Origin of the sequence: Halorubrum trueperi, from assembly GCF_042662525.1 — an archaeon.
Lineage (GTDB): Archaea > Halobacteriota > Halobacteria > Halobacteriales > Haloferacaceae > Halorubrum > Halorubrum trueperi.
This window is the reverse complement of sequence record NZ_JBHSXI010000008.1, coordinates 1-115,343: the sequence shown is the minus strand read 5'-3', so window position 1 is coordinate 115,343 and position 115,343 is coordinate 1. Positions and strand designations below refer to the sequence as shown.

General features: G+C 57.3%; 90 protein-coding genes and 24 pseudogenes (1 of these 114 running past the window's edge). 55 read left to right on the top strand and 59 right to left on the bottom strand.

Annotated elements, in window-relative coordinates:
* The 4 genes in view from ACFQEY_RS07130 to ACFQEY_RS07115 are tightly spaced (at most 60 nt apart) and all read right to left on the bottom strand, a layout consistent with a single transcriptional unit that may run on beyond the window.
* On the bottom strand, positions 1 to 380 hold the 5' portion of the coding sequence (locus tag ACFQEY_RS07130; protein ID WP_379766367.1) for a potassium channel family protein. Its footprint begins 307 nt before the window's first position; the window shows 380 of its 687 coding nt (coding positions 1-380); its start codon is at positions 378 to 380; its stop codon lies beyond the left edge, outside the window.
* A 5-nt stretch (positions 381 to 385) separates the two neighbouring features.
* The gene (locus tag ACFQEY_RS07125) at positions 386 to 2,725 is read right to left on the bottom strand and encodes an amino acid permease (RefSeq protein ID WP_144906802.1); all 2,340 of its coding nucleotides are present in this window, start codon (positions 2,723 to 2,725) and stop codon (positions 386 to 388) included.
* Positions 2,726 to 2,785: 60 nt separating this feature from the next.
* A complete protein-coding gene (locus ACFQEY_RS07120; protein ID WP_379766363.1) occupies positions 2,786 to 3,205 on the bottom strand; it encodes a universal stress protein in 420 nt (139 codons plus the stop codon).
* A gap of 3 nt (positions 3,206 to 3,208) precedes the next feature.
* Entirely contained in the window at positions 3,209 to 3,664 is a 456-nt protein-coding gene (locus tag ACFQEY_RS07115; RefSeq protein ID WP_144906799.1) for a zinc-ribbon domain-containing protein, read from the bottom strand.
* Between the two features lie 420 nt (positions 3,665 to 4,084).
* Between ACFQEY_RS07115 and ACFQEY_RS07110 the strand changes: the two genes are divergently transcribed.
* Entirely contained in the window at positions 4,085 to 4,828 is a 744-nt protein-coding gene (locus ACFQEY_RS07110; protein ID WP_095637910.1) for an Lrp/AsnC family transcriptional regulator, read from the top strand.
* A gap of 88 nt (positions 4,829 to 4,916) precedes the next feature.
* Positions 4,917 to 5,489, top strand: coding sequence for a hypothetical protein (locus ACFQEY_RS07105; RefSeq protein WP_379766359.1), 573 nt, complete (start codon positions 4,917 to 4,919; stop codon positions 5,487 to 5,489).
* A gap of 13 nt (positions 5,490 to 5,502) precedes the next feature.
* Here the strand turns inward: ACFQEY_RS07105 and ACFQEY_RS07100 are convergent, their stop codons facing one another.
* Entirely contained in the window at positions 5,503 to 6,867 is a 1,365-nt protein-coding gene (locus tag ACFQEY_RS07100) for a restriction endonuclease (RefSeq protein WP_379766356.1), read from the bottom strand.
* Positions 6,868 to 6,983: 116 nt separating this feature from the next.
* On the opposite strand from ACFQEY_RS07100, the pseudogene ACFQEY_RS07095 reads away from it, so the two are divergent.
* The 6 genes and pseudogenes from ACFQEY_RS07095 to ACFQEY_RS07070 all read left to right on the top strand — a co-directional run.
* Positions 6,984 to 7,166, top strand: a pseudogene (locus ACFQEY_RS07095) (DUF6166 domain-containing protein); the annotation flags it as partial.
* 46 nt (positions 7,167 to 7,212) lie between these two features.
* Positions 7,213 to 7,491 carry a ribbon-helix-helix domain-containing protein gene (locus ACFQEY_RS07090; protein ID WP_121570670.1) on the top strand — a complete coding sequence of 93 codons (279 nt, stop codon included), beginning with the start codon at positions 7,213 to 7,215 and terminating at the stop codon, positions 7,489 to 7,491.
* Positions 7,484 to 7,747 (top strand): type II toxin-antitoxin system RelE family toxin, encoded by a 264-nt coding sequence (locus ACFQEY_RS07085; RefSeq protein WP_379766352.1) that lies wholly within the window; start codon positions 7,484 to 7,486, stop codon positions 7,745 to 7,747. The genes ACFQEY_RS07090 and ACFQEY_RS07085 overlap by 8 nt, the downstream gene beginning before the upstream one ends.
* 127 nt (positions 7,748 to 7,874) lie before the next feature.
* A pseudogene (locus ACFQEY_RS07080) lies at positions 7,875 to 8,207 on the top strand (HNH endonuclease signature motif containing protein); the annotation flags it as partial.
* 147 nt (positions 8,208 to 8,354) lie between these two features.
* Positions 8,355 to 8,972 carry a DUF6166 domain-containing protein gene (locus ACFQEY_RS07075; protein WP_379766644.1) on the top strand — a complete coding sequence of 206 codons (618 nt, stop codon included), beginning with the start codon at positions 8,355 to 8,357 and terminating at the stop codon, positions 8,970 to 8,972.
* Positions 8,972 to 9,100, top strand: a complete 129-nt coding sequence (locus tag ACFQEY_RS07070; protein WP_379766349.1) for a hypothetical protein — start codon at positions 8,972 to 8,974, stop codon at positions 9,098 to 9,100. The genes ACFQEY_RS07075 and ACFQEY_RS07070 overlap by 1 nt, the downstream gene beginning before the upstream one ends.
* Positions 9,101 to 9,183: 83 nt before the next feature.
* Here the strand turns inward: ACFQEY_RS07070 and ACFQEY_RS07065 are convergent, their stop codons facing one another.
* Complete coding sequence (locus ACFQEY_RS07065; RefSeq protein WP_379766346.1) at positions 9,184 to 9,876, bottom strand: hypothetical protein; 693 nt, start codon at positions 9,874 to 9,876, stop codon at positions 9,184 to 9,186.
* Between the two features lie 514 nt (positions 9,877 to 10,390).
* Here ACFQEY_RS07065 and ACFQEY_RS07060 point away from each other — a divergent pair.
* The 8 genes from ACFQEY_RS07060 (at position 10,391) to ACFQEY_RS07025 (ending at position 18,033) form a co-directional block, all read left to right on the top strand.
* Positions 10,391 to 11,548, top strand: coding sequence for a hypothetical protein (locus tag ACFQEY_RS07060; protein WP_379766342.1), 1,158 nt, complete (start codon positions 10,391 to 10,393; stop codon positions 11,546 to 11,548).
* Between the two features lie 97 nt (positions 11,549 to 11,645).
* Positions 11,646 to 11,957: a hypothetical protein gene (locus tag ACFQEY_RS07055; protein ID WP_379766339.1), complete on the top strand. Its 312-nt coding sequence runs from the start codon at positions 11,646 to 11,648 to the stop codon at positions 11,955 to 11,957.
* Between the two features lie 139 nt (positions 11,958 to 12,096).
* A complete protein-coding gene (locus ACFQEY_RS07050) occupies positions 12,097 to 12,318 on the top strand; it encodes a DUF8129 domain-containing protein (RefSeq protein WP_049983752.1) in 222 nt (73 codons plus the stop codon).
* Between the two features lie 209 nt (positions 12,319 to 12,527).
* The gene (locus tag ACFQEY_RS07045; protein WP_379766336.1) at positions 12,528 to 14,201 is read left to right on the top strand and encodes a sensor histidine kinase; all 1,674 of its coding nucleotides are present in this window, start codon (positions 12,528 to 12,530) and stop codon (positions 14,199 to 14,201) included.
* 182 nt (positions 14,202 to 14,383) lie between these two features.
* Complete coding sequence (locus ACFQEY_RS07040) at positions 14,384 to 15,601, top strand: homing endonuclease associated repeat-containing protein (RefSeq protein ID WP_379766333.1); 1,218 nt, start codon at positions 14,384 to 14,386, stop codon at positions 15,599 to 15,601.
* A 140-nt stretch (positions 15,602 to 15,741) separates the two neighbouring features.
* Positions 15,742 to 16,089 (top strand): DUF8013 domain-containing protein, encoded by a 348-nt coding sequence (locus ACFQEY_RS07035; protein WP_379766331.1) that lies wholly within the window; start codon positions 15,742 to 15,744, stop codon positions 16,087 to 16,089.
* A gap of 87 nt (positions 16,090 to 16,176) precedes the next feature.
* Positions 16,177 to 17,115 carry an ArdC-like ssDNA-binding domain-containing protein gene (locus ACFQEY_RS07030; RefSeq protein ID WP_379766328.1) on the top strand — a complete coding sequence of 313 codons (939 nt, stop codon included), beginning with the start codon at positions 16,177 to 16,179 and terminating at the stop codon, positions 17,113 to 17,115.
* Positions 17,116 to 17,214: 99 nt separating this feature from the next.
* Positions 17,215 to 18,033 carry a hypothetical protein gene (locus ACFQEY_RS07025; protein ID WP_379766325.1) on the top strand — a complete coding sequence of 273 codons (819 nt, stop codon included), beginning with the start codon at positions 17,215 to 17,217 and terminating at the stop codon, positions 18,031 to 18,033.
* A 9-nt stretch (positions 18,034 to 18,042) separates the two neighbouring features.
* On the opposite strand, the gene ACFQEY_RS07020 is transcribed toward ACFQEY_RS07025, so the two are convergent.
* From ACFQEY_RS07020 to ACFQEY_RS07010, 3 genes and pseudogenes are all read right to left on the bottom strand, one after another.
* Positions 18,043 to 19,707, bottom strand: a complete 1,665-nt coding sequence (locus ACFQEY_RS07020) for a hypothetical protein (RefSeq protein WP_379766322.1) — start codon at positions 19,705 to 19,707, stop codon at positions 18,043 to 18,045.
* A gap of 138 nt (positions 19,708 to 19,845) precedes the next feature.
* Positions 19,846 to 20,648 (bottom strand): annotated as a pseudogene (locus ACFQEY_RS07015) (DUF6036 family nucleotidyltransferase).
* On the bottom strand, positions 20,645 to 21,571 hold the full coding sequence (locus ACFQEY_RS07010) for a MarR family transcriptional regulator (RefSeq protein ID WP_379766319.1): 927 nt from the start codon (positions 21,569 to 21,571) through the stop codon (positions 20,645 to 20,647). The pseudogene ACFQEY_RS07015 and the gene ACFQEY_RS07010 overlap by 4 nt, the downstream one beginning before the upstream one ends.
* 138 nt (positions 21,572 to 21,709) lie before the next feature.
* Here ACFQEY_RS07010 and ACFQEY_RS07005 point away from each other — a divergent pair, with 138 nt between their 5' ends.
* Entirely contained in the window at positions 21,710 to 22,033 is a 324-nt protein-coding gene (locus ACFQEY_RS07005) for a DUF6788 family protein (RefSeq protein WP_379766316.1), read from the top strand.
* Between the two features lie 363 nt (positions 22,034 to 22,396).
* Here the strand turns inward: ACFQEY_RS07005 and ACFQEY_RS07000 are convergent, their stop codons facing one another.
* The 5 genes and pseudogenes from ACFQEY_RS07000 to ACFQEY_RS06980 form a co-directional block, all read right to left on the bottom strand.
* The gene (locus ACFQEY_RS07000; protein WP_379766313.1) at positions 22,397 to 23,674 is read right to left on the bottom strand and encodes a Cdc6/Cdc18 family protein; all 1,278 of its coding nucleotides are present in this window, start codon (positions 23,672 to 23,674) and stop codon (positions 22,397 to 22,399) included.
* A 989-nt stretch (positions 23,675 to 24,663) separates the two neighbouring features.
* A pseudogene (locus ACFQEY_RS06995) lies at positions 24,664 to 26,222 on the bottom strand (type B DNA-directed DNA polymerase); the annotation flags it as partial.
* A pseudogene (locus tag ACFQEY_RS06990) lies at positions 26,207 to 26,744 on the bottom strand (hypothetical protein); the annotation flags it as partial. The pseudogenes ACFQEY_RS06990 and ACFQEY_RS06995, both read right to left, overlap by 16 nt.
* 17 nt (positions 26,745 to 26,761) lie before the next feature.
* Positions 26,762 to 27,388 (bottom strand): annotated as a pseudogene (locus ACFQEY_RS06985) (IS6 family transposase).
* A gap of 169 nt (positions 27,389 to 27,557) precedes the next feature.
* The gene (locus tag ACFQEY_RS06980) at positions 27,558 to 28,508 is read right to left on the bottom strand and encodes a calcium/sodium antiporter (protein WP_379766310.1); all 951 of its coding nucleotides are present in this window, start codon (positions 28,506 to 28,508) and stop codon (positions 27,558 to 27,560) included.
* 342 nt (positions 28,509 to 28,850) lie between these two features.
* On the opposite strand from ACFQEY_RS06980, the pseudogene ACFQEY_RS06975 reads away from it, so the two are divergent.
* The 4 genes and pseudogenes from ACFQEY_RS06975 to ACFQEY_RS06960 form a co-directional block, all read left to right on the top strand.
* Positions 28,851 to 29,674 (top strand): annotated as a pseudogene (locus tag ACFQEY_RS06975) (transposase).
* 309 nt (positions 29,675 to 29,983) lie between these two features.
* Positions 29,984 to 31,288, top strand: a complete 1,305-nt coding sequence (locus ACFQEY_RS06970) for an MFS transporter (RefSeq protein ID WP_379766307.1) — start codon at positions 29,984 to 29,986, stop codon at positions 31,286 to 31,288.
* A gap of 421 nt (positions 31,289 to 31,709) precedes the next feature.
* Positions 31,710 to 32,096 carry a winged helix-turn-helix domain-containing protein gene (locus tag ACFQEY_RS06965; RefSeq protein ID WP_379766641.1) on the top strand — a complete coding sequence of 129 codons (387 nt, stop codon included), beginning with the start codon at positions 31,710 to 31,712 and terminating at the stop codon, positions 32,094 to 32,096.
* Positions 32,062 to 32,349 (top strand): annotated as a pseudogene (locus ACFQEY_RS06960) (transposase); the annotation flags it as partial. The gene ACFQEY_RS06965 and the pseudogene ACFQEY_RS06960, both read left to right, overlap by 35 nt.
* A 63-nt stretch (positions 32,350 to 32,412) precedes the next feature.
* Here the strand turns inward: ACFQEY_RS06960 and ACFQEY_RS06955 are convergent.
* A pseudogene (locus ACFQEY_RS06955) lies at positions 32,413 to 33,192 on the bottom strand (MFS transporter); the annotation flags it as partial.
* A 414-nt stretch (positions 33,193 to 33,606) separates the two neighbouring features.
* Between ACFQEY_RS06955 and ACFQEY_RS06950 the strand changes: the two are divergent.
* Complete coding sequence (locus ACFQEY_RS06950) at positions 33,607 to 34,461, top strand: polysaccharide deacetylase family protein (protein ID WP_379766304.1); 855 nt, start codon at positions 33,607 to 33,609, stop codon at positions 34,459 to 34,461.
* A 311-nt stretch (positions 34,462 to 34,772) separates the two neighbouring features.
* Positions 34,773 to 35,273 (top strand): annotated as a pseudogene (locus ACFQEY_RS06945) (IS6 family transposase); the annotation flags it as partial.
* A 17-nt stretch (positions 35,274 to 35,290) separates the two neighbouring features.
* Here ACFQEY_RS06945 and ACFQEY_RS06940 read toward each other — a convergent pair.
* From ACFQEY_RS06940 to ACFQEY_RS06905, 8 genes and pseudogenes are all read right to left on the bottom strand, one after another.
* On the bottom strand, positions 35,291 to 36,235 hold the full coding sequence (locus ACFQEY_RS06940) for an acetamidase/formamidase family protein (protein ID WP_379766298.1): 945 nt from the start codon (positions 36,233 to 36,235) through the stop codon (positions 35,291 to 35,293).
* Between the two features lie 6 nt (positions 36,236 to 36,241).
* Positions 36,242 to 37,495 carry an NAD(P)/FAD-dependent oxidoreductase gene (locus tag ACFQEY_RS06935; protein ID WP_379766295.1) on the bottom strand — a complete coding sequence of 418 codons (1,254 nt, stop codon included), beginning with the start codon at positions 37,493 to 37,495 and terminating at the stop codon, positions 36,242 to 36,244.
* A 573-nt stretch (positions 37,496 to 38,068) separates the two neighbouring features.
* Positions 38,069 to 38,881 (bottom strand): IclR family transcriptional regulator, encoded by an 813-nt coding sequence (locus ACFQEY_RS06930; RefSeq protein ID WP_379766293.1) that lies wholly within the window; start codon positions 38,879 to 38,881, stop codon positions 38,069 to 38,071.
* Positions 38,882 to 39,085: 204 nt separating this feature from the next.
* A pseudogene (locus ACFQEY_RS06925) lies at positions 39,086 to 39,869 on the bottom strand (transposase).
* Positions 39,870 to 40,050: 181 nt separating this feature from the next.
* Positions 40,051 to 40,956, bottom strand: coding sequence for a dihydrodipicolinate synthase family protein (locus tag ACFQEY_RS06920; protein WP_379766290.1), 906 nt, complete (start codon positions 40,954 to 40,956; stop codon positions 40,051 to 40,053).
* Between the two features lie 60 nt (positions 40,957 to 41,016).
* Positions 41,017 to 42,399: a dihydroorotase gene (locus ACFQEY_RS06915; RefSeq protein WP_379766638.1), complete on the bottom strand. Its 1,383-nt coding sequence runs from the start codon at positions 42,397 to 42,399 to the stop codon at positions 41,017 to 41,019.
* A 31-nt stretch (positions 42,400 to 42,430) separates the two neighbouring features.
* Positions 42,431 to 42,856, bottom strand: a complete 426-nt coding sequence (locus ACFQEY_RS06910; protein ID WP_379766287.1) for a DUF3830 family protein — start codon at positions 42,854 to 42,856, stop codon at positions 42,431 to 42,433.
* A 293-nt stretch (positions 42,857 to 43,149) separates the two neighbouring features.
* Entirely contained in the window at positions 43,150 to 45,132 is a 1,983-nt protein-coding gene (locus ACFQEY_RS06905) for a CocE/NonD family hydrolase (protein WP_379766284.1), read from the bottom strand.
* Between the two features lie 179 nt (positions 45,133 to 45,311).
* Between ACFQEY_RS06905 and ACFQEY_RS06900 the strand changes: the two are divergent.
* From ACFQEY_RS06900 to ACFQEY_RS06865, 8 genes and pseudogenes are all read left to right on the top strand, one after another.
* Positions 45,312 to 46,133 (top strand): annotated as a pseudogene (locus ACFQEY_RS06900) (IS5 family transposase).
* A gap of 102 nt (positions 46,134 to 46,235) precedes the next feature.
* On the top strand, positions 46,236 to 47,957 hold the full coding sequence (locus ACFQEY_RS06895; RefSeq protein WP_379766281.1) for an ABC transporter substrate-binding protein: 1,722 nt from the start codon (positions 46,236 to 46,238) through the stop codon (positions 47,955 to 47,957).
* Between the two features lie 40 nt (positions 47,958 to 47,997).
* Positions 47,998 to 48,213 (top strand): annotated as a pseudogene (locus tag ACFQEY_RS06890) (glutathione ABC transporter permease GsiC); the annotation flags it as partial.
* A gap of 72 nt (positions 48,214 to 48,285) precedes the next feature.
* Positions 48,286 to 48,960 (top strand): ABC transporter permease, encoded by a 675-nt coding sequence (locus ACFQEY_RS06885; protein WP_379766635.1) that lies wholly within the window; start codon positions 48,286 to 48,288, stop codon positions 48,958 to 48,960.
* Complete coding sequence (locus ACFQEY_RS06880) at positions 48,957 to 49,934, top strand: ABC transporter permease (protein ID WP_379766278.1); 978 nt, start codon at positions 48,957 to 48,959, stop codon at positions 49,932 to 49,934. Before ACFQEY_RS06885 ends, ACFQEY_RS06880 begins: the two co-directional genes overlap by 4 nt.
* Positions 49,931 to 50,962: an ABC transporter ATP-binding protein gene (locus tag ACFQEY_RS06875; RefSeq protein WP_379766275.1), complete on the top strand. Its 1,032-nt coding sequence runs from the start codon at positions 49,931 to 49,933 to the stop codon at positions 50,960 to 50,962. Before ACFQEY_RS06880 ends, ACFQEY_RS06875 begins: the two co-directional genes overlap by 4 nt.
* A complete protein-coding gene (locus ACFQEY_RS06870; RefSeq protein ID WP_379766272.1) occupies positions 50,959 to 52,317 on the top strand; it encodes an ABC transporter ATP-binding protein in 1,359 nt (452 codons plus the stop codon). Before ACFQEY_RS06875 ends, ACFQEY_RS06870 begins: the two co-directional genes overlap by 4 nt.
* Before the next feature lie 122 nt (positions 52,318 to 52,439).
* Positions 52,440 to 53,594, top strand: a complete 1,155-nt coding sequence (locus ACFQEY_RS06865) for a M24 family metallopeptidase (protein WP_379766269.1) — start codon at positions 52,440 to 52,442, stop codon at positions 53,592 to 53,594.
* Positions 53,595 to 53,799: 205 nt separating this feature from the next.
* On the opposite strand, the gene ACFQEY_RS06860 is transcribed toward ACFQEY_RS06865, so the two are convergent.
* On the bottom strand, positions 53,800 to 54,948 hold the full coding sequence (locus ACFQEY_RS06860; RefSeq protein WP_379766266.1) for an MFS transporter: 1,149 nt from the start codon (positions 54,946 to 54,948) through the stop codon (positions 53,800 to 53,802).
* Between the two features lie 305 nt (positions 54,949 to 55,253).
* Between ACFQEY_RS06860 and ACFQEY_RS06855 the strand changes: the two genes are divergently transcribed.
* From ACFQEY_RS06855 to ACFQEY_RS06845, 3 genes are all read left to right on the top strand, one after another.
* Entirely contained in the window at positions 55,254 to 55,958 is a 705-nt protein-coding gene (locus ACFQEY_RS06855; RefSeq protein WP_379766263.1) for a DUF1028 domain-containing protein, read from the top strand.
* A gap of 127 nt (positions 55,959 to 56,085) precedes the next feature.
* Positions 56,086 to 57,477: a M20/M25/M40 family metallo-hydrolase gene (locus ACFQEY_RS06850; protein ID WP_379766260.1), complete on the top strand. Its 1,392-nt coding sequence runs from the start codon at positions 56,086 to 56,088 to the stop codon at positions 57,475 to 57,477.
* 264 nt (positions 57,478 to 57,741) lie between these two features.
* Positions 57,742 to 58,014, top strand: a complete 273-nt coding sequence (locus ACFQEY_RS06845; protein ID WP_379766257.1) for a hypothetical protein — start codon at positions 57,742 to 57,744, stop codon at positions 58,012 to 58,014.
* A gap of 87 nt (positions 58,015 to 58,101) precedes the next feature.
* Here the strand turns inward: ACFQEY_RS06845 and ACFQEY_RS06840 are convergent.
* Both ACFQEY_RS06840 and ACFQEY_RS06835 read right to left on the bottom strand, forming a co-directional pair.
* Positions 58,102 to 58,796: pseudogene (locus ACFQEY_RS06840) on the bottom strand (hypothetical protein).
* Complete coding sequence (locus ACFQEY_RS06835; protein ID WP_379766254.1) at positions 58,793 to 59,467, bottom strand: RNA polymerase subunit sigma-70; 675 nt, start codon at positions 59,465 to 59,467, stop codon at positions 58,793 to 58,795. The pseudogene ACFQEY_RS06840 and the gene ACFQEY_RS06835 overlap by 4 nt, the downstream one beginning before the upstream one ends.
* Positions 59,468 to 59,769: 302 nt before the next feature.
* Here ACFQEY_RS06835 and ACFQEY_RS06830 point away from each other — a divergent pair.
* Positions 59,770 to 60,139 (top strand): annotated as a pseudogene (locus ACFQEY_RS06830) (ParA family protein); the annotation flags it as partial.
* Positions 60,140 to 60,201: 62 nt separating this feature from the next.
* Here the strand turns inward: ACFQEY_RS06830 and ACFQEY_RS06825 are convergent.
* Complete coding sequence (locus tag ACFQEY_RS06825; protein ID WP_379766251.1) at positions 60,202 to 60,471, bottom strand: HalOD1 output domain-containing protein; 270 nt, start codon at positions 60,469 to 60,471, stop codon at positions 60,202 to 60,204.
* A gap of 107 nt (positions 60,472 to 60,578) precedes the next feature.
* Here ACFQEY_RS06825 and ACFQEY_RS06820 point away from each other — a divergent pair.
* The 6 genes from ACFQEY_RS06820 (at position 60,579) to ACFQEY_RS06795 (ending at position 67,820) form a co-directional block, all read left to right on the top strand.
* Positions 60,579 to 61,596 (top strand): IS630 family transposase gene (locus ACFQEY_RS06820; RefSeq protein WP_379766248.1). Its coding sequence is split into 2 segments (ribosomal slippage): positions 60,579 to 61,096 and positions 61,095 to 61,596, totalling 1,020 coding nucleotides; the frame shifts between segments, so codons are not numbered across the junction.
* Between the two features lie 722 nt (positions 61,597 to 62,318).
* Positions 62,319 to 63,362: a glycerophosphodiester phosphodiesterase gene (locus ACFQEY_RS06815; protein ID WP_379766245.1), complete on the top strand. Its 1,044-nt coding sequence runs from the start codon at positions 62,319 to 62,321 to the stop codon at positions 63,360 to 63,362.
* Between the two features lie 311 nt (positions 63,363 to 63,673).
* Positions 63,674 to 64,861 (top strand): ABC transporter substrate-binding protein, encoded by a 1,188-nt coding sequence (locus ACFQEY_RS06810; protein WP_379766632.1) that lies wholly within the window; start codon positions 63,674 to 63,676, stop codon positions 64,859 to 64,861.
* A gap of 16 nt (positions 64,862 to 64,877) precedes the next feature.
* A complete protein-coding gene (locus ACFQEY_RS06805) occupies positions 64,878 to 65,762 on the top strand; it encodes a carbohydrate ABC transporter permease (protein ID WP_379766242.1) in 885 nt (294 codons plus the stop codon).
* A 1-nt stretch (position 65,763) separates the two neighbouring features.
* A complete protein-coding gene (locus tag ACFQEY_RS06800) occupies positions 65,764 to 66,648 on the top strand; it encodes a carbohydrate ABC transporter permease (RefSeq protein WP_379766240.1) in 885 nt (294 codons plus the stop codon).
* A gap of 2 nt (positions 66,649 to 66,650) precedes the next feature.
* Complete coding sequence (locus ACFQEY_RS06795) at positions 66,651 to 67,820, top strand: ABC transporter ATP-binding protein (protein ID WP_379766629.1); 1,170 nt, start codon at positions 66,651 to 66,653, stop codon at positions 67,818 to 67,820.
* Between the two features lie 604 nt (positions 67,821 to 68,424).
* Here ACFQEY_RS06795 and ACFQEY_RS06790 read toward each other — a convergent pair.
* Both ACFQEY_RS06790 and ACFQEY_RS06785 read right to left on the bottom strand, forming a co-directional pair.
* Positions 68,425 to 68,723: pseudogene (locus ACFQEY_RS06790) on the bottom strand (RNA polymerase subunit sigma-70); the annotation flags it as partial.
* Between the two features lie 117 nt (positions 68,724 to 68,840).
* Positions 68,841 to 69,862, bottom strand: a protein-coding gene (locus tag ACFQEY_RS06785; RefSeq protein WP_379766237.1) for an IS630 family transposase whose coding sequence is annotated in 2 segments (ribosomal slippage) — positions 68,841 to 69,358 and positions 69,358 to 69,862 — 1,023 coding nt in all. Because the reading frame shifts where the segments join, the coding sequence is not laid out codon by codon here.
* Between the two features lie 124 nt (positions 69,863 to 69,986).
* On the opposite strand from ACFQEY_RS06785, the gene ACFQEY_RS06780 reads away from it, so the two are divergent.
* The 3 genes and pseudogenes from ACFQEY_RS06780 to ACFQEY_RS06770 all read left to right on the top strand — a co-directional run bounded on the left by ACFQEY_RS06780 (position 69,987) and on the right by ACFQEY_RS06770 (position 70,885).
* On the top strand, positions 69,987 to 70,250 hold the full coding sequence (locus tag ACFQEY_RS06780) for a PAS domain-containing protein (RefSeq protein ID WP_379766234.1): 264 nt from the start codon (positions 69,987 to 69,989) through the stop codon (positions 70,248 to 70,250).
* Positions 70,175 to 70,507 (top strand): annotated as a pseudogene (locus ACFQEY_RS06775) (histidine kinase dimerization/phospho-acceptor domain-containing protein); the annotation flags it as partial. The gene ACFQEY_RS06780 and the pseudogene ACFQEY_RS06775, both read left to right, overlap by 76 nt.
* Complete coding sequence (locus ACFQEY_RS06770) at positions 70,484 to 70,885, top strand: sensor histidine kinase (protein WP_379766627.1); 402 nt, start codon at positions 70,484 to 70,486, stop codon at positions 70,883 to 70,885. The pseudogene ACFQEY_RS06775 and the gene ACFQEY_RS06770, both read left to right, overlap by 24 nt.
* A gap of 62 nt (positions 70,886 to 70,947) precedes the next feature.
* On the opposite strand, the gene ACFQEY_RS06765 is transcribed toward ACFQEY_RS06770, so the two are convergent.
* Both ACFQEY_RS06765 and ACFQEY_RS06760 read right to left on the bottom strand, forming a co-directional pair.
* On the bottom strand, positions 70,948 to 71,115 hold the full coding sequence (locus ACFQEY_RS06765) for a helix-turn-helix domain-containing protein (protein WP_379766231.1): 168 nt from the start codon (positions 71,113 to 71,115) through the stop codon (positions 70,948 to 70,950).
* Positions 71,116 to 71,126: 11 nt separating this feature from the next.
* A complete protein-coding gene (locus tag ACFQEY_RS06760; RefSeq protein WP_379766624.1) occupies positions 71,127 to 71,459 on the bottom strand; it encodes a bacterio-opsin activator domain-containing protein in 333 nt (110 codons plus the stop codon).
* Between the two features lie 533 nt (positions 71,460 to 71,992).
* Between ACFQEY_RS06760 and ACFQEY_RS06755 the strand changes: the two genes are divergently transcribed.
* Positions 71,993 to 72,367, top strand: a complete 375-nt coding sequence (locus ACFQEY_RS06755; RefSeq protein ID WP_379766228.1) for a Rid family detoxifying hydrolase — start codon at positions 71,993 to 71,995, stop codon at positions 72,365 to 72,367.
* 30 nt (positions 72,368 to 72,397) lie between these two features.
* On the opposite strand, the gene ACFQEY_RS06750 is transcribed toward ACFQEY_RS06755, so the two are convergent.
* Positions 72,398 to 73,168 carry a creatininase family protein gene (locus ACFQEY_RS06750; RefSeq protein ID WP_379766225.1) on the bottom strand — a complete coding sequence of 257 codons (771 nt, stop codon included), beginning with the start codon at positions 73,166 to 73,168 and terminating at the stop codon, positions 72,398 to 72,400.
* A gap of 216 nt (positions 73,169 to 73,384) precedes the next feature.
* Here ACFQEY_RS06750 and ACFQEY_RS06745 point away from each other — a divergent pair.
* A pseudogene (locus ACFQEY_RS06745) lies at positions 73,385 to 74,985 on the top strand (gamma-glutamyltransferase family protein).
* Positions 74,986 to 75,063: 78 nt separating this feature from the next.
* Here ACFQEY_RS06745 and ACFQEY_RS06740 read toward each other — a convergent pair.
* The 4 genes from ACFQEY_RS06740 to ACFQEY_RS06725 are packed head-to-tail and all read right to left on the bottom strand — an operon-like array spanning position 75,064 to position 79,030.
* Positions 75,064 to 76,053 carry an ABC transporter permease gene (locus ACFQEY_RS06740; protein WP_379766222.1) on the bottom strand — a complete coding sequence of 330 codons (990 nt, stop codon included), beginning with the start codon at positions 76,051 to 76,053 and terminating at the stop codon, positions 75,064 to 75,066.
* Positions 76,046 to 77,080, bottom strand: coding sequence for an ABC transporter ATP-binding protein (locus ACFQEY_RS06735; RefSeq protein WP_379766219.1), 1,035 nt, complete (start codon positions 77,078 to 77,080; stop codon positions 76,046 to 76,048). Before ACFQEY_RS06735 ends, ACFQEY_RS06740 begins: the two co-directional genes overlap by 8 nt.
* Positions 77,073 to 78,107 carry an ABC transporter ATP-binding protein gene (locus ACFQEY_RS06730; RefSeq protein WP_379766216.1) on the bottom strand — a complete coding sequence of 345 codons (1,035 nt, stop codon included), beginning with the start codon at positions 78,105 to 78,107 and terminating at the stop codon, positions 77,073 to 77,075. Before ACFQEY_RS06730 ends, ACFQEY_RS06735 begins: the two co-directional genes overlap by 8 nt.
* Positions 78,107 to 79,030 carry an ABC transporter permease gene (locus ACFQEY_RS06725; RefSeq protein WP_379766213.1) on the bottom strand — a complete coding sequence of 308 codons (924 nt, stop codon included), beginning with the start codon at positions 79,028 to 79,030 and terminating at the stop codon, positions 78,107 to 78,109. The genes ACFQEY_RS06730 and ACFQEY_RS06725 overlap by 1 nt, the downstream gene beginning before the upstream one ends.
* 210 nt (positions 79,031 to 79,240) lie before the next feature.
* Between ACFQEY_RS06725 and ACFQEY_RS06720 the strand changes: the two genes are divergently transcribed.
* Positions 79,241 to 80,125: a hypothetical protein gene (locus tag ACFQEY_RS06720; protein WP_379766210.1), complete on the top strand. Its 885-nt coding sequence runs from the start codon at positions 79,241 to 79,243 to the stop codon at positions 80,123 to 80,125.
* Here ACFQEY_RS06720 and ACFQEY_RS06715 read toward each other — a convergent pair.
* The 5 genes from ACFQEY_RS06715 to ACFQEY_RS06695 form a co-directional block, all read right to left on the bottom strand.
* Positions 80,122 to 81,237 carry a mandelate racemase/muconate lactonizing enzyme family protein gene (locus ACFQEY_RS06715; protein ID WP_379766207.1) on the bottom strand — a complete coding sequence of 372 codons (1,116 nt, stop codon included), beginning with the start codon at positions 81,235 to 81,237 and terminating at the stop codon, positions 80,122 to 80,124. The genes ACFQEY_RS06720 and ACFQEY_RS06715 overlap by 4 nt on opposite strands.
* Positions 81,238 to 81,312: 75 nt before the next feature.
* The gene (locus ACFQEY_RS06710) at positions 81,313 to 81,543 is read right to left on the bottom strand and encodes a hypothetical protein (RefSeq protein WP_379766204.1); all 231 of its coding nucleotides are present in this window, start codon (positions 81,541 to 81,543) and stop codon (positions 81,313 to 81,315) included.
* 92 nt (positions 81,544 to 81,635) lie between these two features.
* Positions 81,636 to 83,501 (bottom strand): ABC transporter substrate-binding protein, encoded by a 1,866-nt coding sequence (locus ACFQEY_RS06705; protein WP_379766201.1) that lies wholly within the window; start codon positions 83,499 to 83,501, stop codon positions 81,636 to 81,638.
* A gap of 236 nt (positions 83,502 to 83,737) precedes the next feature.
* Complete coding sequence (locus ACFQEY_RS06700) at positions 83,738 to 84,931, bottom strand: enolase C-terminal domain-like protein (RefSeq protein WP_379766198.1); 1,194 nt, start codon at positions 84,929 to 84,931, stop codon at positions 83,738 to 83,740.
* A gap of 133 nt (positions 84,932 to 85,064) precedes the next feature.
* Positions 85,065 to 85,358 (bottom strand): hypothetical protein, encoded by a 294-nt coding sequence (locus ACFQEY_RS06695; protein ID WP_379766195.1) that lies wholly within the window; start codon positions 85,356 to 85,358, stop codon positions 85,065 to 85,067.
* A gap of 923 nt (positions 85,359 to 86,281) precedes the next feature.
* Here ACFQEY_RS06695 and ACFQEY_RS06690 point away from each other — a divergent pair.
* Positions 86,282 to 87,052 carry an IclR family transcriptional regulator gene (locus ACFQEY_RS06690; protein WP_379766192.1) on the top strand — a complete coding sequence of 257 codons (771 nt, stop codon included), beginning with the start codon at positions 86,282 to 86,284 and terminating at the stop codon, positions 87,050 to 87,052.
* Positions 87,053 to 87,316: 264 nt separating this feature from the next.
* On the opposite strand, the pseudogene ACFQEY_RS06685 reads toward ACFQEY_RS06690, so the two are convergent.
* The 5 genes and pseudogenes from ACFQEY_RS06685 to ACFQEY_RS06665 all read right to left on the bottom strand — a co-directional run bounded on the left by ACFQEY_RS06685 (position 87,317) and on the right by ACFQEY_RS06665 (position 92,050).
* A pseudogene (locus tag ACFQEY_RS06685) lies at positions 87,317 to 88,304 on the bottom strand (transposase).
* Positions 88,262 to 88,585 (bottom strand): hypothetical protein, encoded by a 324-nt coding sequence (locus tag ACFQEY_RS06680; RefSeq protein WP_379766189.1) that lies wholly within the window; start codon positions 88,583 to 88,585, stop codon positions 88,262 to 88,264. The pseudogene ACFQEY_RS06685 and the gene ACFQEY_RS06680 overlap by 43 nt, the downstream one beginning before the upstream one ends.
* Positions 88,586 to 89,218: 633 nt before the next feature.
* Positions 89,219 to 90,219, bottom strand: a protein-coding gene (locus ACFQEY_RS06675; RefSeq protein WP_379766186.1) for an IS630 family transposase whose coding sequence is annotated in 2 segments (ribosomal slippage) — positions 89,219 to 89,727 and positions 89,727 to 90,219 — 1,002 coding nt in all. Because the reading frame shifts where the segments join, the coding sequence is not laid out codon by codon here.
* Between the two features lie 281 nt (positions 90,220 to 90,500).
* Positions 90,501 to 91,135: pseudogene (locus ACFQEY_RS06670) on the bottom strand (IS6 family transposase).
* A gap of 277 nt (positions 91,136 to 91,412) precedes the next feature.
* A pseudogene (locus tag ACFQEY_RS06665) lies at positions 91,413 to 92,050 on the bottom strand (IS6 family transposase).
* 110 nt (positions 92,051 to 92,160) lie between these two features.
* On the opposite strand from ACFQEY_RS06665, the pseudogene ACFQEY_RS06660 reads away from it, so the two are divergent.
* Positions 92,161 to 92,304 (top strand): annotated as a pseudogene (locus tag ACFQEY_RS06660) (IS6 family transposase); the annotation flags it as partial.
* Positions 92,305 to 92,454: 150 nt separating this feature from the next.
* Here ACFQEY_RS06660 and ACFQEY_RS06655 read toward each other — a convergent pair.
* Both ACFQEY_RS06655 and ACFQEY_RS06650 read right to left on the bottom strand, forming a co-directional pair.
* Positions 92,455 to 94,875, bottom strand: a complete 2,421-nt coding sequence (locus ACFQEY_RS06655) for a heavy metal translocating P-type ATPase (protein WP_379766183.1) — start codon at positions 94,873 to 94,875, stop codon at positions 92,455 to 92,457.
* 150 nt (positions 94,876 to 95,025) lie between these two features.
* Positions 95,026 to 95,223 (bottom strand): heavy-metal-associated domain-containing protein, encoded by a 198-nt coding sequence (locus tag ACFQEY_RS06650; RefSeq protein WP_379766180.1) that lies wholly within the window; start codon positions 95,221 to 95,223, stop codon positions 95,026 to 95,028.
* Positions 95,224 to 95,353: 130 nt separating this feature from the next.
* Here ACFQEY_RS06650 and ACFQEY_RS06645 point away from each other — a divergent pair.
* Together ACFQEY_RS06645 and ACFQEY_RS06640 are read left to right on the top strand one after the other, a co-directional pair.
* Positions 95,354 to 95,565, top strand: a pseudogene (locus ACFQEY_RS06645) (ArsR family transcriptional regulator); the annotation flags it as partial.
* A 102-nt stretch (positions 95,566 to 95,667) separates the two neighbouring features.
* Positions 95,668 to 98,331, top strand: a complete 2,664-nt coding sequence (locus ACFQEY_RS06640; protein WP_379766621.1) for a heavy metal translocating P-type ATPase — start codon at positions 95,668 to 95,670, stop codon at positions 98,329 to 98,331.
* A gap of 130 nt (positions 98,332 to 98,461) precedes the next feature.
* On the opposite strand, the gene ACFQEY_RS06635 is transcribed toward ACFQEY_RS06640, so the two are convergent.
* Both ACFQEY_RS06635 and ACFQEY_RS06630 read right to left on the bottom strand, forming a co-directional pair.
* Positions 98,462 to 100,639 (bottom strand): heavy metal translocating P-type ATPase, encoded by a 2,178-nt coding sequence (locus tag ACFQEY_RS06635; RefSeq protein WP_379766177.1) that lies wholly within the window; start codon positions 100,637 to 100,639, stop codon positions 98,462 to 98,464.
* A gap of 194 nt (positions 100,640 to 100,833) precedes the next feature.
* Positions 100,834 to 101,454 (bottom strand): class I SAM-dependent methyltransferase, encoded by a 621-nt coding sequence (locus tag ACFQEY_RS06630; RefSeq protein WP_379766173.1) that lies wholly within the window; start codon positions 101,452 to 101,454, stop codon positions 100,834 to 100,836.
* Positions 101,455 to 101,619: 165 nt separating this feature from the next.
* Here ACFQEY_RS06630 and ACFQEY_RS06625 point away from each other — a divergent pair, with 165 nt between their 5' ends.
* The 3 genes from ACFQEY_RS06625 to ACFQEY_RS06615 all read left to right on the top strand — a co-directional run bounded on the left by ACFQEY_RS06625 (position 101,620) and on the right by ACFQEY_RS06615 (position 105,877).
* Positions 101,620 to 102,159: a dihydrofolate reductase family protein gene (locus ACFQEY_RS06625; RefSeq protein ID WP_379766170.1), complete on the top strand. Its 540-nt coding sequence runs from the start codon at positions 101,620 to 101,622 to the stop codon at positions 102,157 to 102,159.
* Positions 102,160 to 102,924: 765 nt separating this feature from the next.
* Positions 102,925 to 104,127, top strand: coding sequence for an L-2-hydroxyglutarate oxidase (gene lhgO / locus ACFQEY_RS06620; RefSeq protein ID WP_379766167.1), 1,203 nt, complete (start codon positions 102,925 to 102,927; stop codon positions 104,125 to 104,127).
* Positions 104,128 to 104,404: 277 nt separating this feature from the next.
* Positions 104,405 to 105,877, top strand: a complete 1,473-nt coding sequence (locus ACFQEY_RS06615) for an acetyl-CoA hydrolase/transferase C-terminal domain-containing protein (protein WP_379766164.1) — start codon at positions 104,405 to 104,407, stop codon at positions 105,875 to 105,877.
* A 19-nt stretch (positions 105,878 to 105,896) separates the two neighbouring features.
* Here the strand turns inward: ACFQEY_RS06615 and ACFQEY_RS06610 are convergent, their stop codons facing one another.
* The 9 genes from ACFQEY_RS06610 to ACFQEY_RS06570 form a co-directional block, all read right to left on the bottom strand.
* Positions 105,897 to 107,183, bottom strand: a complete 1,287-nt coding sequence (locus ACFQEY_RS06610) for an RNA-guided endonuclease InsQ/TnpB family protein (protein ID WP_379766161.1) — start codon at positions 107,181 to 107,183, stop codon at positions 105,897 to 105,899.
* 204 nt (positions 107,184 to 107,387) lie between these two features.
* Complete coding sequence (locus tag ACFQEY_RS06605; RefSeq protein ID WP_379766158.1) at positions 107,388 to 107,621, bottom strand: hypothetical protein; 234 nt, start codon at positions 107,619 to 107,621, stop codon at positions 107,388 to 107,390.
* Entirely contained in the window at positions 107,618 to 109,609 is a 1,992-nt protein-coding gene (locus ACFQEY_RS06600; RefSeq protein ID WP_379766156.1) for a TRAP transporter permease, read from the bottom strand. Before ACFQEY_RS06600 ends, ACFQEY_RS06605 begins: the two co-directional genes overlap by 4 nt.
* 152 nt (positions 109,610 to 109,761) lie before the next feature.
* Positions 109,762 to 110,919 carry a TAXI family TRAP transporter solute-binding subunit gene (locus ACFQEY_RS06595; RefSeq protein ID WP_379766153.1) on the bottom strand — a complete coding sequence of 386 codons (1,158 nt, stop codon included), beginning with the start codon at positions 110,917 to 110,919 and terminating at the stop codon, positions 109,762 to 109,764.
* Positions 110,920 to 111,028: 109 nt separating this feature from the next.
* Positions 111,029 to 111,457 (bottom strand): universal stress protein, encoded by a 429-nt coding sequence (locus tag ACFQEY_RS06590; RefSeq protein WP_379766150.1) that lies wholly within the window; start codon positions 111,455 to 111,457, stop codon positions 111,029 to 111,031.
* Between the two features lie 98 nt (positions 111,458 to 111,555).
* Positions 111,556 to 112,380 carry a fumarylacetoacetate hydrolase family protein gene (locus tag ACFQEY_RS06585; RefSeq protein WP_379766147.1) on the bottom strand — a complete coding sequence of 275 codons (825 nt, stop codon included), beginning with the start codon at positions 112,378 to 112,380 and terminating at the stop codon, positions 111,556 to 111,558.
* A gap of 5 nt (positions 112,381 to 112,385) precedes the next feature.
* Positions 112,386 to 112,733: a cupin domain-containing protein gene (locus ACFQEY_RS06580; RefSeq protein ID WP_379766144.1), complete on the bottom strand. Its 348-nt coding sequence runs from the start codon at positions 112,731 to 112,733 to the stop codon at positions 112,386 to 112,388.
* Positions 112,730 to 113,518 carry an SDR family oxidoreductase gene (locus ACFQEY_RS06575; protein ID WP_379766141.1) on the bottom strand — a complete coding sequence of 263 codons (789 nt, stop codon included), beginning with the start codon at positions 113,516 to 113,518 and terminating at the stop codon, positions 112,730 to 112,732. Before ACFQEY_RS06575 ends, ACFQEY_RS06580 begins: the two co-directional genes overlap by 4 nt.
* A gap of 189 nt (positions 113,519 to 113,707) precedes the next feature.
* Entirely contained in the window at positions 113,708 to 115,027 is a 1,320-nt protein-coding gene (locus tag ACFQEY_RS06570) for a nickel pincer cofactor-dependent isomerase, group 22 (protein WP_379766138.1), read from the bottom strand.
* Between the two features lie 151 nt (positions 115,028 to 115,178).
* On the opposite strand from ACFQEY_RS06570, the pseudogene ACFQEY_RS06565 reads away from it, so the two are divergent.
* Positions 115,179 to 115,343: pseudogene (locus tag ACFQEY_RS06565) on the top strand (mandelate racemase/muconate lactonizing enzyme family protein); the annotation flags it as partial.

The window sequence follows — 115,343 nt, the reverse complement described above, 5'->3', positions numbered from 1 at the left end:
TACAGGTACTCGGCGATGAGTTGCTGGGGATTCTGCATCGTGTTCACACCGATCTGCTCGAACAGCCCCATGTGCTCGGGATTGTGGACGACCGAGAGGATCGCGGGCACCTCGAACTCTTTCGCGAGCAGGCAGGTCATCACGTTCGTCGCGTCCTGGTCGGTCGTCGAGATGAGCGCATCAGCTTGGGCTGCCCCTGCATCGTCTAACGTGTCCTTCGACGTCGCATCGGCGTTCAGCACCAGACAGTCGAACTCGTCGGCCGCTCGATTCGCTCGGGTTTCGTCGCGTTCGATGACGACGACTTCGTTGCCGGACTTGGTCGCAATATCGATGAGTGGCGTGCCGATGTCGCCGGCGCCGATGATGATGAGGTACATATAGGTTACACCTCCAGTCGCCGCAGGAGCGCTTCACGGACCGACATCGCCGACTCCTCCGGTCCGCGAGCCATCACGACCGTCTTGTCTACTTCTTCGCCGATCGTCTCCGGGAGCGACCCGAACACAGCCTGTGAAATCGCGCCGGAGCGAGTCGCCCCAACACAGACTGTATCGTATTCCGCCGCCGCTTCCAGAATCGTCTGTTCGGTATCCTCAGCAACTCTGATCTCGGTCTCGTAGGACATATATTGAATTCCTGCGCGTTCAGCTAGCTCCTCGATTACCGCTTCACCGCGCTCGGTGGGGGAGCCCTCATCATCAGTATCGGTTTCCGGCGACTGTACGTTGAGCAGCGTCAGCGAGGCGTCGTCGGCCGCTGCGACGAACTCCGACGCTCGTCGGGCCGCAATCGGCGCGTGTGGACCCCGTCCGGCGAGAACCATGATGTCACCCTCACCACGCTCACCTTCGGAGCCGAGTTTCACGAGCGTCGCATCACAGGGTGCGCGTCCGATGACGGGATCGATTGTGGATCCGAGGACGTGCTCTCGACGACTTCGGGTTCCTTGCCAGCCGAGGAGGACGTGATCCGCGTTCTCCTCCTCGATGACATCCAGAATGACTGAGCCAGCATTGCGACCGACGATCGCCCGCGTCTGCAGGCCGATATCGAGGTCGGCGGCGATATCGCGAGCGGAGTCCAGCAGTTCCTGCTGCCGTTCGACCCGCTCCTCTTCGAATTCGAGATCCTGCGAGAGCGACGTCTGGCGGGGAACCTCGATGACGTTCACCGCGATGACCTCGGCGTTCTCGTCTTCGTGGGCATGCGCGCTGGCCGCGGCCATCCGGAGCAAGTCTTGCTCCGTTTCCGGATTCGCAACCGGAACCACCACACGGTAACGGTCGTCACCGTTGGCGACCGCCGTCGGTTCGGGCGCAATCGCCTCGCCGACGAGACTCTCGCTCAGGGCCCGGTCCCGCGCGTAGAGGTAGTACCAGGCGATGCCGAAGGCGACGAGTACCGTCCCGATCGCACCGACCGGTGTCGGCGTAACGGGCAGGGCGAGTTCGACCGGCCCGAACGTGACGACAGTCGGGACGAACTCAACCGACATCTGAAAGAGGACGGCCAAACACGCCAACATCCCGACAACCGGGACGACCGGATACAGGACCGACGGAATCTGGAACGCCGGATCGTACGCCTCCGGATTCGCCCGACGCAACACAACGACAGTGACATGCACGAGGGCGTACGTGACGAGGTACATGAAGCTCGCCACCTCGGCGAGCGTCCCGATCCCGACGCCGATGGCGATCAGCACGAGTGTGATGATCCCCGTCGCCGAGATGGCCCGGTAGGGCGTTCGGAAGCGTTCGTGGACCTCGTTGAGCCAGTTGACGAGAATCCGGTCTCGGCCCATCGCGAAGTTGACCCGGGCGGCCGACAGGATGCTCGCGTTCGCACTCGAGACTGTCGCGAGGACCGCACCGACAATCATCGCGAGCGCACCTATCGACCCCATGAATTCGGTTGCAACGTCGGCCACCGGGACCTCGGAGGTCGCAAGCGCGTCTATCGACAGGGTGCCCGTCGAGACGAACATCACACCGACGTACATCAGCGTCGGCGTCACCACCGACGCGATCATCGCGAGCGGGAGGTTTCGACTCGGGTTCTTGATCTCCTCGGCGCTGGTCGCGATTACCTCAAACCCGATGAACGTCACGTACACCGTCCCGATCGTCGCTGCGACCGCCGGCCATCCGTTCGGGTTGAACTCTCCGATGGTCGGGCCACTGATGAAGCCCAGCGCGAGGAACGCGACGATGAGGCCGACGAGCGTGAGGACGATGACGTTCTGCAGCGAGCCGGTCTCCTTGACTCCGTAGTAGTTGACCGCGGTCAGGAGCGCCGCCATCACGAGGGCAGCAACAGTAATTCCGAGCTGCCCCCAGCCAGCGAGGAAGCCAATGTACTGGCCGAGGCCGGGGAGGAGATACTGACCGAAGCCGATCATGTAGAACGCCGACGCGAAGGTGAGTCCGGCCCACATCCCCCAGCCGACGATACTCCCGAAGAATGGCCCGAGGGCGCGATTGACGTAGTAGTAGCTCCCGCCAGCCTTCGGCATCCCCGTTGCCAGCTCCGAGAGGGAGAGCGCGGCCAGCAACGAGACGATCCCACCGGCGAAAAACGAAATCATACTGGCCGGACCTGCTTGCTGGGCAGCGATGCTCGGGAGGACGAAAATCCCCGCTCCGATCATCGTTCCCAGGCCGATCGTGTACGCCTCGAGGAAACCGAGGTCGCGGGCGAGCTCCTGATCGGTTTCACTCATCGACAGTCACCTCCGTCGTGGCCGTCGCTCCGGGCGTGAGAACGCGTGCTGTATCGACCATCATTCGGTATCGTCCCCGTCTGGGAGTGCGATGACTGGGCGGTCAGCGTCGGTGACCAGCTTCAACGCTGTGTCTCCGGACAGGAATTTGACGATCCGGCTCCCGCCTCGGGGGCGGAAGGCGATCGCGCTGGCGTCCACATCAGCCGCGACGTCGATGATGGCGCCGACCACGTCGCGACGGTAGGCGGTTTCCGACTCGGCCTCGGGAATGAGGTCTCGAAACGCCGCGAACGCGTCCGCTGCCCGTTGCTCGGCCTGTTCGACGGGAATCTTGTCGGGAACTCCCTCGCCTTTCTCGATGACGTGAACGACAGTTACGCGGTCATATTCGTACGCGTCAAGTGCCCGTGCGGTTTCTCGTGCATCCGCTTCGTTCGCAACGGGAACGACGAGATGCGCTGTGAGTGACTCTGGCATATCTTATTCCTCCGTGTCAGAATGGTCGACATCGTCGCTGCCACAATGCGGGCAGGTATCGACATCATCGTCGAGCGTTCGTCCGCAGCTTTCACACCGGGTCTGCGCGTTATTGTGGACGTCCCCGAGATACGCCCAGTGTAGCGATTCCGTGCCGTCGATTTGTGGCTCCCGTCGGACGTGATAGAGGGAGGTGATCTCCGTATTCACGCCGTCATCATCCGGATCAGGTGGGTGCTTTCGGACGATGGCGTATGCACCGTGATTCTCGATGTTGAGGACCTCCCCTGCCGCGTTCGCCTCGATTTCTTCTTCGATCGGCGTTCGGAGCGCGTCGATGCGCTGCTCGACGTACGACAGGAGGGATTTCAATTCCGGGAGCTCCAGCGCGTCGATCCGCTGAATCAACGCCTCAGAGAGATCGTCCGGTGGCGTGGGCTCTCCATTCGAGTTCCCCATCGTCTTACCTCCGTCTGGGGGGAGCTGCGAAGTCATCCGGTTTGCGTGCCCATTCAGTCGAGGGATCCGACGGAAATCGTTTGAATCCGGATCTCCGACAGGGATTCCGACGGACCGTTCGCTTCCCCGAATCACTCAGCGAATTCACACTGGTTGCTGGCGCGCTGAAGGTGGTCTCTGAAGTCATATACGAAGCCATATTGCGAACCAATAAATAATCTCGGTATTAGCAAACGATAGCGTAGTATCTACGTAGTTTGTTTTCTATTCGTTCGGTGGCGACTTTAGGGCCTCTCCCACAGAATTTTCGTAGTTTAAGGGAAGACACAGAGGGGCGCAATAAGAACGTCCACCGAGAACACAAACAGTCACGTAACGATAATATAAAAGAGCCTGTGGAGTCAATCGCGTCGTATAAATATGCCCGTTCAAATCGATTCAGTCGACGAGCAAATCCTGTATTATCTGTCCCAGGAGGCCCGTCACACCTCTGCCCCGGATATCGCAGAGAAAGTCGACGTCTCGGCACCGACGGTGCGAAACCGAATCCGACGCCTCGAGAAAGAAGGGGTGATTCGAGGCTACCACGCCGACATCGATTATCAAAAGGTCGGTGGGAGGCTAACCAATCACTACGTCTGTAGTACAGGGAATCGGGACCGCGAGGAGATGGCCCAACGCGTCCTCGATATCCCAGGCGTGATCAACGTCCGAGAGATCATGTCCGGAAAAGGCGACCTCCGGATTACGGTCGTCGGGACGGATACCGATGACCTCACGCGTATTGCGCAAGGAATCACGTCACTCGGAATCGAGATCGACGACGAGGACCTAGTTCACAGAGAATACTTCCGCCCGTACGCCCCATTCGGGCCCCGTGACGAAGAAGGAGCCTCACCAGTGACCGGCGTCGCGGGGCTTGCGGGCGACGCCGATGTCGTCGAAATCATCGTGCGAGAGGAGGCTCCAATCGCCGGGAAAACGCTCCAAGAAGCGAACGAAGAGGAGCTCATCCCCTCCGATGTGCTTGTCGTCCGAATCAACCGTGACGAGGGGACCATCACCCCAACGGGAGAGACGTTGATCAAGGAGGACGATTTCGTCACGATCCATTCACGCTCAGGAGTAACTGAAGAGACACTCGAAGCCTTCACTGGCGACTAAGACAGGAGCTGAGGGTTCGCGGGCGGGCTCGATGGTTCGCGTCAGTGACTGTTTTTCTGGCGCCGGCGATGGGTGCCGGCGATGATCGATGTCGACACGGAGTCAACTCAGATTCGTCGAACGAGTGGACCAGGACGGCGAACAAACCGATAACGACCGCGTCGCGCAAGTGTATCGACATTCGGACGGCTACCCGGAGAGCGTGCTTCGCGATCTTGCGCAGTTGAAGGAACTTCTCGACGCGACCCGTGCCGAGCGAGGACCGGGGTATACGGCAGCGTCGTTCGTGTTCCTCGACAAGCTCTCGGCAGTCGACCTGTATCTGGGTGGTGACGCAGATCGAACAATCGACGCAACACAGCCAGCGGATCTCCTCGAGCCGGACAATATGGAGCACCTCGACCAGCCGATGTTCCTGCTCGGACACGGCGTCGAGAATCCAGCCGACGGCATTCACGGCGACGAGGAGTACCTCTACGTCGTCGAGCTCCCGACCCGGAACCCGTTCGAGGCGCCATCCGAGTGGACGGTCAAGGTGAGTGGTCATTCCGCGTTCCCCCGGTGGGATGGTCCGACCGAGGAAGCCTTCGAGCGGGCCAGTTGGCAGTTCCACGGCCCGCTTGAGCACGCGCTCGAAGAGCTGGTCGCTGAGCCGGCGTGAACGCGTAGCCCGCTCAGATGATGCCGCCGATGACGAGTAGTCCGACGACGACCAGCAGCGTCGCGACAACGCTTCCCCCGGCCAGCCACTTGTTCTCCATCGCCTTCTCGTGAAGCGGCATCGAGGCGTACTCCTCGCGGAACGCTTCGAGATTCTCCTCGTCGTAGAAGTACTTCGTCTTCAGCGAGAACCGTTCCGTCACCGCACAGCCCGTACAGACCGGTTCGCCTTCCAGCCGTTCCGTTTTGGTGTGGCTGGAGCAGGCGATGGCCCCGCAGTTCGAACAGTAGGTGTACGTCTCATCAATGCCGCTCGTGTCACAATGGAGGCAGCGGTGGATGCCGTCCTCGGCTGTTACTCGTGACGGGCCTGCCGCGTAGTACTCATAGGGGTAGATGTACTCCTGGAGGTCGGTCGTGTGCCGAACCTCGGGGAGGTACACTGGTTCGATCGATTGGACGGAGATGTCCGAGCGGTTCGGCTCGCAGGTCTTGTCGTACGTGACGTTGTTGTCGCCGGTGTAGGTCACCGTCGTCGTGTGGTGTTGCTGGAGCCGCTCGACGGCCCATTCCTTGTACTCCGTTTGGGTCTGGCCAAACCGCCGCTCCTCGACGTCGGCGAACACCTCTCCGAACTGCTCGGCGTCGAGATCGACCGTCGCGTGGAGGTTCTCGGTGACCAGCGTCGCTACGTCCTCGTCGACGACCTGCGGCTGCCCGCGTTCGGCGTGGGCAACGAATCGGGTCCGGTCGTTGATCCGGTGGATGACGCCCACCGACGTCTCGAAGACGGCGTTCGTGTCCGCGGTGACCGCGACCACCGGGCGGAACGTCACCGCCGAATGCGGTTCTGGGAGATCGGCAGCCTCGATGTTCTCGATGTCGCGGAACGCCTCCATGACGGCCGCGTCGACGTTGACAGCCGGGTCGTGCGGGCGGAGCGTCTCGTCGCAGAGAATCTCGATGCGCCCGTTGTAGAGGTCGAGGCCGATCTCGTCGGCAATCTCCCGGAGGTCCTCGCCGTCGAGCAACTCGATTGGATGGGGATCGTCGTTTTGTTGGAGGCGGTCGGCGTACTCCTGAGCAGGGTTCGTGAACCGGCCAGTCGTGACGATCATTCCGCGTTTGGGGCCGCCGAAGTCGAACGTCGCGATCGCCGAGTGAAGCTTCTGGACCACCGGCCGCCCGACCGTCCCCGTGTGCTTGCACTCGACGATGATCGCACGCCGCCTGCCGTCGACGACCTCCTCCATGATGACGTCGCGACCCTCGTCAGCCGTGCGGTCGGCCTGGCGGACGTTCTCGTAGCCGAGGTTCCGGAACACGTCCTCCATCACGTCCTCGAACTCGAACCCCGAGAGATCGTCCAGTACAGCCATCCTCAATTATGTGGACAGTACGTTGCAACTGCCAAATACGTTGCCGAACGCTACGCCGTCCTGTTTATCGACCCCTGAGAGGGGTGCGGGGGTCACCGAACCGCCCGCGAGCAACGATGAACGGGAACGTACCTGTAGCAAGTTCGGAATCGGTTCCAGTCGCATCGCCGGGTCAGGCTCACCGAGACGCAGTCGAATACGTCGGCTTCCGCGTCGACGGCCAAGCCGTCGTCCTGAACCTCTCGGAGCATCGGCGGCTCTCCCTCGAGCGCAGTCTCGACCTCGTCAACCACAGTCCGCAGATTCAACCGAAGCTACTTACGTGATACACGCGTATCACAGCATATGAGCACTGACAGCGACGCCGGCGGCGACGGTGAAATGGAGAAAATCAACGTCCGGGTGCCACAGTCGCTGCTGGCACAGGTCGACGACGTCTGGGAGGAGCGTGGCTACGCGAACAAATCCGAGTTCATCCGCGATGCGCTTCGGGACGCCGTCAACCCCCCCACGCAACTCTCCGAGGAAGCGCTAGAGCATCTGGCCGAGAGCCGCAAGCAGCGGGAGCAGGGCGAGACGGTGTCCCAAGACGACGTGAAGGACCGGCTGGGCATCGATGACTGAGGTCGAGTGGACACCGAAAGCACTCAATTTGCTGGAGGGGCTCGAATCGGAAGCGCAAGAGCGGTTGGTGAAGAAACTCGACGAGGCGAAAGACTGGACGTCCCACCGCCTCGAAAAGCTGACCGGGTATCCATATTACAAGCTTCGTGCTGGCGACTACCGTGCGATCATCACGTGGGACCGGGATGAGGATGTCCTGATCGTTGAGGCGGTCGGGCATCGCCGGAATATCTACGATCGCCATCTCCCACCGTAATCCGCTCTGCCTACGGACCTGCTCGGGTTGGTGACGAACCCGGTCTGAAATTCAAGTACGATTCGGGTCGGTAGGGTTTGTTGCCCCCAAGAGGGGTGTGGGGGGATTCACTCCCCGTTACCGATCCATGACCGAATCAGAGTACCCCTGGCGAGACGAATCGCTCCTCTACGAACTCTACTGGGAACAGGAGTTGAGTACGGTCAAGATCGCGGACGAGCTAGGATGTACACAACAGACGGTCTCGAAGTGGATGCAGAAGTTCGACATCCCTCGTCGGGATGCACGCGAGGCGGCCCCGAACCGGCGACGGCATCCAGCCGTGTTCACCGACCGTGGCTACGTCATCTGTGCTTCGAACTATCGCGGGACAACAGACTCCGTCGGTATCCACCGGCTCGTAATGGTCGCAGAGCGCGGGTTCGACGCCGTCGCGGACAAGCACGTTCATCATAAAAATGGCGTCCGCTTTGACAACAGGCCGGAGAATCTCGAACTCCTCAGTCGCGCCGAGCACGCCGAACGACACGGTTTCGGGTCCGAGATTAAACCAACGGACCACGAGTGGGGTGTCCGATCGCGAGCGGGACGAACGGGGGCGATTCAAATGACGACGGCATACGTCGGCCGACGTCGACGAGGAGAGCTCGTTGTCACTCGCCGTCCCGAGGACACAGAACTCACGCCCGACCGCAGTCTCGATCTCGTCAATCACAGTCCGCGTGGCTTCGAGGTCGGGTATCGAGGTAGCGGGCCCGCCCAGCTCGCGTGCGCACTCCTCCTCGACTACTACGACGATGAGCAGTTCGCCCGTGAGCACTACATCGCGTTCCGGAATCAGGTGGTTTCGCAGCTGGAGTGCGACGGTGCCGCGGCGTGCTGGCACCTCCCCGGCGAGGAGATCGACGCCGCGATGGCGACCCTTACCGACGACGTCGTCGCGCTCGCCGACGGTGGACGGCCGTCACCGACGCTCCCCGAGAACTGGCGAGCCGTCTCTCGCCCGGACCGGCGGGTCTTCCAGCGCGCTGATCGCGACCACTACATCGTGCTCGGGGATGGAAGCGACGAGTGGCTGGTCGTGCTCTGCAGCCAGGGTGACCGGGCATATCCTGCCCCGCTCGCACATCGGACGGTTGCCGAGGATGCTGACGTAGAACGGGTAATCCGGGAACTCGCCGAAGAGAGCAACGACCTCATCGAACCCCCGGAGGGGAGGCACTGATGGAGACGCTTCGACTGGCGCGAGCCACCCATCAGCTCCTCGAACGTGGTGTCGAGGCGCTCAAGAAAATCGGGCGTGAACTGGAGCGGTACAACGACCGACAGGAGCGCACCAACGCCACTAATTGAATGTCCGTTCTGTGGAAAGGTGGGTCTCCCTGAACGCATCCAGATCCACGACCGAAATCGGGTGAAGTTATGAATTCAGGAGATTACTCCTCAAGCGTTAGGTTCGTATAGTACACATCAACCGAGAAATCGCTCTCAACAGAATTGTTCTGATAATATATATTGTCCTGATTTCTTATCCAAATCCTGAACCCCCATCGAGACTGATAATCTTCTCTTCGCATATCCCACTCCCAACAATTACTTTCAATTCTCGCATCAGCACTCTCCGGATTGTCAGGATGTTCCGCGTCGTTTAGGAAGTCAAACGAGTACGTAATCGTATCTTCGTCTGTTTTAGCAACTTCTGTCACGCAGAGCTCAATGACAGTGTCCTCGGAGACAACTAATTCGTCATCAATTGATACGTCTTTACTAGGGGGATCCTCGACTGAGATAGCTATTTCGTGCCCCAAATTATCCGTGACCTCGAAAATCTTAGGCTGAGATGGGGAATACTCCTCTGAACCAGAATCATCGGTAATTCCTCGAGCGGTTATTTGAAATTCAAGCTCAATTCTCCCGGTTGAGCCCTCCCCATGAACATCTGAATTATCAAAGACCAAAAAGTAGTCACCAGAGGGTTCCACAAGTTCGCGCTCAATTTCGTTAACACCAGTCGCCACGACCTCCGAAGACGACACGTCTCCCCCTCCATCTTGGTAATTTGCAAAATTCCTTTCTCCCTGAAAAAGCAAGATGTCAAGGCCTGCTCCGCCTTCGATTGCTCCCGACAATTCAATTAGAGAACGATGCTCCAAACGTAGTTCTTGTTGGGTAAATTGGCCCTCATCAAGGACGACGTTACCCGTAATCGTCGTTACTCCGCCTGTTGTTTCGGTAGTGGAATCTGCGTTTACTTGTTCAAAAGTTTTAGTCGGAGAAGAAGTCGAAGTGGTTGAGGACGTGGAAGTAGACTCTTCTGTCGAAGTCGAATCGCTATCATTCCCTGGGTCTTGGGACACACATCCAGCAATTCCAAAGGGGAGTACCGTGGCTGATGTGCGGATTAGAGTTCGGCGACAGAAAGTAGAAAATTGGCCCTCTGTTGTGTCCTTAGGATTCTGACTCATTACTAAAGTCAGTATCATCCACTTACTAACCCTTTTTCACCCATCTGTAGCTTCAGGCATTATCCACAGGGGTTGCATCAATTCGAAGGGTGATAATCCGAATTATAGAGATTCGTTTTTCTGCGCCAGCGATGGGTGCAGGCGCAATTCCGAATGCTATACGCCTGCGGATGCAACGATGAAAGATCCAGAGACAGCTACGATCTTCGCTGGCGTCGATGGACGTACCGACACTGAACTACCCGAGTGGTACGCCGAGCAACACGGTGGTCCCGAACCGATCAGCTTCAGTGCGGCGATTCGAGAGCTTCCACAGGCCGTCGACACTGAAGTCGCATATCGCAACCCGTACAGCGATGAGTGGGTCGAAACGGAACGGTTCAACGCAATCGTCGAGCCCTCGCGGTTACAAGCAGAAGCAGGCGGCGACACCGGGACGGAGTCACTATTTCACATTCCGACTGACTCGTACTCGATTATCAATCCGGTCGACGTCTACGGCCCGCTGGAGGAGGTCCTCCGCGAGGAGACCATCGACGGGACGCCGCTGGGTGACGTGATGTTCGGCGAGATCCGGCGCTACCGGGGCGGTGGCGAGGTCCACATAGACATCATGTTCGACGGCCTCGAGGTGCGCCTGCCCGGCCGGTCGGACCCGATCACGATGGGCGTCACGTCGGGCTACGACTTCTTCGGCGAGCACGCCGTCTACGTGGAAGGGTTCGCTCAGGACGGCTACTGCTCGAACACGATGCGCTCGCTCACCGACAAGGAGGTCATCAAACACGTCGGCGACGTGCGCAACTTCCAGACCTGGTGGGAGGAGATCCTCGCACAGGTCGAACTCGTCGCCGACGATCTCTTCGAGTTCATCCGTGACGCCCAAGACATCGACCTCGACTTCTCGGAGCTCCCGTTCACCGTCACGGAGTTCTACACCCTGCTGGGCTTCCCGGACTATCTGGCCGAGCGTGCCGCCGGCGATGCAGAAGCCAATGCGGCGTCTCCCTTCGAGATCGACATGTGGACGCTGCATTCCGGCGGGACGTACGCGCTCACCCACTTCTTCCAGGGGAAAGAAGGGGCATCCCTCGATCAGTACGTCCGGATCGCCAACGACATTCTGTTCAACCCGGAAGGTACGATCGAACGTGTCGAGCAGGCGTACGAGCAGCAGCTAGAGGCAGACGGTGACGACGGGTCACAGGCCTCACTGGCCGGCGAACGAGCGCTGGCGAGCATCGAACGGGTCAGCGACGACCTGCAGGAGAAAGTCGAGCAGTTCGAAGAACGCGAGGACGCGCTGCGTGAGCGGTTCCAAGAGGCGATGGGCTAAGACCAGTTGAAGAGAAAATTCGCCAGGCCTGCTTCCGTTCTAGCGGCTGGAATCCACTGCTGACAGTATTAAGTGAGTAGGGGCGTACCCAGAGACCATGTCTATTGAGCATAATCCGACTCTCGACGCGCGAGAGCCACAGCAGGGGGATATAGAGACTTTTGAAGAGTTGGAGCGTGGTGACTCGGTCAAATTCTTTGAATGGCCCGTCGAGCCGTTGACCGTGATCGGCTGGGAAGAAGACGATAATGTCGGGAATCGGGTACGAGTTGAAGCAGAAGGCGGCGAGTCGTTTCTCTACCAGGTAGACGGCTACCTCTGGCATTACGTCCCTGAGGACGAGTTCGCCGGCGAGAATAACCCATACCCTGTTCAGAACCTCGTTTTGCTCGAATCCTCGGAAGCCTGATTGGGCTTCGAGACAGCTAGAATCCTGTCGCGAAGGCCTCTATTTTGATGGTCTCATTCGCAGTGGGTGCACCTTCCCAAAATCTACTGCTTCAATTCTCTGCTGTTGCTCGTGCCCTCGATAGGTGGAGGCATCCGTTATGGGTACTTCTACAGACGACTCAGAGGCGTCAGACGAATTTCCGCCTGAAAAGCGGCTTGAAGCACCGAACACGCGCCTGATCAAGGCAGGGATCGCGACGATTCCGGATATGGAAACCCTCCAGGAGTGTGTTGCCTACGAGAACGCCCACCAGAACCGAACGCAGATTCTGCGCCGGCTCAAGTGGAAGGCTGAAGAGCTGCGTGAGAACGAAGAGTAGGCTCTGTTCTTAACCAACACACTCCGCTAAGTTCATCTATTGTTGGTTAACTGGCTGTGCCAGCACTGTTGGAACATTATTAGTTGGACGCCAATTCGGGAAACAACCGATAGAAGGAATGCCACTGGCTGGAAGAAGGTCAGATATCCCACTGAAAGAGGACTCTTCCAAACCGTTATTTAACAGCCCGATAACAACCTTTTATCTGGATGATGAATTCTCTCCTTTTAGGCCACGTCATAATTTTCGCACTATCTGCGATAGCCTGCGTGGCGACTATTCCACAAGCACGGAAGATACAACATCCGGAGACACGTGAAGGGCTGATCGTCTTCCTCGGTTCCGTCGCTCTGTGGTCTGGAGGATACATCGGCTATCTTCTTGCACCGACACGGGTGGGGAAACTCGCCTTCTATATATTTGGCTTCGTCTTTGCCTTCGTCGCTGTCGGGGCCTGGCTCTACTTTTGTGCTGCATATACCGGTCGGCCACCTCGACACGCCCCATTCCGAAACCTCATACTCGGGACGTTCCTCTTTTTCACCGCCCTCAAAGTCACGAATCCACTCCACAATCTCTACTTCACGACGGAATGGGTCACAGAACCATTCCCACACCTCGTGATCCATCACGAACTGCTCTACTGGATCGTCTTAGGACTCTCATATGCCGCCATCGCTGTCGGGTTCTTCGTACTGATGGAGCGGTTCCATCATACTGGCAGTGACAGCCGTCCGCTCGTCGTGCTCGTTGGTCTCTCAGGCCTCCCAGCTGTTGCAACGATTATTGGCGGTCAGGTCGATTGGCTGCTTCCATTAATGTACGAGCCGCCTGGCGTCGCCCTTTTCGCCGTTGGAACGCTGTTCTTCTACAGACAGCGGTTTGAGACAATCCGATTAACCGGGGAGTCAGATAAACCCGCAATCTTCCTCGATCAAGAAACCCGGATCCAGGATTATAATCAAGCGGCTCGCAAACTTTTCCCAGCCCTTGAGGATTCCTTTGGCACACCGCTTGAGACAGTGAATACCGCACTCGCGGATCATCTCACCAACCAAGATATCCTGGCAATTACGCAGGATGGTGATACCCGGTATTACGATGTGTCGAGCACACCTTTCTTAGCAGGTGAGGTAACGACCGGCCAACTAGTGACGGTTACCGACGTAACTGAACGCGAGTCATATCGACAGCGACTCGAAGAGAAAACCGAACAACTCGAGGCCCTAAATCGCGTGGTTCGGCACGACATCCGGAACGATATGGCCGTGATTCTCGGATGGGCCGAGATCCTCAAAGACCATATCGATGAAGATGGGGAAGACGCTCTGGACCGAGTGTTGCAGAAGTCTCGGCACGTAATTCAGTTCACAGAGGTCGCACGTGAGTTCGTTGAATCACTCTCGGAAGAAGGAACAGCTGAATTAGAAGAAATCCAGCTTCAGCCACTTCTTGACGCTGAACTCGCTGCAGTACGTGATTCATTCCCGAACGCACAGTTTCACGTATCGGGTGAACTCTGCGACGTGTCTGTACAGGCAAACGAGATGCTTTCTTCGGTCTTCCGGAACATCCTCGAGAATGCGGTCCGACACAACGACAAAGAGACCCCTGAGATCACCGTCTCTTGTGAAGAGAATTCAGAGACTGTCCGGTACCGGATTGCAGATAATGGACCTGGCATCCCTGACCAACAGAAAGAGCAGATCTTCGGGAAAGGGGAAAAAGGACTGGACAGTCCAGGATCGGGGATTGGTCTATATCTCGTCCATCTCCTGACTGACCAATTCGGTGGTGAGGTGTGGGTCGAGGACAACGACCCAACTGGTTCAGTCTTCGTCGTCGAACTGCCTATTCATAAACCATCGAACAAGACGTCTTAGTACTGAATTTCAGTATAACCTAGTCGGCGGCCCTCGCTTCCAAAAAGTGGAGGTAGCTGCCATCCGCCTTGCGAGAATCGCCCATCGAGCCGCGGTTCCGATCAATATCTGAAATAGAGTGAGTGCGGACATTCAAATACCATGCCGGGACCAAACTGAGTGACTCAATCCCCTCAGAGATCATGGGCAAGAAGCTGTACTCAGACGATGAACTACTCAATCGGCTCCAGAAGTTCGCTGAGGAACTCGGTCGTCCCCCGTCGCAGAGTGAGATGGACGATTCAGGGCCTCATGCTTCGAAGACGTATAGGGATCGATTCGGGTCGTGGAATAACGCACTCAAGGCTGCCGGACTTCAAACAGGAACGAACGACCCAAACGGACGACCACCAACCCCCGAAGAAAATCTTCTCGCAGATCTCAAATCGGTTGCCGATATTGTAGGAAGAACTCCGTCAGAGCGCGAATACAGTAATCACGGGGAGTATTCGGTAAAGACATACTGCAAGCGATTTGGAGGGTGGAATTCAGCACTACAGGCTGCCGGTTTTGAACCGAACGTCGAAATGAACCTCTCCAAAGAGACACTCCTTACTGCCTTACAGGGGTTCGCTGAGAAACTGGGTCGACCGCCCACAACAGATGAAATGGACCGGAGTGGCCCCTACACCACGAGTTCGTACAAGCGAGCATTTGGAACCTGGAATCGTGCTCTTCGACAGGCGGGATTGGAAGTCCACTCCGTATGGGATGTGAGCGAGGAGGATCTGATATCCGAACTCAACAGTCTCGCCGAAGAGCTAGGCTATGTCCCTCGGAAAGATGAGATGCGGAACCAAGGGAAATGGAGTGCAGCAGTCTATCAGGAGCGATTCGGTTCGTGGAATGAAGCTCTCCGAGCTGCCGGCTTCGAGCCGAATGAGCGGTGGCGAATCCCACGGAAGGAGTTGTTAGCCGAACTGCGGGCTGTTGCGAATGAGCTGGGCCACCCACCGACAACGACGGAAATGAACGAACACGGAAAGTTCACCATCAAACCGTATCAGCGTGAATTCGGAACGTGGCGAACGGCCCTTCAAGCGGCCGACTCGGACTATCTAGAAAACTATCGTCAGTCAGATACTGAGACAGTTCCGTTTGGCTCGAACTGGCTACAGATCCGTGAGGGGATCATCACCCGTGACAACGAGTCCTGCCTGCGCTGCGGAATGGGCCGCGAAGCTCACCGCGAGAAATTCGGACGTGATCTCCCGGTTCACCACCGGATTCCTCGGCGCCGGTTCTACGACGACCCAGACCAGTCGGTCGACGATGCAGATGTACCGAGTAACCTGCTGACTCTCTGTATCCCGTGCCATCGCCGCCTCGAACGGCTGCCAGTCCAACCAGTAGTTGACTAACAAGCGAAGTTCCACGTTCAGCACATAGAGGTCGCCGGCGAGCAGAGCGTCTACCTCCCGTCGGCGTGATTTCGCGACCTGTTTATTGTGCCCCCCGAGAGGGCGAGGGCTCCTTCGAAAGCTCTCAGAGGTGACTTCCAGTGAGTCAACAACAGAGTCCCGACAACGTCTCGATCGACGAGATCCCGGTCGATATCGACAACACGCAATCAGCGGAGGTCGATTCCGCCGACGTGCCCGACGAAATCGAATCCATCACCCGTGGGCTCGCCGGTGAGCAGCCGCCGACGAATCCGCTGGTCGTGTTGAAAGCGGCTCGCTGGTGGTATCTACACGGCAAGGGCGGCACGGATCCCGCCTTCCAGTGGGCCATCGAGTGGGCGCGTCATCTTGCGACGGACACGCCCAGCGATGTCGAACGGTTCGACGAGTTCCTCGAGTACCTCGTCTCGGTTGGCTTTGCGAACGAACGCCACGAGCTCCGCTGACCGACAGAGCGGTTTTTTGAACGCCCCTGAGGGGTGCGGCGCGGTCTGAGCAGACGCAGTCGCCGTGAACTCGATTCGGTGAACACAATGGCTACGACCAGTGATTCGTCGGTTTCCTTCGATGAGACCGACACGCGAGACGACGAGATGAACAGCACCATCGAACAGTGGATCGACGACCTCGTCGCCGGCGTCGACGACGCGCAGGCCAGCACGGAGTTCCAAGAGTGGCTCGACGTCCAGAGTCGGTTCCACGACTACTCCTACCGGAATACACTCCTGATCAGGCACCAGTGTCCCGAGGCGACCCGGGTAGCGGGCTACCGGACGTGGCAGGAGGAGTTCGACCGCCACGTCACGGAGGGCGAGTCGGCCATCTGGATCTGGGCGCCAATCATCGCGAAACAGTGCCCGGAATGCGAGAACTCGCCGAGCTACCACGAGGACAGCGACTGTGACTACGACGAGACACCACCCGAGGAGTGGTCCGAGGGCCTGGTCGGGTTCAAGCCCGCCCCGGTGTTTGACATCTCCCAGACCGAAGGCGAGTCACTTCCCGACCTGGACACGGAAGCGACCGGGGACGCCGGCGACCTCGTCGAACAGTTGACTGCCGCCGCTGATGAGCTCGGTGTGACGGTGCGAATCGTTCCCGACGAAGACTGGACCCACGGCGAGGCGAAGGGCATCTGCGAGCAGCTGAGTCTCGTCGACATGCAACCGCGTGTCGAGGTGCGTGATCGGGAGAACGATGCCGATCTTGCGCGGACGCTGATCCACGAGTACGCCCACGCCCTGCTCCACTTCGACGTCGACGACGACACCGAGCGGGCGAAACGCGAAGTCGAGGCCGAAGCCGTCGCGTACGTCGTCGGGCGCTACTGCGGGCTCGACACCAGTGGGTCAGCGTTCTACCTCGCTGCGTGGGAGTCGGAAGATCCCGAGGTCGTTCGCGAACGACTCGGACGCATCAGTCGGACGGCAGAGGAACTCATCGACGTTCTCGAGGGCGAATCCTCGTCCTAACTCAGTTAACCAACGTTGTGGCGGATTCCTTCCGCTCTGTTGGTTAAGTTTTTCCGCGCCCGCGGAGGGGCGGGGGCGCATTTCGACCTCCGTCGAATGATGACTGACCGCTATCTCACGACAGTCCTCGAGGAAGCCGAGCACGTTGTCGAGCAACACGACCAGATCGCTCGAACGACAGACAACCAAGCCCACGAGTACCTCCGATACGCCGTTCTTCGGGTGCTCGAAGGCGAAGCGGTCCACCTCCCGGCAGACTGGACGTTGATCGACGGCGTGACCGTCGGCTACGGGAGCGACGAGGCGATGTTCGACAGCTGGGGCTCCAGCGAAGACTGGTGGGAGACTGTCCCGCCGCAAGAAGCGTGTACCCGGTTCCGGGTGTTCTTCCCGGACAACTATCAGACGGTTCCCCGTGATATCGTCGACGTGATGGCCGCGCTCGGAGCCTGGCGCGTCTGGACCGGGAGCGCAGCCGCGTGCGGCTCCTACGACCATCGCGAGCGCCGCGAGGTCCACTACCTGTGGCCGGAAGGCCATCCGGTGGAGAAGGTTCTCCACGAACGGCTCAGTGGCCCTGCGGAAGCCGTCGCGCCGGACGGAGGTCGAACGGGCGACGTTCGCGACCAGCTGGTCGTCGACAAGAACGCAGAGTCACAGGACGATCTTGAGCCCCGCACGAAGCGTGCCGTCGCCGAAGCGATGGACGTCTCACTCCTCTCGAAAGGTGGCCGCTACGAGGTGCAGTCCGCGTCCGGAAACAGGTACGAAGTCGACGTCATCGACGAATCGTGTGCCTGTCCCGACTGGCAGCAGCGCTCACCCGAAGGGGGTTGCAAACACCTGCGTCGCGTCGATTACGAGATCAAACGGGGCCGTGTACCCCGACCAGACGGCCGCCTTCCATCTGAGCTGTAACTGGACGGTTTAGTTCTCTTGGACAGAATACAGTACACTGTCGTCGTTATATTTGATATACTGATAAAACTCGAAATCAGTGAAGAACCGTACATCGCGTTTCGTAATGAAGGATGGAACAACATTCGAGACGACGAAAATTTCTACGTCCATATCAGTCCAATCATCTGAGATTGTTTGTTTGTCCCGATCAGTATCATCTCGTGAAACTTGCGAAGTGAACGTATCTCCAGCCTCTAACTCGCGCCATGATCGGACTTTCTCAGGGAACGGACCTTTCCCTTCACGGTTGGAATCGGGCGGGACTTCGTTAAATATCACTCTGTTGAAATACTGATTTAACTCCGTAATCCCGTCTGCCTCGTTAATTTGGAGAGGTGGGAATCGATACTTTACCTCGATAAAGATAATCCGGTTCTCCAAGACGCATAGTAAATCGATTTCGTTCGGATCCTTGGACGTGATTTCAGCACTGTGATAGCAGTCGATTCCTTGCTCGGTTAGAAACTCATACAGATTTCGTTCACGAATCGTCCCGTTATCACCTGCGACGTTCGATAGCAAGGTGTGTCCATTCGGTTCATCAGTATTGTTTTGCAGTAACGGGAACACTTGGAATTTCAGTAACTGTGCATAGTGCCGTGGATAGTACACGTTTGTCGTTGGGATCGTTCGGTGAGGAAGATCGAACGTCATTTCGAAGAGAAACGGATGCGCTTCGAGATTGTCCTCAGATACAACAACGTAGTCCTTCACCTCACTCCACTGCTTTCCGAACACCTCCCATCCACATTTATTCACCACTCTCGGTCTGAGCGGGATTACTGCGCTATTATACTGTGCATGCGCCATATGTTCAATTGGGACCTGGGCGTCTAGCTTATTCAGAAATTCCCGGATATCGAATACTGTGACGCCTTCAGGGAATCTAGTTTTGTACGTCATTCCGACACGGTCGTCTGAGCCAGCAAGGAACCGAAGCTGCTGAATTACTGGATACCACGCGTCCGCGAATCCTCTTGGAGTCTCCACGCTACCCGGCTCAACGCCGTCTGTCTGTCGGATTTTATCGTACACGTAGCTGAAGTCCTCATACCTGTCTTCGACACCACCAACGCTGTTCGTACAACGATCATTGCATAATCCGTACTCTGACAGATACCCGTCGTAATCCATTAGCAAATCCTGCATCCGGCCGGTGAATTCCTCAGAATTCCGGATACACACGGTGAACTGGTTTTGAACTCGTTCTAGCCGGGACACGAATTCAGTATAGTACTTCTGAACGGTGGTGAGCGTCTCGTCAAGTTCCGGAGAATCTTGTCGAAGTGTTTTATTTCCAAATTCACTATCATCTATCTCATAGATGCGCTTTATTAGGTACGCAACATATCCGAATTCGTCAGCTGGAAGTGACGTTTCTGCTTGCGAGAAAAACTGGTTGCTAATATAGTTCACTCGATGGAGAAGTTTGTACGTTAAGCTCTGTTTCGAGTATTCAGTAAGCAGACGATCAAGCTTTCGCTCTGTTAAAAAATCTTTTAGATACCAGTTGATTTTCGCATCAAGAACGGGTTTTGATTCAACACGGTAACCCGTACACTCCGGGCAAAATAACGAATTTAAATTTGTTTTAGAGAGGCAGAGCAAAGACCCGCAATCAGAACACGGCATACTCAAGTGATATTGTGGATCCCTGATACACGTTTTCCTTGTTGAACAGTTGGTTGTAGACGACCAGTCTTAAAGAAGTAACACTGGTCCATATAGACACTTCCACAGTTTTCAGCAGATTCAGGTGGTTATTTCTGTCTATTCTACCGGTCTGACTGTATTGCCATTTTGACGTACTCGATCAAACTTCTGGAGATACACGATCCGGTCGTGAACCTCGTCGAGATCCAGCTCCAGTTCGGCGGCCAGTTCGTCGACGGTCATCGGCTCCTCGAGTGCCTGGAGGACTTCGAGCCCCCGGTAGTACCTATTCGTGAGCTCCTGGACGCGTCCCTCAATCGGCGTGGTCACTCCGTATCGCTCCTCGAGTTCGACCAGGGCCTCGTTCGCGAACTTGGCGAACTGATCGTCCCCCAGGCGTTCGATCTGGGCTTCGAGTTCATCCCGGACGACGTCGTAATCGAGACCGGCCTGCACGAGCATATTCATGTCCTCGATGTCGTCATCGCGGCCTGCGATCGCCTTGAACAGGAAGATATCCTCGTTGCTGACCAGCCGGACCGTCAGTCGATCCAGGTAGAGGAACGGCTCGCTGCGCTCTTGCATACCGTCGGTGAGCACGAGCTTGTTCGCGACCTGCTGATTAAAGATATCGAGGCGACACCCATCGTCGTTCTCGACGCAGCTCGTCGCCCCCAGCGCCCGGTAATCTGGATCCAGCGATTGGACCTCCGCATACCCGAGGTCCATCAGGACGGCCCACAGCTGGCCATACGCGTCGCCATCCGGGACGACAAGGTCGATATCTTTCGTCGCCCCCTGAGGTCGCGCAGCGACATCGCACCACCACCGATCAGGTATACCGTGAGCGGGGCTGAGAGGCCATCCGCAATTCGCTGGAATTCGTTCTCGATGTATTCGCGTCCGAATGTTGGTCTCATTGTGGTAGTGGCACCTCGTAGTCAGCCGCCAGCTCCTGGAACTCGTCCCACTCCGGGAGCCGGTCGTCGTCGACCTCGCCGTGTGTCTCGAGGTAGCGCAGTAAGGCGTCGATTTCGTCTTCAAGGTCATACTTCGCCGCCTGCTTTCGGAGATCCGCTTCGTCGACGTCGACGTGGCTGAGCAGGAGGAGACAATACGAGCGGTGGTGGCTGCCGTCGTCGATGAGCAGCGTGTGACAGCAGAGCTCCGCCGGCGAGACTACGTCGAGGTCCTCGGAGTAGACGTAGTAGCGATGGCCGGTGAGCAGAAACTGGAGGTCGAAGGCCGCGAACCGAGCGAGGCCGGTTTCGTGGAACCCCTCCGCGTCGATCTCTGTCTCGGTCTGGGTGAGGAATTCGTCGTAGTCCTCCCAGAGAATCGTGCCTTTCGGGGCGACGGCTTCGAGGCGGTGGCGATGCAGATGGTGTGCGAGTTCACGTGCGAACTCGTGGAGGCGGTCGAAGTCGGCGTTGAAGTCATAGCGGCCGTCGGCCGTCCCGACGAGACCCCGGTCGCGAAATCGGTTGAGGACGCGGTTGACCGTATTGCGGTAGTTGTCGCTCCGGTCGGCAATCTCGGAGACGGTCCGCGGCTTGTCGAGGTAGTACAGCACCTCGAGTGCCTTACCGGTCAGCAGCTCGGGGAAGCCGATGTGGGAGTGCTGGCGGACGAGGTCCTGATAGAGCTCGACGGCGCGAGCATCCGACGGGACGACGCGTTTTCGACGGCCGTCGCGTTCCGTGTAGACGAGCCCCTTCTCGACGAGGTCGGCGACGGCACGGGAGAGGTAACTCTCGCTGTGGTCGAGCTTTGTCGCGAGTTCGGAGATCGTGTCGCCGCGGTCGACCGTGGCGAGGACCTCGAGTTCGATGCGCCGGAGCATTGTGTAACATAGTGAGAAACTTATATATAAAGAAGTTTCGAGTAGTGTTACAGTCAGCAGGCACGAGAGCCGTCTCCACCGCCTTAACCAACAAAACTATGGATTCGTGGGACGTGTTGGTTAACACGAGAGTAGCCGATGTCCTACGAACCCCCGACCCCACCGGCGAACCTCCCGACGGAGATCGTCAACACGCTCAACGAGTCGAGCCCGGAGCAGCTCCGAGACGTTGCGACGTACGCTGAGGCACTCGCCGAGCACAAGGAACGAGAGGCCCGTCTCGAGGAGTCGGTAGATCAAGAAGAGGTCGAAGAGCGACCAGACGATCTCCCGGAAGACGTTCCTGCCAAAGCGACGATCACGATCAAGGAGATTAACGACAACCGCTACTACTACTGGCAGTGGCGAGAAGGAGAGAAAGTGCGTTCCCAATATAAAGGTCCCGTCAGTCCCGACGAATAGACGGTAGTGAACCGTAGCCGGGTGTTTGTTCAGCGCAATTAGTAGCGTATCAGAGGACACCCCGCAGAGTGTGGGTGGGTTCAACCAACCCCACACCCCTCAGTGTGAATGGGTCCGGTCAGCCCAGACAAGTAAAACGCGAAGAGAAAATACCCACCCCACGTTTCCGTCGTAACTGGAGGCCGGTAGATGGAATGCGGCCACGATTGAGGGGATCACACCCCCCACGTTTCCGTCGTTTCATCACCCGGCCAAAGTCGATTATTGGGAGTAGAAGACGACCTCGGATCACCCACCCCACGTTTCCGACGTATCGAGAGATACACTCGTGATCAGGGGTGTGGTCAGCGACCGAAACGGGAGCTAGGCCAGGTCTTCCAGCCGGCTGTCCCGGAGGACAGATTTCAGCACGATGCCGGTATCCTGAACCAGCCGGTGTTCAAGATAACTGCCTTCACCTCGGCCACCACCGGTCCGAGTTGATTCAACGACACCGAGGAACGCCTGCTCTTTCAACAGCTCATAGACGCGGTGCTCGCTGAGAGTCTTCGCGTCAGCCTTCTCTGTCGTCACCTGATACCGTTTATAAATCCGGTTGGTAGAGAATCCATCCTCGTTCGAATTCTCTTCGGTGAGCAGCGCGAGAGAATAGAGGATGAATTTGACCTGGGTCGTCGACCCGCGTAGCAACTCCTCGAACCGATCGATTTCAGCCCACTCCTGGGCATCGCGAACGTGCTCCTCGACGACCGTCTCGACGTTTTCTCGTTCGGCAAGCTCGCCGGCGTGACGAAGAATTTCGATGGCCTTTCTGGCGTCACCGTGTTCTTGGGCGGCTAGTGCCGCCGTTAGCGGGATCACATCATCCGAGAGAACGCCATCGTGGAACGCGTCCCGTCGGTGCTTCATAATCTCGCGCAGTTGATTCGCGTCGTAGGGTTGAAAGACGAACTCTTCTTCGCGAAGACTGGACTTGACGCGTTCGTTCAGCTGGTCGCGATACTCGATCTTGTTGCTGACTGCGATGACGCCCAGGTGGCAATCAGCTTTCCCCGATTCGCGGGCCCGGGACAACTGCATAAGAATATCATCGTCATCGAGTCGATCCACCTCGTCGAGAATGATGATGACTGACTCGTAGGCAGTATCCAGGATCTCCCAGAGATAGTCGTAGTATTCACCACTGCCAATCCCTGCGCGTGGAATATCGAAGTCAGTCTCGTCCGTTTCGTTGAGTGAACGAGTTACCGTCCTGGCAACACGCGTCTGTGTGTTGTGCTGCGCGCAGTCGACGTAGACCGTGCCGACGGACACACCGTTCGACTCCGCGGCTCGACGGGCTCGTTCGGTGACGTGACGGGCAACCAGTGACTTCCCCGTACCCGTTTTTCCGTAAATAATCACGTTGTTGGGTGGATCACCACGAACGATCGGCCTGAGTTCAGCAGCAACGGCTTTGATCTCGCCATCTCGGCCGACGATACGTCCACTTTCAGGGACGTGACCCACCTTCAGCAACTCCTTGCGAGCAAAAATGTTGACTCGGTCGGGGTTGTCTTCATCAAAGTCAAAGAGGGGATCGTCGGCGGGATCCTCGTAGCGGCCGTCGAAGTCAGAGAGTTGGGACGGTTCCTCAGCCATCAATATCAGACATCTCGGAAGGGACCTACTTAATGATTTGGCTACCTCGACCAGAGTGTAAATCGGGCTATAGTCGCCTTTTGATGTTTTTGCTGCCGTATTAGCCTCACAAAGAGTCGAGTCGATCCCGAGTGAAACTGGATTCGGAGAGATCGGTACCGACACAGATGGTACCCCTAATCCAGAGTGAAACGCCGGACTTAAGCGGGTTTGTCACACCCCTAGTCAAGAGTGAAACGCCGGTGTGACGAACTGGGGTCGAGTGTGAACATCGAGTGAATGACGAGCGTTCGTCGGCACCCTCAGTCAAGAGTGAAGACGCAGGCCAGATCTCCAGGGTGTCCTGATTCCGGTTGACGAGGGAGATCGGGAGATATCGACCCCGATACCGGCTTTGATGACGCCTTGCTGGTTGTCGAATGGTCAAAATGACGATTGTTCCTTCAACATTTCACAATACGCTGACGACGGAACCGAACCCCCACACCCCTCGTCCAGAGTGAAACGCTGCGAGATTCCCCCGGTTGAACGGCCGGAAAACACACGACCAGTCGGCCGGAAAGTACGAAATCACAAAATGTGGGATGAGTGTACCTCTAACAGCAGTCGTCACACAACCGAAGATCCGCTAAACATGCCAATCAACATAGTATTATCTAGAAGTTTTATTACTACCTGCTCCTTACCACTTCCTAAGTACATTCAGCATAGAAAGAAGGACGAAGGCGACATTCGTCCGGCTGGTTTCGAACCACTGCTCGTGTTCGCTGATCTATTCCTCACATATTTTCTCGTCTCAGGCTGTCTTTTCGTAATTCTCGTTGGTCTCTCCTCACGAGAACCTCCGTTTCCCGTGGACCTCACCCCACTCTCCTGATTGGTTTTCACTCTGGACGAGGGGTGTGTGGGCGAGGTATTTTCTCCGGCTTCCAGTCCGTATCTCCGCTCATCATTAACCAACAGATCTCCTGAAACCCTGATGATGTTGGTTAATTTCTCTCAATCTCGGTGAAGGCGGCCAAGTTCGTTTCCCCCGTCTCCGCGAGTTCTCGACGAATCTCCGTCCGATCCCAGCCAAGCGGTGACAGCACACTCTCGACAACTCTGACGAGTTGCGTCTCGTAGTACGACGCATCGTACGACTCTATCTCTTCGTGGGGCAACGCGACCCGCTCTCGCGAGGTCTTCTCGTTGTCTACGACCACGTACTCGATGTCCTGTCCCGGGTGGACAGCGAGATCCTGCTCCCGAGCCCGCTTTAGTGCCGCCACGTTCAGTGTGTTCTGCGTGTATCCCTCCAGCGGCTTGGAGACGCGATTCCGTTCAACGAGCTGCTCGACCGGCACCGTTCCAGCGTGTAGGTGCTTGATGGCATCTTGTAGAGAGTTGAGTACGGCGTCCGGAGATCGAGTCGCGTCGAGCTGTTGGAGACAGTCCCGCTGGACGTCCTCGATGAACGGTGGGGTTGAACGCTGGCGAGCTTCAATACCGCGTATCTTGAAGTCGTCGTCGCCGGCGACCTTCCCGAAATACTTCGTCAGCGCGCCGGCATCGCTCTCGCACTGCGGGACGAACGCCACCCAGTCGTAGTGAGCCTCGTGTTCGAGCCCAATCTCGACGCGCTCGGTGATCGCCGTCGCGAGCGTCTCGAGGTCCTCGCGGTCATCGTCGTCGACAACGGGGTCCGGGGTCACCCAGATGGAGTCGACGATGCCGTGGACGACGCGCCAGCCGCCGGCTTCCAGCCGCTGTTTTGCCGTCAGCAGAATCTCGCGAGCGAACGCGTTGATCGCCTCGTGACACTCAATGCGCCCGAACTTCGCATTGTTGAACCCCTGATAGCCGAAGCAGGCGACGAGGATCCACTTTAGCGCACCCGACCGTCCCTCGAGTACAACCAGGCGGTCCTCGTCGGGGTCGTCCCGTTCATTCTCGCGACGGATGGCCGCCTTGATCTCGTCGCGAGCGTCGATGAGCGGCTGCAGCACGTCGACGAGGTAGCCTTGGTCGTCGCAGATCGTGTATCCGGGGCCGGGGACGTCGTCGCGGTCGCTGTGGCAGTCACACCGGATGACGTCCGGCGAGACGTTCCGGGTACAGATGATGTTCGATACAACGAGGAGAAGTCGAGTTCGTGGACGTTCTCGTGGAGGCCGACCTCGGGTGCGAAGATGAAGCCGCCGCGATCGACGTCGTGGAGCGTCCCCATCGGCTTGTAGAACTCGTGGCGCCAGGAGTTCCATGGGACGAGGACGCCGCGGTCGTGGGCCTCACAGATCTGGATCGCCGTGAGGACGTTCCCGATCGATGCCCACGCGAGCTCCTGTACGGGCTTTTGCGATCGCGACACGAGGTCGAGGACGCCGTCGAGGTTCGTCTCCCCGTAGAAGAACGTGTTTGACTCGTCGATGATCGCCCGCCCGGGCACGTTGTACCGCGCTGGGGAGTGACCGACGCGGCCGTAGCTTAAGTACGTCGACCGACTCGCGAGCTGCTGGTAGTCGACGTTCGGCCACCGACTCAACGAGAAGCCGACTGCGCCGGCGTCATCGACTCCACGCCGACCTGCGTGGCGCGTGCCGCGAGCAACTGCCGTCAGTACGCGAACGTCGTCTGGTAGTACGCGTCGTTGTCGGCGGGATAGACGAGCGTCTCGAAGTCATCGCTGACGACCCGTGGGCCCATCCGGGTTTGCTCGCACTCCAGGTGGTGGTCGGCGACCGTCGCGAATGGATCGGTGAATTCGTTTCGTTCGTTTCGCGTAACGAGCACCGGGATGTCGTACCCCTCGGCGTAGGTCGCTAACCGGGCGAGGGTGCGGGCTTGGAGGTTTTTTCGCGTGGGTTTCGCCGAGGGTATCGTCGGCGCGGTACTGGGCGTCGACGGCCTGCGCGACGATGAGGGCGGGGGTATGGGGCAACGTGTCCTCGTCACGACCTAGCGCCCATCGACTGGCCGCCCGGGCGTTGGCGGTGGACGTCTGGATTGCCTTGTTCACAGCCGTCGGGAGATCACAGACGGCGCCGTAGTGCTGGTAGGCGATAAATCCGCATGCCACGTGGATGGTAGTGTTCAAATAAGCTGATTCTATGCGAAAGCGAACGATCTCAACCACTCGTCAGCAGTTTCTGCTTGGGCGGTGCTGAAACAGTTTGAGAAACAGGTAATTCTGCGTTTTACCTCACGAAAGACACGTTCGACGCTGTTCCGGTTTCCATGTCGTTCATATATAAAATCGAGGCCATGTTTTTCACAGGCTCGGTGATGTGGGACCGCGCCATCAACGAGAAAAATCGCGTCATCTACATCGTGTTTTTCACGGAGTTCCGCAAAAAATTAATTTTCGATCACGTTCATTCTTGTCATTTCAAGCTTTGTATGTAGCAAATCGTTTGAATCAGGATCGACGGCGGCGTACAATCAATATTGTTCGTCGTCAAGCTGAATCACGGTCTCATCAATCGCAACGTGATTCGAACTCCGACCAGATTCCGGCTGTAGATCAGCCTTATGAACCCAATTATGAACGGTAGATCGAACCCGATCAACACCGAACACCTCAATAAATGAAACAGTATTCGAAAGAGATAATCCAGCCAAATGAAGCTGAATACTGATACTGAGATTCATCAACAGCGGCGGTGTTGCTTCTCGCTCCATAAACATTAAGTTGATCTCGTCTAAACAGCCGCTGAGGCGGTCGTTTTCGGGCATAGATCACTTTGAAAACGTACCGCCTCACCTTTCAATCCTTATCTGAACACCGCCCCACCAAGTGCACGAAGTTCTAAGTCAGTAACGCTCTATAATAGTAAAAATATCGACTATAGTGTGTGACGAATTATATGACACCCTCTTATGTACCTCAAAGCTAGCGCTGGCATTAGGGGAGAAGCAGGTAGACGAACAAGACGTAGCCGACCACCAGCGCGCTTCCATCGAGCCGGGAGATCCGCTCGCCGCGGACCATCATCGCGACGAGCACCCCGGTGAACACGAGCAGGACGGGGAACTCGAACGCCCGCACGCCGGACGCGACCGAGATCGGGGTGACGACGGCGACGATTCCGATGACGGCGAGGACGTTGTAGATGTTCGAGCCGACCACGTTGCCGATGCTGAAGCTCGCCTGGTCGCGGACGGCGGCGACGACGCTGGCCGCTAACTCCGGCAGAGACGTGCCCAGCGCCAGCACGGTGAGTCCGATGAAGATGTCGGAGAAGCCGGCGGCGGCCAGCAGCGACTGTCCGCCGTCTATGAGCCAGCGCGATCCGAGCACGAGCGCGACGAGTCCGCCGACGACCGCGGCGACGTCGCGCGGACTGGCATCCGGCATCTTGTCCCGCTCGGCGGTCGTGATCTCAGATTGGGTCTCGTGGATCTTGCGCAGGATCGCGACGGTGAACGCGACCAGTGTGGCGAGGAGGACCACCCCGTCGACTGTCCCGATCCGTCCGTCCCAGCCCAGTCCGACGAGCAGCACCGCGGCCAGCACCATAAACGGAACGTGCCGCCGGAGCACCGTGTCGGAAATGTCGAGCGGGCGGATCAGCGCGGAGACGCCGAGGACGAGCCCGATGTTAGCGACGTTCGATCCGAGGATGGTACCGAGTCCAGTGTCGGTCGACACCGTGATCGCGCCGAGTAGCGAGACGAAGAGTTCAGGCGCGGTCGTCGCGAACGCCACGACGGTGACGCCGACCGTCGACGCCTTCAGCCCAATAGCGAGCGCGAGGTCGCTGGCGCCCTGGACGAGCAGCTCGGCGCCGACGTACAGGAGGGCCGCACCCCCGGCGAGCAACAGGAGTTCCGAAAGCAGCGACCCGATTAGCACGGCTCTCCGTTTTGAGCGATGTTTAATAATCGTCGCGATCTGAGCCAGGAACAGCGAACGCCAAATAATCCGGCTAACATTTTCAAAAGACTAACCCACGCCTGCATCATTAACTGGGACAGCTTTTGAATAGTACAGAGGGTGTCATAGAAGAGTTCACATGGATTGCTTAATTAGATATAATCTGTTGTAATCGCCGTGTACCAAGGGTCGCTTTACGTTTGGCGTGAATTGTGGTTGACCGCGACGACTTCGAGCCAGTTTTAGGTGCTCTGTTGAATAGGATCTTATCTGCCGATATCACCGGTTTAGAAGGGTGAATCCGAGGAGATCGATCTTGTCATGGAAATCAACATCCTCGACTTCATTGAACAGTGTCGTGAGCTAGCTAAACAAGGTTGGGGAAGCATGTGGGCGAGCCCGCCAGCGGCGGGTTTGCTCGCTGCCCCCACGTCGTCCTCCACTGCTTTCGGGTGGAAGAAGGCCACCGCTACCGTGAAACACCGAATCGACTGAAGTACATGGCTGAAGTTCGTGACGCTCTTGACTTAGATCGGGACGATCTCCCCGATCACACGACGATCTACGAGTCGTTTGATCGGCTGAAAATATGGGTGTGGCGGGCGCTGCTGTGCGTTTCCGCGCAGCAGCACCCGCAGTCTGGCCACGCCGCTTACAACAGTACGTTCTTCGATCGGCGACGTGCGTCCTCATACTTCCGCCAGCGGGCAGGACGGACGATACAGACGCTGAAAGTGACCACATTATCTGATGTGGAGTCGCTTGCTGTTCTTGACGTTCACATCACAGCTCGGTGGAAGCATGATACGAAGACTGGGCCGCAGGTCGTCCGCGTTTCGCCGGACGACCTGCAGTCCGTCGCCTCCAACAACGGCTTCCAAGACTGGCATACCGAGTACGAAACCGCCGCACATGACGTTGAGTATCTTGTTCACTACCTCTGCTCATCAGCGAAAGTAGCCACGAACAGCACCCTCAACCGAGCAAACGGCTACTCTCAGCGCTGAATGGCCGAAACATCGTACTCAACAACGAAGCACTCGCTCGGCGACGCAGTGCGAGCGCTCGGCTGGTATCGACAGTTCCGTAAAATCGTTCTGATGTACGCCATCACCAACATAGTACCGTTGTGTGAACCGCTGTAACCGTGACTCAGCATCTATTCAACACAACAAACTGACCAGCACCCTGCGTCACGTCGAGTAATCATGAAATGCACCACCCTGTCTCACCATCTGTGGGTACTGTCGACAACATTGTCGACTGACACCTCGAGACGGAGGCGACTGGCCAGCACATGGGAAAGATCGGACGCTCGCCACCTTTATTATGTATCTGTAATCATCACAATAACACGAAATAAATCCTGCATAATACTGCGTTAGAGTTAGTGGTTATGAAAGTACTTGCCGAAGCCGACACTTACAGGAGGAACACTCCCGCAGTCCGAACTAGTGAATCGAAACGATCGTTCAATCGTCGCACTTGTCATGCTGGCCCACGGGATGGTCCACACCTACGAACTCTCCATCCCCATCTTCATTCCGATCTGGCTCGACGCGTTCGACGTCATCAGCCTCGGTCCCGTGGAACTCGCCGTCACCTCGGCAACCCTCGGCGTCCTCGTCACCATCGGCTATGGCCTGTTCGGTCTCGGCGCGCTCCCTGGGGGGATACTCGTGGACCGCGTCGGCTCACGTCGGCTCATCATCATCTGTCTCGCCGGCATGGCCGGGTCGTTCCTCCTGCTCGGCACGGCACCGGGACTCGTCGCCATCACGCTCGCGATGGTCGTCTGGGGTGTCTCGGCGTCGATCTACCATCCCGCCGGCCTCGCGCTCATCTCAAAGGGCGTTGAGGAACGCGGCTCCGGATTCGCCTACCACGGCATCGCGGGAAACCTCGGCATCGGTCTCGGTCCACTCCTGACGGCCGTCATGCTGCTGTTCTTCGACTGGCGCGCCGTCGCGATGATGCTCGCGGTGCCTGCGCTGCTCGCGGCGGCGTACGCGACGACCGCGAGTTTCGACGAGACGGCCGCGGTGGAGACGGTGACGGACGGAGGCAACTCGAAGGCGTCCTCGGGTGTCGACTCGCTCGCGGGGTTTCGCAGCGAGACCGCGAGACTGTTCACCGGTTCGTTCGCGCTCGTGTTCCTCGTCGTGATGTGTTCGGGGCTCTACTACCGTGGCATTCTCACGTTCATGCCCGACCTGCTTCAGGGTCTCCCGACGTTCGAGCCGATTCCCGTCTCCTCGGTGGTTCCGACCGATCTTCTAGAGACACTCGGCATCGAGAGCATCGCCGCCAGACGGGTTCGTCCGGGCGACTACTTCTACTCGGGGCTGTTGATGGTCGGCGTGCTCGGCCAGTTCGTCGGCGGAAAGCTCACCGACCGCATCCCGGTCGAACACGGCATCGCCGGCGGCTTCGGACTGCTTACGGTGCTCGCTGTGTTGTTCCTCCCTGCGGCCAACGCGGGCGTCCTCCCATTGCTTGCGCTCGGGTTCGTCCTCGGCGCGGCGCTATTCGTCGTCCAGCCGTTCTACCAGGCGACCGTTGCGGAGTACACACCTGCGAGAACGCGGGGGCTCTCGTACGGCTTCACCTACCTCGGCGTGTTCGGCGTCGGCGCGCTCGGCGGCACCGTCGCGGGGGTCATCCTCCAGTACGCAAATGCGCCGGTCCTATTCGTCGTACTCGCGTGTTTCGCACTGGTCGCGTGTTCGGTCGGCATCTGGCTCGGGCGCGGCCGGTGACATAATTTTACAAGTTTGAGGGGATTAGAATGCGTCGAGATCGACGCACGATGGTTCGCAGTCAATATCGTCGGTGCCAATCCCAGTTCAACTGTTGCTGCCTCGCCTACCGGTAGCCCATTCGCGAAAGTATTCAAGTTCGCTCTGCCCCTTGAGGAATTAGTGGATTAAGAGCGATAAATACGCGAGCCGATTCATTCGTAATAGCTGATATCTCCATGACAGCAACCAATTTATAGGGATTAGCAGTGGTATTGATGCTTCCTGAGCGTGTAGTAGGAGGATGACTCGTGAGGGTACAATGTTGGATGGTGTCGATCCGGAGCAGTTGCTGGCGCAACTGCGGAGAGAAACTGATGCGAAAGCAACCAAGTAACTCACCGTTGCACTCCTCTACGATGCGGGCTTCTCTGCCTATGAAATCGAAGACCTGCTCGGTGTTCCAGCCCAAACCGGATACAATTGGTTGGAGGCAGTCGCCGAGCGCGGTCCTGTCGCGCTCGGCGACGCACCCAAATCTGGACGACCATCTCGGCTGTCCGCTGACCAGTGGATGGAACTGACAGCGACGCTGCACGCGTCGCCGTCAGAGGCCGGCTACGGTACTCCCGCGTGGTCGCCTGAACTCCTCCGGTCACACATCTTCGACACCTACGGCAGCGAGTACTCTCACGCGCACATGCACCGGCTCCTTGAGAAGGCCGGGCTGTCACGACAGACAGCCCGACCGTCACACTACAAAGTCGATCCAGCCGAGAAACAACGCTGGCGTGATGAGTTCAAAAAAGTGGTCGGTGCTGAAGGCTGACGGCTACACGATTGCGGTTATTGATCAGCATACGGAGGAGGTTTCGACGAATCAAAAACCGGCGTGGTTTCCGGTGAACTCCCGCCCGAGACTGCCGGTCTCGGGCGGACGAGCGGCGATCAATATGCTCGGTGCAGTTACTGACACTGGCGAGCACTTCGTCGCGCTCACGCCCGACTTGTTCACCGCCAGGGTCTGCAAGCACTTCCTGCGAGCACTCTGCCATCGTTTTGGCAAGAAGCTCGTGATCGTCTTGGACAACGCACTGTATTTTATCGCAAAGGATCTCAAGAAGCAGGCCGCTGCCGACGGCCATGAAAAAGGAGACGATCCCGAGCGCGAATACGGGGTCGAGCAGGTGCGTGCCGGTCCTGTCGATGACCGCGATCCCGTCAGTCGCCGACGCCTCGGATTGATTGAGTTCGAGGTCAGGGTCGTGGATGAGTTCCAAGACCAAGAGAAAGGCCGTGGCGGTCGAAGCGGCGAAATAGAAGGCGGCGTCGAAGCCGGTGACCAAGAGTGTGGTAGTCCCGACCAGGAACGAGTACGGACCGGCTGACACCGCGCTCCCGGCGGCGATGGGGCCGACGCCGGACTCGACGAGCCGGAACGTGTTGTACGTTCCCATGTTGCCGCCGCGATTCCCCTCGTAGATGAGGTCGTTGACGAGTGCGATCGTTGTGGGGATGATGAACGAGCCGACCACGCCCTGTAGGACTCGTAAGCCGACAAGATGCCAGTAAGACATGGCCAGAGAGTATGAGAAGCTCGCCGCGGCGATGAGTGTGAGCCCGATAAGGACGAATACCTTGCGCCGCCCAGTTCGATCCGATAACTGTCCGGTGAACGGTTGAATCGGACTGTTGACAAACCCGAAGATCGAGAGGACGAAACCGGTGATGAACACTTCCGTCAGCCCGAAGGTGTTGCCCATGACGAAGTCGCTCGTGATAAACAGTGGGATGACGACGATGAGAAGGAGTTGCCGACGGACTCGGACATCCGGGCGAGTGCGAGCGATACAACTTGGGAATCGACACCTACCTGCTTTCTCATCGTTCGGGGAACAGGACGGTGGGCTGTTTCGTCGCGTCACGTCTCTCTGGCAACTTTGTTTCGGCCTGTTGGATGGTCGAGGCAAAACTGATGTGATACCAGTATCGAACTCGACGGTTGATTCAAGGCAGTGTAACGGTCCGAACTGTTCTGAACCACGACGGTCCTGCGCGCTCGCATTGCTCACCTACGGATGTGACTCGCTCAGAGGCACTTGAAGTCGAGCACACGACTCAAATAAGTCTGTGAAGCTTCTGTTAGGAATCGTATGATGTATACAGAGGAATATTCATCACACTACCTTTGGAAAATGCTATTATTATCGGTGTCATAGAGCCTGTCCAAAAAATGTTATTCTTGCCAATAAATCCGGCTAATAAACGCTATAACCGGTTCTAAGGCCGTAGAAATCGACTCAAAATTATTTTTTGGACAGGCTCCATAGTGACGCATTATGTCAGAAGCCACTGTGTGTCTCTCGATCCACTTCGACGCAGTATCGACCTGGCTCTGGGCATACGATTCGTGGGACATGCCAACGAGACACTCTCGTGGGGTGTACGGTGCAGACGTCGGGGCTCCCCGATTGCTAGACCTCCTCGATCAGTACGACGTTCCATCGACGTGGTGCATCCCTGGTCACACGATTGAGAGCTTCCCAGAGATATGTGAGGAGGTTCATGCCCATGGCCATGGCGTGCAACACCACGGTTGGACTCATAAGGGACCGTCGACGTACGAGAGCAAGGGAGCAGAAAAACGGGACATCGAACGAGGTATTGAGTCGATTCGTGACCTCACTGGCGAAAAACCGTCCGGCTACGCATCACCAGCATGGGATTTCTCTGAACATACGCTCGACATCCTTCAGGAGCTGAGTTTCGAATGGGACTCCAGTGTCATGGCAGCGGACTTTCAACCTCACTACCTCTATGGAGGATGGGCGGCTCCCGAGGACGGGCCATTTCAGCGTGGGGAACCGACGGACATAGTCGAACTGCCAGCGTCTTGGGAACGCGATGATTTCCCTCCCTTCACTTATACGTGGTCACGACCGCATCGAATGGGATACGTTCCAGAAGACGCCATCTTCCAGAAGTGGTACGACCAGTTCGACTGGATGTACGAGCACTTAGAGGATGGCTTGTTCGTGCTGACACTACATCCGCAAGTTATTGGCCAGTCACATCGCCTGATGCGACTCGAAACGTTTCTTGAGCACGTTCACTCGATGCCGGGAGCGACGTTCAAGACGATGGATGAGGTCGCGACCGAGTTCCGCAATTCGAACCCCCAGAGGACGGACTGAACGATGAGTCTCCGGTTACTGTTCTCGCGACCACCCATAACGTTGATACCAGTTTGTTTGAGTAAGTAATCTTCGTCAGTACTCCGAACGAGGGGCCAGTGGACTTCTTGAAGAAGTAGGAGTCGTAACAATAACAATAGTACCTCTTTCGACGGTTGATCGATACCCGCGGTGAATCCAGCACGATCCTGAGGGTGTTGTCGGAATCTGACAAATATTCAAGCAGTCAATAAGCAAACCAACTTATCATTCAGTCATCGTCGGCCGGTCGCGATAAGTTAGAGGATGAGACGGACGAGTTCTGAGTATCTATGACAGATTTTGACCGCCTCAACGATGGTATCGCGTGGATCGACTTGTCGTTTGTGGAGCGAGATCGAACACCGCGCTGGGCGATTGAAGTAGGAATTCGCTGTCACTTGGTTGGTGTATCACTACGTGAGGTAAGTAAATTTCTTGACAAATACGGGATCAATCGGAGTTACGTTGCTATCCACTACTGGGTTCATAAAGCTGAGCTACAGCCGATCTCAACCGTCTCCGAGGATCAACTCGCGGTTGACGAAAAGATGATCCGCCTCCACGGTCAGCAATTCTGGCTGTACGTCGCGGTCGATCCGTATACGAACGAGATCCTTCACGTGAGCCTTTATCCGACCGCAACGAAACAAACGATGCGCTGGTTTCTGATCGAGCTACATCAGCGCTATCAGCTCAATAACATCGAATTTCTCGTCAATGACGCAGACTATCTCGGTCCAGTGCTCGCTGAGGATGGTTATCGATTTCAAGTTATTCAACACGGAAAACGAATATGTGTGCTGACGGCCTACGGCAATATGCTCTTGGGCAGATAGGCGGAGACGACCCAGTTTGGTGCGTTCACGAGTTCGTTCACCTTCAGGTCTACCGCGACTGAACAGAGGATATAGGCTTCATGACTTGAAAGACTATACTCCCCGCAAAGATGGTCTATCATGGCTGAAACCGCTTGCTTCGCTGCGTCCATCAAGTCATCGCTGATGCCTGTTGTACAGTACATTGATTCGTCTCGACCGGTAGGTGTAAATGGTGAGTTGGTTTCGAACTGAGGTTGATCAATATCCATGTCAGAGCGAAGTTCGAACCCTACGGTCACCGACAGCGCTGTTTCAATAGCGGTGATACACACCTCTCCATCGCCTTGGGCCGCGTGGCCATCACCGATGCTGAACAAGCCCCCTGTCACTTCCACTGGGAGGTACACCGTTGAGCCCTCAGTTAGGTGCTTGACGTCCAGATTGCCGCCAACATTTCGAGGCGGCGACGTCGAGTGCCTCCCGTCGGTGCTGGGAGCGAGGCCCACGACGCCGGGGAAGGGGTCGAGAGGTACTTCAATCCCGTTGACGAATTCGCCAACACCTTCGGACAGGTCCCAAATGTAGATCTCCGGCTCTTCGAATCTCTCCGGGAGCAAGCCATCGTTCATTTTTCCAGGATTGACGATGGTGAACCCCCAGTCGCCGTGGTTTACCGACAGCAAATCAATTTGTAGAACATCGCCAGGTTCGGCATCGGCTATCTCGACAGGGCCGAGGAGCGCGTGCCCGGGTGTCGAGATGTTGTAGAGATCCTCAGCAACAGTGTCAGGGGTGACGGCTCCCCATGTAGGCTCTGGGCATTTAAAATTGACTACGTCACCGGATTCGATGGTGAGGACTGGGTCAAGGTTGTTATCCCAGTATCTGTGTATGGTCTCTTCGTTGTCTTGGAGGCTATGGTTATCGTTCACCATTGATATTTAATCTGTCGTAGCTTTCGTGTTATCAATTCTATTGACGCTGCTTAAGTGATCCAGAACACCCTCTGAAATGTACTCTCCTGTCGTCAAGGCTGCCGTGAAACCTGGTTGCGGCATAATTAGGTGAGTGGCATTTTCGCCGATATCGATAATGGGTTCACCAATACGCTCCCCTTCTTGATTAAATAACCAATGTGATATTCCAACATAACTCTCTTCAAGATCACCACTTTTGATTTCTGGGATGAGTTTTTGACATCGACGGAGGAATGACGATTTCCGATAAGTCTTATTCAGTTCGTCCCAAGCAAGCAACAGGGTATCTTTTGAACCAATGAAGTTCAGGAAGTTCCGAGATGAAATTGTATTATAAATTTCACGAATATTAAAGTCGGTTTTACCATAGGTTTCTGACCCTAGAGCTATCATCCCTGTCGGCCCAACAATGACTCTGGAATCAGGTCGGCGAGTAAAGTGTACCCCAACTTGAAAACTTTCCCCCACGTTAGTCGGATATACATTTGAGTTTACGAGGGAACGACGTTCTGGGACAAGTTCGTAATACGCCCCACGGAATGGAACTGCCTGGTATTCTTGACCAATACCCATCGTTTGAGCGAATTCTAACGCTTTGGTACCGGCGGCATTGATGAGATAATCAGCTTCTATGGTGTCTTTATTAGTGCGCAGAGAAAGACGATCACCCGATTTTTTAATTTGTTTAACTTCACATCCCATATACAAATTAGCACCATTTTCATAAGCTTCTTGTGCTAATTTGTTAGTAATTGGGCCCGTATCAACAGTGGCAGATTCCGGCGAAAAGAGGGCATTTTTTCCAGATATGTTGGGTTCTAAGTTTCGAATTTCCTCCCTACTTTCCAATAAATCAACTTCAACACCAGACTCTAATGCAGAATGGTACATTTCTCGGACTTTCTCCTGCTCTTCTTCGCAATCTCCCACTTTCATTATCCCTCTGTCATGTAATGGGAGATCATGTTTCAGACAGTACGATTTCAATCGTCTCGTTCCTTCGATAGTAAACTTCGCTAACTGGGAGCCTGGTTCAACGTCTGCTTCAGTGACAACCCCCAAATGAAGTGTTCCGGAATTTCTGCCGCTTTGATGCTGGGCTAGATGATATTCTTTTTCAAGAAGACAGATTTCTGCATCAGACTTAATTGACAAATGTCTTGCAATGGAACAACCAAAAATTCCTCCACCAACTATTGCAATATCATATTCAACCATCTTATATACAGATTAGTGGGCAACATGATAAATATTTCTCTCTTGCTGTCCCTCGACAATTCGAATATTTCCGTCTCACCCAATCCTCGTTTTTAGCGTGGCACCTACTATCTGCAAAATACCAATTGAACGGGGTTATTGGGCCTTGTTTAGACGCCCCCGATAACGTGGGCTGGTGTCAGTATCGGCTGAACAGGATTAGTCTGTGAGAGCCTCTCTGTTCGATTTCATTTTTCGGATAGCGTCCGGTTCGTCCGATCCACACCGCGTCTAAACAAGGCTGGGTTATTGCTTTCTGAGGTCAGACTCATGAGCTAGTTTCTACCCGACAATCAAGAAATTCATTGAGAACACAGTTGGAGTATTATCACAACTGTCCGGCTATATCGGATGGAAAACGATACAACTTCAAAGAGCACCGTGCCAAACAGAGGAATAGACGTTACAATCGTATGTTTGTAATTTTGTGTGAAGACGCCCCTCGCCCTCTCCTCTATTCATATCCTTATCACAGCTAATGCCTAGAGAAGCCGGAGACCACCAAGCCACATTAATACTTGTTCCAAGAAGGAATCACATGTTAGCAATGTTTAATTCAATTAGGTTCGCTGACCGCTGAACAGCACTCGACAGTTCGTCCTCAAACTGTTCACCACTGAACCGACTTGCAGGACCTGAAACGCCGATACTTCCAAAGATTTCACCATTCTGTCCTTGGATTGGGGATGCGATGCACTGAACGCCGATGGCCCGTTCTTCTTGGTCGGTCGCATAGCCTCGTTGTCGGATAGTGCGCAACTCCTTAAAAAGATCGTCACGGTCTGTGATGGTGTTGGAAGTTATTGAGGGCAACTCCTGTGAATCAATGATCGCCTCGGCATCCTTCTTGGGTAAATGAGCGAGAATGGCTTTACCGAGAGCAGTCGTATGAAGTTCAACTTCCATGCCAGTGTACGTGTCTAACTTCGCAGAATCCTTTCCTTCTGCAATATATATGTATCGGCCTTTGCCGAATTCTTCAATCATTAAATTAGCATGTTCACCAGTCTCAAGGGCCAAATTTTGGACTTCTGGCCATCCACAGGGGTAAATGTCCATATCCTTCCTGACGTCCCCTCCGTAATCGAGAAATTTGAGCGATACTTCATATCGCCCGTCATTGTTAATCAGTAATCCCAATTCGTTCAAAACCTTTAGATAATCGTGGGCAGTGCTTCGAGGAATATCAAGTTCTTGTGATAAATTTGAGGCCCCAGTCCCTTCCATTATTCGCACTGTGTCTAATATTTTGAAGGCTCGTTTTATCGATTTCATTTTAGTTCCTTGTATGTTCCTAGCTCCCATTTCACATAGTATTTTCGGTATTACCGGATGGAATACGGACATACGAGAAGGATCATACTCCTGTATCCGTTGAAATCTCCGGAGAGAAGACCACTCCCTGGAGGAATGGATTGGAACCGTGACGAATACTATGTCCGATATAGCCGACATCATAGACGTCCGATACATAACGATGAGGCATACGGTCGGTATGAGCCTGGGATTTAATTCAGAGGGCTCTGGTGAATCGCCAGATGGCGTTTGATTTCACTGTTTCACGGCTCGCTTGATGTTGTAGGTCGTACACATCAAAACAATCTCACGAAATTCGTGGTACCACGCTCGGCCACGCGGTGCGTGCCCGAGCGTGCGCTTAATCGTCGAGAAGACGGTCTCAGACTGTGCTCTTTGGCCGTATAGAGATCCATCGATGCACGCGTTGTGCGCGCAATCGATGAATTAGGTCGGAACTCGCGGTGCTTGATCAGCGGTCTCACGTCTTCTTCGCGTAATTTATCGCGTAATCGCATCTAATCGTAGCCTTTGCCAGCCGATCTGCATGTCGTGACGTTTCTCGGTCGTACAGTGAACGTCGAGGATCGCTTGTAGTATTGTATCGACGAGCGCGGTCGTTTTCAGCGTTTGAACGCGGTAGTTCGTCCGGCGGCAGTAGTGCTTGCTGGCGGTTTCGTGGTCGAAGAACGTCGCGTCCATCGCAGCGTGATCGGCGGTGTCGTGCAGCTGCGCAGAGAGGCGCAGCAGCACTCGCCAGATCTTCATCTCTAACCTATCAAACGCCTTTACAGTGTCGAGTGATGCGGGAGATCGCCCGGATCAAGGCCGATCTCGGCCAATATTTGTGGCATCTCACTCAGCAGATCAAGCGCCACGCGGTAGGATTTCTCTAGGTAAATCCGGAGACAGTGGAGCGAAACGACGGCGTAATCGGCGAAGCCCCACCCTCTTCGGGGGCGGCGGCTTCGCCTCGGCCACCAACAGCATTTTTAGCTAACGACACCGCTTTGCTCGTAAAGCGGGAGATCTTCGATATAGATCATCGCCGATTTCCCGCTTCACTTCCTTTGATTTGACGACCTATTCCGCCGCCTTACTGCGATTCACCAGTGCCAAGTCGAGGAATATCCCTGCTGTCTTGCGTTCCTGCTTAACTTAACGCGACCCAATTGACAAGCACGAAATTTAACTGTGGGCTCTATTCTTGCTGGCCAATCTTACAGAAGGTCTGAACGCCGCATAGCAACCCGAATTTCCTCGCGCTCCTCTTCAGGAATTGGAAGTGCAGGTTCGCGAGGAATCGCTGTCGGAAGACGGTCGGTAAGTTCGAGAGCGACTTTCAGACGGATGCTCGAGTCGTGTTTCGGGTCCTGATAGACTGCCTCGAGAAATGGAGCTAGTTGTCGGTGGATAGCCTGCGCTTTGTGCATCTCTCCCTCTTTCACAGCGTTATAGAGGGCGATAATTTTCTTGGGGATGGTAGCGGCCAACTCGACCACCGTTCCATCGACACCAAATGCATAACACGGCAATAATTGTTCGTCGTTTCCCATCAGATAATCAATCTCAATTTCTCGTTCTCTGAGTGCGAGAACGTCTTCTTGAGTCCGGTCGACATCCCAGACGCCCTCCTTGATCGCGACAATTCCCTCGATTTCAGCCAGGTCCGCGAGCAATTCTGGTGGATAATCCCGTCCAGAGCTAGCTGCAACTTGGAACAGGACGACGGGGACATCAACAGATTCAGTGACTTTTTCGTAGAATTGAATTGCAGCTTGTGGGCGTTTGTTAATCGGTGTATATGGTGCATCCACCATTACTGCATCAACGCCTGCCTTCTCTAAATTTTGAGCGTCTTCGATCACCTCTCTCGTAGTCGCGCCGACAACGCCCGAATAAATCGAGGTATCTGGTGCTGCATCAATGGCTAGTTCGACGATTCGAGCCCGTTCGGCCGACGAGAGCGCATAACTTTCGCCAGCATGTCCGTTGCTTAGGATTCCATTGATTTCAGCGTGGGAAGCTAGGTGTGAAATGTGGTCTTGATATCCTGATTCGTTGATGGACTGATCAGAGTTGAACGGAACGAGGCTCGCAGGGATAACACCCTTAATGGAACTCATAGATGCCTATACAAAACCACGCCATATATTAATTATGTATCGGAGGTGTTCTGTTCGGAATCAGGGGTGCCAATCTGGAATCGAACGCTCCACAAACTCACCGTGACCTGGATTCCCAACGAGGGAGAAATCGTCTACAACGCGCTCTCCCCGCACGAACGTTGTCTCGACACGCCCCGTAACCTCTCGACCATCATAAAGCGAGTAATTGGCTCGTGATTCGTTCTCACTGGAGTCGATGATATGCTCGACATTTGGATCGAATATAACGATATCTGCATCTGTCCCCGGATCAAGCGTTCCTTTCTCCGGGAGGCCGAAGAGATGGGCCGGATTCGTAGCGAACTTCCGTACGAGGAATGGGTACGAGAATCCTCGTTGATTGATCGCGATGTCGTGGAAGATGTGAAAACTCGTTTGGAGGCTATTGGTTCCAAAACTACTCTCCCACCATTCCCCACCTTTCTTTTCCGCTCGTTTGAAGGCACAGTGATCAGTTGATACAACGTCCATTACTCCTCGTTCTAGATAATCAAAGAGTGATTCGATGTCCGCTCGGGACCGAAGAGGAGGTGCCATCATGGGAAGATTCCCGAGGGTTTGATATAGGGAATCATCGTGCGTCGTGTAGTGCGTACATGTCTCAAAGCGAACTAGAGAGGGGAACCGCTTGCGGAATTCTGCAAGTACTTCACCCGCGTCCTCAGAGGAAGTGTGGACACCATAGTACTTACATCCTGCCTCCGTGGCCATCCTGACTGCGTCCTCGGCAGCCATTGCTTCGGCATACGCTGGCCTCGATTTTGGATACCAGGAAGCCTCGCCTCGATCCTGCTCACGAAACTGTTCGGTGAGCGCGTCACACACAGAACCATCCTCCGTGTGGAGTGCAGCGACAGCATCTAGCTCCGCAATTTTCTGAAAGACACGGTTGATAAATCCGTTCGGGAGGCCCACTTCGTAGGCGGTGAACATTTTGAATGAGGTTATCCCTTTCTCGACGGCCTCCACTAACTCGTCGAGAACGTCTAAATCTGTTCGTGTGATGCCTCCATGGAGCCCATAATCGATATAAGAGTTCTTGGCTTTCTCTCGTTTCCTCTCGATCCCCGCAAGGAGAGTCGACTCTTCCTCCCAGTGGCTCGTTTCGCCACGCCAGGCTTGCCACGCGAAGTCTATCAGTGTCGTCGTCCCTCCTAACGCAGCTGCCCTCGTTGCGGTTTCGTACGTATCGATCGAGTACATATCGTCGATGTGAACATGCGGATCGACGACCCCTGGCATCACCAACTTGCCTGAGGCGTCAATCACGTTTTCGGCCTGAACGTCGTCGATGGTTGTCGAGAGTCTCGAAATCTTTCCGTCCTCGATCCCGACATCTACCTCGAACATACCGGAAGCCGTTACAACTTTTCCGTTTCTAATGATGGTGTCCATTCGTATATCCTCTTTTACGTTTTGCCGTTCTAAATACTTACGCGTCTTCCCGAATCCGGATCGTGACGTCGTACTTTCCGTTGTTTAACGTGGCATCCTCCAATGATCGCAGTTCGGCCGGGGACGCGCTAATCGTTGCAACGTGATTTCCCGCTAATTCCCCGGCAGGGCTCTTGAAGCAGGTAGGACCACAGGAGATCAATATCTCCTGTTCGTTTCGATAGCCCGGGTAAAAGAGGACATCACCTCGAGAGGGATAGACCGTGTGATTCTCTCGAGGGACGTCCGGAAGGTCGATATTATCAATATTGACCCAGATCGCATGTCCGCTCCACCGCACGTGCTTCAACTCGGATTCGAGCGGGAGAAATTCGCGCATCGCATCAATCGATGCGGGTGTGCGACTGTCGAACAGTTCACCGGTATATGTCTTTCCGTCAACGTCAATTTCGAGTAGCGACATCCAACTAACTCATTCATCATTGCGTATAAATATCTGTGGTGTCTGCGGAAGCCGGCGGTATCCGCTAGGCAGCTAGAATTGCGCAGGGATAAGCGGTTGACAGAGAAGGCCGTTAGGAATATACCTCAAACATTCCCTGCGGAGAGTGGTAAAATTTGAGTGGCTTCATCTTCTTCACAAGTATAATTGAACTGTCCCAATGGAATGCGATTGTGGAACCGGTCTTGCCCACACGTATTCCACTCACGGTTGAGGAACCTTCGGTGATGAAGCTGTTCTCAACAGAGGTCCGGTTATCGTGTCCAGGTCTCCTCAAAGACAGTTTGTTCGTCCAAGGTTACCGTAGTTGAGATCTGTGTACTATCTCGAGATGTTCGGCACGTCACCCAAGCATGGGCGCGCTGATTTCTGTGGCTGATAGTCATCTCAGTCTCCGAATAGACGAACATCGAGGATGGGTCGTTCGCTTCCACGCTTGCCCGGATGTCCTGGTTGAAGGTCATCGACTCGGCGTGCGGGAGTTCTACTTTCTTCCCCGAATACGTGTGGACCGACGCTGTGTCGTTAATGTGTTCCCGCGTGGTTTCCCACATACTCCGTTCGGGAGTGACGTACTGCGAATCGACTGGTAGAACAGACGTATCGGGTTGACCCATGTCGAGCGTTTCGTCGAACGCTACTTTGCTCTCATGAACTCGTCCCGGAAGGGTAAGAAGGGAGGGGCGTTTCGGATCGGAATGGAGCCGGAAAGTACCCTGTTTTCGGGTGGGGAGTGCGACTGGGAAGTGTGCTCCGCTGATTGCAAGTCGAATCTTGTGACCTTCTTCGAACACGTGAGACTTCGGCTTAAGATAAAGCTGGATGTCGAATTCCTCACCCGGTGTCACTTCCTGGCGAGAGTCGTGTCCGAATCGATGACTGGCGCGGAGGCGGCGATGCGTGATGAGCATCGCATCGCCATTCGGTGAAACATCGACGATACGGACAGAGACCAGTGGATCCGGAATCGAAGACATCAATCGAAGATCGACAGTACCGTTCCCCGTGAGTTCCACTGCGTCGTCAAGTGAGTCAGTCTCGAAACAGAGGGACCGGACGTCGTCTCCGTTTGTGTCAGCAGGAACTGCGAACTCGTCCTGAGAGTACATTCCCACAGTGTGGTCATGTTCGTACTCGATTTCTACACTGCCAGAGGTGAACTCATCCGTATGTTGGAGTCCCGAAGGAGTCACCGCGAATGTCAGCGCGTCAACGTTGTCGTCCGTAGCCTTTGGCCACGTTTCGGTCGCTCGCCAAACTCCACGATCAATCTTCCCCCCCCCGTCCCGCTCCGTCCAGAAGGTGATAGTTGGATGGGACAGGGCGTCGTTCTCTTCGTTCTTCAGGAAGTAGTCGAACCACTCTAAGAGTTGTGGACGAAACTCAATCGCTGTTTCCCGCCCGCGATGAGGGAGCGTGTGACGCCACGGTCCCAGAATTGCTCGTTTTGGTGCATCAATCTTCGATACGTAATCCAATGTGTCCCTTGGCGCGATATCGCGCCATCCACTCACTGCAAAAGTAGGAACTTCGATACGACTGACGTCGATCCCCGTCCCCTTCCAATACTCATCTTCGTATTCGTGATCCAACGCTTGGAAAAGCCAAGGAGTCCCCTCAAGTCGTTCTTGGAGGTGCTCCTTCCAGACCTCTTCCCACCGCCCGTCGTCATCGCGGTTACTCGACGGAAGTGCTTGCAGTGCCTGCATCTGCGGATTCCAATGGCCACCCCGCCCCCACGCATCGAGGAGCCCACCGTGCCTTTCATTGAATCCTCCCGTAGAGGTGTACATCGGTGCGATTGCCTCGAGACCGTCTGGTCGCGCTGCGGCCGTACTGAGACATGTCATCCCCGGATATGACTTTCCAAACATTCCGATCCGGCCAGTGGTCCACTCCTGGTCCGCTAACCACTCAACGATGGCTTTCCCTTCCCGTCCTTCCGTGCTTGAGTCGAATGGCCGTTCTTTTCTACCACTAGACGCCCCAGTTCCAACTAGATCGGCCGTGATAACATTATATCCATTCATCGCAAGGAACTCTATCGTCGGCGCATATGCCCCGTAGGTTAGATAATCGTCCTTGCGATACGGATAATACAATAAGAGTGCGGGAAGCTCATCACCGTAACCTACCGGTTCGTATCTGGTGGCAGAGACTGTTTCTTGTCCAACCGGTATCCGAAGGTTGTTGTGGACTTTCAATTCTGAGTGCCGAAGTTCTGGCTTTGACGCCATAGATGACTATCGACGAGTAGTGTTGATAAAACTATGTTCGCCCAAATAGCTTCCTCGAAACTCAAATCGGCTGTTGAGCGGTGGCTTCCCTTGCAAAACAAATTTTTGGCTCTGTAGTTTCGCTAGACGTGAAGCCGACGACTCCGTTATCTGGGTAGAAAGCGAAGAGACAGATTGGTGTGAGATCCGAAATCCGTCTCTTCACGCGTGTTACGGTGGCTAAGGCTAAGTCAGTTGTCGCTAATCCGGACGAACCCGCCGACCCCGAAGGGGGTGGCGGGTTCGCTGAATGGGCGATGCTCACCGTGCATGCACTCCGCATCGAGCTGGGCAAATCCTACCGCGTCGCGGTAGATTTGCTCTCAGAAATGCCCGGCGTCCTTGAGGAGATCGGACTCACCAGACTTCCACACTACACGGTGCTTCGCACGTGGTTTGAGCGGATTCCGACCAAGACGTGGCGCGCGTTTCTCGGCGCATCAGCCGAGAAACGCACCGGCCACGCTGCTATCGATTCGACTGGCTTTGACCGTGATCAGCCCAGCCGCCACTACGCTAACCGCACGAACTACCGCGTTCGAGCGCTGAAAGTCACTGCACTCGTGGATGTCGAGACGCTGTACATCACCGACATCCACTCGACGACCTCCAAGAAACACGATGCGAAGATCGGCCCGCAGGTCGCCCGGCGCAACGCTGGCGACCTGCGGAGCCTCACTGCTGATCGCGGCTACGACGCGAAGGCCTTCCGCGACGAACTCCGCAAAAACGGCATCAGACCGCTGATTAAACATCGGATCATGAATCCACTCGATCACGCCCACAACGCCCGCATGGACGGTGATCGGTACCATCAGCGTTCAATGTCTAAAATCGTCTTCTCGTCGATCAAGCGCACGCTCGGCTCCGTCGTGCATGCGCGAAGTTGGTAGCTAGAGCTCCGCGAGATGCTGCTGAAAGCCACCGTCTACAACCTTCGTCGGAGCGTCCGATATCTGTGAAATCCGCCGCGGTGTACCGAAACTACAGAGCCAAATTTTTTAAACGGCGCTTTACTGTAGCTGTAGAAAACTTTAAGTACTACTACGATGACACCTGGTCACATGCCACAAAAAGGCAAAGAGGATATGGTCAGCAAGCGACTAGACATTTCAGTGAAAGATCTCGAAGGTCCAGTCATCGATCGCAGGACGACGATGAAACTTCTTGGGGCAGCCGGTGTTGGCGGTCTTTCCGGCTGTTTGGGCAGCGATGATGGCAGTGATGGCAGTGATGGCAGTGATGGCAGTGATGGCAGTGATGGCAGGAGTGGTGAACGGTACGGGGGTCGACTACAGGCTGCTTGGAACGTTGCCCAACTCGACAATCTTGATCCCCACCGAGCAGAACTCACCCAATTCAAGTTTATATTTGGGAATTATTTTAGTGGATTGACTGAGGTAGCAGATGACTTCACGCTACAGGGTGATCTTGCGAGCGATTGGACAGTGGAGGATGGCGGACAGACCATCATATTCGATCTTGTCGAAAACGCTACTTTCCATAACGGAGACGAAGTCACTGCTGAGGATATTCAGTACTCACTGAATCGCGTTGTGGAGTCTGACGTGTCAGTCCACGGTGATAAGCTGTCAGTCTTGAGCACACCAATCGAAGGTGAAGGCGTTGTTGTCGAGGACGATTACCGACTACGCCTGAACCTCGAACAGCCGTTCGCTCCCATTTTCATGAATCTGACGCCTAACGTGGCACCTTCAGGTGCTATCGTTAGTCAAAGTGCTATTGATGAAATGGGCGAAAGTGAGTACAATTTGCAGCCCGTGGGTTCTGGCCCGTTCAAAATCGTTGGACACGAACTGGGGACCGAACTTAGCGCAGATGCTCACACCGAATATCACCAGACTGACTCTGACGGGAACCCACTTCCGTATCTGGATGGATTAGATGTAATGCCGCTGCAAGAGCCACAGTCACGGGTAAGCGCGATTCAGACAGGTGAGGTCGACTATGTAAGTCTCATTCCCGCTGCACAAGCCGATCAACTTGAGGAGTCTCCCGAGGTCGAACTTGAGAGCCGTCTCGGGCCGAATTTCGGTGGTCTGGGGTTCAATAACGAGGCGGAACCGTTTACGGACGAACGCGTCCGTATGGCTGCAGCGAAAGCTATCGACAACGAGCTCTACGTTGAGGAAACATTCCTTGGATATGGCGCGGCCGACACCTCTATCTACAATCCAGTAATTGATTGGGTGTACCGGGAGGAGTACGGGGAGGCGGATGATCAGAAGCCTGAAGATCAGCTGTACGATCCTGAAGGAGCCCAAGAACTCGCCGAGGAGGCCGGAGCGATGGATCTCGAGGTGACCATGACGGTTGCCCAGCCAGAACTACGTGGCGCTCGTGTAATGCGAAATATGCTCCAGGAAACTCTCGGTTGGGAAATCGAACTAGATCAGCTCGACTTCCCGACGCTTTTCGAACGTGCTGCCAACGGTAATTTTGTCTTCATGCCTTGGGGAAACAGTACTGTTCCGGAGCCTGACCTTACTGTTTCTTCAGACTTTGGGCCGTTAGGTGAAGCTGCACAGAATTGGTGGAACTACTATCCCGATGATCATGCAGAGTTGGTTCAACAGCAGCGTCAGGAACTTGATCAGGAGGCTCGTAAAGAGATGCTCTGGGAGATCGAAGACAAACTCATCGAGCGCGCCGTGTGGGCCTTCATTGAGCACCAAGTGGCTCTCTCTGTCCGCCGACCGGCGATGAAAAATTACTTCCATCACGGACCCATTAAGCGCTTCCGGAGTGTATACCTAGAAGAGTAGCCCGATAGACGAAAGTAAATAACAGAATTCAAAACATTCAATGTCGCTCCAAAGTTATATCGCAAAACGGATCGCTCATTCGTTATTCATAATGTGGTTAGCAGCTACAGTTATTTTCTTCGGGCTTCGGGCGATTCCAGGTGGTCCCGCTGCAGCGATCTTAGGAACGCAAGCAACTCAGGCAAATGTCAATGCGGTTCGTCATCAGTTAGGTCTCGACCGTCCAATATGGATTCAATACGCCGAATACCTTCAGGGATTGGTTCAATTCGATTTAGGACAAAGCCTTAGGACAGGCCAAGAGGTTTCGATAATCCTTAGTCAAGCGATGCCGAAGACTGCCGCAATTGGTACAGTAGGTGTCCTCGCAGGTTTTCTCATCGCGATACCAGTAGGGATTTTCAGCGCGACACACAGGGACGAGACAAGCGATAAGGTCGCCACGGTACTCACGTTCCTTAGTCTGTCACTCCCGCCGTTCTTCCTTGGAATCGTTCTCATGGTGGTGTTCAGCGTCAAGCTCGGAATACTCCCCGTGTTTGGATACACCCCATTAAGTGAGGGGGTAGTTCCTTGGTTGAAGAGCATCATCCTACCGGGGTTGGCCGTGGGGCTCCCATATGCAGCTGTCGTTATGCGTATGATGCGCTCGTCGCTCCTAGAGGTATTGGATCAACAATACATGACTATGGCGCGTGCAAAAGGCGTTCCGAGACAGATTCGATTTTACAAGCACGCTCTCCAAAACGCGTTGATACCTGTGATCACGGTTGCCGGGATCAACTTGGCAATGATTATTGGCGGTGTCGTCACTGTAGAAATCGTGTTTGGAATAAAAGGAATGGGCAGGGTCGTAGTACAGTCGATCATCAATCGGGATTACACGGTTACCCAGGGCGGGATGCTAGTACTTGCTGGGGGTTTTATCATGATCAACCTGTTTGTTGACCTCACGTACTCCGTGATCGATCCCAGAATCCGATACGGGGAGGAAAATTCATGACCGATACCGATACGCAAATGGACGGGTCCTCGAACTATCCATCCGGAGAGGACAATGGCCGTGACGATACCATGCCAGAGTACGAGACGATGAGAGAAAGACTGTTAAAGGAGCTGTTAGGAAACAAGCTGCGACTCCTCAGCGCAATTGTCGTCGTTCTCATGATAGGAACAGCGATCTTTGCTCCATACATCGCCCCGCATGACGAGGACGATACGTTCGAATTGATGCAGGAGCCAGGCTCGTACTCCGAAGGTGATTTTAACAATGACGGTCAACAAGAGAGGGTATTTCACGCACTCGGTACGAACTCCTACGGTAACGATATCCTCACGAGAGTGATTTATGGTGCACAAATCTCCATGCTAGTTGCCCTCTCAACGATAGCGATCTCATTCACGATCGGCACGGCTATTGGATTGTATGCTGGATTCCGTGGCGGATGGGTAGACAACTTGCTGATGAGATACATCGATTTCCAATGGGCGTTTCCCGAACTAGTCCTGGCGCTTGGAGTTATTGCCTTCTTCGGTGGCTTGGGCGTGGTAAACGTCGTGATCGCCGTTTCGTTAGCGTTCGTAGATGACTTCGCACGGCTGGTTAGAGGTGAAGCTCTTTGGATTCGAGAGGAGGAATATGTGTTAGCCGCTCATGTTCTGGGCCTTTCCGACAGACGAATCATGTTGCGTGAGATGCTTCCAAACGCCATGGGGCCCCTCATTGTCCAGGCAACAGTCATGATTCCACTGGCAATCATCGCGGAGGCGGGCCTTTCGTTCCTCGGCCTCGGGGTAAAACCGACGACGCCAACGTGGGGACTACTGATCGCCGATGGTAGAGGGTATATCACCACCCACTGGTGGATTAGTGTTATGCCGGGCCTTGCAATCATGATAACGGTGCTGGCGTTCAACCTCCTTGGAGACGGGCTGAGAGACGCCCTCGACGTCAAGGACCAAGAGGTGAGCCAATGAGCGTCCTCGAAATAGAGGAACTCCGGACTCATTTCGACACGGATCGTGGCGTCGTCAAAGCGGTAGATGGTGTTGACTTGACCATCGAACCAGGAGAGATTGTGGGAATCGCTGGTGAAAGTGGAAGTGGCAAAAGCGTTCTTGCAAAGAGCATTATGGGGCTCATCGACCCTCCCGGCGAGATTCGTCAGGGGGACATTCGACTGCACGGCGAGTCTTTGATGGCGAAGTCTGAAAAGGAGTTGAGAGAAATTCGTGGAAAATCCGTCTCTATCATCTTCCAGAATCCCATGAGTACCCTCAATCCGACGCTGACGGTCGGAGAACAGATTGCAGAGACCATCCGATTCAACAGTGACGGCGGCGAGTCCATATCTCTCTCTGCCGAGATGAAGCGGAAGATTCTGGGATCGGTGAAGACCAGCGAATCCTGGAGACGAGCGATCGAGATGCTGGAAAGTGTGAGGATTCCCGAACCATCGAGTAGGGTTTCGAACTTTCCCCATCAGTTCAGTGGGGGGATGAGACAGCGAGCGTTGATCGCGATGGCTCTATCTTGTGAACCCGACTTGATCATCGCCGACGAACCAACGACCGCCCTTGACGTCACCATCGAGGCACAGATTCTAGCAGAGCTCCAATCCCTCAGAGAAGCGTTCGACACGTCGATTCTTCTCATCACCCATGACCTCGCTGTCATTTCAGAGATGTGTGACACTGTGAATATCATGTATGCTGGAGAAATTGTGGAAAAAGCACCTGCCGACAGATTGTTCCAGAGCCCGCAGCACCCTTACACTCAAGCCCTTCTCAGTAGCATGCCCTCAATCGACGAACCTAGGGCGGATCTCGAACCGATTTCGGGCAGCGTGCCTGATTTAATCGACATCCAGCAGGCGTGTCACTTCGCTCCTCGGTGTTCGGAAGCGAAACCGGAGTGTTTCGAAATAGACCCCGAGTTCCGCACCGTTGGTGATCCCACTCATACGGCGGCATGTCTCCGTCGAGGAGAGGAGGAGAAACAATGAATTCGGACCTCAACCGGGGAGGCCAAATCTCAGACCCCCCTCTACTGAAGGTGGAAGGTCTCACGAAGCACTTCATTCAGTCTGATGGGTTACTGGACAGATTTCTCGGAAACGCTGAAACGGTGCACGCGTTAGACAACGTCGATCTGGAAATCAATAAGGGGGAGACATTCGGTGTTGTTGGAGAAAGCGGATGCGGAAAAAGCACTCTTGCCCGAACGTTGATTGGGATTCACGATGCAACCGAAGGACAAATCAAGTATTCGGACAGAGATGCCACTGATCTTTCAGGGAAACAGCTCAAGGAATATCGGAAAGACGTCCAAATGATCTTCCAAGACCCGCTCTCGTCTCTCAATCCTCGGCAGTCAGTTGGCACCATACTGAAAGCTCCGATGGAAGCTCACGATATTGGAGATAGCGATGAAGAACGTATGAAGAGGGCGAAGGATCAACTACGACGTGTTGGTCTCGAACCCAACCATGTAGCACGCTACCCCCACCAGTTTAGTGGTGGACAGCAACAGCGAATCGCTATTGCACGAGCATTAACTCTAGAGCCGAAGTTACTGATTGCTGATGAGCCAGTAAGTGCACTCGACGTTAGCGTACAAGCGCAAATTCTTGAACTCCTCCAGGGACTCCAAGATGAACTAGAATTGACCATCCTGTTTATCGCCCACGACCTCAGTGTCATCCGGTATATCGCGGATCGGGTAGCAGTGATGTACCTAGGAGAAATCATGGAGTTAGCACCCACTTCGAAACTCTTTGAAGAGCCCAAGCACCCTTATACGAAAGCTCTCCTTTCCGCAGTCCCGCGCATCAATCGAGATGTTCGGGAAGAAAGAGATCGGACAATCCTTCGTGGCGCGGTTCCATCGCCGATTGATCCGCCGTCCGGCTGCAGGTTCCACACACGGTGCCCCGAAATTATTCCGCCCGAGAAATGGAGTGGTACCCAGGAAGAATTTAAGGCTGGATTCGACCTGCGAACTCGGATCCACAATGAGGAGATAGATCCCAAAGCGATCCGTACACGACTGGAAGCAAAGAATGAAAATGTTACTGAGAAGGATATTAAGGAGCAGATCCTCCGTGAGTCTCTCCCGATACAGGTAGGAGCATATCCCAAGGAGATACAGGACCAATTTTATCGGTGCGCCAGTCACGTCATCGACGGTGATTGGAGCGAAGCACAGTCACTCATTCAAGATACCTTTACCTCCCCTTGCCAGCAAAAGCCGGAACGTGTCGAGCCGAGTCCGAAGCATACCGTCGCATGTTTACGAGTGGAACAGAATCCCCCCGCTGGGAGGACGGACAGTTCCTTGGTTACGGACAGAAACTCGTAGACGAGGATGATTCGTTAGGATTCCTCCGATGCCGGATAGATTGCTAGTTACAGGAACCCGCGTGGTGATTTGTGCCGGTTCCATCACATTAATTGGCTAGGAGGTGATTGTAGGTATCGCCAATGGCAAGAGAGCCGAGCGTCTATGAAGAGCGTATAGAAAACGTCCGGAAGGAATTAAAAAGGCAGGGTGGAAAGGCGTTAATTCTTCCCCCGGGTGATGATCAATTCTACTTGGCCGGGAATCCTGAGTTGCAAATCCAACCACGTCATACTTTTTTTGTCCTCCCGAGCGACGGGGATCCGTTCCTCTTCATGTCCAGTAATAATGAACGGAATATTCGGGAACTGACACCGATTGAGGATATTGTGATCTGGGATGATGACGACGATCCCGTCGAAGCACTTATGGATGCTCTTTCCTCACTAGGCCTCACTTCAGAGGATACGGTCTTCATAGATGAACAGATGTGGGCATTATTTGTTGACGACCTGCACAAGATACTCGATGCGGAGATCGAGCTCGCAGACGACATCGTGATGCAACAGCGTATCCAGAAGGATCAATATGAGATAGACGCGATCGAGCGAGCTTGTGAGATCGTCGACGAGGTGAGTGAAGAAATCCGCGGACTTGACGCTGTCGGAATGACGGAGAATGAACTCGTCGCAGAGATTCAGTATCGGATGCAGGAGAAGGGAGGAGACTCCGGTCTCGCCTCATTTCCGGTTGCCGTCGCGAGTGGACCGAACGGCGCGAAACCGTCCTACTATCCCGCTCGGGATCTCGGACGTCGCGAGATAAGGCCAAACGAGCCCGTTGTGCTTGATTTCGGTGCGAGCGTCAACGGATACCTCAGCGACCAGGCGAGAGTCGTCGTCTACGAAGGTGAACCCCCAGAGCCCTTCAAGGAGGCATATGAGGTCGTCCTTGAGGCCCAACAGGCCGCGGTAGAGGCAATTGAGCCGGGTGTGGTCGCGAGTGAGATAGACGAGGTGGCTCGGTCGATAATCGAGGACGCCGGTTACGGGGAGCAATTCCTCCACGTGACCGGTCATGGAGTCGGACTGGGCGTCCACGAGCCGCCATTTTTGATGTCTGGTCAGTACATTGGAGAGGGGAACGCGATCGAACTTCAGCCCGGCATGGTTGTCACCGTCGAACCGGCGATCTATTCGGATGACTGGGGGATCCGAATTGAGGACGATGTCCTGGTAGAAGAGGGCGGTAGCAGACGGTTGACGGACTCGGACCACGGATGGAAATCGTTGGACTAGTGCTCCCCAAAAATAATAGACCGTGATCGAGTTCGGAGGATGATAGAGATAGATGTCTCGATCGCGGATGTCGGAATTCGTTCGACTTAGGGATGGCACACCCGGTTGCCTATGGGTGACGAGTTTCTCTCTCGAGACGGCGACGGCACGCGTCAATCTTCCGTGGATCGGGGCGTTGCGAGTGTTTGGTTTACCATACGGTGCTCTACTCGAAGACTGAAAGGTAGACCCAGATGGCACTACTGCCAACTGCACACACACAAAGCCCGACGAGTGACCAAGAGTAGCCCACTTGGCCTGAGACTATTCCCACGAGAAACGGCCCCGTACTCCCTATTAATAGGTATATCGACCTCGCAGCGCCGTAATCCCCACCGAGATTTCCCTCCGTGAGAATACCGATCAGGTACGCGGCCACCACCGGCCAGTAGCTTGCCAGTCCTACGCCCAGAACAACGAGGCCGATTCCGAAAGTAAGCACACCGCTCGAAAAGAAAACCAACCCGATCCCAACCGCAGTTAGGGCGGTGGAAGTTACGGCGACTATCTGGTACTGAATCCGATCGCCGATGACGCCCGCTAGGGGATTCGCGAAGAGTCCGATAACGAACAGGGAACCGAACGCGAGGGTGGCAGTCATTTCCGTAAAGCCTTTTTCAACCTGTAATATTGTAGGGAGGAATCCCAGCACACCCTGCCAAGTCAGGGAAAACATCGACGACGCGACGATGATCAACCGGAGTCGAGGAGTTTTCAGAATTCGGTTACTCACGCCTACGACCCCCAGATTCACTGGTTTGAGGACGTATCCGCCTCGGATGGTCGTGTGGGTAAATACGACCATTACCAGCGAAAAGACGATGATCGGAAAGAATACGAACTGCCATGATGTGATCGGTAACACGAGCAGCACAATGACTGTAGAAAGTATGCCACCGAAGCTCGCGGCTGCCACGTTCAGTCCGAGCATCTGTCCGCGTTTCTCGGTGAATGCGTCGGAGATCTGTGCTGCTGCTGCGGCAGGATAGAGCCCCACGGCCACGCCCACAATCGTTATGCCGAATAGAAACACCAGATAGGTCGGAGAGTAAAGCAAGACGGTACACCCGAAGACTATGCCTACGAACGTGAATTGAAACACCGTCTTCCGAGTCAACCGATCCGAAAGCCGTCCGCCGGGATACTGAAACAGGGCTCCGAGTGCCCCAAGGAGGGACAGGGCAATCCCGGCCAATCCCGGTGAGATGGAAAAGTCCTCGATCAGGGTCGGGAGGAGTGGCGAAAGAATAAGCCTAATCAGCTCTCTGAGCAACGTTCCGCAGGCGACCACCAGAAGTAACCGTGATTTGTACACCCGAAAGATACACAAAAGATTACATATAGAATTCACACGGTAGCTCATAAAAAAACAGGACATGATATCCAACTATTTGAGCGATAATAAACGTTATTTTCACTATAATTCATGATAGTAATCTGGTCGTCGGTACTGATTGTGGACACAAGCGCCCGGTCGTTACGCCCCCAATTACTTCCCAGTCGTCATCCTATCGAAGAGGCTGACGACCACACTCGAGTTTAGCGGACCGTAATGTTCGATGGAGTGTTCAAACGTGTCCCAACAGGAAGATTAAATATGCTTCCCCATGAGCGACAATTGTGACATTTAGCATCTGCGTTAGAGAACGCTACGAGAACAGTGACGGCGTGGATCACATTCGATTCGGGACTGGAATTACGACTCGAGTCGCCAACATCGGCATGAAGTCTCCCTATGTCACCGAGAATGCGGCCGTCTGCGCACAGGCGGGGGGCATCGATTCCTCATTTTCGATTCCGAACATAGAACTTCGAAAAAAGGTAGCCGAATACGTCGAAGATGGCGTTTCAATCGAAGACGCCATTCCCGCCCTTCTCAAAGTGGACGATCAGAAGTCGATCCGGCAGACACACGGAGTCGACGCGGAAGGCAGTTTTGCACATACAGGTGACGAGGCGAGCGACTGGGCGGGCCATGTTGTCGGAGATGGATTCACCGTTGCGGGAAACGTCCTTGCCGGAGCAGAAGTCGTACAGTCTGTCGCGGAGGAGTACCGGGAGAAGAACTCGGAGGATCCCCTCCCGAAACGATTGATAGACGCTCTCGAAGCGGGATATGATGCCGGCGGTGACAAGCGGACGGATCTCCCGGTTCACAGCGTGGCAATCCGCATCCGATCTTCCGAGCGAATCGCGCCCGTCCCCTTCGATCACGACTTCCGCGTGGACGCGACGAAACAGCCGTTCGACGACATACGGGAAGTGTACGATCTCGCCATGGATAGTTACAAGGACATAGGGATGGGCCATTACACCGATCGATGACAAATCGGCATACTCACCTCGCCGGCGCTCGGAATGGACCGACCAGGTGCGGTCTAGGATTTATCCGACAGACGGAGTTCGTTCACTTCGATGACAACGTGGCTGGCCACGAACACCGAGGTGTCGTATGACCGGGACAGATGCGGTAGAACGGCGTGTAGACGAACGATTTGACGGCTACTTAGAATCCCTGTTCAGCCTCCTGTCGACGCCGTCCGTGAGTGCAACCGGAGAGGGCATGGAGGAGTGTCCGGAGCTGGTCGCAGATCTCTGTTCTACGTACGGTTTCGACGACTCGAGGGTCGTCGACACTGACGGATATCCTGCGGTCATCTCGCGGGCCTACGTTGATCACGTTGCAGAAAATGAGTTTCCGACGTTGCTCATATACGGTCATTACGACGTTCAGCCGGTGGATCCGGACGAGTGGCAATCTCCTCCGTTCGTTCCGACGGTCAGGACGGATGCGAGCGGAGACGAGCGTATCTACGCTCGCGGTGCGGGTGACAACAAGGGTCAGTTTTTTGCCCATGTCTGTGCTGTCGACGCCCTCCGTGCGGAGGGCGGCATTCCGCTGAACATCACGCTTTTGCTTGAAGGAGAGGAGGAAAGCGGTAGTCAGAACCTCCAAGCGGCGGTGAGGGAGAACGGAGAGATACTTGAGGCGGACTTGGTATTCAACGCTGACGGACCGATGGAACGAAACGATCATCCCGAGGTAAATCTCGGAACTAGAGGGCTTCTATACTTCGAAATAACTGCAGAAGGGCCGGATCGTGATCTGCATTCCGGAAACTTCGGCGGCCCGGTCCCGAATCCACTCTGGGCTATCGTTGATCTGTTGAATTCCATGAAAGGAGAGGACGGATCCATCACTGTGGACGGATTCTACGACGACGTAGCCGACCTAACAGCGGAGGACTATGGAGCCCTTGAGGACATTCCCTTCGAGGACGAATCGCTCCTCGAGGCGACCAACAGTGACGGATTGGCTGATGGACCCGGTAACTCTTACTACGAAAAACTCATGTTCCATCCATCGGTGAGTATTGCTGGAATTCACGGGGGCTACGCCGGAGAACGCGCGAAGACGGCTATTCCGGCGACTGCAACAGCGAAACTCGACCTTCGGTTGGTCGAGAACCAGGATCCGGGTGATATCTACGGGCTATTCGAAGACCACGTCGAGACGCACGCGTCCGATAAGTTCTCCTGGAAGATGTTGAAAATCGGAAGCGTGAATCCCCTTCGAATCTCGTTGGATGCACCGTTCCGTGAACCGGTTGTGAACGCGGTGACCGACGTTTGGGGACAGAAACCGATCGTGAAGCCCTCTGCGGGCGGCGCTGGGCCGTACCATGTCTTCTACGAGGAGCTTGGTTTGCCGTACATCGCTGTTCCCTACGCTAATTTCGACGAACAGAACCATTCACCGAACGAAAACCTGAAGGTGAGCCACTTCGAGAGCGGGATTCGATGCTCGATACGGATCTTCCGTAATCTCGGTGCCACGTTGTAACGAGTTAGTATGGTCGCGAATGAGTTCGTTGGCCACCTTGCGGAGAAAAGCGACGACGATCGAGTCCTCAAAGACGCCCGATCGGCGTCCTATTCATCTATTTATTGCTTTTCTTTATAGTACAAGCATTTGCTCATCTCGATAGACCGTAACATCAATTCTGCTAGCGAGGCAAGCGTCGTTCAACGATAGACAAGCAGCCAGCTCAGGTCCTTATTCCACCCGTTCGCGATGGCACAACCTTGCAAGGTCGAAATTCAATCTATGACAAAGGAACCGATTGATGTACTCGACGACCTAGCCGACCAGGTCGCCGATGAGTTCGAGGCGTACAGACAGCCAGACAAGTTCAAGGATGTCTCGCTCGTGATTGAGAACAGCGACAAGGAGCGTCCGACGCTGATCGTCCACGTCGATAGAGCGGGTGCGGAGTCCCTTGCCGACCGTATTGATGAGTTCCTCCGCGAGCATGGTGCTCGTACTGAACGGGAACGACACTCAGCTACGGACGTCCGTGTGTTAGCGACGGTCGACTGACATCGCCTCTCCAATTGTTTGACCGACTGCAAACACCCCTGAAGAGGACAGTATCTTTGGCTTCCGATCAACGAGGTCCCGACCGCTTCAGCTCAGTTGGTCAATCTGTGCAGACAGATACTCTTGAAGAGCGGTGACCGTTTCTTCTGAGACAGCGGAGGCTCCAAAGTCACTCCGATACCCGTGCTTGAGTTCATCGCTCTCTATAATCTCCAGTCCACGCTTAAGTTGCTCCTGTAGCGCATCGTCGTCCCTTCGTCGCAGGTGGGGCGTGACAGCGTCGAGATCGATTTCTTCGGCGACTGCCAGGACATCTCGAAGGTCTGTTTCGCGGCCGCTGTGGATCTTTGCCGCCACGAGGACGGCCCCATCGATGACTCTGGCTGTCGTCGTCACTGTGCCCCCGCTCACCTCCTGTTGGTGGCTGTGGTCGTACAGGTAGTCGAACGACCACTGTGCCTCCGTCTGGCGACACCCGAGTCCGTTCACCAGGAGATCGAAGCCGATCGGCTGCTGCGACGTGAGCCGCTTCTCGTACTCGATTACTTCGGTGTCGTAGAACCATTCTTTGGCGTGGCTGTCCGTTTCTTCGAAGCCCCGCCGTTCGAGGAACTCGACGAAGTCAGCTTTGGAATCCGGCGCGACGACGATATCGAGGTCGTGGAGAAGCGAGCATTGAACGCTGAGACAGCGTAACCACCGACAAGGACGTACTCATGGCCCTCTTGGGTGAGATCTTCGAGCAGTTCGATGAGCGCGTCACTTCGGTTGTTGAAGCTCATGGCTGCGCCCGTTCGGTCTCTCGATACGTGACGTCGAGGTCGAGGTCCTCGTACATCCGGTCGAGCATCGCCAGCGCCGACTGGAACTGGGCGTAGTTCTCGCGCATGTACTCGATCGTCTCTGCTCTCGGTATCACCGGGTACCCCTCGACGTATTCGAGGTCGAGTGACGGGCGTGGCTCGAGGACCATCTGTAGCGGTCCGTCCAACTCGTCTCGAGGCTGTCGCTCGAATGCGGTGGGGAGGTCGAACGACTCGAAAAATGTCTCCCAGGCGTCGACGTCCTGCTCACGAACAGCGAGGAACAATGGATAGTCGTCGGGCTCGCGACCGACCTGGTAGCCGCCCTGAGTCCACACGTAGACGGCGTCGATCCGCGTGAACGCGAACGGCCAGTCACCGAACTGTGGGATGACGTAGGCCTCTTCGATGGAGGGCGGACTGACGCCGGCGCTGGCAGCGACGAGCTCGCGGGCTGCGTCGCGTACGCACTCGTCGACGACAGTGAGGCCGTCGTCATAGGAAACGTAGCCTGCGTCTTCCAGCCGATTGACGGCCTGTCTCACTGTCTCGTAGGGCGTGTGGAGGTGTTGGGCGACACGGCGGATAGAGTCACCACTCTCGATGGCGAGGATAGTCTGTACCGCCGTGTCGTCGAGAACCTCGTGCATCTGGTAATTACCAATAATCAGGTAACAGTTAAAAGTCTTACTCGACTGGCCAGGAAGCACGATCTCTCCATTCGTCTCGAAGGTAGTCCTGATTCTCGCTGAAAACACGCGGAACGACTATAACGAATTCAACGAGCAAAACGAACGGAACGAGAAAAACGAATGTATTGAACGTATTCTGAGAAACGAACTGGTAGAGGATGAACTGGCTGCCCTGTACTCGATGTACAAAACGAGAAAAACGAACGTAACGAACACAACGGGGTAAACGAAGGAAAATGACCGACACCAACACTGCATGAATCACCGTGGCGAATCAGAAGGGAGGTGCCGGGAAGACGACTGACGTCATTCACACAGGCAGGGCGCTAGCTGCCCGGGGCTACGACGTCCTCCTGGTCGACATCGACTATCACGGAGGACTCACCTGCTCACTCGCCTACAACGATATGTACTACGATACCGACCGTACAACGGTGTTCGACGTCCTCGACTTCGACCAGATGAAATCGGGAACGACATCATCGTCGAGCACGAGGAATTCGACAGCCTCCCCGCGAGCGAGAAGCTTGCGAACAACAAAACATCCAGACGTTGCTTGAGGCGCCGAAGAGTCGAGAACGACTGAAGATGACTCTCAACGAACTCGATTGGGACTACGAGGCTCTGTTGAAATCCGATTCTTCAGACACATTCTCGTCTGAAACTGGTGGTCGCTGAAGAGTACGTGTTGGCTACAAACGTTTGTCGGAACTACCAATGTTTTTCGTTACTTCGACTGTATTTTCGTCGATTTGAACGTGATATTCGGCAATTCTGAGAGTAATGGAGACGGCGGTTTTACTCCGAACAAGGGTGTTCAGAGAGTCAGAGTCGAGACACGCATCGAGTGGAGGATTGAGGACAGATACCGGGTCAGTCAAATCATCCTGTTCGAATGCAGCAATTGTTTCGATGAGAGCCACCGAAGGCTCAACGCTATCCCAATCATATTCTCGTCCCACGTATCACTCCGATGGGTTGTCAGTGATGCTTTTGCCCCACGCTGTTCGGAGAAGAACTGCTATACTGGCGGAGAAAATTATTTGAACAGTAAGGGCGATAATTAGGCATGGCACGACTTGAAGCTGTGTCGACCGACAAGCTCCGCGAATATCTCGACGAAGTCGAGCAAAAACGCCCGACGTTGCGGGTAGTCGTCGGAATCAACTACAAGGAAGGCGTCTCGCAGTCCGATCTCGCCGACTGGTACGGCGTTTCCCGAACGACGATCCACAACTGGCTGAACCGCCTTGAACGGCTCGATACGGAGTCGTTCGAAGACGTGATCTACGACGCGGATCGACCCGGGCGACCGTCGAAACTCACGGATGACGGGTGGGAACAGTTGCTATCAACTCTCGACGAACCACCAGAGGAGGTGGGGATCGACGCCCCGCATTGGTCGCCACGACTTGTTCAACTTTTTCTCCAAGAGGAGTTCGACGTAGAGTACTCTCGACGGCACATTCGTGAGTTGCTTCACCAAGCGGGATTGACGTGGAAAACCGCCCGACCTGAGTACGTTTCTGGTGACGAACGCGCCAGAGACGCGTTCAAAGAAGGATTTAAAAAAACTGACTCGACGGAGTGACGACGCGACCATCGTCGTGATCGATCAGACACGGCGACGGCTGAAGACTCAGCTCGGACACGGTTGGTTCAAACGCGGCGAGCGTGCCATCGTGGAAGTCTCTGAACAGTGGGAAGCAACCAAGCTGCTGGGAGCGTTGTCCGAACACGGCGAGTCACTCTTCTATCGATGTGAAAGCAATTTCACCTCGGAAGTGACGATCCATTTCCTTCGCGCGTTGCAAGATGAATTCGGTGAGGAGTTGATCGTTGTTCTCGACAATGCGCCGTATTTTGCTTCGAAGAAAATGAAGAGATTCGCGGACGAGACGGGGATCGAACTGTGTTTTCTTCCCCGATATTCGCCACAACTGAATCCGGTCGAGGAGTGCTGGCGACAGCTCAATTTGCAGCTGAAGAATCGGTTGTTCGAAGATCTCGACCAGTTCAATCAAGCGATTCAGGAATCACTGGATCTCGTGAACTCCCCGATAATGTTCAAATACTTATATCCTTGAGTATAATAACCACTTCCGAATGTATTCGCTGGCGAGACTGCACCCTTAGAGACACCTGCGTTACCTCTAGCATATGCTTGTGTTAGACTCTAATGTCTTAAGACCGCTGGACTAGTAATATATTTAACTATTTATGTACATTATGTGTAATATGTCTGGAAAGTAGTATCTGTACATCTCCGACATATCGATACATGACGCAGAAGACGGTGAAGGTTCGAGGACGAGAAGGAACCGCGACCTTAGATATCGCGGTTCCCGCAGCAATCTCCCGGGAACACGAAGTTGAACGTGGTGACGTATTCACAATTGAGGCTGACACAGACAATAAAGGCCGCTTAATCCTCCGATACACCAGAGTGTACGACGGTGAATAATCACCATCCACACCACCAACACAGATATATGAACTCACAGTACTGAGCGATTCGGGTGTGGTGAAATATCAACTGCAGAGGATTTCAACAGAGTCGGTGAATCGGATTGCTAATGCCACATACAGAGCAGTCTCAGTTGTGTTCATTCGCTGTAGTCCGAATGACATTTCTGACGTAATGACGGTAGGGGGGCTCTACGTCTGTCTGTGGGCTGGTTTTACATACCGCTCAATAGTCCTCATACCAGCAACTATCTGCATGGCACACTCCGACTGTGCTATGACTATCACCCCTCGTTTGACGTATCTGAAACGGAAAGCCCCGATTTCGGACCAGAGTACGAGAATGACCAGCAATAGCCGAACAGAGCGAGGTCTCGTGACAACGGCTTCATCTCTTCGCTCCCATAAAGGTAGCAACAGAGGGTTGCTTGCGACCCTTGGCCCGCGGCGGCGCAACGTTCTGCTAGGAACGGCGACCGCAGCAGTGGGAGCCGTCGGGTTCGTATCTGTTTCGCCGCCGCGAACTGACGGCGGGAACAACACAGTTGCTGATCAACAGTCTCCTGAACCGACGGGAAACCCGACACTAATCGCCCATCGAGGCTTTGCAGGAGAGAATCCCGAAAATACGTGCGCAGCCGCACGGGCGGCAACCCGTACAGATGGATCCGGGCCGCGCGCCGATATGGTCGAACTTGATGTCGTGCCAACAGCCGATGGCGACGTCGTGGTGTTTCACGACGACGATCTTTCCGGTCGTGACGGGACGAGAATGGGTCTCACCGACACCTCGGGCATCGTCTGGGAGACGAGTACGGCAACGGTCACGAGTGCGAAGGTACTCCAAACTGAGGAGACGGTGCCGAAACTCGAAGACGTACTGGAATCAATCCCGAACGATGTTGACGTCAATATTGAACTGAAAAACCCGGGGAGCACCGCACTCCGCTTCGGTGAAAAACTGACTGGCAACGCACTCGAAACCCAACAAGAGATCTGGCGTCCGTTTGTCACTCGTGTCGTCGACATTGTCGAGACACACGGTCACGAGGTCCTCTTTTCGTCGTTCTACGAAGCGGCACTCGCTGTCGTGTCCGAGCAGTCGATGGCGTCAGTTGCGCCCATCTTGTGGGAGTCAATCGACGACGGGCTCGCAATTGCCGAAGCATATGACGCCGACGCAATCCACCCACCGGTGGCGATGATTCGCGGTACCCCGTTCTTCGACGGCTCACGGTTCGGCGACACTGATCTCGTGCGAAGGGCGCGGAACCACGATCGTGCGGTCAACGTCTGGACCGTCGAGTCGTGGTATCAGGCGGATCGTCTCATTGAAGCCGGCGTGGACGGGCTCATCGCTGACTATTCCACCCTTCTGCCTGAGTGAGCGGCCGGTTGTAACGATCCGTATTGCTCTCGGCTACCACCGAGTGCTGCAGAGCGATATATATCTCACTCAAGCAATCTGTACGAGCGTATAGTAATATTAGCAGCGGTTATACCCGATGTTCGAATACGCAGACATGTATGGCACCAGATACCGATGAGTCGACTGGGATCTCACGTCGAAACACACTCACGACGACCGGGGGCGCGCTTGTTGCAGCAACCGGTCTCGCCGGATGTTTAGGTGGAAACGACGGCGGGACCAGTACACAGTTCTCACCGATAGCAGAGGAACTCACCGTTTGGCACGCGATGGGGGGAACGAACGGTGAAACCCTCGATCAGATCGCGGCAAACTTCGAAGAGCAGTCGGAGATTGGCGTGAACATGGAGTTTCAGGATTCCTACGAGAACGTCCTGACGAACACTCTCTCCGCGTTCGACTCCGGCAACGTCTCGGACATGCTGCAAGTAGACTCCCTGTTCGCGCAACAAGTGCTCGACACAGATCAGGTACGGCCTGTCGAAGAGATCCTCCCAGACGACTTCGACGCCGACATCTTCCTCGATAACGTCGCGGAGTTTTTCACTGTTGACGGCGAGCTCGCTTCGCTTCCGTTCAACAACTCGAACGCGATTATGTACATCAACCGGGACGCCTTCGAGGAAGCGGGGCTCGATCCCGATGACCCGCCACGGACGCTGGCTGAGGTTCGCAGCGCATCGGAACAACTCGTCGACCAAGGCGTGACACAGTACGGAATCACCTGGCCGAACCACGTGTGGTTCGTCGAGACGTGGTACGGGTTCGAAGGTGAACTGCTGACAGATGCCGAGAACGGCCACGCCGGGGCACCTTCGGAGTTCCGGACCCCAGACGCGACCTACGACCTCTACGAGTGGTGGAAAGAGATGGCTGACGACGGCCTCTACACGAACCCGGGAATCGAGGCGTGGGGTGAAGCGACCTCGCTGTTCATCGAACAGGAGGCCGCGATGGTGCTGACAAGCACTGCCTCGGTCTCCGGGCTCATCGCTGACTCCGAAGATTTCACCGTCGACGCCGCACCGTACCCGAGCATCAGCGACACTCGCGTCGGTCCCGTGATCGGCGGTGCCTCCTTCTACGTTCCCGACGGGCTCCCCGAGGACCGATATGCCGAGATCGGACAGCTGCTCGAATACATGTCTCAGCCAGCGGTCCAAACCGAGTGGCACAAAGGGTCGGGTTATTACCCGATTACGCAGCCGTCGGTCGATGCGCTTCGTGAGGAGGGCTGGTTCGAAGAGAACCCGATGTACAGCGTGGCGCTTGACCAACTCCAGAACGGCGACGCAAGCAACCCGGCAACGAAACGGGCGCTTCTCGGTCCAGCGCGGAACGTTCAAACAGTCATCCAGAACAAGTCGGTCGACATCCTGAACGCTGACGACATCGACGCCGAGATTGAGGCGCTCAAAACAGAGGTTGACGACGTGTTGGCCGAGTACTACAACTGACCGCGGAGCCACACGCATGTCCACACGCGAAATTTTTGACAGCCGGATCGAGTCCGGGCTGCTATTGTTGCCAACGCTGCTCGTCTCGCTCGTCTTTCTGTACTACCCGACAGCACTCGCCATTCGCACGAGTTTCTTCGACTCAAGCTTCGGCCAAGGCGATACGTTTGTCGGCCTCGAAAACTACATCACACTCCTGACCGACTCAGGGTATCACTCAAGTCTACTCCTCTCAATGCTCTTCGCCGCCGTTGTTGTGATCGGCGTCATCGCCGTCTCGCTGTACCTCACGTTTCTCATTCATGAGGTTGACACGGGACAGGGACTCTATTTGATTTCCGTGATCTGGCCGTACGCACTCCCACCCGCCGTCGGCGCACTCGTATTCCTGTTCATCGTGCATCCGACACTCGGCGTGCTGACCGGCCCGATCGAAGCGCTTGGCGTCGACGTCGACTGGTTCAATAACGGCCCGCAAGCGTTCGTCGTCGTCGCGCTCGCAGCGATTTGGAAACAGATCGGGTATAACGTGATCTTCATGATCGCAGCGATGAATAACGTCCCCAACACCTTGACCGAGACGGCAGAGCTCGACGGCGTCACCGGGCTGCGTCGGCTCGTCTCCGTGTACGTGCCGATCATGACGCCGACGCTGTTTTTCCTCGTGATCATCAACACAATCTACGCGTTCTTCAGCACGTTCGCGTTCGTCGATCTGCTTACGAGCGGCGGCCCCTCGAACGCCACGAACATCCTGATCTTCGACCTGTATCAAGAGGGATTCTCCTTCTTCAACTTCGGTGTTGCGTCCGCCAAATCCGTCGTGTTGTTCCTGCTCGTTGGCGTGTTGATGTTCGTACAGTTCCGAGTGACTGACGAGTACTCTTACTACGGTGCCTGACATGGTTGAGCTACTCCAATACGCGAAACGGTGCACCGACGCGCTCCGCGGCGACAGCGCGGCCGAAACCACGTACGACGCGAAGCCGGGGACGCATCTCCAGTTGTGGCTGCTCGTGTTCGCAGTGGTGTTCCCGATTGCCGTTGCAGTGATCGTCAGCACCAAACAGACGGGTGTGGTCACGAGCCTCGGCGACCTGCTCCCGGGAAGCTACGCCGTCGAGAACTACCGCGAGGCGCTGGTCGATTATCAGTTCGGGCGCTTCATGTGGAATTCATTAGCGATGTCGCTCGTCATCGTCGTCGGGAAGCTCGTCGTTTCCGTGTTCGCAGCGATGGCGATCGTCTACTACCGCATCCCGTACAAGGACCTCGTGTTCCTCGTTATTCTGTTTACCCTGTTGTTGCCGGTTCCCGTGCGGTTCATCCCGCTGTTCCAGTTGATGAACGACCTCGGGTGGAGTAACACCATCCTCGCAATCACCGTGCCGTACATCGCCAGCGCCACGACCGTGTTCATCTTGCGTCAGCACTTCCTCTCGATTCCGACCTCGATCGTCGAAACGGCGAAACTCGACGGTGTCGGTCCACTCCGGTTCATGCTGTTCGTACTGTTGCCGATGTCGAAAGGCGTCCTCGTCGGCGTCTCGATTATCATGTTCGTCTACGCGTGGAACCAGTACCTCTGGCCGCTGATCATCATCGATTCGGAGGCGAATCAGGTCGCACAGGTCGGACTGCAACTGCTGCAAGGCGACGTGCAAGGCGGTCAGCTCTCATGGTCGCTCGTGATGGCCGGCTCAACGTTGACCCTGCTACCGCCGCTGCTGTTGATGATCGTGTTCCGCAAACCGCTGTTAGAGACGTTCAGTATCCAACAAAAATAATCATGACAACTGTAACACTACAGAACCTGCACAAGGAGTTCGGCGACGTCGTCGCCGTCAACGGAATCGATCTCGAAATCAACCACGGCGAGTTCCTCGTTATCGTCGGGCCGAGCGGGTGCGGGAAAAGCACGACACTACGCTTACTCGCCGGGCTTGAATCGACAACTGATGGTCGGATAGAGATGGGCGGCCGGGACGTCACCACCGTCGAGCCAAAAGACCGGAACGTTGCGATGGTGTTCCAAAACTACGCGTTGTACCCGCATATGACCGGGCGACGCAACATCACATTCGGGATGAAATCGAGCGGCGACTTCACCGAAGAGGAAATTGACCGTCGAGTAACAGAGGCGGCCGACACCCTCGATATCGCTGACCTTCTCGACCGAAAGCCCGACGCGATGTCCGGTGGTGAACGGCAACGCGTGGCGCTCGGCCGCGCCATCGTCCGTGACCCGGATGCCTTCCTGATGGACGAACCGCTCAGTAACCTCGATGCAAAACTCCGAATCCAAATGCGTGCGGAACTGGCGCGTCTTCACTCCACGCTTGAGACAACGACGGTCTACGTCACCCACGATCAGACAGAAGCGATGACCCTTGGAGAGCGCGTTGTCGTCATGAATGACGGGCAAATCATGCAAATCGATGAGCCACAGGTACTGTACGACTTCCCGGCGAATCGATTCGTCGCAGAGTTCATTGGCGATCCCGCGATGAATATGATCCCCGTTGATATCCAGGACGGACGCGCTGTCCACGAAGCATTTGACATACCACTCCCGTCCGGGAACGACCAATCCAAGTCGAATCAGAATGGGGCAAGTGACGCGCGAATCACCGACGGTCAGCGTGCGATTCTCGGTGTCCGGCCGGAAGATCTCCACCTCTCGGATGTACAGGCGGACGACGAGTTACCGATGATCGACGCCGAAGTGAACGTACGGGAGCCGCTTGGAGACAGTCTGCTCCTCCACTGTTCCGTTGGGAACACGTCGTGTAACATTCAGGCAGAACCACGAATGCCAATCACTGCCGGCGAGACAGTGTCAGTCGCTTACGACCCCGCACGTCTTCACCTATTCGATGCTGAAACAAGCGAAGCGTTCTATCACTCTGAGTTGCGACAATCTACCGTCAAGCAGAAACCCTCCAAACCCTCAATGTAACGAACACGCCGTTATATATTCAGTCGTCGCTTAACGGCTGCTTCACTTGAGGATGTGAAGAATTAGAATCATCAAACCGAAAGCACTGTTCGTCGAGTGGTCGAAAACGGAGATCACGGAGCGTGGATTGGATCTCTGTGTGCCGCCCTCGATATGCACTGCTCGACACACTGGCCGCACGACACGCAAACCGGCCGTCGAGTCGCCCTTCGAAACACCGAGAAAATAGAGAGTCTCGCCGGCGACAAAGGCTATGACGATCAAGCTCTCCGGGACGCCCTCCGTTCAGGGGGCGTCCGAGCCTTGCTGCGCCAACGGCCGTTCGCTGCCTACGATCAGGCCCACAACGCACGGTTGGACAGCGAATTATACGGCCAGCGCTGATAGCCGAGACCGCCTTTTCGGCCATCAAGCGTCGGTTCGGCTACGCTGTCCATCCTCGCGCGTGGTATCGCGAATTCCGCGAGTTCGCGTTGACCGCTGCAGTCTACAACCTCGAACAAGCACTCAAACAGTTACCCCGACGCCGTCATCGGATTCAACAAAGCAATTCAGAGAAAGCTCTGCTAAGATCCTCCGAAGAATAGAATTCCAACAGGGCTGGCTACCCCTGTTCTGTCTCCCGGTAGATGACGCCGAGGCCGAGGTCCTCGTACATCGGCCAAGCATCGCGAGCGGCGACTGGAACCGGGTGTAGTGCTCGTGCATATACTCGATCGTCTCCACTCTTGGGATCGCAGGGGAGCCTTCGACGTGTTCAGTTTCGAGTGACCGGCGTGGCTCGAGGACGATCTGCAGCGGTCCGTCCAGTTCGTCCTAGGGCTATCGCTCGAACGCGGTGGGGAGGCCGAAGAAATCGAAGAACGCCGCTCAGGCGTCGACGTCCTGCTCACGGACGGCGAGGAGTGACGCCGCATGAGTCCCGCAGCAGGTACATCATTAATACCTGTGGCTGAGGGGTTCAGTCATGCAGGGGTCGGATAAGATAGCCAATCGTTCGTGTGACGACCAGATTAATACTCAAGGACATAAGTATTTAAACGAATTTGGTGATCTGATCTGGTCAAGGGCAGCGAGAGCTGCCGCCCGAAGTTCATCAAGTGACAGGAACAATCGATTCCCAAGTGCCCGATCGAGCCGTCTCCAGCACTCTTCCGTGGGATTCAGCTCTGGAGATCCTCGTGGAAAATAGCACAATTCGATCGGTGTCTCAGCGACGAATTCTTTCACAGCCTTCGCCGTGAAGTACGATGCGTTATCCAAGACGACACAGAGCTTCTCACCAAATTCAGTCTGAAGAGCGTCTAATAACCGGATCGTCGTGCCGCTGTTGAAATTCACCTCACACGGAAGGAAGAACGTCTCGCCGGTATCGGCAGTTGCGCCAAGTAATTTGAGGCTTTTCCATTTACCAGTCACCGGCAGCGTCGGACGCTCATCCTTTGGAAACCAGGCGTTGATCAGTTTCGAGAGGACCTGCCTCGTTTGATCTACTGTGACGATTGTGTATCTGTCGTCCAGGTTGTTGCGCTTTTTTTGAACCCTTTCGTCCACGTCTCCTGTGCCCGTTCATCGGATTTGTAGAACTCCGGCCTAGCTGTCTTCCACGACAGGCCGGCCTCGCGCAGTAATCGACGGACGTGGCGGTTGCTGTATTCAACGCCGTACTCCTCTTTGAGGTAGTTCCGAGCGAGCGGAACGGACCACGCTGGTGCGTCCAAATCGACGTCCTCGGGCGATTCGTGTAAGATTTCTTTGAACTGTTGCTTCTCTTGCTCTGTGAGTTCAGACGGTCTTCCAGAGCGGTCTTCGTCGTAGACGACAGCCTCGAACGGCTCCGACTCAAGCCGTTCGAATCGGGTTAGCCACCGAGAGAGCCACCCGGCTGTATATCCGTACCGTTGCGCGATTTCCTCCATCGTCGCACCATCTTCTTCGAGGTAGTTGATCGCAGCCATCAACCGTTGTGTCGGCTTCTTTCCCTCGACTTCCGTGAGGACATCGCGAAGGTCCTCAACCGAGACGGAGTCCAGATTGACCATGCTCCAAATAGCAGGCACATATTGAAATAGTTTTGGCTGTTAGTATAAGAGAGCAGATACAGATATACGAGAGCGGTATCGCACCTTCGATGACAGTACGACGGATATCTTCACGCACCTCGGGATGGACGGAGAGATGACTCACGTCACTGACACCGAAGCGATGCTCGGTCGAACACGACGAGAGTTCCTAGGAACTCCGCTTGAAGAGTTTATCTATCCAGATGACAATAAGCGTGCAGTTGCGTGCTTCGAGTCCGCGCTGGCTGGTGATGCTCCGGCGACGGTTGAGCTTCGGTTTCGCATGGTGACGGACACTGGATCTGGATCGAGAGCAGCGCGTCACCGATCCCGCCCGAAGACGTCCTCGACGGCGTGGTCACGGTAACTCGCGACGTCACGGAGCGCAAGCAACGGGAGCGAGAACTGAAAGCGACCAAAGCCGAGCTCGAACGCTCGAACGAGACGCTTCGGCGGCAGAACCGGCGTCTCGACCGGTTCGCCTCCGCGGTGTCACACGACTTCCGGAACCCGCTGAGCGTCGCCAACGGGCAACTGAGGCGCGCCCGCAAGGCCTCCGACAGCGAGCACCTCAACGCGATGGTCGAGCCGCTGGATCGGATGGCGAGGATGATCGACGAGTTGCACACGCTCACGATGAGTCACCGCCACGGCGGCGATACGACGACGGTGACGATCGCCGATCGCGCCGAGGCCGCGTGGGCGACCACCGAAACGGAGGAGGGCTGTCTCGAAATCTACCTCGACCGCGAGCACCGGTGTGAAGCTAACATCGGGCTGCTGGATCACATCTTCGAGAACCTGTTTCGAAACGCCGTCGTCCACAACGACGCACCGGTCACCGTCACCGTCGGTTCGCTCGCGGAGGGATCCGGGTTCTACGTCGCCGACGACGGCGACGGCATCCCGTCCGACCGGGTCGACAGCATCTTCGAGTACGGCTACTCGACGGCGGGGCGCGATTCGATATCCGGTTCGAGTGAGACCGTTCGGCTCGAGTGAAACCAGGAACCTCTCGCGACGCTGGTCTCGATCCGCGGCGTCACCCGCCGTCGGTCGTAGCGTCATCCACCGCCCGAGAAGATCTGCCGGAGCAGCTTCCGCTGTGCTACACGGAGGTGCTGTAGCAGCGTCGTGTGCGTGATCCCGAGTGACTCTGTGATCTCGACGGCGGAGTGTCCTCGGGGGCGCTCGAAGTAACCCTGATGGTAGGCCGCTTCGAGCGCGAACAACTGCTTTTTGGTCAGCGCGTCGAGGTCGACGCGCGCGCGCGTCTCGCTCCCGACCGGTCCCTCGTTTCCGCGACGACCGATCGGACCGTGACGGGAGCGTAGTGTTCGTTCAGTCGGTCTACCGCCGGCTGCAAATACTCTCGGCTACCGAGTTCGAAAGAGATGGCCGCGTGACCGGGCGTTACGCACGATGATCGAACGAGCGCGCCCACGGAGCCGAGATGCGATTCGGGCGTATCGTCGTCGAGAGTGACGTGATAATCGGCCTGGCCTCCGCCGTCGATGGCTCTCCAAGCACGGAAGCTGGGATGGCTGTCGAGTGTGTCGACGACGTTCCTCGACATCGTCGTCCAAAACAGCAACGTGCGATTCATCTTTATGAAGGTCGATTCCGAGGTAGTACATGGTTCCTGTAGGGCGGTTTATGCGTGAAGGGACCACACGTATTCGGGCTCGCCGCCCGGATGCTGACGGCATCCGGGCGGCCTCCCATGATAGTGCGTCCTTGGCAGGGAGGCCAATCAGACCCACGCGTTCTCTGACGCTGTTCAGATGTCGGCCTGTGTCCACCTCATGTTCCTTACCACGCACGCTGGGGACTTAGCAGGCTTTCATCCCATCACTACCAATCCGGACGAATCACAATCGCAGTTCGAACGCGTCGGTGATTGCTTGATAGTCCCAAGTGATTGCCGAAATTCTCCTCGGATAATATATTAGTAATATATGAGGGTTACAATAATGACATAATTCTGATAATTTTTGCTGAAGAAGGGCACGGATTTGCGGTTCAGTCCATCGCGCGCGGACCGAACTGTCTGAGGGTGTCGTCGCTCCGGAACGGAAATCTCTATATTGTCCAGCCAGAAGTGCCGTCATGGAGGAACTGCACACCGACAGTGCACCGCCGAGTATCGGACCGTTCTCCCAGGGAATCCGCGACGGTGACAGAATATACGTCTCCGGACAGGGTCCGATCGATTCGGAGACCGGGGACATTGTCGACGGCGATATACGAGCGCAGACGGAACGGACGCTCAAGAACATTGCGGCGGTTCTGGAGGTGGGCGGGTGTTCGCTCGACGACGTCGTGAAAGCCACGGTGCTCCTCACCGACATGGATGCGTACGACGCCGTCAACGACGTCTATGCAGAGTACATGTCCGATCCCTATCCGGCTCGCGCCGCGTACGAAGTCGCGGCGTTACCCGTCGACATCGGGGTCGAGATCGAGGTCGTCGCCTCGGTGTGAGCGGCTACCTGGAATCGAATTCTCCGTTCGTCATGCGGCCGGCTCCGTCTGCCTGTGAACTTCGGCGAACTGGTCTGCAAGTTCGGCCACGATCCGGTCGAAGAGAATTTCTCCCTTCTCAGCGGTCGCGAGCGTCGGATCGCCGATTGCACCGCTTTCGCTGTACTCGTCGAAGGTCCGATACACGGATACGTCACCCCCGTCGAGCAGGTCTTTCGGGCCCCTGCTGTACGGTTCGTCGTGATCGGTGCCATCGAGGGCGTCCGTCCGGACGAGTTCGGGAGTGAGGTGCAACATGAGCGACGTCTCGAACTCGCCGCCGTGGCCCATCCCGCCGACGTCGCTGTCTCTGACTTCTGTGACGGCATCGGTGGCGAGGTCGAAGTACGTCAACCCAAGTACGTCGACCGCGGGGTGCCGTCGGCCGATTGTCGTCACGGTCGCGTCGATCAACGCAGTGTTCCCTCCGTGACCGTTGACGAAAACGACCCCATCGAATCCGTTTTCGAGCCCGGAAGTGGCAACCTCTTCCAGTAACGATTTGAGGGTATCGAACTCTCCTGTGAGCGTGCCGCCGAATGGAAGGTGGTGGGGCGAATACCCGCTCCAGACGGGCGGTGCACAGAGGATGGGGATGTCGCTCCGTTCGGCTGCACGGGTGCTGACGTTCGATACCAGGACCGTATCGGTCGCGACAGGGAGGTGGGTACCGTGTTGTTCGATACTTCCGACTGGGATGACCAGCACCGATCCCGGTGTCCGGGCGACGTCGCGAATCTCCGCCGCAGTTTTCCACGCCATCGAGACTGCTGAATCTCGGGTTCCAAAATTCATGTAACCGGGATCGACATCCAATCACAAAGGCTCTTTGTTCCGTCAGTCGGCACCGCGGTGCCGATTGTGGTTGGCGTTTGCGACGTCACGGTAACGTCGGGAGGGGATCTCCGAGGCGTTCGGGGGAACGGATCCATACCGAACGACGGGTAACCTTTACCGGGCGGAGCGAGACCGTGGGGCATAATCACGAGGATCGACAGAGACCGGTTCGATTCGCGGCGTTCGACGGTGTACGCGCCCCGCGGCGTCGTCACGACGAGTCAACCGCTCGCAGCGAGTGCAGGTGTCGACGTCATTCACGACGATGGAAACGCGTTCGATGCAGCGATCACGGCGCCGGCGACGCTTGCCGTCGTCAAGCCGATGAGTACGGGTCTCGGCGGTGACATCTTCGCACTCTTTCGAACTGCAGACGGTGCGGTCGGCGGCGTACAGGGTTGCGGTGGGGCACCCGGTCAAGCAACGATCGACCGTATGCGCGAACTCGTCGGGCCGAGGACGCGACGATCCCGGACGTGGGACCGCTGTTCGTGACGGTACCCGGGGCAGCCAGAGGCTGGGAACGTATCGTCGCCGAATTCGGCCGAAAACCATTCGATCGCGTCCTCGAATCGTCGATCGAGTACGCGGTGAACGGATACCCCGTAACAGAACAAATCGCCGCGGAGTGGCGATTGGCGGCAGATCGGTTGGTCGACGACGTCGCTCGTGAGACCTTTCTCTTTGACGGTGACCCACCCGAAGTCGGCAGACCGTGAAGGTTCCCGAACTCGGTGAGACGCTCCGGCAACTGGCTTATCGAGGTGCGGACGTGATGTACGACGGGTCGATCGCCGAACACATCGCCGACGCGGTCCAGCGTCGAGGGAGCTTACTCACGGCCGACGATCTCCGGGACTTCTCCCCCGAGTTCGTTTCCCCCGATCGACGGAGTACGGCAACGTGACCGTCTTCGAGTTACCACCGCGCAATCAGGGCCTCATCGCACTCGAAGCCCTCAACATCGCCGAGGAACTCGGATCGGGGGATCACGGATACAACACGGTCGACCGGGTTCACTCTCTCGTCGAAGCGTTCAAGCGCGCGTACCACGACGGCCACTATCACATCACCGATCCTGACTTCGAGGACGTGCCATTGCTCGACGATCGCCCGTTCGACGGCTAACGAGCGAGGACGGTCACGGCCCACGCCAGCGAACCCGACGCTAGTTGGCCGGGATTCCCCGACGAAGACGGCGACACGGTACTCGTAACGGCCGCCGACGAACGAGGTAACGTCGTCTCCGTGATCAATTCCCTCTACAAGGGGTTTGGCAGTGGCGTCGTCGTCCCGTGAACGGATGTCGCCCTGCAAAATCGCTGTCGGTCCTTCTCGCTCGATCCGAACCATCCGAACTGCATCGCGCCCGGAAAACGACCATTTCACACGCTGATTCCCGGGCTCGCTCGCTTCGATTCGAACGACTGGGCCGCATTCGGCGTGATGGGCGGGTACATGCAGCCCCAGGGACACCTCCAGATGCTCTCAAACCGGTCAATTACGAGCGACCTCTCCAGGTCGCCCTCGATGCCCCACGTTGGCGATACCTCGAGGACGGCCGACTGGCGCTCGAAGAACGGTTGGCGGGCCACGTCGGTGCGGCACTCTCGCGGCGCGGATACGAGGTGTGCGTCCTCCCACCGCGGAAGTTCGGCGGTGCCCAGATCAGCCGTCTCACGGACGGCGTTCTCTCCGGTGTGACAGATCCATGGAAAGACGGAATTGCGTCCGGGTTCTAGCGGGACTGTGTGTGGATTCTAACGGAGCCCGGGAATTCGGACCGGACGGATAGACAAGGAGGCGTCGCGGAACACCCGCTAGTCGCTATCCTGGCCCTCGACGACGACGCGGGGGTCAATGATGCTGTACACAATGTCGACGAGGTAGTTCCCGACGATCACCCAGACGGCAACGAGGAAGAACACGAACTGTACGACTGGTAGATCGCGTTGGAACACGGACTCCACGAGGAGGAACCCGACCCCGGGCCAGTTGAACACGGTCTCGACGATGACCATGCCGCCGATTGCACGTCCCATCGAAATCGGATACAGGGTGATGACGGGGAGCGAAGCGTGCTTGAGCATGTGCCTGAGCTGTCGCGTCTCGGGAAGACCCTTGAGTCGGTGGTAGGTCATGAAGTCCTGCCCAGATATCTCGACTACGCTCGTTCGCATGATGAGCGAGGGGAGGTACACGAGTTTCGCGACGATAGTGAGGAATGGAAGCGCGTAGTGTAACCAGAAATCTCCAGTTTGAACCATCTCCAAGGTCGAAAGTCCCGAGTTCTGGACCGACGACATGCCGCCCGTCGGGAAGATACCGAACCAGAAGGCACCGATGATCAGGAGGAAGATACCGAGGAAGAATTCTGGAATCGTTCCTAGTATCGTGATACCTGCGACGCCCCGACGCTCTTTCTTCGAGCCCCTGTTACGGCCTAGGAACCCGCCGAAGATTGAACCCACGATGTATGCCACCGTAATCGCCGGTGCGACGAGCAAGAAGGAATTCAGGATGGCCTCTCCGACGACGTTGATGACGGGGGTCCGGTACCTGAACGAGTTGCCCATGTCACCGGTGAAGAGATTCGTTATGTATTCGAAGTACTGCACGTAAAGCGGGTCGTTGAGGCCCCACGCTTCCTGTGCCGCTTCGAGTTCTTCGGCGTTCGCCCCGCGCGCGACGAGGATGTCGAGATAGCTTCCCGGGAGGGAGCGGAACAGGAGGAATAGCGCCGATGCGACCAAGAAGATGAGCAGTGCCGTCACCACTGTCCGCTTGACGAAGTATCGGAGGTTACTCATCGACGGTTACCCCCTCCCCCTCTGCCGGATCATGGTCGTCGTACAGGTGGCACGCGACGCTCGCCGTCGATCCGTCGGCCGGCGAGACGTGGCGCGGCGCGACGTCGCAGACATCCATGCGGTCCGGACACCGGTCTTTGAATCGACAGCCTGACGGTAAATCACTCGAATCGCTCGGGGTTCCGGCTATCGTCATCGGTTCCCGGTCGTAGTGCGGGTCGGGAATCGGAATCGCGTTGATAAGCGCCTGGGTGTACGGGTGTCTCGGTTCGCCGAGCAGTTCCTCGGTTTCCGCACTCTCGACGACGCGTCCGAGGTACATGACGTTCACCCGGTCACAGACGTACGAGACGGTCGAGAGGTCGTGTGAGATGTACAGCATCGAGACGCCGACATCCCGCGTCAGGTCCCGCAGGTCCTGCAGTATTGCCGCTTGCGTCGAGACGTCCAGCATGGACACCGGTTCGTCAGCGAGAATGACCTCCGGTTCGAGAATCAACGCGCGTGCGACCGACACTCGCTGTTTCTCGCCGCCGGACAAGTGATGTGGGTACCTGTCGAGATACTTCTCGGGCGGACTGAGTTTCACCTGCTTCAGGATGTCGTGAAAATCGCCCTCCTCGTATGGGATATCGTGAATATCGAGTTGCTCCTTGAGCGTCGCTCTGACTGTGTACTTCGGGTCCATCGAATTGAAGGGATCCTGAAAGACGATCTGGACGCGCCGACGGAACTCCTTCCAGTCGCGCTTTTCGAACTCACTCACCGGACGCCCGTTGAAGTACATATCGCCGCTCGTAGGCTCGTACAAGCCAATGAGCGTCTTCAGTAAGGTCGTCTTTCCGCACCCGCTTTCGCCGATAATCCCTTGCACTTGGTTTTCGTCCAGTGTCAGCGAGACGTCGTCGACTGCTCTAATTCGTGACGGACTCGACGAGGTAAACGCGTGTTTGACCGTCTGCCATATCGAATCCCGCTGGACGAAGTGCTTCTCTAGTCCGTCCAGTTCGAGCACTGGTTCACTCATGGTTGGACCCTCCCACTTCGGACCGCGTATTCTCCGGTGACCTGTGGCCGAGTTCCTCGATTTCGTCGTATCGAATACACGAGGTGTACTGGTTATCGTCGCCGACGGCCTGCAGTGGCGGACGTGACTCGACACACTCGTCTGTACTCCACGGACATCGGTTCGCGAAGGTGCAGTAGTCCACTTCGTCTTGTAGCTGTGGCGGCTGGCCCTCAATGACGCTCAGGTCGCGTTTCGGATGCCTGATGTCCGGAAACGCCTGCTGCAGCAAGTAGGAGTACGGATGTGAAGGCGAATCGAACATTCTGGTAACGTCGCCAAGTTCAGAAACCTGTCCCCCGTGGAGAACGGCCATCGAGTCACAGTTCTCGAAGATGACCGAAATGTCGTGCGTGATCATGACGATGCTGACGTCTTCTTCCTCCTGGATCGATTTTAGGTGTGTGAGGATCTGGTCTTGCATGATCACGTCGAGTGCAGTCGTCGGCTCGTCGGCGATGAGTAGCGATGGCTCCAGAAAGAGGCTGAACGCGATTATCGCCCGCTGTTGCATCCCGCCAGAGAACTGGTGGGGGTACTCGTAGATCCGTTCACCGGGTAACCCGACGACCTCGAAGAGTTCGGTCAGGCGGTCTATCGCTCGCTGCTTGCTCCAGTCCGTGTGGACTTTCGCGAGTTCTACCGCCTGTTTGTCGAGTCGCATGATGGGATCGAGGCTATTCATCGAGGCCTGGGGGATGTATGCTATCTCCTTCCATCGAATCCGCTCACTCAGTTCCCGTTCGGTCATGCTGTGGATCGGCTCTCCGCGAAACCGTATCTCGCCGGCCGTCACGGATCCGTTGTCGTCGAGTCCGCCGATGATCGACTTCGCTATCGTGCTCTTTCCCGACCCGCTCTCGCCGACCAGACCAAAGAATTCGTTCGTGTCGATGGCGAACGACGCGTCGGTCACGGCGTGGATTTCCCCGTCCTTCGTCTCGTAGCGAATGTCGAGTCCGTCGATTTCAAGGAGCGGTTCGGACATCAGACCTCACCTCCCGTGTACTCGTCCGACTGTCCACCGAGTTGCTCCATGCTCCGCCCGAGGAGAAACGTCGAGAGGACGGTCAACGAGATGAGCAGTCCGGGCGGTATCGACCACCACCATGCTTCGGCGATTCGATTCGCCTCGTAGGCGTTCCTGACCATGATCCCCCACGACGGGACGAACGGGTCAGAGACGCCGATGAATGCGAGGTTTGCCTCAACGAGGATGGCCGATCCGACGCCGAGCGCGAAGAACAATACGATCATGCTCGTGATGTTCGGCAGGATGTGTCGAAGAACGATCCGGCGGGTACTAGCGCCCGTGGCTTTTGCGGCGAGAATGTACGGTCGTTGTTTTATCTGGAGGACCTGTGCCCGAAGCACTCGTGCGTTCCCTCGCCAGAGTATCACGCCGATTACCAGGATCGTGGTCCAGTAATTTACGCCCATAAAGACGATGAGAACGATCGCGAACGGGATGAGCGGGACGCCGTAGACGAAGTCCGTGAACCGCATGAGAAGCGTCTCGTACCAACCGCCAATGTATCCGGCAGTGACGCCGATCGTCATCCCGATACTGATGATGAACAGCCCGCCGAGTATCCCGGTTATGACCGTTGGGCGTGCGCCAACCATGATACGGGAGAGAACGTCCTCGCCCCGTTCCGTTGTTCCTAGGAAGTACTCACCGGTGAGCGGCGGTGCCAGTCGAAGCAGTGAACCGTCCGGGGCGGAGTTGATAGCAGAGTAATCGTGTGGTGCTAGGACGGGGCCGAACACGCCGAGCAGCAGGACGAACAAGATGGAATATGCTGCTACCCTGTTTATCCGATCCTCGAATACTATTGTTGCTCCCTCGACCGTCTGGTTGACGAGTCGATGGTTGGTTACGGCCGACGAGATGCGATCTGGGAGTGGCATACAGAGTCTTGCATAGAGTAGACGAAGGAACTGCAATAAGAGTTTTGATGCGATCGGACGGGAGCCGGGGCGCTCGCCTTCGGTGTGGAAGGGTGTCAACCTTAGCGTGAAGGAAGCGGCCGACCGCGTGCCTTGGTACGACTGGCCGCTTGGCCTCTTAGACTGCGAGTATGAGCGTGAAACGTGGGGAAATAGGTCGCTCATCGAAGCGTGGTTCGGAATCTTCAAATACCGAACCAGGCGCTCCTACCACCGATTTTCGTTCCACAGCACCGCCAACTCCACCAGATCCTGGCTTACAGCCTTCGCCGCTCTCCACAATGCCGAGCTCTAAACCTTGACACCCTTGGTGTGGGCACACAAGCTTTTAGTATATCTTTGACCGTGATTGTGAGCATGGTCGGTTCAGAGCCCGCGAACGAAGCCGTACTCAACGTACTTATCGAGGCGGCGGTACTTGAGGAGTCAGAATCGGGAACTGTGAAGCGGACAAGACGGTTTATGGAGGCCGTCAAAGACGCCGAGGAATGTCTCGAATGTGATGGCGTCGAATCCGAGTGGTTCGGCCTATTTGGACGAGACGGGACGGCTGAGACGGACCTGGGAACCCTCACTGCGACGGCGCGCGCAGTCGAGTCGTTCGTCACCGATCTGGAAAGAAAACAGGCGGCGAGCGTCGCAATATCCCTCCAGCGCTTCGAGGAATCGGTCCGGACCGAGGGCGTTCCCGATCCGGTGACCGCACTCGCGCCGTTCGAAATCGAGGGGTTTTGCAGCCGATATCCGTGTTCCGCCGTCATTGTCTGGAAAGCGGACAGCGAATCCAGTTCCCTGGTGTTCGACGACTTCGCCGAACTTGCAGGCAGACCAGCGTTCGAGAACGTCGGTTTCGGAGCCGTGCACGCGCCCGACTATCCGGAAACGGCGCATGAGCAGTATTCGATCGGTATCCTTCCAACCGTCCTGTTCTTCGTCGGAACCGATATCGATTCACGCCTCGTCGGTGCACACCACCCGCAGACGTTCGAGCGAGAGCTGTCCGTCGTCGTCGAGCGGGCGGTGGACTCCGTCAACGCGGAGGAGAGGAACGCCTAGTCGAGACGACACCGTTCGAGCTTCTCTTCGTCCACGGTTACCCCGAGTCCGGGACCGTCTGGTACCTCGATCTGGCCTTCCTCGACAGTGAACGGATCGTCAATGACGTGTTCCGCCCAGCCGTAGTAGACGGTGTCGGCAGCGAGCGAGATCGCCGGCGTCGCGGCGACGGCGTGTACCATCGCTGCCGTTTTTACGCCAAGATCGAATCCGCAGTGATGAGCGAGAGATACGCCGGCGTGTTCCGCCAATCCGGCGAGTTTCCGCATCTCCACGATGCCACCCGCGGGGATGATATCCACGACGGCGACGTCGATCGCGTCCTCCCGGACCAACGTCATCAGGTTATGTTTGAAGTACGTATCCTCGTTTACGGCGATGGGAATCTGGAGACGTGACCGGAGAGAGCTGTAGTTCCCGACGGAATCTATCCGGACGGGTTGCTCCAGATACTGGACGTCTACACCGCTTCGGCCCAGTTCGGCTCCGACTCGGATTGCTTCGTCGATCGACCACCCCTGGTTCGGGTCAAGTCGGAACTCGAGGTTCCCGTCCGCCGCCTCGTCCATCGCCACGATACGATCGACATCCTGTCGCCAATCCGGCCCGGCTTTCGTCTTGAGAACCGAGAACCCGTCGGCGACGGCTTTCCGTGCGTGCCGACGGGAATCTTCACGCGGTAGGATACCAACGGCGTACGCCACGTCGACCGCAGGGTCGTATGCACCGCCGAGCAGTTTCGACACGGGCACGTCGAGGTGTTTCCCGAGTGCGTCGAACATCGCCATCTCGACGGCTCCGATGAACGGTTCGATCTTCACGTATGGGAAGTAAAATTCCTCGATGAGGGCGTTAATCTCCCAGACCGAGCGCCCGATAAGCGGTGGAATAACCACTGACTCGAACACCGCCTTCGTCGCTTCGGGTGAGGCAAGCGCCGCAAGCATCTCACCCCAGCCACTGACGCCCTCGTCGGTGTCCAGGCGGACGAGTACCCGATCGACGTCCTCGACGGAATCGTGATTGCTCTCGTACGGGGCGATCCCGTCTGGTTCTCCGAGTGGTGTTACATCTGCATTGACCGGTATGACCTCTGCACCAGTGATCTGCATACTCGGACAACAGAATACTATTACGTATACCTTTCTAAATATTTATGCCTTGTTTCGGTTCACACCGGACGTGTGTCACTCGAATATTGCTCGTTCGAGTTCCCCGACAGACTCGCGGGACCGAAACCGTCGCCATCCGAGTCCGCCGATCCCGATCAGAAAGGTTCCTACCGAGAGGGTTGGTAGTGCGGACGCCACGCCGTCAGACAAGAGCAGCGGTGCACCCAGCAGCCCAGTCGTTAGGAGTCCGCACGTCACGACGATGATGGAGAGCTGTTTGAGCCACCACGTCGCATCGTTTATCATGACATGCCAATACCGAGTCGAGCTATAAAATGAATGCGGTTGGGGAGGGACAGGCGAACAGCGGAGTCGAAGATCGTGCGAAGAAGCGAGGGTTACCCGCTCCACTCGCTTTGAAGATCCTCAACGCAGGGGAAGTCCTCGGGGTGTTCGGACGGCTGACTTCCCTCCGGCCACGCAGGAGTGAGGTCAGCACCCTCTGGATAGTGGAGTCGATCATCGTCGTCCCACGTCCAGCCGGCGTCTTCGAGAATCTGTCTCGCCCGTTCCTGATCCCCGCTCGAGGACTGGGTCTTGATTCCCAGTTCCGACAGTTCGTCGAGGTCACTCGCGGAAATCCACGGGTGTTTCAGGGAATACGGGAGGGCGTACGGGACGGTTGTCGAGCCGCCGTACACTGCGATTTCGTTGATCTCGTCTCGGTTGAGCGCCCACGAACCGGCTTCCCTGAACTCCTGAAACATCCCGGGTCCGTACGAGTTCTGCGGATAGAGCGCTTCGAGGGCGTACGCACCACGGGAAACGACGCGAACGTTGTCCTGGTCGGCGTAATCCTGAATGACGCTCGCAGAGAGCGTCCGCGCGTCGTTGATCTCCCCGTTGTCGAACGCGCGGATCGCCGCTTGTGCGCTGTCGAACGTCTGGAGGATAATCTCCGATTTCGGGTCGTAGATGGGGTGGTCGTCTACTGGTTCGAGGAAGATTGACGTGTCGGTGAAGTCGGTGACGGCGTACGGACCCGATCCAACGATTTCGCCCATGTCGGGGCTGGTCGGGTTGTCCCAGGCCCCGGCGTCTTCCCAGACCTCTTTCGAGAGGATGCCGAACAGACTCGCCTCTCGGGTGATGAACGGCGGGTGAAGATCCGAGAGGTAGAACGTCGCGGTTTTCTCGTCGTCGACCTCTACGCGGTCGAGCGGGAAGTCGTTGATGAGCGGAAACTGACCGACGTTCTCTGTAATGAACTCATAGGTGAACTTGACGTCTTCGGCGGTGATTTCGCTGCCGTCGTGGAACGTGGCGTCGGCCAGTTCGAACGTGATCCTCAGTCCGTCGTCGCTTATCTGGTAGTCTTCTGCGATCCCAGCCTGCTGGTTGTAGTTCTCGTCGTACTCTAGCAGCGACGTGTGGATGAGGTGGTTGAACACGGACTGGACGCTGCCGTTTTCGGTGAGGAGGTTGTTGACTTTCGACTCCGTCAACGCGGGCGGCATACTGGTGATGATGCCCTTGTCGGTCTTCGCCTCCGTTTCGATCCATGGTTTGTTACCGTACTCCCGAAGCCCGATGTCCCCGATTCCACCGGGTTCCAGCTCATCGGTGTTCATCATTCCGACGTTGAACCGCTCTGTCACCGGCCAGAACGGAACGTCCTCCGACATCGTCTTCATCGCGTCCAGGATGATCTCCTGGCGCTCGTCCTCATCCATGACGTTTCGCTGCTCAAACACGAGTTCAGTGTATTCACAGCTCGCGTACTGACAGTTGTTGAGGTGATCGTTGTTTCCAGCGTAAGATAGGTTGTACCGCATCATGAGGTCGTCCGGGTCGAGACGACTCGGTTTCGGACCCTGTCCGCCGAGGTTGATGTGCTCGACCCGCGCGTCCGCTATCGTGTCGGCCACCTGGTTGCTGATCCCCATACCGGTCGTTTCCACGTCCAGACCGATGGACTCGAGGTATTCTACGATTGAGGGGACGCTCTGTTCCGCGTAACGCGTCTCCGCTCCGAGGTCGGACCAGTACATCAGGTCGAGTGTCGGAACGCGCTCGCCAGCTGCTCCACCGCCGTCACCGCCATCGCCGCCGTCGCTGCCGTCGCTGCCGTCGCTGCCGTCGCCGCCATCGTCCGTGAGCCCCGAACAGCCAGCTAAACCGACCGATGTTGTCGCGGAGGCTATTCCGAGCGCGTTGAGATACTCTCTCCGTGAAAGGCCGTCGGCACTGGTATCATCTACCATAGCACGGAAAATCACACATGACTAAATAAACTTATCTTAATATAGTTGATATTCGGTGCCGAGTCGGTATCCGTTCACTGCAGCGGAGTCGAGTCACCTGTAATGAACTCCCTGGTCGAAGCCCTCGCGTAAAGGACAACGAGGCCAAGAATCCGGATCGGAGTCGAAAATTTCAGATGATACGGCACGACGAAGACTATCTCTATAGCCGCTCACAGGTTGGTTTTGATGAAATCTCACCAATCACGAACGCTTCCGTCGCCGTTTCGCGGCTTCGGCAGCGGTTCTCGGACGTAGTCGTACTCTCTCGCTCTCTCTTCGTCTATGTCGACACCGAGTCCAGGCGTGTCGTCAATATCTATGACGCTATCATCCGTATCTAGCTCTGGAACGCCCGAGAATACTGTATCGAGCTGTGATGGAACGGGGAGGGCGTATTCCGCTTGGTACGCCGATTGATCGTCCTGATAAAGATATCCGGGGAGTTCCTGAATCCCAAAGTTCGGAATCGAAAGCGCCGTGTGTAACGTGGCTGCGAATCCCAGCGGTGAGACGTCGCTCGGGGCATGAAACGCGGTCCGAACCGAATAGTGTTCGGCGAGGATAGCTATCTTCCGAAGCGCAGTGATACCCCCGGTGTGCACGACGTCCGGACGGACATAATCGACGAGGTCACGTTCGATGAGGTCACGATACTCCCACGGTGAGGTGTACACTTCGCCGAACGCGAGCGGTATCGTCGATCCTTCACGAACGCGGGAGAGTTGGTCGATATCCTCTGGCCGAGTCGGGTCTTCGAAAAACAGGAACCCGAGGTCTTCGAGCGCGCTCGCCGTTCGAGCAGCCACAGCGGGATCGAGTTGTCCGTGCGCGTCGAGAATCAGCCAAGGATCGGTTCCTATGGCGGCGCGAACGTCACGAACCTTCGTCCGTAACATGGCGACGTTGGTCGTTCCGAACTCTACGTCCACGAAGTCGTCGATCCGGAGTCGGAGTGTCGAAATTCCGTCGTCGAGTACGTCGGTACACGTATCGATGACCGCTTCGGGATTCTCCCCGCCACAATGCTGGTAGATCCTGGCGCCGTTTCTCGTTCGCCCACCGAGTAGATCATAGACGGGTGCCCCGTATCGTTTCCCTTTGATGTCCCAGAGTGCCATGTCGACCGCAGCGAGTGCCGTGTTTAAAACGGGCCCGCCGCGCCAGTACGTATGGCGGAAAAGCGTCTGCCACGTATCCTCGATGCGATCGACCGATCGATCGGCGATCTCCGGCAGCACGTGGTGTTCCAGGGTCGCTTCGACCGCGCGTTCCCGGCCATTAAGCGTGGCATCGCCCCAGCCAACGGTCCCGTCGGGAGTGACGAGCTTCACCAGGACGTAATTCCTCCCAGGACAAGTCGTGAGCACACTCCAGTCTGCGATCTTCATACGAGGAGATGCCCAGTATCTGTCTTAAATCTTCGTCCAAGCGACGAGCCGGGGCACGTGGCGAGTTTCGAGTGGCCATTTAGCCATTATCGACAGAGAGAACGGTCCTAAAATCTCTGGACGAACGTTTCGTTCACTCGGGCGAGGCCTCGAAGTAGTCGGATGGTACCCACTGGTCTTCCTGTTGATGGATCAGATTGTGCATATCGAGGACGGCAAGATACTTTCGAATCTCCCACGGATCATCGAGTTCGAAGGTAGCCGCTTCGTAAATTTCACTCCGGATACCACCACCAGACTTCAACACAGCCAGGAGTGTTTCTTCCAGATTGTCCATGGTCGCGTCGAGTTCGTTCTGCTGGACGGAGTGAGGATGGTCCAATCGTTCGAAGACGGTCGTGTAATCCCCTTCTATCGTAACAGACACGTGAGGTTGCCCGGAATCCCGATGTTCCTGTTTGTTCGCGAGACCGTGGACGCTACCGCGGTGCGGGCCGACTCGCTGAGCCTCCACATTGGGGTGGTCATGAACATCTTTCGGTTGCTCGTCGGTTTCTCGATTCCCGCGTTCCGCCGTATCGCTGCGGTCGCTTCTTTGACCCTCAGCCGTCGATTCGGTTCGGTCGGGATGGGTTTCATTCTCGCGTTCGTCTACAGGTCGCTCGTTCCGTTGCGGCGTGTTTTCGTCGGAGTCTTTCGTCATAGCGGCTGTTGGGTCGCAATCACCAAAGTCTTTACTTCACTCGGTGCCGCTCATAAGTGAAGTAAAGATCCATTAATGTGGGGATACCGCCGCACTTGAACCAGCGACTACCGTACGTATCGGGGGGAGGGAGAAAATTCTGCAGGATATAGGAGATGAAACGTGGGAATTTACCCTTTCGCCGCGTATTTAGTGTCCGCTCCTTTAGCTCGTTCCCCATCTGAAACCGATCTACCGGAGAGAGTGCCCCGGCTTTCGTTTACTCAGCGTGAACGAACGGGAGATGTCGCTTTCGAACAGAGATAGTGAGTATGCCATCCAGCCAGCGACGAATTCACTTACGAAAGTCTATCGTCTCTCGAAGTAATCGAAGGATTGGTGACGTCACTCCCCAGTTTCACTGTTTACGTATTATCCCCACAGTGGAATCTCGGCGTTCGGTTCATACCGTCAGTTTAAGTGTGGTGAATTGTTATAATCTCCAACTGATACGAATGGTTGATGGAATTTTGGGAATGTAACCAACGAAACCCGTATCTTCCGATAAGTATCTCTGAAATGGGATCCCGCCGTCAAACACGAAACACAGATTGGATCTGTTCGAGCTGCGTGAACACACTTATTATCGATCGGTCGTATCTGCGTGTATGGACAAGGTCCCGATCGACGCGGTCGGAACATCGGTACATGTACTGAATGCGTTGCGAGAGCGGCCACAAGCCGTAACCGAACTCGCCACCAGGCTCGATAGGCCAAAAGCCACCATCTATTATCACCTCAAGACGCTTGAGAACTTCGAGTACGTCGTTCAGAGGGACGGGAAATACGAACTCGGATTGCGTCTCCTTGAGCTGGGTGGGAGCGTCGGTGCGCGCCACCAGATCATCGATGTCGTCGCCCCGAACGTGAAACGACTGGTTTCAGAGGCCCACGAAACGGGTTTTTTCGCCGTGATGGCATCGGACGCCGCGGTCGTGATAGAAATCGAACGACCGTCCGACATCGCAGAGCAAGTCGATCTCGCCCTCGGAACGTACCTTCCGCTTCACTGTAGTGCGACGGGAAAGGCGATTCTCACGGCGCTTTCGGACGAGACAAGGCACGAAATTTTCGAACGAATCACTCTCGACTCGTACACCGAGGATACGATTACCGACGAATCGGCCCTGGCTACTCACCTCGAGCACACACGTAGCGAGGGACACGTGTTCGACATGGGTGAACGCAGTGAACACATCCGTGCGGTCGCTTCGCCCGCCACGACGAGTGATGGATACGTCATTGGTGCACTCGGTATCATCGGAACGTCACAAAGGTTGTACGACGACAGGTTCACTCACGAACTCCCGCACTTGCTCAACACCTACGTCGAACGCATGAAACACGAGTTTCAATCGTCATCCTCCAAACCGAGGTAGTGCTTCGGAGGTCGCACAGCAGTCGATCAGTCCAGTAGTCCTACTTGAGGGTTCGCGTGCACGCGGTTTCGTATCCAGAACGCGCAAAAAAACGGTTGTTCGTAACTCCTTTAGTTTTGTTAGCCATTGCGATTTGTTGGGTCATCACCGTCTTGATAACCGAACAAGAATCTTTCTACGGTGCTGGCCCGAGCATTCCTCAGATAGACCTGGTGTCGTGATGTTCATAGATTCACTTCATAAAAGAGTGTCATAGAACTCTTGTCACACTCTGATGATCGTGCTTCCTGGATTGTCTCCGCGTTCGTAGTTGGTGATTGCAACGACGAGGCGAAGGCATAGCGCGATGGAACACCTGCGCCCGTGCGTGGACGCGGCCTCGGGCGTGTTTTCGCCCCAGGCCACTCCTTGACTGATTCGTTGGTTCGTTCGACGCCTGTCCGGCGGTTGTACGTCTCGTCTAGCGTCGATTGCTTCAGCTGAACGGCTTCACTGTATTCCTCGATGAGGTCTTCGACCCTATACTCGATGTCTTTCGGATTAACTGTGTTTCGTGGATTGTACGGAGCGACTGGCACGACTACCTGCTGACCGCAGGGGTCGTGCCACTCGAGTGTGTCGTAGGCGCTATCACCAACCATCCACATCGGTTTCGAGACGGCGAGCGCGTGACGCGCATCGCCGTCTCCTCTGGCTCTTTTTTGCTCTCGGTGAACTCTGCTGCGATCGGTATCTTCGACCCAGCCGAGACGATTGTACAACCGTAACCGTAGTAATACTCTCCGGCCGTTGGATCGTAACACCTTGACGCATCTTGATCGGCGGGCATCGTCCTCACGTCTATCGAATCAATGGAGTAGGTTGAGTCGAGCAGGCCACGGATGGCAGCCTGCTCGACGAAATGGTCAAAAACATCGTCTACGACGTGTTCAAGATCGGTGGGGAACCGATCGACCGCGTCTCTCGATGGCGGTCGATCGAAGTCACAGCTGAGCCAGACCAGAGGATTGTTTAGTTCCCGTGCAACAGGGCGAATCCCGTAGATGTTCTTGTAATAGCAATGGAGAAAACCACGCATCATCTCGGGCGGTTCAAGATCTCGGGTTCGCCCCGTCTCACCCGGGGCGAACACGTCTAACTCTTCGAGAAACTCGCAAAAGAGATACTCAAACACAAACAGCGCTAGTGTCTCTGCAAGGGTGTCAAGGTTTAGAGCTCGGCATTGTGGAGAGCGGCGAAGGCTGTAAGCCAGGATCTGGTGGAGTTGGCGGTGCTGTGGAAGGAAAAACGGTGGTAGAAGCGCCTGGTTCGGTATTTGAAGATTCCGAACCAGGCTTCGATGAGCGACCTATTTCCCCACGTTTCACGCTCATACTCGCAGTCTAAGAGGCCAAGCGGCCAGTCGTACCAAGGCACGCGGTCGGCCCGCACCAGCGGGCGACCGTGGCACCGTTCGAGGACATCCTTTAAGAATAGAAGGGTATCGAGGCTTGATCGGCCCGGAGAGACCTCGACGACTAGTACTTCGAGCATCTCACAATCGACTGCCGCCCAGCCGTAGTGCTGTTCGGCGTCAATTTTGATTTTTGTCGCATCGACGGCGACTTCTTGACGAGCCCGGCAGTCCGGCTCGAAGACGTGTTTCAGCCGGTGAAACCACTTTCCGATCGGTCGACGAACGGTTCGATCCGTCGGTATGAGAGGCCAGCATGATACAAAAACGCCGCGAGAACACGCTGCTCCGCCGACGTGTCCTCACGAGAAAATACTTTTTGCTGGCGAGCCTTCTCAGCCATCCGGTTGAGCATTCTCAAGTCACCAACTTACCCTTGCTCGGCCACTTCCTCCACGTTAAGGTTGACACCCTTGTCTCTGTTTCCACGACATTGAAAAACGTCCCTACCGAAGGGTCATCTTGCAGGGTCGCTGTGCTCATTCCACCTTAGCATTCACCCTGCTCTTTGGTATGGTAACTGTTCTATGTCACCCTCTATGGTGAGCTAGGTGTTATGCTCCACCCAGATAGTTTTTGAATTACAAACATACATCTGTAAAGGGGGTCCACCTTAGAGTACAGTAATATAGACTCTACGTGTATCTATGCCTCCGGAGAGATACACGAGCGTCACGATTTGGGACGAGACAGTTGCCAAACTATAGTAGACGTTAGAAATAATTACTCACTTTTGGGATAGAGAGTTGATCAAGAGCGGTGTCGATCGCTGTTGTAAGTTCGTCGAGTGAGTCGAAGAAACGGTTGCTGAGAGCTGCTTGGAGCTGTCTCCAGCATTCCTCGACTGGGTTCAATTCCGGCGAATAGGACGGGAGCGTCACAAACGCAAGGTCGTCACGGGCCGCGAGGTCCGTGACGGCCGATGCCTGAAAATACGGTGCGCCATCGAGTACAATGATCAGATCCTCTTCAAATTCTCCACATAGTGCTAAAATGAAATGTTTTGCGTGATCGGCGGTAATGTACTCGGTGAGCCGAGAGAAAAAGCGATCGCCGTCTTCGGTGATCGCGCCTAACAAGCACGTCCAGTCCCGTTGACCGGATAATTCGACAGACGGCCGCGTGCCGCCCGGAAACCACGCGGCACGCGGCTCAACTTGGACAGATTTCTTGGTTTGATCGATACAGACTACTGTGGCGTCCATCTCTCGCCGCTTTTTTTGATCTCGTCGTGAAATTCTCCTTGGTCGTCTTCGTCAGATTCAGCGGCTGAACGGCGTGGTTTTTGATAGCTTAATCCCGCCTCTTTCAACAACCGCCGACAACTCGGGAGTGAATACTCGACGCCGTACGTTTCTTCAAGATAGTCCTGTACGAGCGCCGGCGTCCACGCCGGCGCGTCAATACCGATCTCTTGGGGTGAGTCGTGGACTGTGTGTTCAAACTCTTGTTGCTGTTTTTCTGAGAGCTTTCGCTTTCGACCAGATCGGTGAGCATCAGTAACGGCCTGTTCAAGCGGTTCGTCAGTATCGAGTCGGTTGAGCCAGCTGTAGATCGTTCGTCGGCCAGTGTCGTGCCAGTCGGCAAGTTCAGTCTGCGTGACGCCGTTTTTGTACGCGATCGCAGCTAACAACCGTTGTGTCGGCTTGTTTCCGTCGACGTTGTCAAGCGCGTCTTGGAGTTCTTCGACGGAGATCTCGTCGAGATGATCCATTAGGTACTGTACAACTATCCGTGCGGATAGTTCTAACGTCTACTATAGCCGAAATTGTGGTTGAACAGGAACTAGAAACCATTGCTGAAGCGGTTGACTATGCAGCCGATGCTGCCCGAGATCCAGAAACCCTCTCAGAGGCCTAATTAGCGCGTCTCCTGCACCGAAAACTCGCAGACTGAAGATGACTAGAGTAATTTTACCGTAAATATACGAGTTAAAGTTGACACCCTTGCATCTGTAATGCTAATTAATATTACCTCCATCGCCGGGAGTCGTGTTCAGATAAGCTGATTCAATGCGAAAGCGAACGATTTCAGCCACTCGTTAGCTGTTTCTGCTTTGGCATTGCTGAAACAGTTTGAGAAACAGGTAGTTCTGCGTTTTACCTCACAAAAGACACGTTCTACACTGTTCCGAGTTCCATGTCGTTCGTATTTGAAATAGAGGTCATGTTTGCGACAAGTTCGCTGAAGTGGCGCCGCGCCATCAACGAGAAAAATCGCGTCATCTCCGTCGTGTTTTTCGCGAAGCTCCGCGAAGAATTGATCTGCGATCACGTTTGTTCTTGTCGGTTCAAGCTTTGTATATAGTAAATCGTTTGATTGAGGATCGACGGCGGCGTACAGCCAATAGTGTTCATCGTCCAGCTGAATCACGATTTCGTCAACCGCAACGTGATTCGGACTACGACCTGATTTCGGCTGTAGATCGGCCTTGTGAACCCAGTTATGAACGGTGGATAGAATCCGATCAACACCAAATACCTCAAGAAACAAACAGTATTTGGAAGAGATAAGTAAGATATATGAGGCTGAATACTAAGCTTCATCAACAGCTTCGGTGTTGCTTCTCGCTTCACAAACTCTAAGTTGATTTCGTCTAAACGGCCGTCGAGGCGCGCGTTTTCGGGCATAGATTACTTTGAAAACTCACCGCCTCACCTTTCAATCCTTATCTGAACACCGCCGTTGCCACCCGCACTAATGTTTTTCACGCCGAACAGTATGTTCCTCGTGGATGACGTATCGGTAGTGGTTCTCTTGGGTTGTCTCTGGATTGGCGGTATGTATGCTGGAGTCGCGCTTGTACACAAGTCTTCCCACAAAACCGACAACGAAGCACCAACCACCTCACAATCGTCTCCTAGCGACTGACGCGCAATATGCACCTTTCAGCGACCAGCGGTCGTGTTAACTTAAGCATCGGTTCCAGCAGACGGCGAAAGCTCGGAGCCATGATTCTGCCGTCGTCGGCTCCGCGTTTCTAAACGTATTTGAAAACAAAGAAGTTTGACGTTTTATATTTTTAAAAACATGTTCGATAGCCTTCCAATTTCCATGGCGAGTGATTTAAAATCGGAGCGAGGTTCGTGAGAGTGCAGCTGTGAGATGTCCGCCAGCATCAACGAGAAACAGCGCATCGTCAACGTGGTGTTTCTCTCTGAGATCGCGGAGAAACATCAGCGTAAATTGTTGATTTTGGACGGAAAATACGTCACTGTGGGGAATTCGTTTGTGAGAGAATCCACGGTAGCATACAGCCAGAATCTGTCTGAGTCGATCTGAATCGCAGTCTCATCGACCGCAACGCGATTCGGGCTCGCACCGTTAGCTGGCTGTAGATCGGCCTTTTGAATCCAGTTGTGAATTGCTGTTCGACTCCGATCGACACCCAACCTCTCAAGATATTGTTTGGTATTCGAAAGTGATATCCCAGCAAAATGGAGTTGAATACCGGTTTCAATGATCTCGTGGGGTGTCCGCTCTCGCTCCACAAAACCCAAGTCAATATACTCAGTAGAGCCGGTGAGGCGGTTGTATTCGGACATAGACACTTGAATTATCGACCGCCTCGTTCTTAACTTAACACCTCCGAGACGGTGCGTTTTCAAAGTAATTCACACCCGAAAGCGGCCGCCTCAGCGGCTGGTTAGACGAAATCAACGGAGAGTTTGTGGAGCGAGGAGCAACACCGCCAGTGTTGATGAAGCTCAGTATTCAGCTTCACTTGTCTGGTTATCTCTTGTAAATACCGTTTTTTCTTGAAATATTCAGTGTTGGTCGCGTTCGATCTGCCGTGCATACTGTTTCAGCATCTTCGAAACAGAAACTGCTGACGAGTGGCTCAGATCGGTCGTCGTCGCGTGGAACCAGCGTATCTGAGCCTACCTCCTGGACACATCAGTGACCGACGTTAATCGAACGTCACCCTCCGGTGTGATCAGGGAGAGCGTCAGTCTACAGTCGGAGCGTCAGTAGGTGGTGTCCCTCCCGGAAGTTCGGGGATGGACAGGTTCACCCGCCGGAGCAGTTGCGCGTTGATGGCAACGATGACGGTGCTCAGCGACATCAGGAGCGCGCCCACAGCGGGCGACAGCAGAATCCCGATCGGAGCCAACACGCCCGCTGCAAGGGGGAGTGCGAAGACGTTGTATCCGGCCGCCCAGACGATGTTCTCCTGCATCTTCCGGTAGCTGGCCTTGCTGAGTTTCACGAGCCGAACCACATCCATCGGGTTGTTCTGGACGAGGATGACGTCCGCCGACTGGACCGCGACGTCGGTGCCACTCCCGATGGCGATTCCGACGTCGGCCCGCGTCAGCGCCGGCGCGTCGTTCACGCCGTCGCCGACCATCCCCACGAATTTGCCCTGATCCTGGAGTTCCTGGACTTTCTTATCTTTGTCCTCGGGGAGGACCTCCGCGAACACCGTGTCGATTCCCAATTCGTCGGCGACGGCGTTCGCAACGTCCTGAGAATCACCGGTCAGCATCGCCACCTCGATGCCGAGGTCGTGGAGTGCGTCGACGACGCGGTAACTCTCCTCGCGAATCACGTCGGCCATCGCGAAGGCCGCAATCAGTTCTCCGTCGCGAACGAGAAACACGACAGTCTGGGCGTTCCGTCCGGCCTCGTCGGCGAAGCGCTGGAGGTGATCGGGAACCTCGCTATCGAGTTGGGTCAACAGGTTCGGCCCGCCGACGTACACCTCGTTTCCGCCGTCGGACGAGCCCGCCGAGCCGCTGGCGAAGCCGGAGACGTCGACGTTCGCGCGGACGCCGCGACCTTTGATCGCCTCGAAGTCGGTGGCGGCAGGAACGGTCAACTCTCGCTCGGCGGCGGCCTCGCGGATAGCCCGCGCGATCATGTGTTCGGAATCGCTCTCGACGGCCGCCGCGAGCGCGAGCGCCTCGTCCTCGGTGACGTCACCGGACGAAGTCCGGTTGGCGGACGAGACGCTCTGCGTCTCGTCAACGCCGTCGACAGTCGCCATGTCGACGACGCCGTGCTCGCCCTCGGTGAGCGTCCCCGTCTTGTCGAAGATGATGGCGTCCAGATTCCGCGCCTCCTCCATCGCGATGCGGTCGCGGACGAGCATCCCGTTGCGAGCCGCGAGTGACGTGTTGATCGCGACGACCAGCGGGATGGCGAGTCCGAGCGCGTGCGGGCAGGCGATGACGAGCACCGTGACGACGCGCTCGATGACCGTCGCGTTGAACGAGACCGCGATTGTCCACGCGATCGCCGTCACGACTGCCGCCCCGAGGGCGACGTAAAACAGCCACCCGGCAGCGCGGTCGGCGAGCATCTGCGTCTTGGATTCGCTCTGTTGGGCTTCCTCGACGAGTCGCATGATGCCCGCGAGCGTCGTCTCCTCGCCCGTCGCACCGACGCGCACGCGGAGACTCCCGTCGCCGTTGATCGTTCCGCCGATGACCTCGTCGCCGGGGTCCTTCGAGACCGGTTTCGACTCGCCCGTGATCATCGACTCCTCGACGTCCGAATCGCCCTCCTCGACGATGCCGTCAGCAGGGATACTCGCGCCCGGCCGGACGAGCACGAGGTCGCCCTCGGAGAGTTCGCTCACCGGGACTTCCTCGGTGTCACCGGAATCGGTGATTCGCTCGGCAGTGTCGGGCATTAACTTCGCCAGTTCGTCGACCGCGCTCGATGCGCGGCGCACCGATCGCATCTCGATCCAGTGGCCCAGCAGCATGATGTCGATCAGCGTGACGAGTTCCCAGAAGAATGCCGACTGCGTGGGGAAGATCACGCTTGCGAGGCTGTAGACGAACGCGACGCTGATCGCCATCGAGATCAGCGTCATCATCCCCGGTGACCGGTCTTTCAGCTCCGGTACCGCCATACGGAGGAACGGAATTCCACCGTACGCGAAGACGATCACCGCGAAGACGGGGTTGATCCACTCGCTACCCGGGAACGCTGGGACGGAGAAGCCCAGCCACTCCTGCAGCATTTCGCTGTACAGGAGGACAGGGATCGACAGGAGTGTCGAGACGAAAAAGCGCCGGCGGAACATCTGTTCGTGGCCCTCGTGCATGCCGGTATGGCCCTCACCGTGCCCCTCGTGGGCATCGTGGTCATGCTCTTCGTGGGCATCGTGGTCGTGCTCTTCGCCCTCGTGTCCGACGTGCTCATGCTGCTCGGGGGGAGCCGCTTCACCCGCTGCGGCAGGGTGATCCCCCTCCTCTAGCGGCTCCCGTTCTACCCGCCGCTCGTCAGACTCGTCGCCCGCCTCACCGGAGTCGTCGGGTCCGTGCTGGTGGTGACTGTCGTTGTCCTGCTGGTTTTCCCCTCCCGTGGGGTCCTCATTTGTATCGTGGTGGTCGGTTGTATCGTGGTGATCGTCCATGGGCCATGTTCACACTCGAAGTGGATCCGCCGGCTCCCTGAATGTTCGGGCCCTGAAGCCGTGCGGCAGGGGCAGCGTGGGCAAACTCCGAGGCGAACGATGGGGCGTTCGCCTCGAAGCGTTCTGTGCTATCCACAGATTGTGGGTTCCTCAGGCGTGAGCGGTGTACCCGGCGTCTTCGACGGCCTCTACGAGGGCCGCGGCATCCGCGTTGCCGTCGACGCTCGCCCGTTCGCTCTCCCGGTCGACGGTCACGCCGGTCACGCCGGACACACCGTGAAGCGCCTCTTCGACCGTCTGTTCACAGTGACCGCAGGTCATTCCCGCTACGGTGATGGTCGTCGTCATACAGGAATACGTACGGTCCCCTCTCTTTAGCAGTTTCCCCTTTGATCAATAGGGAATAGGAGCATAGAAACTGTAGATTCGAAGGAAGGCTCGGTGGGGCCCTTTGGACAAGTGCGAGCGTCGTTTCACCATGCGCGATCTCGACGAAACCTGCCTCGGAACGCTCCAGCTACTGCTGTCGAACGCCCGACGGCCGTAGAGTGACATCGCGGATGTCGACGGTCTCTCGGCCCAGCCGTGTCGGACCGGGCTGCAAGATTGCAGGATCTGGGCGTCATCAACCGGGTCCCGGTCGATGTCGATCGTTCGCAACTCCGAGGCGGGATTCCAGTGTTGTTTGAGTAGTGACGGCACACCATGCTTTGTATTCGAAGCTTTGAACTCCCGATTGCTGAACGTCTGAAAGGGAAACTCCACTAAATAAGGGACCCGTATGTATAGATGATGAGTAAGCGAATGGGCCAGATAAATATTCAGGGGATGAGTTGTGCGAACTGTTCGCAAACCATCTCCGACGCCGTCACCTCACTGAACGGCGTCTCGGAAGCGAACATCAACTTCGCCACCGACGAGGGATCGGTAACCTATACCCCCGAGGATGTCTCGCTCGGTGAGATATTCGACGCGATCGAGGAAGCGGGTTACTCGTCAGTGACCGACTCGATCACGATCGGGATCACCGATATGTCGTGTGCGAACTGTTCGGAGACGATCCGGGACGCACTCGAAGGGACGCCGGGCGTCGTCGACGCCGACGCCAACTTCGCGACCGACGAAGCGCAGGTCACGTACAATCCGGCCGAAGCGAATCCGGGAGACTTCTACGACGCCATCGAAGACGCGGGCTACTCGCCTGTCACAGAGGACGCCGAGACCGACGATGGCTCAGGCGGCGATGCCCGAGAAGCCGCCCGACAGGAGGAGGTCCGTCGGCAACTCCGGCTGACGCTGTTCGGCGCGGTACTGTCCCTGCCCCTGCTGGTGTTCATGGTCGACCACCTGCTGTCGCTCGGACTCGTCGGAAACGAGGTCTTGGGCCTTCCGTCCGGCTGGATTATGTTCGCGCTGGCAACGCCCGTCCAGTTGGTACTCGGCAAGCCGTTCTACGAGAACTCCTACAAGGCGCTCGTCACGAACGGCCGCGCCAACATGGACGTGCTGATCGCGCTGGGCTCGACCACCGCGTACGTCTACTCCGTGGCTGTCCTGCTCGAGGCGATCGCCGGCGGGCTGTACTTCGACACGGCGGCGTTCATCCTCGTGTTCATCACGCTCGGCAACTACCTCGAGGCCCGCTCGAAGGGCCAGGCCGGGGAAGCGCTCCGGAAGCTCCTCGAGATGGAGGCGGACACCGCCACCGTCATCGACGAGGAGGGGACCGAGGAAGAGATCCCGCTCGAAGACGTCGACGTCGGCGACCGGATGAAGGTCCGTCCCGGCGAGCAGATCCCCACCGACGGCGTCGTCGTCGACGGCCAGTCGGCGGTCGACGAGTCGATGGTGACCGGCGAGTCCGTCCCCGTCGAGAAGAGCGAGGGCGACGAGGTGGTCGGGTCGACCATCAACGAGAACGGCGTGCTCGTCGTCGAGGCGACGAAGGTCGGGAAGGACACGGCGCTCCAGCAGATCGTGCAGACGGTGAAGGAGGCGCAGTCCCGCCAGCCCGACATCCAGAATCTCGCGGATCGCATCTCCGCGTACTTCGTCCCCGCAGTCATCGCGAACGCCGTCCTCTGGGCCGTCGTCTGGTCCCTGTTCCCCGCGACGCTCGCGGGTGTCGTCAACGCGCTCCCGCTGTGGGGCCTCGTCGCGGGCGGCCCCGTCGCCGCCGGCGGCGTCTCGGTGTTCGAGTTCGCGATCATCGTGTTCGCCTCGTCGGTGCTGATCGCGTGTCCCTGCGCGCTGGGCCTGGCGACGCCCGCGGCGACGATGGTCGGGACGACCCTCGGTGCCCAGAACGGCGTCCTGTTCAAGGGCGGCGACGTCCTCGAACGCGCGAAGGACGTCGACACCGTCGTCTTCGACAAGACCGGGACGCTCACGAAAGGCGAAATGGAACTGACCGACGTGGTCGTATTCGACGGCGACGGGCAACCCACGACGGACGGCGGCGACACCGCTGCCGATGGCGGACAGCTGACTGCCCGGGACCGTCGCAGCGAGGACGACGTATTGCGGCTCGCAGCCACGGCCGAGAGCGGGAGCGAACACCCGCTTGCTCGGGCTATCGTGGAAGGGGCCCAGGACCGTGGGCTCGACGTGACCGATCCCGACGACTTCGAGAACGTCCCCGGACACGGCGTCAGAGCGACCGTGGCCGTCTCCGGATTCGCCGACGGCTCGGCGGACCCGGCCGACGGTGACAGCGAGGTGCTGGTCGGCAACCGGAAGCTCCTGCGGGACAACGGCATCGACCCCTCGCCCGCCGAGGAGACGATGGAGCGCCTCGAGAACGAGGGGAAGACGGCGATGCTGGTGGCCCGCGTGCCCGCTGGCACTGACGAGGGGGAACTCGTGGGCGTCGTCGCCGACGCCGACACGGTCAAGGAGAGCGCGAAGGACGCGGTGAGCCAGCTCCGGGAGCGCGGCGTCGGCGTGATGATGATCACCGGCGACAACGAGCGGACGGCACGCGCCGTCGCCGAACAGGTCGGTATCGACCCCGAGAACGTCCGCGCGGAGGTTCTCCCCGAGGACAAGTCGGTCGCCGTGGAGTCCATTCAGGACGGCGGTCGAAAGGCGATGATGGTCGGCGACGGCGTCAACGACGCGCCCGCGCTCGCGGTCGCCTACGTCGGCACGGCCATCGGCTCGGGCACCGACGTCGCCATCGAGGCCGCCGACGTCACCCTGATGCGCGACGACCCGGTCGACGTCGTGAAGGCGATCCGCATCTCGGACGCGACGCTGCAGAAGATCAAGCAGAACCTCGTGTGGGCGCTGGGGTACAACACGGCGATGATCCCGCTGGCCTCGCTCGGCCTGCTCCAGCCCGTGCTCGCCGCCGTCGCGATGGCGTTCTCGAGCGTCTCGGTGCTGTCGAACAGTCTGCTGTTCCGCCGGTACATCCCCGACCACGACTACAAACTGCTCGGTCGCCTTCGGTGAACGTCTCCTCCCTCGGCGGAATACGGTATGTCCCGCCAGATGGGATACACGGATATCGTCGAAGCCTCTGAACTCCTCGACGACGACTCGCTGTTCACCGTCGAAGCAGTGGAGCTGAATTTTGCCCCTCTTAGCGGCGGAAGCCGAGCAATCGGAGCCCGTTCAGGGACACGAGGACAGTCGAGCCTTCGTGGCCGACCACGGCGAGGGGGAGCGGGATCCCTCGGAGCAGTATCGTGCCGACCATGAGCGCGATTGCTCCGAACGCGATGGCGAGATTGACGGTGAGCGTCCGACGGGTTTTGCGTCCGAGCCCGAGGACGTAGGGGATCTTGCTGAGATCGTCACCCATCAACACCACGTCGGCAGTGTCGAGCGCGACGTCGGTTCCAGCACCGCCCATCGCGATCCCGAGCGTCGCGGTCGCCAGCGCCGGTGCGTCGTTGACGCCGTCGCCGACCATCGCCACGTTCTCGTGCTGGGTAACCATCTCTTCGATCACTGCTACTTTCCCCTCCGGCAGCAGTTCCGCCTGTACTTCGTCGATACCGACCTCATCGGCGATCCGCTGTGCGACGCGCTCGTTGTCACCCGTCAGCATGACGATGTGCTCCACGCCGAGCGAGCGGAGCTCGTCGATCATCTCGGCACCCCCGGGACGGACCGTGTCGATGAACGCGAGCCATCCCAACACAGTGACTCCGTCTGCGTCCTCTCGGGCAACGATGACGCTCGTTTTCCCCTCGGCTTCTAGCGTCTGAAGTCGGTCGAGGCCGGGTTCGAGCCCTTCGATCGTTGCATCTTCGAGGACGGTCCCGAAGTAACTTCGATTCCCGATGTGGATAGTGCCGGCTTCGACATCGGCGCGGGCGCCTTTCCCCGCGACCGACTGAAACCGCTGCGCGTCGGGGAGGTCGAGTGCTCGTTCTTCGGCCGCCGTCACAGTCGCACGACCGAGATGGTGCTCCGAACGGGCCTGTACGGCGGCCGCGAGCGAGAGCAGTCCGTTGTCTGTCAGCGTCTCGTCCGCTGTCTCGCGGACAACGACGTCCGTCAACTGCGTATCGCCACGCGTGAGCGTGCCCGTCTTGTCGAACGCGACCGCGTCGATCTTCGCCGCCGTCTCGACGTGTTCGCCGCCCTTGAACAAGACGCCTTGCCTACCGCCGGAGGCAATTGCCGACAGCACCGCCGCCGGCGTGGAGATGATGACGGCACACGGCGAGGCGGCGACCATTAGGGTCATCCCGCGGTAGAACGTGCTGGTAAACTCGCTCCCGAACGCAAGTGGGATAGCGATCGCCGCGATCGTGAGTGCGAACACGCCGAGGACGTACGGTTGTTCGAGACGGTCGATGAGCCGCTGCGTCGGTGCCTTCTCGCTCTGGGCGCGCTCGACCATGTGGATGAGCCGGCTGATCGCCGACTCGTGGGCCTGTCGCGTGACCTCGATTTCGAGGCTGCCGCTCTCGTTGATCGTCCCGCCGAACACCTCGTCGCCGGGGTTCTTCGGCACGGGCACGGATTCACCGGTGAGCGAGGCCTGATCGACTGTCCCCTCGCCCGACATGACGACCCCGTCCAGCGGAATTCTGTCGCCGGGACGCACGACGAACACATCACCGACGGCAACCTCATCGATAGGCACCGTGACCTCCTCACCGTCGCGGAGGACCTGTGCCTCGTCCGGTCGCATCTCGACGAGGGACTTGATTGCCCGGCGCGAGCGGCCGATAGCGTAGTGCTGGAGGACGTTCGACAGCGAGAACAGGAAGAGGAGCATCGCGCCCTCGAACGGAGCCCCAATTGAAAGCGCACCGAGCGCGGCGACGATCATCAGGAGGTCGATGTCGACCGCCCGATGACGGAGTGTCTCGATCGCGCCTTTGAGCCCGTACCACCCGCCGAAGACGTATGCGACGCCGTAACCGGCCCACATGAGAAGTGTCGGACTGTCAAGCCATCCCATCATCAGGCCGGTCACCATCCCGAGCAGGGTCAGCCCTACAAACACCGCCTCTCGTCTGAGTTCCGAGCGGGAACCCACGTCGTCCGTGTCCGCATCGTCGTCGTCCTGGATCGAGACGTCCCGGTCGCGAACTGCGTCTCGAATCGTTTCTTCGGTTGTGATACCCTCGTCGTAGGTGATCCGGGCGCTTCCCGTTCGGAAGGAGACGTCGACATCGTGGACGCCGGATATAGTCCGGAGGTGTCGCTCAAGTGAGCGCGCACCCGCTTCGCCGCGACCACCTCGTCGTTCGATGCGAACAGTACACGTCGAGAGTGGCGGTGATTCAGTAACGGCCACGTTATCGGTACCTACGGTCTGGCCGGGTTTCAGGTTTTAGGGAGACCAACGAACGCTGGTCGAAGAGGTCATTCATAAAAACACGTCTTGAACCCTCAATCCAGCACTTGCTGGTATTCCACCGGTGGTGGAATCCCCACCGTTTACGGCGAGCGAGGATGCCACACCGAACTCATCCCTGCCGAGACCGACAGTTAGCCGGACTTGCGAAAGGTCCGCGTGGTGTCTCTGTCACCACGGACGACGTCGACCTCGACGAGATCCAGCGAGGTGAAGATGCGACTCCAGTCTCGGTAGTACAGGGGAGTGTCGTTGTCGACGTAGTTCACGTCGGGGTCAGACGGGGATGATTCACGTATTGGTCCCTCAATCTCCGCCGTGACGAGGATGTTGTCGGTGATTCGAGCCACCTCCTCGAAGACCCACTCGACATCGGGATGTAAGTGCTGTAGCGTTTCGACCGAGTAGACCGCGTCGAACCGTCCGTCGTCGAAGTCCTCGACGATGTCCTCTATCGGGCCGCAGTAAAACGTTCCGTCGGCGGCGAGTGCGGGATAGGTCTCCCGCATCGCGTCGAATGCCTCGGCGTTGATGTCGATTCCCGAGAGGTTCTCGAAGCCGTGGTCCGCGAGGTGTTCGAGGTGACGGCCTGAACCACACCCGAGTTCGAGGACGGTTGCGTCACGGTGGAGGTACCCGCTGAGGATATCGCGAATCAACGTACTCGTCTCATTCGGGCCGTAATATGCGTAGTACGCCGGTGAGTATTCGCCCGCCCGGTTTGTCCACGTGTTTCGGACGGAATCAGGATCCACATGTATCGATTTGGGCAAAGATGTAAAACGCCGTCGGACAGCGCTGATGCTCTCGAACGGTGATCGTGACGACTCCTGTTGCAGATCGCCGAACCAATCTAACCCGGTTGGGGTCAGTATCAAGATGTCGCTACTTAATGACGGTGAGTGTCCACGATATGCATTATGAGTACAAATGATATCACGCTCTACATCGCAACGAGTGTGGACGGCTACGTTGCTGACGCCGAGGGTAGGGTTGACTGGCTGGAAGAGTTTCAAACGGGGCCAAACGACGAGGATGTCGAGGGATTTTTTGAATTCTTCGAGACAGTGGATTGTCTCGTAATGGGTGCAACGACCTATGAACAAGTTCTCGGCTTCGGTGAGTGGCCATACGAAGACAGGCCAACGTACGTATTCACACACAGAAGCCTCTCACCCGCAACTGAAGCGGTACGCTTCGTTGACGGGGAGATAGCAGATCTTGTGTCTGAGCTCAGACAGCAATTCGACCACGTATGGGTGGTCGGCGGTGCACACCTTGCACAATCATTCCTCCGAGAGCGGGAGATCGACGTGATCCGACTGTCATTCATCCCGATTCTCCTGGGAGATGGAATACCGCTGTTCTCGGGCGAATACGACGAACAGAGACTGCGTCTGACCGACACGACTACACACGGCAGCGGAATCGTAGAACATCACTATGAGGTTGCCAACTAGGACTACACATTGCTGATTGCGCAGAGACGCTGATTCCACTCGAAGCGAACGTTATCAGCCACTCGTTTGCAGTTTCTGGGTGACCAGTTCGATAATAGTTTGAGAAACTAGTAGTTCAGCGTTTTACCTCAAAAATGGTACGTTCAGCGCTGTCCTCTCTCCACGCCGTTCGTATCTACACTCGAGGCCGAGTTTGTGACCAGATCGCTGCAGTGGACCCGCGCCATCAACGAGACATGTCGCGTCGACCACATCGTGTTTGTTACGGAGATCCGTGAAAAATCGATCTTTGAAGACGTTATTTCTCGTAGAGTCAAGCGTTATATAGTACAGATCGTTGGTTTCTGGACAGAGGTGGCGTATGGAAATATTGTTTATCATCAACTAAATTATAGTATCGACAACCGCCACGTGATGTCGACTGCGACCAGATCTTGCGATAAATCAGCGTTGTGGGTTCAGTTATGGCCGTGGATCGAATCCGATTTTTACCAGACATACCAGACATACCAGAATACGAAACAGTATTTAAAAGATATAATTCGGACAGGTAGAGCTGAAAGGTGAGCTTTATCAACAGCCGCGGTGTTGCTCGTCGCTCCACGACCCCTACGTTGATCTCGTTCAAACAGCCGTTGAATCGGTCGGGTCCGATCGCAGATCGCTTCGGGAACCACGATGGGGCGTTCACTCCGTATTCGACCCCGCGAATGTGCCGAACATCACTTATAAGCCGCCGGTGCTAGAACCGGAGCACGAGCAAGCATGATGCGTCACGACGTCGCCATCGTCGGCGGCGGCTGCGTCGGGCTCTCGGTCGCGAAGCACCTCAGCGAGCAGACCGATCTCGACGTCGCCGTCCTAGAGAAGGAACACCACCTCGCCTCCCACCAGAGCGGCCGGAACTCCGGCGTGCTCCACCCGGGATTCAACTACCCGCCGGACTCGAAGAAGGCGCGGTTCGCCACCGAGGGAACCGCCCGAATGAAGGCGTACTGTGAGGAGCACGACATCCCCTGTGAGGAGTGGGGGGTCCTCGTCGTGGCGAAAGACGACGCGGAAGAGGCGCGACTGGACGACCTCGCCGAACAGGCCGAGGCGAACGGCGTCGAGTACGAACTCCTCCGGTCCCGGGAGGCGATCAGGGAACACGAGCCTCACGCGGAGGGGCAGGCTGCCCTCTACGCCCCGGAGGCCGCGTCCGTCGATTCCGAGCAGTACGTCTACGCGCTCGCGAAGGAGGTCAAAGAGGCCGGCGTCTCGCTGTACACCGGGTACGAGGTGTCGCAGATCGAGCACGGGACGGACGGCTACTACCTGGAGACGAGCAACGGTCGGTTCGACGTGTCGTATCTCGTCAACGCCGCGGGGCTCCACGCCGACACGCTCGCGCACCAGGTCGGCGTCGGCGAGGAGTATCAGGTGGTCCCGTTCCGCGGGGAGTACTACGAGGTTCGCCCCGAGCGGGCGGGCCTCTGTCAGACGATGATCTATCCCGCGCCGAACCCAGAACTGCCGTTCCTCGGCGTCCACTACACGCGCCGCACCGACGGCAAAGTCATCGTCGGGCCGAACGCCGTGCTCGCGTTCGGCCGGGAGGCGTACGACAACACGGACGTGAATCCGCGCGAGCTGTTCGAGACGCTCACCTATCCCGGATTCCGTCGGCTGCTGTCCTCGAAACTGATGATCAAGGTGGCGGCCTCGGAGCTGAACAAGTCCTACCGCAAGGAGAAGTTCACCGAGGCCTCACAGCGGCTCGTCCCGGACGTCCGGTCGGAGGACCTCCGGAAGAGCTACGCGGGCATCCGGGCGCAACTCGTCAGCGAGGACGGCGAGCTCGTCAAGGACCCGCTGTTCGTGGAACGCGACGACGCCGTTCACATCCTCAACGCGGTGTCGCCGGGGCTGACCTCCTCGCTGCCGTTCGGCGAGCACATCGCTGAGACGCTCGCGGAAAAAGCGTAGGCGATCGCCGCGGTTCGGCGCGAACCGGAGGCCGTCTCCCTTTTTTCGCCCCAGGACGCCGTCGGATGTCATGGTTTAATGTGGTCCGTATCCAAGCGATGCCACGATCAACGTGCAGGGAGCGACGGGGCGAGAACGCACCGCATTCGACGCCGAGTGCTCCCTGTAAGGGACGAACGATGCCATCTCACACGCACGGCGACCGCACGACAGCCGCCACAGCCGGAAGTAGCGCCCCGCACGACCGATCTCGCCGACCGGCGAGACGAGGGGAGCGATGACCGCCGGTCCCGACGAACAACCGGTCGACAGCCGAATCAATGGCGACGTACCGCTCGTCGACGCCGACTCCGCTGCCGCGGCCATCGATCCGGACGCGACGGTGCTCACGAGCGGCTTCGGGAGCGTCGGCTATCCGAAGGAGATCCCGCTCGCGCTGGCGGCGTCGACTCGCGATCTGTCGTTGACGCTGGTGTCCAGCGGGAAGGTGGGCGACGAGATTGACACCGAACTCGTCGGGTCCGGTGCGGTAGAGCGGCGGTTCTCCTACCAGTCCTCGCGGATCGCCCGCGAGAAGACCGACGTTCGGGAGATCGCGTTCAGCGACCGGAACGCCTCTTCGATCGGCGACGAGGTTCAGTACGGCGGGCTCGTCGATCCCGACGTCGCCGTCGTCGAGGCGGTCGCCGTCGGCGAGGACTGGTTCGTTCCCTCCACGTCGCTCGGACAGGTCCCCGCGTTCGTCGAGGCCGCAGACGAGTTGTTCGTGGAGCTGAACCGTCACCAACCGCTCGAACTGCAGGCGCTACACGACGTCTATCGGCCCGACGCGCCGCCGGATCGGGGGCCGGTGCCGCTGTCGGATCCGGGCGAACGCATCGGCACCGCTCACGTCGAATTCGATCCCGAGAAGCTGGCGGGCGTCGTGGAGACGGACGTCGCCGACTCGACGTACACGTTCCGCGACCCCACCGCGGACGATCTCGCGATCGCCGCCAACCTCGGATCGTTCCTGAGCGGGGAGCTGGAACGGTCGTCGGTGTTCGACGACGCGATCCACCTCCAGTTCGGCGTCGGGTCGCTGGGCAACGCCCTGATGGGCGAACTGAAGGAGCTCGATTTCGGCGGCCGCGACGTCGTTTACTTCGGCGAACTCATCCAAGACGGGCTCTTCGACATGATCGACGCCGGGCGGTTGGAGTCCGCGAGCGCGACGTCGTTGGCGCTCACCGACGAGGGGCAACGGCGACTGTTCGACGACATCGAGCGGTACGCCGAGGACATCGTCCTCCGCCCGGCGGACGTCTCGAACCATCCGGGGCTCATCGACCAGTTCGGCGTCGTCGGCGTCAACAGCGCGATCGAGGTCGACATCTACGGCAACGTCAACTCGACGCACGTCGGCGGGGAGCGGATGATAAACGGCGTCGGCGGGTCGGCCGACTTCAACCGGAACTCCCTGATCACGGTGTGTGCGCTGCCGTCGACGCTGAACGACGCGCAGATATCTCGGGTCGTTCCGATGACCTTCCACGTCGACCACACCGAGCACGATATCGACATCTTCGTCACCGAACAGGGGGTCGCCGACGTGCGCGGCTGCTCGCCGGTCGAGCGAGCGGAGCGGATCATCGATCGCTGCGCGCATCCCGAGTTCGCACCGGAACTCAGGTCGTACCTCGACGACGTCTGCGAGCGCGAATATCACATCCCCCACGACGTCGAACGCGCGGCGGAGTGGTTCGAGTAGCGCGGTAAACTACCCCACCCTACTCGCTCACGGCTTCGCCGTTCGCTTCGTTGAGGGTGGGGCTTTCGCGTGGACTCCTGTTCTGGCCGCCGTCGGCGGCAGGCTCGTAATCGCCGTTCACATTCAACGTCCCGCGATTCAAGCGCACGTTTACGGGTGCGCCTCCGCCCGACGACTTTTGCGCCGAGCGGAGATACTTCAGGCCAATATTCTTCCCCGCGTTGTAGTCTGCATGGGGCGAGTATCCGCACTTCAGGCACTCGAATACGTCCTGCCCATCCGAGGTTGGACGGTTGTTCTCATGAGTGAACCCGCACTTGGAACACCGCTGGCTCGTGTACGCAGGACTCACCTGTTCGGCCGAGATCCCGACTACCGCGGCTTTGTACTCGACGTACTCGAATAGCCGTCGGAACGCCCATCCGTGGAACTTCTTGGCACGGGGCATTCGCTCACGAATTCCGGTCAGGTTCTCGAACGCAATCACGTCACAGCCATACTTGACGGCTTCCGCAACAAGTTCCTTCGAGACGGTATGTAAGAAGTGGTCGTAACGGCCCGTCTCAGTGTGTCCAATTGACTGGATGGTTTCGTGGGCGGCCCGCGTTCCACGCTGTTGGAGCGACCCGCGTCGCTTCTCGAACTCACGATGCCAGTGGTTCAACTCCGACCCGTTCCAGAATGTCCCCGTTGAGGTGACGGCGACGTTTTCGATGCCGAGGTCAACGCCGAGGACTGTGCTGTGCCCGGCGTTGCCTTCTTCGGCAGTCTCCGACTCCACGTCCGCCTTTGTTCGGATGTGAAGGTAGAACTCGCCGTCTCGGTAGTGGAGTTCTCCGCCCGTCACTTCGTACTCATTATTGAACAGGTACTCCGAGTGGGGCGTTTCGCGGCTCTCGTCTGGAAGGACGTACTCGGCCGTAATGCGGCCTTCGACGGTTGAGAGCGTCGCGTGGTCGTCGTTAAACGTCGCACACCGCTTATCGTAGACGAGTGTGTGGGCGGAAAAGTACGGTTTCCCTGCGTAGTCGCCTTGTTTCCAGCGGGCGACGACGCTTTGGACGGCGTCGGCGGCCTTGTTGCGAGCGTTCTGAACGAGATTCGCTTGTAAACGGGTCTTAGCCCGCACGTCGTCGTAGGTTTCACGTTGGAGGTCGGCTTTGCTCGTCGTTTTATACTCGCCTTGCCAGGCGTGGTCTACAACGTAGTTGGCGGCCCACAGGAACTCGGAGATAGTTTCATGGAGGAGGTCGGCGTCGCTGTCGGCCACATTGAGCTTGACAGGGACGGTACGGCGGACCTCCATCCGTATTTCAGATGTATACTCTTGTTTTTATATTAGTAACGATCCGGTGAGAAGTCCGCCGGCCATCCAACGTGGCTGGTGTAGTGCCGTGTCGGTTTCCTCTCCGACCTACTCGCTCGCTACGCTCGCTCCTTGAGGTCGGAGGCTCCACCTTGTATTACGCGGAAAGAAGAAAATCGGACCGCAGCTGCGGCTGTCAGCTCCTCACAGCAGTTCGAGGTAGAGCAGCAGCCACCAGACATAGCCGCCCGCGAGCGCGAGTGCGGTGAGCAGTTCGAGCGCGCCGACGTACTTCTCGCCGTGCGTGCTGCGGAACGCCTGCACCTTTTCGATCCGGACCCAGATCGGCATCAGCGGCTCGGGAACGATCTCACCGAGACCGCCGGCCTGCTGCATGGACTCTTCGGCGACCGCTTCGGGGGAATCGTCTGAACTCATTGGCTTGCACCTCCAAGTAGCGGCAGTTCGAGACCGCGAGCCATCACCTTCTCCGCGAAGAACACCCCGGCGAACACCGCGATTCCCGCCGCCTTTGCGACGATGCTCGGGTACGTCATGATGAGAACGCCGAGGACGGCCAACGATCCCCGTGCGAGCAGCTTACGCCCCGGGGTCAGCGCGAACGGGTAGTTCAGCCCGTAGATGATCGCCACCGCGCCGAGCAGTACGAGTGTCCCGACGAGGGCCGTGTTGAGTCCGGGGTCCATCGCGATCAATCCCGGATTGTAGACGAACGCGACCGGCAGGACGAAAAGCGGTGCGGCGATCCGGATGGCCGCCCCGCAGGTCCGCCAGAAGTTCGCCTCTGCGATCCCGGCCGCGATCACCGCCGCGGTGGCCACGGGCGGCGTGATCCCGGCGAGGATGGCGGCGTAGAACATCGTGTAGTGAGCCGTGATCGGAGCGACGTTGAAGTCGGAGACGAACGTCGGGACGATGAGGATCGCCACGATAACGTACGCGGCGACGGTCGGCATCCCGACGCCCATGAGGATGGCGACGGCCATACCCAGAAGCACCGCGAAGAGCAGCACGCCGCCGGAGATGTTGATCAGGAGCAGCGCGATCTTCGCCGGGATACCGGTCGTACTGAAGACGTTGACGACGCCGCTGATCACCACGAGAATGATCGCGATCGGCGCGAGGATGATCGCGCCGCGGCGAATGCCGTGTACCGTGTTCTTCACCTGCGCCACGAGTTCCGCGCCGAGACCGACGTCGGTTCCGTCGACGAGGCGCTGGATCGGTGGCATCAGCGTGCCGGTGATCATCATCGCGACCACCGTGTACAGCGCAGACGTCATCACGGTGTACTGTGCGACGCCGAGCAGGTAGATGAGTATCCCGAACGGCACGCCGAATCGGATCGTCTCGAAGAGTTTCTGTTTGTTCGAGAGCGTCTCATCGAAGAACTCCGAGAACTCCATTTCCTGGCTGCTGGAGTCGGAGATGGCCAAGTAGTGAACGGCGATAGAGATGGACACGACCAGAATCGCGGCCGGCATCAGGCCGGCAACGACGATGTCGAGGTACGGAACGCCGAGGTACGACGCCATGACGAACGCGGACGCGCCCATCACGGGCGGAAGCACCTGTCCCGAAGTGGAGGCGACCGCCTCGATCCCGGCCGCACGGTGGCCCTTCATCCCGGATTCCTTCATCGTCGGGATGGTGAACGATCCCGTCATCGCCGCGTTGGCGGTGTACGAGCCGTTTATCGATCCGATGACCGCGGAGGAGAGCACGGCGGTCTGTGCGACGCCCGACTCGATGTACTTCGCGGTCACGATGGCGACTCGCAGGATTAGATCGAACGCGCCGTACGCGAACAGCAGTCCGGCGTACAACAGGAACGGCGCGATCCACGAGGCCGTGATCTGCGTGAGGCTCCCGTAGAAGCCGTACAGGTCGGTGACAGTCACCTGTAGCAACGTCGCCTGATTCATACCGGCGTGACCTAGGACGCCCGGAACCGCGTTACCCCACATCGCGTACGCGAACACGCCGAGGACGAGCCCCAGGAACACGTTCCCGAACTCGCGCCAAGTGAGGTACAGAAGCGAGATGATGACGAGCCGCGCGAGCATATACTCGTGTTCGAGGGCGTATCCCTGACGTTGCAGGTACACGGCTTCGAAGTTTATCGCGAAGAACGCCGACGCGGTCATCAACGCCAGCGACGCGGGGATGAGGATAGCGCCGTCGATCCAATCGCCGTCCTTGATGGCGAGGCGCGTCTCGTTCAGCGCGTACACGGTCAAGATACCGCCCACGAACGCGGTGGCGTACTGCACCTGCGAGATGGCCTGCGTCTGGGCCCAGTAGAGCACGCCGCCCCAGAACAGCAGGGCGGCCAGCGTGACCGTCAGGTCGAGCCCTCGAAGTAACCCAGATACTGCTCCGGTTGTGTCCGATTGCGTGCTCATTGTCGTCTGTGTGTGGTGTGTGAGGCGTTCATTGGACCGGCCGTGTCCGATTGTGTGATAGTTTGCATCTGGGTATGTCCGATTGGGAATTCAATTGTTTTAAATTATTGATCGGTGCGGCGAGAGGAGAGCGAGAGGCCGGTTCCCGGCCCTTAGGAGCCGCCTTCCTGCAGGTTGTCGTCCCAGGCGTCGTTATCCTTGTAGTACTGCACCGCGCCGGGGTGAACAGGGATGTTCTCGCGGGCCGAACCGAGCATCTCGCTCGTCTCCGCGAAGTCGTTGAACTGCGCTTCGCCCTCGTTGACGACGTCGTTGTGCTCGTCGACGACGCGGCACAGCTCGTAGACGGCGTCGGCGTTGGCCTCGGGGTTGAACGTGTAGTTCACTTCGAGGTTCCAGTGGAACACTTCGTCCGTGCCGATCTCCGCGTCCGCGATGGGCCAGTCGGCGTAGCTCGTGGTGCCGGATCCTGCGCCCGCGTACATTTCGGCGGACTCGCGGAGCGCGTCCGTCGGCTCGACGTAGTGGACGTCGACACGGGAGGCGATCTCCTGAACGAATCCGGTGTACCGTACACCGGGGGTCCCGTACGCGATGGTGGCGTCGATGTTGCCCTCCTCCATCGCACCGGGGGCGGAGTCGACGCCCATGTTCTGGATATTCATCTCGTCGTAGACGTCCGCCGTCGGGTCCTGCGACCAGACGTCGAGCGTCGTCGCGCGAGTCGAGTACCCCGGCTCGGCGGGGTAGACGTTCGCGCCGGCGAGGTCGTCGAAGGTCTCGATCCCCGTGCCGTCACGGGCGACGATGTAGATGCTGTACGGGAACGCGAAAAAGCCGTAGTTCGGGATGCGGTCGACGGGCTGGTCCGCGAACGCCCCTCGCTCGTCAATAGCCTTCGACAGCGAGTTGTTGTCGGTGATACCCGCGTTGAACTGGTTGTTGGCCATCCGGCGGATGGTTCCGACGTACCCCGGGCTCTCGATCGTGGAATACTCCAGGGCGTCGCTCTCCTGACTTACCGCGCGCTCAACGGCGAGACCGACGTCCTGTGTCCCACCGGCGGACGTCCCGACGCGCAGCGAGAGGTTCTCGCTTCCGCCGTCGGACCCGTCGGACCCATCCGATCCATCGGAGCCGTCCGAGCCGTCAGACCCGTCACTGCCGTCGGAACCGTCTGAGCCGTCTGAGCCGTCCGAGCCGTCCGAGCCGTCGCCGCCATCGCCGCCCGAACAGCCAGCGAGGCCGGTGATGCCAACCGCACCTGTACCGTACAAGAACTTGCGCCGCTTGATTGAGTCTTCTGCCATGCTCAACCGTGATGAATCGGTCGATGATTAACAATCTATCTGTTTATTTCTGTTTGAACGACCGGAAATTTCCAATTCGTGAGATTCGTTCGACACGTCCCGGGAGATACTATTCCCCGAGGATCACCGTCACCGGACAGTTTGCTGAAATTACTACCGACTGGGTCGTGCTTCCGAACAGCATCTTCCCGGTGGGGCTGCGTCGTCGACCGCTCATCGTGATGTTGTCGACGTCAAGCTCCTCAGCAACTTCGAGGATCGATTCCGCCGGGTCCCCGTGCTCGCGGCGCTTGGAGACGGACACGTCCGCGGCTTCGAGGTGATTCTCGACGACGCCGACGCCGTCGGGGTAGTTCTCTTCGTCCCATACGTCCTCCGACTCGACGCGCCCGCCTTCGCCCGAGACCTGAAACTCCTCGAAGACGTTCAGAATGATCGCCTCGACTTCCGTGTCGGCGTTAGGAAGCGACGTGACCGCTTCGGCCGCCGACAGTACGTGCTCGGTGCTCCCGCCGACGGGAACGAGTACCTGATACATGTTATCACGTATCAAAACAGCGGCTAATAAATCTGCCTGCTCCGGTGTCGAGTAGGGTGACAGTCGATGCCGAGACGAATTCGAACGGTCCTCGGCTGCTACCGGCGTGTCACGGGCGCGTCGACGGTACCGATCGATTCGACGACAGCGCGCACCTCGTCGCCGGGGTCGATCGGTTCGGCTCCGGGTGTGCCGGTGCTGAACAGGTCCCCGGGTTCGAGGGTCATCACGTCCGAGTGGAACGAGACAATCTCCGACGGCGGGAACAGCATGTTCCGGATCTCGTTTTCGGCCGTGACCTCCCCGTTAACGATCGTCTGAACCGACAGCTCCGTGAGATCCACGGGCGATTCAGGGACCGCGAGCGCGTGGCCGGTCACGAGGAACGTGTCGTAGCTCTTCGCTCGCGTGAGGAACCGCGGGTTCCGCTGTAAGACGTCCTCGGCGGTCATGTCGATGACCGGGAGGAACCCGGCGACGACGTCCTCGAAGTCCGCTTCGTCGACGCCCCGACAGGTTCGCCCCATGACGACGGCGAGCTCCGCCTCGGCGGTCACGCGCTCGCTCTGGGACGTCGGCGGCAGCCGGATCGGCCCGCCGGGGGCGGCGAGCACCGACGGGGGCTTCATGAAGCTCGCCGGTTCCTCCGGGCGCTGCTCGTCGAGATCGCCGGCGTGCTCCTCGTAGTTCAGCCCGATGCCCCAGAATTTCCCGAACCGTTCGAGCGGTGCGCCGAACGTGATGTCGGCCGCCGGGACGGGATCCGCGGGGGCGTCGGCGACGTCGCCGAGCGTCCCGGCGGCGGCCCGCGGGAGCGCGTCGCGAACGCTGTCCAGTTCGGGTTCGACCGCGGCGAGCGGGACGTACCCGTCGTCGTCGCCGAGCAGCGGGTCGCCGGTCGCGGTCCGTGCGAGGTACTTCATGCCGGTCACTCCTCGCGGTCGGTCCAGAAGTCGAAGGAACGCCCGGGCGCGAAGACGTCGAGCCCGACCGCGCGCTCGTCACCGGTGTTCTCCACGCGGTGCGCCTCGTTGGACTCGAGCAGCACCGAGTCGTGTTTCTGCAGGGTGACCTCGTCGTCCTCGGTCGCGACGGTGAGCTCGCCTTCGAGACAGAGACACACCTGTTCGTTCTCGTGGTCGTGCATCGGCGAACTGTGGCCCGGCGGCTTCTCGAACCACTCGAAGGAGAACTGGTCGCTTCCCGCCATTGCGACGCGTCGCCAGCCCTCGTCCGGCTCGTACGTCTCGGCCTCGTCGAACGCAACCGGCTTCATAGGTTCGCCCCCGTCGATCCGCCGTCGATGGGCAGAGCGGTGCCGTTGACGTATCCGGACTTCGGCGACGAGAGGAACGCGACCGTGTTACCGAGTTCCATGGGGTCGCCGATCCGTTCGAGGGGATTCCCCGCCCAGTCGTCGAGCCCCTCCTCGTAGGAGTCGTAGTCGCCGCGCTCGACGGCGGCCTCGACGAGGTCGCGGATCCGGCTCGTCTCGTGCGGGCCCGGGAGCACGGCGTTGGCGCGTACCTCCGGTGCGAACTCCTTCGAGAGTGTCTTCTCCAGTCCGATGACGCTCATGCGGACCGAGTTCGACAGCACGAGGCTGTCGATGGCTTCCTTGACGCTGCGCGAGGTGATGTTGACGATCGTCCCGCCGTCGCCCTCGCTGAGGTGCGGATACGCCTCGCGGGCCAGCCGCACGACGCTCATCACGAGCAGGTCGTACGCGTGCTCCCAGTCGTCGTCGTCGGTGTCGAGGAACGCGCCCGACGGCGGTCCGCCGGCGCTCGTCACGAGGTGGTCGATCGTGCCGAACTCGTCGACGGTTCGGTCCACGAGCGCCTCGACGTCGTCGGCGTCGGTCAGGTCGCCCGCCTGGGCGACGACGTCGCCCGTCGCGACGGCCTCGACCTCGTCGAGGGCCGCGTCGAGACGCTCCTCGTCCCGGCCGTTGATGACCACGTTGACGCCTTCGCTGGCGAGCGCCTTCGCCGACGCCTTTCCGAGTCCGCTGGACGATGCCGTGACGAGGGCCGCGTTCCCGTCGATTTCTAGGTCCATGTTACACACATCCAGAGTTGGGCGTGAAAACGTTTCCATACAGGCAAGGCGACGGCCGTGGACCGGCAGGAGGTAGTCGGCGGACCTAGTCGGCGGCAGACCGGCGGGCCCGAGTCAGTGGCAGACCGGCGGGCCCGAGTCAGTGGCAGACCGGCGGGCCCGAGTCAGTGGCAGACCGGCGGGCCCGAGTCAGTGGCAGACCGGCGGGCCCGAGTCGGCGACGAACCGCGCGGTCCAGTCGTCGAACGTGAGCGTTTCGCGATCGAGGACGGTCGCCGAGTCCGGCAGATCGGGGACGACCGCGTCCGAGACGCGAAACTCCCCGAGATCCTGCGTGTTTCGGATCCAGACGACGCGTACCGTCTCCGGGTCGTAGCCACCGAGGGACGCCAACGCGGTCCGGATCGCGAACTCGTCGTCGGGCGCGACGACGGGGAGTTTCGACTTCTCGATCGACCCGCTGGTGAGCGCGTTGGCGTAGCTCTTCTTGAGGTCGAGCTGGTCGACCGTCGCCCGCCGCGTGAGGTCGGCGAGCCCGATCCCGTTGCCGTTCCCCTTCGTGGCCTTGGTGAGTCCGCGCACGTAGATGAGATCGATATCCGGCGTCTCGGGGTCGGGCGCGTTGAGCACGCGGTACCGACCGATGACGTTCGTGTCCATACCGGTCCCGGATATCTCCTTGCCGAGTTCGTCGACGACCAACAGGTCCACGTCGTCGATCGGGAGCGTCGGCATCCGTTCGTACGCGCGGTCCAGGAGGTCGGGTTCGCGGTCGAAAAACGAGCCGGCGGGCACGCCCTCGATCTGTGCGATCTCCTCCTCGAAGTTCTCGACGATCGCGATCCCGCCGAGGAGGGGCGTCTCGGCCTCGATGACCTCCAACGCGGCCGACAGCGTTTCGACGTATCCCTCTGCGATGGCCGTCGAGTGGAACGACTTCGCACCGCGCTGCTTGCCGAGTCCGACGACGGTCATCTTCGCGAGTCCGCTCTCGATCGGCCCGGAGAAGTTCGTGTGGGCCTTGACGCGATTGATGACGAGCGCGGCGTCCGCGTCGAGCGCGGCGGTCGAAAAGGACACCGTCGTCTCCGCGTCGCCGACGGTCACCGACCCCAGCGCCTCGGCGTCCATCCGCGCGTCGATCGGCGCTCCAACGCGCTCCTCGGTGACGCCGAGCGAGGCGAGGACTTCGCGCTGCCCCTCCGGCGTCGCACCGCCGTGGCTCCCCATCGCGGGGACGACGACGGGATCGAAGCCGCGTTCGCCGAGCTCGGAGACGACCGCCGCCGCGACCTCGTCGATCCGATCGATTCCGCGACTCCCGACGCCGACCGCGACGGTAGCGCCCGCCTCGAGATCGTCGAGGTCGAGCGCGTCGAGCTCGGCTCGCGCGGTTTCGGCGGGATCGGCGAGGGACTCCGACGGCGGATCGTACCGCACGCGGGCGAACTCCGGAAGCGGCTGCGGGTCGATGAGGTGGTCGACGTCGCGTCGATCGGGAAACTCCATGTGGGGTCGCTCGCGGCGACGACACAAATACTGTCGGTGTGGAGTTCCGTGAGGCGTCGTCGATCCCGCAGGTTGGATTGTCGTCGGTCTCACGGACGAGATTGTTGCCGATACAGCGGTCTTCTTGTACGCGTGTGCCGCGGCACAATTCATGGAAATCACAGAAGTCGAGTCGTTCCCGATCAAGCTGCCGCTGGAGTCGCCGGTGTCCTTCTCCAACCGGACGCTGACCTACCGGGATCACGCGATAACGTACGTGCGAACCGACACCGGACACGAGGGGGTCGGGTACTCGCTGGGCTACGAGGGGGCCGGC

What these genes read in the sequence shown, in the direction of transcription:
- ACFQEY_RS06905 (WP_379766284.1), bottom strand. Translation starts at nt 45,132, where the DNA reads ATGGCGTCAAAGCCAGAACTTCGGCACTCAGAATTGAAAGTCCACAAC.
- ACFQEY_RS06600 (WP_379766156.1), bottom strand. Translation starts at nt 109,609, where the DNA reads ATGAGCACGCAATCGGACACAACCGGAGCAGTATCTGGGTTACTTCGA.
- ACFQEY_RS06650 (WP_379766180.1), bottom strand. Translation starts at nt 95,223, where the DNA reads ATGACGACGACCATCACCGTAGCGGGAATGACCTGCGGTCACTGTGAA.
- ACFQEY_RS06845 (WP_379766257.1), top strand. Translation starts at nt 57,742, where the DNA reads ATGACAAAGGAACCGATTGATGTACTCGACGACCTAGCCGACCAGGTC.
- ACFQEY_RS06875 (WP_379766275.1), top strand. Translation starts at nt 49,931, where the DNA reads ATGAGCGTCCTCGAAATAGAGGAACTCCGGACTCATTTCGACACGGAT.
- ACFQEY_RS06590 (WP_379766150.1), bottom strand. Translation starts at nt 111,457, where the DNA reads ATGTATCAGGTACTCGTTCCCGTCGGCGGGAGCACCGAGCACGTACTG.
- ACFQEY_RS07045 (WP_379766336.1), top strand. Translation starts at nt 12,528, where the DNA reads ATGATGAATTCTCTCCTTTTAGGCCACGTCATAATTTTCGCACTATCT.
- ACFQEY_RS06935 (WP_379766295.1), bottom strand. Translation starts at nt 37,495, where the DNA reads ATGGTTGAATATGATATTGCAATAGTTGGTGGAGGAATTTTTGGTTGT.
- ACFQEY_RS06770 (WP_379766627.1), top strand. Translation starts at nt 70,484, where the DNA reads ATGGCGAGGATGATCGACGAGTTGCACACGCTCACGATGAGTCACCGC.
- ACFQEY_RS06800 (WP_379766240.1), top strand. Translation starts at nt 65,764, where the DNA reads ATGGTTGAGCTACTCCAATACGCGAAACGGTGCACCGACGCGCTCCGC.
- lhgO (WP_379766167.1), top strand. Translation starts at nt 102,925, where the DNA reads ATGATGCGTCACGACGTCGCCATCGTCGGCGGCGGCTGCGTCGGGCTC.
- ACFQEY_RS06690 (WP_379766192.1), top strand. Translation starts at nt 86,282, where the DNA reads ATGGACAAGGTCCCGATCGACGCGGTCGGAACATCGGTACATGTACTG.
- ACFQEY_RS07030 (WP_379766328.1), top strand. Translation starts at nt 16,177, where the DNA reads ATGGCTACGACCAGTGATTCGTCGGTTTCCTTCGATGAGACCGACACG.
- ACFQEY_RS07020 (WP_379766322.1), bottom strand. Translation starts at nt 19,707, where the DNA reads ATGCCGTGTTCTGATTGCGGGTCTTTGCTCTGCCTCTCTAAAACAAAT.
- ACFQEY_RS06575 (WP_379766141.1), bottom strand. Translation starts at nt 113,518, where the DNA reads ATGGACCTAGAAATCGACGGGAACGCGGCCCTCGTCACGGCATCGTCC.
- ACFQEY_RS06850 (WP_379766260.1), top strand. Translation starts at nt 56,086, where the DNA reads ATGACCGGGACAGATGCGGTAGAACGGCGTGTAGACGAACGATTTGAC.
- ACFQEY_RS06910 (WP_379766287.1), bottom strand. Translation starts at nt 42,856, where the DNA reads ATGTCGCTACTCGAAATTGACGTTGACGGAAAGACATATACCGGTGAA.
- ACFQEY_RS06580 (WP_379766144.1), bottom strand. Translation starts at nt 112,733, where the DNA reads ATGAAGCCGGTTGCGTTCGACGAGGCCGAGACGTACGAGCCGGACGAG.
- ACFQEY_RS06740 (WP_379766222.1), bottom strand. Translation starts at nt 76,053, where the DNA reads ATGAGTAACCTCCGATACTTCGTCAAGCGGACAGTGGTGACGGCACTG.
- ACFQEY_RS06870 (WP_379766272.1), top strand. Translation starts at nt 50,959, where the DNA reads ATGAATTCGGACCTCAACCGGGGAGGCCAAATCTCAGACCCCCCTCTA.
- ACFQEY_RS06570 (WP_379766138.1), bottom strand. Translation starts at nt 115,027, where the DNA reads ATGGAGTTTCCCGATCGACGCGACGTCGACCACCTCATCGACCCGCAG.
- ACFQEY_RS07085 (WP_379766352.1), top strand. Translation starts at nt 7,484, where the DNA reads ATGACTGAGGTCGAGTGGACACCGAAAGCACTCAATTTGCTGGAGGGG.
- ACFQEY_RS06625 (WP_379766170.1), top strand. Translation starts at nt 101,620, where the DNA reads ATGAGTACAAATGATATCACGCTCTACATCGCAACGAGTGTGGACGGC.
- ACFQEY_RS06810 (WP_379766632.1), top strand. Translation starts at nt 63,674, where the DNA reads ATGGGGGGAACGAACGGTGAAACCCTCGATCAGATCGCGGCAAACTTC.
- ACFQEY_RS06780 (WP_379766234.1), top strand. Translation starts at nt 69,987, where the DNA reads ATGGACGGAGAGATGACTCACGTCACTGACACCGAAGCGATGCTCGGT.
- ACFQEY_RS06710 (WP_379766204.1), bottom strand. Translation starts at nt 81,543, where the DNA reads ATGATAAACGATGCGACGTGGTGGCTCAAACAGCTCTCCATCATCGTC.
- ACFQEY_RS06715 (WP_379766207.1), bottom strand. Translation starts at nt 81,237, where the DNA reads ATGCAGATCACTGGTGCAGAGGTCATACCGGTCAATGCAGATGTAACA.
- ACFQEY_RS07000 (WP_379766313.1), bottom strand. Translation starts at nt 23,674, where the DNA reads ATGGCTGAGGAACCGTCCCAACTCTCTGACTTCGACGGCCGCTACGAG.
- ACFQEY_RS06880 (WP_379766278.1), top strand. Translation starts at nt 48,957, where the DNA reads ATGACCGATACCGATACGCAAATGGACGGGTCCTCGAACTATCCATCC.
- ACFQEY_RS06750 (WP_379766225.1), bottom strand. Translation starts at nt 73,168, where the DNA reads ATGGCGTGGAAAACTGCGGCGGAGATTCGCGACGTCGCCCGGACACCG.
- ACFQEY_RS07055 (WP_379766339.1), top strand. Translation starts at nt 11,646, where the DNA reads ATGTCTATTGAGCATAATCCGACTCTCGACGCGCGAGAGCCACAGCAG.
- ACFQEY_RS06705 (WP_379766201.1), bottom strand. Translation starts at nt 83,501, where the DNA reads ATGGTAGATGATACCAGTGCCGACGGCCTTTCACGGAGAGAGTATCTC.
- ACFQEY_RS06595 (WP_379766153.1), bottom strand. Translation starts at nt 110,919, where the DNA reads ATGGCAGAAGACTCAATCAAGCGGCGCAAGTTCTTGTACGGTACAGGT.
- ACFQEY_RS06940 (WP_379766298.1), bottom strand. Translation starts at nt 36,235, where the DNA reads ATGGTGAACGATAACCATAGCCTCCAAGACAACGAAGAGACCATACAC.
- ACFQEY_RS06680 (WP_379766189.1), bottom strand. Translation starts at nt 88,585, where the DNA reads ATGCTCGAAGTACTAGTCGTCGAGGTCTCTCCGGGCCGATCAAGCCTC.
- ACFQEY_RS07040 (WP_379766333.1), top strand. Translation starts at nt 14,384, where the DNA reads ATGGGCAAGAAGCTGTACTCAGACGATGAACTACTCAATCGGCTCCAG.
- ACFQEY_RS06795 (WP_379766629.1), top strand. Translation starts at nt 66,651, where the DNA reads ATGACAACTGTAACACTACAGAACCTGCACAAGGAGTTCGGCGACGTC.
- ACFQEY_RS07125 (WP_144906802.1), bottom strand. Translation starts at nt 2,725, where the DNA reads ATGAGTGAAACCGATCAGGAGCTCGCCCGCGACCTCGGTTTCCTCGAG.
- ACFQEY_RS07070 (WP_379766349.1), top strand. Translation starts at nt 8,972, where the DNA reads ATGGAGACGCTTCGACTGGCGCGAGCCACCCATCAGCTCCTCGAACGT.
- ACFQEY_RS07010 (WP_379766319.1), bottom strand. Translation starts at nt 21,571, where the DNA reads ATGCTCCGGCGCATCGAACTCGAGGTCCTCGCCACGGTCGACCGCGGC.
- ACFQEY_RS06930 (WP_379766293.1), bottom strand. Translation starts at nt 38,881, where the DNA reads ATGTCCGTATTCCATCCGGTAATACCGAAAATACTATGTGAAATGGGA.
- ACFQEY_RS06895 (WP_379766281.1), top strand. Translation starts at nt 46,236, where the DNA reads ATGCCACAAAAAGGCAAAGAGGATATGGTCAGCAAGCGACTAGACATT.
- ACFQEY_RS07050 (WP_049983752.1), top strand. Translation starts at nt 12,097, where the DNA reads ATGGGTACTTCTACAGACGACTCAGAGGCGTCAGACGAATTTCCGCCT.
- ACFQEY_RS06725 (WP_379766213.1), bottom strand. Translation starts at nt 79,030, where the DNA reads ATGCCACTCCCAGATCGCATCTCGTCGGCCGTAACCAACCATCGACTC.
- ACFQEY_RS06920 (WP_379766290.1), bottom strand. Translation starts at nt 40,956, where the DNA reads ATGAGTTCCATTAAGGGTGTTATCCCTGCGAGCCTCGTTCCGTTCAAC.
- ACFQEY_RS06755 (WP_379766228.1), top strand. Translation starts at nt 71,993, where the DNA reads ATGGAGGAACTGCACACCGACAGTGCACCGCCGAGTATCGGACCGTTC.
- ACFQEY_RS06730 (WP_379766216.1), bottom strand. Translation starts at nt 78,107, where the DNA reads ATGTCCGAACCGCTCCTTGAAATCGACGGACTCGACATTCGCTACGAG.
- ACFQEY_RS06700 (WP_379766198.1), bottom strand. Translation starts at nt 84,931, where the DNA reads ATGAAGATCGCAGACTGGAGTGTGCTCACGACTTGTCCTGGGAGGAAT.
- ACFQEY_RS06815 (WP_379766245.1), top strand. Translation starts at nt 62,319, where the DNA reads ATGACCAGCAATAGCCGAACAGAGCGAGGTCTCGTGACAACGGCTTCA.
- ACFQEY_RS07110 (WP_095637910.1), top strand. Translation starts at nt 4,085, where the DNA reads ATGCCCGTTCAAATCGATTCAGTCGACGAGCAAATCCTGTATTATCTG.
- ACFQEY_RS07120 (WP_379766363.1), bottom strand. Translation starts at nt 3,205, where the DNA reads ATGCCAGAGTCACTCACAGCGCATCTCGTCGTTCCCGTTGCGAACGAA.
- ACFQEY_RS07075 (WP_379766644.1), top strand. Translation starts at nt 8,355, where the DNA reads ATGACGACGGCATACGTCGGCCGACGTCGACGAGGAGAGCTCGTTGTC.
- ACFQEY_RS06585 (WP_379766147.1), bottom strand. Translation starts at nt 112,380, where the DNA reads ATGAAGTACCTCGCACGGACCGCGACCGGCGACCCGCTGCTCGGCGAC.
- ACFQEY_RS06640 (WP_379766621.1), top strand. Translation starts at nt 95,668, where the DNA reads ATGAGTAAGCGAATGGGCCAGATAAATATTCAGGGGATGAGTTGTGCG.
- ACFQEY_RS06605 (WP_379766158.1), bottom strand. Translation starts at nt 107,621, where the DNA reads ATGAGTTCAGACGATTCCCCCGAAGCGGTCGCCGAAGAGTCCATGCAG.
- ACFQEY_RS06655 (WP_379766183.1), bottom strand. Translation starts at nt 94,875, where the DNA reads ATGGACGATCACCACGATACAACCGACCACCACGATACAAATGAGGAC.
- ACFQEY_RS06835 (WP_379766254.1), bottom strand. Translation starts at nt 59,467, where the DNA reads ATGCACGAGGTTCTCGACGACACGGCGGTACAGACTATCCTCGCCATC.
- ACFQEY_RS06615 (WP_379766164.1), top strand. Translation starts at nt 104,405, where the DNA reads ATGACCGCCGGTCCCGACGAACAACCGGTCGACAGCCGAATCAATGGC.
- ACFQEY_RS06865 (WP_379766269.1), top strand. Translation starts at nt 52,440, where the DNA reads ATGGCAAGAGAGCCGAGCGTCTATGAAGAGCGTATAGAAAACGTCCGG.
- ACFQEY_RS06610 (WP_379766161.1), bottom strand. Translation starts at nt 107,183, where the DNA reads ATGGAGGTCCGCCGTACCGTCCCTGTCAAGCTCAATGTGGCCGACAGC.
- ACFQEY_RS07100 (WP_379766356.1), bottom strand. Translation starts at nt 6,867, where the DNA reads ATGGCTGTACTGGACGATCTCTCGGGGTTCGAGTTCGAGGACGTGATG.
- ACFQEY_RS07025 (WP_379766325.1), top strand. Translation starts at nt 17,215, where the DNA reads ATGACTGACCGCTATCTCACGACAGTCCTCGAGGAAGCCGAGCACGTT.
- ACFQEY_RS07090 (WP_121570670.1), top strand. Translation starts at nt 7,213, where the DNA reads ATGAGCACTGACAGCGACGCCGGCGGCGACGGTGAAATGGAGAAAATC.
- ACFQEY_RS06805 (WP_379766242.1), top strand. Translation starts at nt 64,878, where the DNA reads ATGTCCACACGCGAAATTTTTGACAGCCGGATCGAGTCCGGGCTGCTA.
- ACFQEY_RS07005 (WP_379766316.1), top strand. Translation starts at nt 21,710, where the DNA reads ATGTCCTACGAACCCCCGACCCCACCGGCGAACCTCCCGACGGAGATC.
- ACFQEY_RS06735 (WP_379766219.1), bottom strand. Translation starts at nt 77,080, where the DNA reads ATGAGTGAACCAGTGCTCGAACTGGACGGACTAGAGAAGCACTTCGTC.
- ACFQEY_RS06760 (WP_379766624.1), bottom strand. Translation starts at nt 71,459, where the DNA reads ATGTCGAGGAACGTCGTCGACACACTCGACAGCCATCCCAGCTTCCGT.
- ACFQEY_RS07115 (WP_144906799.1), bottom strand. Translation starts at nt 3,664, where the DNA reads ATGGGGAACTCGAATGGAGAGCCCACGCCACCGGACGATCTCTCTGAG.
- ACFQEY_RS06885 (WP_379766635.1), top strand. Translation starts at nt 48,286, where the DNA reads ATGCCGAAGACTGCCGCAATTGGTACAGTAGGTGTCCTCGCAGGTTTT.
- ACFQEY_RS06950 (WP_379766304.1), top strand. Translation starts at nt 33,607, where the DNA reads ATGTCAGAAGCCACTGTGTGTCTCTCGATCCACTTCGACGCAGTATCG.
- ACFQEY_RS07060 (WP_379766342.1), top strand. Translation starts at nt 10,391, where the DNA reads ATGAAAGATCCAGAGACAGCTACGATCTTCGCTGGCGTCGATGGACGT.
- ACFQEY_RS07105 (WP_379766359.1), top strand. Translation starts at nt 4,917, where the DNA reads ATGTCGACACGGAGTCAACTCAGATTCGTCGAACGAGTGGACCAGGAC.